Origin of the sequence: Acinetobacter sp. UBA991 (assembly GCF_002292065.1) — a bacterium.
Lineage (GTDB): Bacteria > Pseudomonadota > Gammaproteobacteria > Pseudomonadales > Moraxellaceae > Acinetobacter > Acinetobacter higginsii.
Map to the genome: position 1 here is coordinate 115,343 of NZ_DBBF01000027.1, position 115,343 is coordinate 230,685.

Consider the following 115,343-nt stretch of genomic DNA (forward strand, 5'->3'; position numbering starts at 1 on the left):
ATTTGGTGAATGCCTCGGGCGGAAGCAAGGGCATGATTATTATGGTCACAGATTATTCTGCGGGTAATGATGTGATTATTGCCAAGAATGGCATCAATAGCATTCAAGATTTAAAAGGCAAATCCATAGCTACAGAAAAGGGCTTGGTCGATCACCTATTATTATCGACCGCTTTAACGGATGCCAAGATTCCATTCTCAGATATTAAACTGGTCAATTCGGTAACCAATGAACTTCCTCAAGTGTTTGGCAGTCAGGATGTTGCTGCAATTGCAGTTTGGCAACCTGTTGCCAATCAAGCCCTAAAAGCGGTGGCGGGTTCCAAGATTATTTATAGTTCCAAAGATAAACCAGGCTTGATCTACGATACCTTGGCGGTAAATCCAAGTCATTTATCTGCGCATAAAGAGGATTGGAAAAAGCTGATTCAAGTGTGGGATAAAACGGTGAAATACATCCAAGACCCTGCCACCCATGCAGATGCGGTAAAAATCATGGCCAACCGTGTTGGTGTTGATCCTCAACAATATGAGCAGTTTATTAAGGGGACGCATTTACTGGATATTGCTGCGAATAAGAAAGTGTTCCAGAAGGGAACAGGCTTTGATTCGATTTATGGTTCGACCTATCACGTCAATCAATTCAATGTCAGTAATGGGATTTATAAAACTGAAGTGGATGTAGATGGCTTGATCTATCCAGCGTTGGTGGATGAGTTGAAATAGATATTTTCTAGTATAAAAAATCGTTCTCAATGAACGATTTTTTATACTCTCAGATTCTAAATTAACAGGACGATTGTAATAGAACCCTTTATCACAATCGTCCTTGTCTAGATCAATCACATAGAAATAGGATTAGTAAGTTCGCGTGGCATTTTTTAATAAATGCTTTTGCTCGTCAGCCAGCCATTGTTGTGTATCCGTGGTGGTTGCGGTTGTGGTATGAAATACAAAATCAGGTTGATAGATATCCAAGTGAAAATAAAGTCGATACAGCTCACCCTCAATCTGTTTCAGTTGGGTCAGGGTATTGGCATTTTCTATTTCAAAATCATCCAGTGAAATTGATTGCTGCAAACGACTGGTGATGGTACTAAAACCAATATGACAACCATTTAAAGTGACCGAGACTTCATAGCTTTCAATTGCTTTTAGATCATTATCAGGATGATCAATTAGACCATTCCTCAGTTGAATTTGTTGTTGAGGAAGGCGTGATTGTGCATAAGCCATGTGTTGATCGCAAATCATCAAGCCCCCATCCATAGGTACAATCTTTTGTGTTGCCACATGTTGCATTTGAAATAGACGTAAACCAAGCAATAAGCCATGCTGAGCCTGTTGTCGCCAATCTTCTACGTAGGCATGGGAAGGTGAGAACTCTAAAATGCTATTGCCGATCGGGTAAAGCTTGGCGGGTTCAGGCCATTGAATATGATTTTGATAGTTTTGATGAACCTGCCAAGAGAGTAATTCACGATCTGCATCCCATAAAGTATCGCCAATCCATCCTTGTCGTTCATATACTGGGGTTTGATTGGCATCGATCAGTCGAAGGTCAATGCTGAAAGATTTGGACTGAAACCAATACACAATGGTTTTTTCATCGGTCATGCCATTGAAGAAGCTGATACTTTTACGTCTAAAGCATCCCAGTAAATAGCGCGGTAAGGGGAAGTGAGTATCCATTGGGGTTGGCTGAAGTTGCACTAGTACGTCAAATAGGTTCATTCGCTTGCTCCTTGTTCATTTAAACCAAAGGAGTACAGCGGACGGGCATTTTCAAGTACCAGCTCACCCGACTGAATGCGTTGCTTGAGGTACATAAAAGTTTGAGCGGTTTGATTAAATAGATGCTCACCACCTTTCATTGGCGGATATAACGGCGCTTCATTAGGAATCAGTGGTTGAATCAGATAGTCATAATCACAGGAGAAGAACAGCGGAAATGAGTAACGCTCTTGCTGTACCCGTCTTACACGATGCTTGGTTGCCAGATAACGACCGTTGGATAAGATTTCCATCATATCACCAATATTCATCACCATAGTGTTTTCAATTAAGGGAATATCGATCCATTCGCCTTGTTTATTGAGTACTTGTAAACCTTCCGCCGTTGGAAATAAAAGGGTGAAACATTCATAGTCGGTATGTGCACCAATACCTGATTGATCTTGTGCTTCGGGATTGTAAGGGTAGTGAATCAACCTCAATTGGCTTGGCGCATGCTTTGAATGCGGTTCAAAAAAGTCCTCATTCAAATCAAGTGCCAAAGCAAAAGCTTTAAATAGTTGATTGCCGATGGCTTTGATATGTTGATAATAATTTAAGACCGTGTGTTTAAAGTGAGCATCTTCAGGCCATAGTGTTGGGCCGAGTAAAGGACGACGATGCCGTTCACCGAGATAGTCATAATTAATGTCATAAGATTCTTTTAGATCATAGACATTGGTTTTGAATTGTTCTTCGCCGATTGGCACATAACCACTATGATTTTCGGATAGACCAATATAATGTTGCATTTTAGTGGCTTGGTCTTGGCTAAAATAATGCTGCGCGGTTTGTTTTAACTGATCGAACAGTTCGGGTTGAAATTGCTCCCCCTGAATGTATAAGAAGCCAACGTCTTTACAGGCTTGATCAAGTTGCTTCACCACCTGTTTGCGATCTTCTAAACTCGTGCTGTTGAGGAGTGAAATATCAATTAAGGGCAACACATAATCATGGTTCATGAGATTCACCATTGGCTGGTCGTCCAGCAATAAATGAAGCGTATTGGGTCGTCCCAAACGCTATTTTATTTCTGTGTACTCATTTGGGTCATACGTGGAATTTTAGGTAAATCCTGCAACGCGGGATCTAGGGCTTCCTCTTGGTGATGTACCAACAGATCAACACGTTCCCGTAGTCGTTTAAATTCAGGCGACTGCATCAATTCCATGCTTCGTGGGCGTGGTAAATTGACCTCAATAATCTCTTTGACCTCACCCGGATTGGCTTTTAAAGCCACAATACGATCTGCCAGTAAAATGGCTTCATCCATGTCATGCGTGACAAATAAAATAGTAATATCAATGTTTTGCCATAAGTCCATGAGATGCTTTTGCATTTTTTGTCGGGTGTAGGGATCAAGTGCCCCAAAAGGCTCATCCATCAGTAAAATCTTGGGTTCATTGACCAAGGCCCGGGCAATCGCGACACGCTGTTTCATCCCACCAGAAAGTTCATGTGGAAACTGATTTTCATATTTTTCTAAGCCAATAATATTGATCCATTCACGCGCCATTTCTTCGGCACGGGTTTGACTGATGCCTTTCATCAAAGGCCCAAACATCACATTTTCTTTGACGGTTTTCCATGGAAATAAGGTATAGCCTTGAAACACCATGCCACGTTCTGAACTTGGGCCTTTAATTTTTTGTCCTTCAACCAGAACCTCACCACTGTGGTAGTCATCTAGACCTGCAACCACACGGCTTAAAGTTGATTTTCCGCAGCCCGAAGGACCAATCACACAGGCAAACTCACGCTTATGAATACGTAAATCAATCTGGTTCAGTACGGTTCGTTCTGAATCACCATGCTGAAAAATTTGTGTTAGTTGCTTAGTTTCCAACATTACGGGACGCGTATAAATATGCTCAAAATAGGCTTTGGCATCAAAATGATCTGTCATATTTATACTCCTTTTTTCCATTTAAACAGGGAGTTGCCGAGTTTCATTAAAATCAAATCACATAACAGTCCAATCACCCCGATAATCAGGATGGCGGCATAAACATTATCGAAATTTTGATAACGCGCTTGTTGCGTAATGAACCAGGTAATTCCTGAGGTCGCACCAATCAGTTCCGACACGATCAAATAGGTCCAAGCCCAACCCAATAGGACACGTTGATCACGATAAATATCAGGCAGTGCTGCAGGAATCACTACATGGAACAGGCTTTTAAGCTTATTGGTACCTAGGGTATAACCTGCTTCAACCAAGCCGCGATCAACCATTCGAGTGGTATTGGCAATGATCAGAATTTGCTGAAATAAGGTTCCAATTACGATAATGGCAATTTTCGGAGCATCATTAATGCCTAAAATCGCCACCGCCAATGCCCCGAAAGCGGGTGCGGGCAGGTAGCGAAAGAACTCGACAAAGGGTTCAGTTAGCTTGGAAATAGTATTGGAAAAGCCACAGAGGATACCAAGCGGCACACCGATCAATGAAGAGATAAAAAACGCCGTAAACACAATCTTGATACTGTGCCATAGGCTTTGATGTAACCAAGGGGCATCGGCCTGTTGCGGAGGCGTGGTAAACGAAGTGAAAAGTGCTTTCGCCACTTGATGTGGTGCAGGCAAATAAATTGGATTGACCAGAATACCTGTAGGCGGTGTTTTGCCTTGATTGACGGCATCTTGAGCCTCTGCATAGTAAGCCTGCTTATCTATTCGGGTGCCTGCCTGTAGATAAGTGGCTGAGCCTGCATTGGTAATTTGAACTTGTGGATGCCAGATAAATGGTAAGTAACTGACACAGCTCCAGATTAAGATGGGAATCAGAAAAGATCCCAAACTCAATAAAAGCTTTTTCCTTTTTGACAATACTGAATGATGCATAGGTGCACACCCGTAGTAATACTAATTGAATAAAACGTAATACTAATTAGCAATTTTGATGCCAGTGCAGATGCTGAATCGCAAAATAAGGGTGAAGTGCAGTCAATGAAAAGAGAGATAGGCACTTTGTAATGCTTTTAATGTGTTTGTACCTATCTGTAAGTGAGTCCTTAATGCTTGAATAGATTCAGGTTATTGAATTTTATCAGCAGTTGATCAGGAGATTCCAGCCACGCTGGGTCAGGCTGAATACAATCGATGGGACAGACAGCGAGGCAGGTGGGTGCTGTGTAGAAACCGACGCATTCGGTGCAACGTTCTGGGTCGATTTCATAGAGTTTTGCACCTTCATTAATCGCTTGATTGGGGCATTCAGGCAAGCACATATCACAATTGATACATGCATTGGTAATGATGAGTGCCATATCAATCTGCCGAATAGGCAAGTGCTGCAGATTGCAACTCGGTTGTGGCGTGGGGCAAATTACGAATCAATAGGGCATATTTAATATCGATCTCAGCGGAGAGTGGAATTTCTACGATATGACCTGAACCTTTGGCATTTTCAATGGCATTGCCCTTAAGATCACGCATCTGTTCTAATTTGAAGTTGATATTGCCTTTGGGTGTCATTAACTCAAGTGAATCACCAATCACAAAGCGGTTTTTAACCTCAATGCGAATATAGTCACCATGACGGCCAATCACTTCACCGCAAAATTGTTGATAGTCAAAATGTGATGAACCATCGGTATAATTTTGATAATCGCTATGCACATGGCGTCGCAAGAAGCCCTCGGTATAACCACGATTGGCCAATCCTTCCAGTTGTGTCATCAAGCTAGGATCAAATTCTTTACCCACTAGTGCATCATCAATGGCTTTGCGGTAAATCTGTGCAGTACGGGCACAATAAAAATAAGATTTGGTACGACCTTCAATCTTTAAAGAAGCGACACCCATTTGAGTTAGACGATCCACATGCTGTACTGCGCGTAGATCTTTGGAGTTCATGAAATAGGTGCCATGCTCATCTTCTTCAGCGGCAAACATATCTTCATCATTACGCTGCACCAAAACAGTTTGCGCCGTATTAGTGTTGTTTGATGTCTGTGAGCAACATTGCTGTTGGGTATCGACTTGCTGAACAGGAATGACATCACCATTGGCATCTTCTTGCGCTGAGTGGATTTTATAGTCCCAACGACAGGCATTGGTACAGGCGCCTTGATTGGCATCACGTTTATTCATATAGCCCGATAACAAGCAACGACCTGAATAGGCCATACACAGTGCACCATGTACGAACACTTCCAGTTCAATTTCAGGGACATGTTTCTGGATTTCTTCTATTTCTTCTAGCGAAAGTTCTCGTGACAAGATCACGCGACTTAGACCATAGTCTTTCCAGAATTTTACAGTAGCCCAATTGATCGCATTGGCTTGTACCGACAGATGAATCTGCATCTCAGGGAAATGTTCACGTACTAACATAATCAAACCAGGGTCTGACATAATCAGCGCATCGGGTTGCATGGCAATAATAGGTTCGATATCTCGGATAAAGTTTTTGAGCTTACTGTTATGCGGCTGGATATTGACCACCACATAAAATTTTTTGCCTAGGGTGTGGGCTTCATCAATCCCGATTTTTAAATTGTCATGATCAAATTCATTGTTGCGTACGCGTAAGCTATAACGTGGCTGGCCTGCATAGACCGCATCGGCACCATAAGCAAAAGCATAACGCATATTTTTAAGTGAACCAGCAGGAGAGAGTAATTCAGTATTCATGATGCGGAATAAAAGGCATATAAAAAATAAGGAATTATTTTAGAAAGTTCAGCATAAGGATTCAACCTAGCATTTTGCTCAGGATTTTATAGATGTTTAGGGGAAATCTAGGCCATAAAAAAGCACCCGAAGGTGCTTTTTAGAATTAGTGATGACGGTGCTTTCTTTTCTTCTTGTATTTTTTAGACTGGTAATTGTCATAGTCACGGTCTTGACCGACTTTACGGCCTAGAGCAGAACCACCTGCCGCACCAGCAGCAGCACCGATATAACCGCCAGTCGTACCACCGAGGTTTTTACCTACAGTATAACCACCCACGCCGCCTAAACCACCACCAATGGCAGCTTCAGTACGGGTACGTTTGCTACTTGCAGCCGCTGCACCACCAGCACCACCGAGTGCAGAGCCAATCATTGCGCCGCTGTTTCCACCCATTTCTTTACCAATTGCAGTACCTACAACACTACCAAGCGCAGAAGTTGCAGCAACACGGGTTGCATTATCAGCATGAGCAGCAGTAACCAATGATGAGCTCGCAAAAACAGCAGCACATAACCAAGCATTTAATTTCATTTTTGACTCCGTGTCCGAAACATGACGGACCTCTTTTTCATGGCTGCAAATGTAACAAAGTTTGAGTATGAAAGTGTGGAGAAGCTTTTCTGAATTATTACTCTTTGGTGTCTGGATTGTAGTGTTTTGTTGCTGAGAATAGTAAGGAATGAGGGTTAAGTTTGATTAAACAATAAGATAGTTAATCACTGCACAAAAAAATGAAACCTTATTTTAAGGTTCCATTCATTTTTGAATTAATCTAATGGAGCATCTTTGCTGCTTTGTTCTTCAATTTTGAGCTGGCGAGGATTCAGTTCAGTTTGCAAACGTAGATAGTTTAAGTCACGGATATTCTTTTGGGTTGCGACCACGCCAAACAGACTTAATAAGAAGGACATGATGTAAAAGCCTTTTTCACTCATGGTCAGATCCGCATTCCATAAGCTCACCAATAAAAGACCGATACAAAGTGCCATCGAAGCCCAGCATAGCCCATAGTAAATCGTCGTAACGGGAATTTCTTCGAGTTGGTCACGGACAGTTTTCTGTAATGATGCAGCAGAGAAAAGTCCATAAAGCAAGATCACTAGATAATAGCCTTTTTCATGCAAGGGCATATTGGCATTCCATAGACCAATCATAAAGCCAACGCCACCTGCGAGTAAGGCCACCCAACTCGCAGCGATAAAGGCTGAGGTGGGGCGGTTTATAAAATTATTCATAGATTATCCTGTTGTTTTATCTTTCTATTTGTCTTTCATTATTTATATATAAGCCTTGATCAGAGAACAAGCAATGAAAACTAAAACTGAACAATTTGTGATGAAATGGGTGAGGAATAGTAAGTTCCCCTGATTCTCTATGTCTTTTAAGCAGTAGAGTCTGTAAACTATGCGCAATTTTTTGATTTTGCTCGTGCTTCATTGGCACTGAGTCTTTAGATTTTGAGATATTCCGCCCATGAAAGCATCACTCCGTTTAAGACTCGATCAACTTTGTGATCGTCACGAAGAGCTGACTGCATTACTCGCTGATGTAGAAGTAATTTCGGACAATAAACGTTTTCGTAAACTGTCCCGTGAACACAATGATTTAACTGAAATCACCGAGGTTTGGAGCAAATATCGTCAAGCGGAAGAAGATATCGAAACGGCTGAAATGATGAAATCAGATCCTGATTTCAAAGACATGGCCGAGGAAGAAATCAAAGAAAATAAAGCACTTTTGGTTGCGCTTGAAGAGCAGTTAAACGTGTTGATGATTCCGAAAGATCCAAATGATGCCAACGCAGCCTATCTTGAGGTGCGTGCGGGTACAGGTGGTGATGAAGCGGCGATTTTTTCGGGTGATCTATTCCGTATGTATAGCAAATACGCTGAAACACAAGGCTGGCGTATTGAAGTGCTTTCTGAAAACGAAGGCGAGCATGGCGGTTATAAAGAGATCATTTGCCGTATCGATGGCGAAGGCGTGTATGGTCGTTTGAAATTTGAGAGTGGTGCACACCGTGTACAACGTGTCCCTGCGACTGAATCACAGGGTCGTGTACACACTTCGGCTTGTACCGTTGCGATTCTGCCAGAAGTCGATGTAGATACCACCGTTGAAATCAATCCTGCCGATTTGCGTATTGATACTTACCGTGCATCAGGTGCGGGTGGTCAGCACATTAACAAAACCGATTCAGCGGTACGTATTACTCATATCCCATCGGGTGTAGTGGTGGAATGTCAGGAAGAACGTTCACAACATAAGAACAAAGCCAAAGCGATGGCTTTGTTAGTCTCACGTTTAGAAAATGCGAAACGTGCAGCAGCGGATGCAGCCACCTCAGAAATGCGCCGTGACTTGGTCGGTTCAGGTGACCGTTCAGAACGTATTCGTACGTATAACTACCCGCAAGGTCGTATGACCGATCACCGTATTAACCTGACTTTATATAAGTTGGATGCGATTATGGAAGGTGATTTAACTGAATTACTGGATAGCTTACACCGTGAATATCAAGCGGATCAGTTGGCGATGCTTGCACAGGAAAATGGCGGCTAATGAATATTGCTCAAGCCTTAGAGATCAAAGGTGAAATTGATAGCTATGAACGTCAAGAGGCGGCGTGGCTACTCGAACATATTTTGGGGATCAATGCTTTAGAACTCAAATTAAGACTTGAGCAAGAACTGACTGAAATGCAGGAGCAAGCTTATTTAGATGGGCTGGCTCGTATCGAACAAGGTGAACCGTTGGCCTATGTCACAGGTTCACAACCGTTTTGGACGCTTGATTTAAAAGTTACCCATGACACTTTGGTGCCGCGTCCCGATACCGAAATCCTTGTGGAAACGGTATTAAAACTGCCATTAAGTTCACATGCCAATATTGTTGATCTAGGTACAGGCACGGGTGCAATTGCTTTGGCACTGGCGAGTGAGCGTCCACAATGGCAAGTGACTGCAACTGATATCTATGCACCGACTTTAGAAGTGGCACAGGACAATGCCGTTCGACATGGTCTCATGCAGGTGAAGTTTGCTTGTGGTGCTTGGTTTGAGGCTTTAGAACAGCAACAGTTTGATCTGATTGTATCGAATCCGCCATATATTGATCCTGATGATGTGCATATGCAAAAGCTCAAGTCTGAACCTGAGCGTGCATTGATTGCAGATAAGCAGGGTATGGCAGATATTGAGATTATCATCACCCAAGGTAAAGACTGGCTTAAACCGAATGGCTGGATTGTGCTTGAACATGGTTATGACCAAGGCCAAGCAGTACGTGATATTTTTGAGCAACACGGTTTTGAGCAAATTCAGACCATCAAGGATTATGGTGGCAATGACCGAGTGACCTTGGCTCGTTGGGTTTAAGCCTGTTTGTGAATGGTATCACGCCAACCTAATAATCTATTTTCCAGTAGTTTCATCAAACTATCAGATATTTTTCCAAGCAAAGCCAATAAAATAATCGCAATAATTACAATATCTGGGCGTGAAGTTTCTCGTCCATCACTGAGTAGATAACCAATTCCTTGAGTTGCAGCAATCAGTTCGGCTGCAATCATAAACATCCATGATAAGCTCAAGCTATTGCGTAAACCTGTCAGGATTCCAGAAGACGCGGCAGGCAACACAATTGAGATAACTCGTTGCAATGCATTGAGGCGATAGACTTTTCCAACCTCAATCAGTTTGCGATCTACATTATGGATGGCTGCGACCGTATTGGTATAGGTCGGAAAAAAAGCACCTATCGCAATCAGTGTGATTTTAGAAGATTCATCAATCCCTAACCAAAGTAATAATAATGGAATCCATGCCAGGCTTGGAATGGATTTGAGTGCGGAAAAAGAGGGTTCTAAATAGGCTTCTACTTCTTTGCTTAAGCCAACCCAAATCGCAAAAATTAAAGCTAAACCACTACCGATTGCAAAACCGATGAGTACTCGCCAAGTACTGATGTAAATGTGCTGGAGTAAATCAGTTTGAGCCAAATCCCAAAAAGATTGCCACAAGCTACTGGGCGCAGGAAGCAGATATGCTTCGATATCGCCATTTCTAACTAAGAATTCACAGAGTATTAACAGCAGAGTAGGAAGTAGCAATGCTTTTAGCCAACGAATGAGGTTTGGGCTAAAACGCTTTTTATTAGTTTGTGTGCTTTGCTGAGCGAGAAAATCGGTTAGCTCAGCCTTGTGACTTGAATTGCTCATGGATTATTTCACAACTTTTTGAGCAAAGCGTGGATCAAGTAGCTGATCAATCACTTGATTGACATCAGTTCCTTTTCTAACCAAGTCTTCTTCTGTCAAGATTTTTCCTGATCGTTTCAGTGCTTGAGCTTGGGTAACTGAAGGAATGTTTTGGTCAAAGTTGGTACGGCTCAATTGTAATTGTGCCACTGGTAACGGGAGCTTAGCTTCACGTGCCAATAATGCTGCAACTTTATCTGGATTGGCTTTGGCCCATTTTCGTGCTTGTTCGTAGGCTTTAATTACCGCCTCAATCGCTTCTGGGCTTTGTTTACTAAACTCTTCTTTGACGTTCAAGACGCTATAACTATTAAACGCAACATTACGATAAAGCAATTTAGCCCCAGATTGGATTTGTGCAGATGCCATTAAGGGATCAAGTCCCGCCCATGCATCTACTTGACCGCGTTCTAATGCAGTTTTGCCGTCTGGGTGTTGTAAATGAACCAATTGAACATCACGTTTATTCAATCCGACTGTATCCAATGCCTGGAGCGTAAACAGGAAAGGATCTGTGCCTTTGGTTGCAGCAATTTTTTTGCCTTTGAGATCTTTTAAGTTTTTGATCGGTGAGTTTGCAGGAACAACCAATGCTGTCCATTCAGGTTGGCTTTGAATATAGACCGTCTTGATTGGGCTGCCATTTGCACGACTAAGCACTGCAGCCAAACCCGCGGTTGAAGCGAAATCAATACTATTGCTATTTAAATATTCTAGAGAACGGTTACTACCTTGGCTAAATACCCATTTAATTTCGGTATTGGGAAGGGCCTTTTCTAACAGTTTTTGATCTTTTACCACTAAGCTGGTTGGCGCATAGTAGGCATAGTCAAGTTTAAGTGTGGTGGGAATGGCAGCAAAACTGGAGGATATAAATACCGTAGAGAAGCCTAAAGCGAATAAAGTCTGAGAGAGAGGTAATTTAGAAAAGAAAGACATGAGATAAATCAGCGCCGTATAATGAAATATCAGCGATCTTTACATGGATCACAGCGCATCCCAACTGAGTTATTTTGATTTAGAAATCATGATAATAGATAAAAATCAAATTGGTCTCAAAACACTGTTTTTATTCACGAACAATGTTGATTATTACGTTGGGCTGCTATTGAAAATATCGTGATATCCTCAGCTTAATCTTCGATATATTGCTGTACTGCATTGGCTAAACGACTTTCACCTTGTTGTTGTAGTCCATCCACCACGCCCAGAGCATCTGGCTTTTCCCGATTTTGGCTGAGTTTATACTTTCCCGTGATCTGTGAGATCGGAATTTCGATCCCGACAATGCCTTGCAGTTCTTGAGCAATATAGTCATCTGGTGCCTCCGACATTTTCCAAGGCGTTGCTTGTTTGGCTTCATGGGTACGTGTCAGTCTGGCCAAGATGCCGCGTAGTGCTTTTTCATCATGTAAGAAATTGATGCTTCCTTTGACATGAACCACTTGATAGTTCCAGGTGGGTACATGTCGATGGTGTTGTTGCTTGCTAGGATACCAATTCGGTGAGATATAACCGTGTTCACCCTGAAAAATAATTAAAACCGCTGCGCCATTTTCAATTTGAGTGTGTAGTGGATTATTCTTGGCTATATGCGCAATCAGTGTCGCTGTTTGGCTGTGCTCATCACGCAATAAATGAAAGGGTAAATGATTGGCTTCTAAGCCTTCAGCACTATGACTTATCAGTGTGGCAAAAGGGTAGTCCTGAATCAGTCGGTATAATCTTTCAAGATCTGTTTCTTCAAATATTTCAGGCAAATACATTGCTTATTCCTTCGATTATTCTAAATGGCCCAAACGTTTCTTTTTATTGGGTGAAGACTTTCTATAGCTGCCCGGACTGACTCCCGTCCATTTTTTAAAGGCACGATGGAACGCACTTGGGTCATGGAAATGCAAATCATCACTGATGTTCTGGATTGAATCATTGCTTTTACTGAGTCGTTCAATGGCAATATCACAGCGGATATCATTTTTAAGCTGTTGATAGCTGACACCTTCTTGCTTAAGGCGACGTTGAATAGTTGCGGTTGACATATTTAGTTGCTGTGCAATCTCTTTCAGTTCATCCCATTGCGATGGTGGCTGTAGCAGCAGTTGACGGCGGATTTGCAAGCTTAACGAGTTCTCATTTTTAAAGCGTACAATCAGGTTATAAGGTGTATGTTTGAGAAAATCCTTGAGTGCTTGTTTATCTTTTTTGATTTTATGCTTGAGATAATGCGCGTCAAACTCGATTTGATTTTGCTCGGCATTAAATTGAATGTTCTCGCAAAACCGTACCCGATAATCTTGTATTTCCACAGGTGGATGACATCTAAAACTCATTTTTTGGAAACCAATGCGCTGATCACTCAACCAGCACATCAAACTATGCACCAACATTAAATAGGTTGAATAGGTAAACATCCGTTTCGGATGCTCACGATCATGCAAGATCAGATAGGCTTTACTGCCTTTTTGAATCAGTTCACCCCGAATATCATCCAGCACCAAACTTAAAAATTTTAAAATTTCTTGGATGGCTTGCTCCAGCGTTTCGGCATTAAAAGCTAATTTTGCTAATAGGCTATAACTGCCTCGGCGCATGGGATGAGTATCCATACCAAGAAATTCATCATTCATACTTTCTGCAACTTCGACCCATAACTGCGCACATTGGGTCACAGGCACTCGCGCCTTGGAGGAAGTCAATAGTTCAGCTGAAATACCTGCGCGATTGGCGATATTGACAATATTCAACCCACGACTTGCAGCAACACTTAATGCTTCACGGATTAAAGCATTTGAAATGGTGTCCTTAGCCGAATTAAGATCGAGGTTGAGGTTTTTGTTCATATATCAATAAAATACAGGAGAAGAATGAAATCGAATGCTCAAAAGCCGCAGCAAATTTGCTACTTTTTGAAATTGTATCGGAAAAAACTTGCCTTTAGGCTTAGTTATAAAAATTTATATCTTTAATTTGATAGGAAACGTAAATGAAAATTCAGGGAAAACATTTTGTTATTACAGGTGGCGGTTCAGGCCTAGGCGCAGCAACAGCGGAATATCTAGTTGAAAAGGGGGCTTCCGTCACTTTGGTTGATATGAATATCGAAGCTGGGGAGCAACAAGCGCAGACTTTGGGTGCAGCAGCAGAATTTGTAAAACTGGATGTGACCGATGAAGCGGCAGCAGAACAGTTCTTTAAAGATGTATTGGCGAAACATGGCAGCGTTTATGGTTTGATCAACTGTGCCGGCATTGGTCCATCTGCAAAAGTCGTCGGTAAAGAAGGCGTACATGATTTGGCGATGTTCTCTAAAACCTTGCATATCAACGTGACAGGTACATTCAATATGTTGCGTTTCGCAGCGGAGGCCATGAGCAAAAATACTGTTGCTGAAGGCGATGAAGATCGAGGCGTGATTGTGAATACAGCGTCAGTGGCTGCCTTTGATGGTCAGATTGGACAAGCGGCTTATTCAGCATCAAAAGGTGCTGTGGTGGCGATGACTTTACCGATAGCACGAGAGTTAGCACGGCATGGTATTCGTGTCATGACCATTGCTCCAGGGATTATGGAAACGCCAATGTTGAAAGGCTTGCCTCAAAATGTACAAGACGCCTTAGGACAAATGGTGCCTTATCCATCACGTTTAGGTCGCCCAGAAGAGTTCGCGCGTTTAGTGGCGCATATTGCTGAAAACTCCTATTTGAATGGTGAAGTGATCCGTTTGGATGGAGCAATCCGTATGGCAGCCAAGTAAGTTTTACTTTAATTCGAAGATTATGCTCTGATTTTGTTTAAAACCGTTGTGGATCTCACAGCGGTTTTTACTTTGTTATTTGATATTGTGTCCGAATCGATTTCGTTTTAAGGTCGAATCAGAATATTGATTTGGATGATAATAACAACGATGAAAGCACTGATCTTTTTATCTGCAGCAATGACTGTGTCTTTAGCAGGTTGTGTGGGCAATATGAACCCGACGGGTGGCAACTCAAGACCGAATTATCCTTACTATGTGACACAGCAACCGATGCTGGTTAAAAAAATTCATGTTCCAGCAGGAACGACCTTGGTCTATAAGGAACAGTACTTCAAACAAGGCAAACAAGACCAGATGATGTCAGAAAATAAACTGACCGATATTCGATTGCCGATTGGTCAAAGCATTGATTGGGGTGGTGTGCCGGTCACCATGATTTCGCAGTTTTTTAATTCAGCTATGCGTGGTTATTCTGTCCATGCAAATTTTAAAAAACTAGATGCAGCTAAGCGAACCAGATTTTCTCAGTTATGGCAGAGTTGTGATGATGAGCTAGGCATCAGCATTAAGGACAGAAAGGATTGGTCATTTAATAAAGCCAATATTGCGGATGTTGAAAGCTGTAGTACCAACTATCAACGTTACTTTAAAAATGACCAAGAACAGCAGCAGTTCTTGGATCTTATGTATCGGGAATTGATGAAAATCAATGGTCAATAAAAGAGGCAAAGATTATTTGGCCTTAACTTCATCCCCAATCAGATAAAATGTACCGCCTGCAATGTAATGCAGGCTGCGCAACGCTTTACTGGCCTCTTGAAAGTGCCAATGTCCATCGCGGAATACCCGTGAATCAGCCCAAGCACCCACCACCGAGCCGATAAATAAATCATGCGCTTGTTGATTGTGTGGTTCTGGAATCACTTTACAGACCAGCCAAGCCAGACTACCTGCTACCAGTGGGACAGGAAAATCATCTTGGTAAAACAATTCAGTTTTGCATTCTTCTAACTTGCTTGGATGATCAAACTGGCTAATGCTTCCGAGTTGATGCACCATATCAATTTGCGCATAGCAGGGCACTTGTAAGGCAAAATAACCACTTTGCTCAACCAATTGGCGAGTCTTGGTACTTTTATCTAAGACCACTGTGACTTTGGCTGGAGTAAGTTCCAATGCACAAGCCCAAGCTGCGGCCATGACATTGCGTTCTTGCCCATACTGAGCAGAAACCAAAACTGTCGGGCCATGATTGAGCAGGCGATAGGCTTTAGAAAGTTCAACAGCGGTAATTTCTGACTGACTCATATAACATCCACAAGGTTGAGACATCGCTCCATTGTTACATAAACTTCAGCAAAACTTTATTCAATTTCCCAACGTTTATAGGCACGATTAAAACTTGAAAGAGAGGAATACCCCAGCTTTTTAGCCAGCTCATCTTTGGTTATAAACGGATTCAGCATCAGTTTCTTGGCTTTCTCCTTTCGGACTTCATCATACAAAGTTTGAAAGCTGATCATTTTTTCTTGCAACATCCGTTGTAGGGTTCTTTTGGTCAGGTTTAGCTTTTGAGCAACTTGATCAATACTTAGTAAGCCTTCTGTTTTATCATCAATTAGATATTTGACTCGTTGTAAAATATCTTGGGTTGTAAGTAGTTCATCCAATTCTTTTTGGCACAGTAATTTAAATTTTTCTGCGGTGAGCGGATCGGCCATACTGAGTGGCGCCTCTAGAAAAGCTGCGGCGGCAATTAAGCGGGTATAAGGCTGTTCATAACGTATTTCTGCGAAAGTTGATGTCAAAATGTCAGTAAAACGAGAAAAATAATCAGGATATTTACATTGTAGATCAACACTTGGTTTGAAATCTGGAATAAAGAAACGGACTAAATGCACAAAACCGGTCAGAAAGAAAATACAGCTAAATTCGTAGGCTTGTGTATCCGATTCATCATTAAAATTTAGTAAGGAACGATCATAGGCAATGTTGTAATAGGCGAGCTCATTTTCAACTTTAAAATTTAATTCGACAAATGAACATTGCAAGCTGACAAATTGATTAATGGTTTCAATCGCTTCTAAGGCATTTTTTGAAATGGCAACGGTGAAACCGAGTAAGCCATGCGAACTGATTTTTAATTGTGTACCTGCATAAAAACCGATGCCTTGTTCTTGTGTTAACTCAATGGTTCGGGCAATCACTTTTTTAAAAGCATTCAGACTGATCTTATCATTGAGATCAGATAGTTTTTCGATTTCAACACCAGTGCCCCAAAATAAGGTTTCAGCTGAAATATTCCATCGTGATACCACCTCACTCAGTAGGTGTGCATAAGAGCTGCTAATAAAATGCTGATTATGAAGACGGGGAATACTCATAGTGCGAAGTAAATTCCATTTTAAAGCTGATCCAATTCATTCTGAAATTAAAGCAGAGTGATGGATTTGAAAATGTACATTCATCGGAATTTTTTCAATCCAGCGTAATTTTGGCACGAATTGTTATGATTTTGGCACAGTTTGTTTTAGTCTAAAAATCACACAATATTTCGAAGGAGTATAATTTCTGCCAGTCGTTTGTATGCTCGGAATGATTCCAGATACGAAGAAAAAGACTAAATCGTTGTAATAAAAATGAAAAATGCTAGGAGCAAAACGTGAAGAAAAAATATTTAAATGTCATGACGCTAATGGCGGGCATATTGGTGAGTAGTGGATCTGTGGTACATGCAGGTTTGTTCGATTTTTTTGCACCAAAAGCATCATGGCAAAACTGTAATGTGAACTCTTGTTCAGTCGGCGGTAGCACCAGTGTTACATCAAGCTATGCAAAAACCAAGTATCCAATTCTACTTGCGCACGGGATGGCAGGCTTCTCTGCTGTTGGCCCTTTGCAATATTGGAATGGCATTACTGAGGACTTGGTGGGTAATGGTGCGAATGTCTTTGTTGCACAGCAAGCTTCTTTTAATTCATCGGAGGTACGCGGCGAGCAATTATTGCTACAGGCGAAACAAGTATTAGCGATTACAGGTGCGGAGAAAATTAACTTAATTGGCCATAGTCATGGCTCTCAATCGGTTCGTTATGTCGCAAGTTTGTTACCTAACAAAGTTGCTTCAGTCACAGCAGTGGGTGGTCCAACCAAAGGCTCAGATGTTGCAGATGTGGTTGACTCAGTGGTTAAATCACCTGTGGGCCCAGCACTTGCACCGATTATTGCGGCAGGGGTGAATGCCTTCTTCTCGTTGGTGGGGATTGGTTCAGGACATTATTATGATCAAGATGCACTGGCGGGCTTAAATTCATTAACCACTAGCGGTTCAGCAAACTTTAACCAACGTTTTCCAGCAGGTGTACCAACCACAGCTTGTGGTTCAGGAACAGAACTGGTCAATGGTGTACGTTATTATTCATGGAGTGGAACCAGTCCATTTACCAATGCTTTAGACCCGATGGATTATGCATTAACAGCAACTTCTTTACTGATTTCTGGTGAAAATGATGGTTTAGTGCCACGTTGTTCGAGTCATTTGGGCACCGTGATTCGTGACAATTATGCATTTAACCATTTGGATGAAGTGAATCAGATTCTCGGTTTAGTTGGATTCTTACAGAACCCAGTAACACCTTATCGTACTCAAGCAAATCGCTTAAAAAATCAAGGTTTATAATTCATTTACCAAAGGAGCAATCCGTTGCTCCTTTGGTTTTAACGGTTCAAACAAAGAAAGAATGATAAATAGAGCAAGGGATGATGAACGGTAAATTTTTGAATAATAAAACCATCAGTATAGTTTTAATCGTATGTTTATTGCTCTTGTTGGCTTTAATCTATTGGATATTTAAACCAGATCCTCAAAATACCCAGCAAGCACCAAATCAGCAGGCTCAATCACAGGTCTCCGAAAATGGCTTAGAGGTGAGTGCGCAAAATAATTTAAAAGGCAAAATGCCTGAATTGGCATCTTCATTGCGAGGCACCGAAATTGACTGTCCGATTCAGGTCGATGCCAATGGTAAATTGATTTTAACCGTTGGAATTCGCAGTTGTTTTGATTATTTCTTTTCCAGTTTAGGTGAAAAAACTGAAACGGAATTGATTGCCGATATTCGACAGTATCTCAGTGCGACTTTACCTGACACGGCTTCAAGTTATGCCAGTTATCTGCTAGATCAATATGTTGCTTATACTCACGCCTTGAAAAATATAAAACCGACGGGCAATTTTAAAACTGGTGATATTGATGGCTATCAAAAAGTAATTGAGCAGATGTACAAAGTACAACAGCAATTTTTTAATGCGGCTGAGATCAATGCTTTATTTGGCAATGAACGTAATTTGAACCAGTTCAATATTGATCAAATGCGTATTCATGCCAATAAAACCCTGACCGCTCAGCAAAAGGCGACTGAGTTGGCGAAATTGATTGATCAACTTCCAACAACTTTGGCTGATGGTGTTCGGGTTTCAATGCAATTTGCTGAATTGCAGCAACTGACTCAAGAGGTACGGGAAAAAGGTGGTTCCGCACAAGAGCTGCGCAATATGCGTGAAAGTCTATTAGGGCCTGAAGCGGCTGATCGTTTGGAAAAGGTTGATCAAGAAGAAGCTGGATGGCAAACGCAGGTGAATGGATATTTGGCAGCACGTGACCAAATTTTAAAAAGTGATGCGAGTGATGCCAGTAAACAACAGTCGATTAATCAGTTACGCAATCAATCATTTGGAACTAAAGAAGATCTATTGAGAGCGCAGTCATATGAAATGATGCATGATCGGAAGTAGAGTCAAAGTAATAGATGGAAATATAATCGGTAATCATTTTATTAGGCAAAGTTGAATATGTATGTGGCTGATTATATCGGTTTAGAATTAATCCAAGATATGACAGATAAGAGTTTGCCTCAGTCTGAAGTCATGGTTAGGGGAAAAAAGACAGGGGTTATGGTTGAGGGTAAAGTGTTAGAAGGTGTGGTCTGTGTATATTCGCACTGCTATCTTCTTTTCCTTAGCCATGATTGTATCTTTGAGGAAACTTTAACTTTGGCCTTAGTCGATCTGGATAAAAATATATTGTTGGAGTCATTATGGATAGGACTGGCTTATCAGACAGATATCTTTACTGGCCCGAGAATATGCAATGATAAAATCTTATTTGAATTTTTAGCCGAAAAAACATGGGTTCTTCAAGTATTACAAACAGCCAGACTTCGATTTCCTATTTCTTTAAATGCTGTGATACATCGTGGTTTTCAGTTTAAATCTTATTTCAAGTTAGAACATTAATTTATGTGACGTATGTCGTCATGAACAACCACTGCCAGAGCACGTTCTTCATTTCATGTTTCTAAATGACGTATGCCGTCATGAACAACCATTCAGGAAGATATGTTGAGTGGCCAAATTTCTAAATGACGTATGCCGTCATGAACGCCCTAATTGCGCTTTGAGCATCAAATCGATATTTCTAAATGACGTATGCCGTCATGAACTCAAAAGTGGGATTTTACAATGGTCTTGACTAATTTCTAAATGACGTATGCCGTCATGAACTATCAGCGCGGTTCGGTGATGCCGTCCCGTCTTTTCTAAATGACGTATGCCGTCATGAACTATAAAATAATGAAAATAATATAAGCTAAAACATCAGGTTATATCCAAAAAGGCAGAAATACCCAAAGTTTTTAACTGATATAGTAACTTATTGATTTTATTAAGCTGTTAAAGAGTAAGAAAAATATTGGGGTAAAAATAGCTTTTTGTCAAAAGAAAACCATGTTCGTTCCAATTTATTACTTTCCTCTAAGCATACATCGACTTAAAATCAGCATTACCTTTGATGATAAAGAAGCAAGTCACGTGTCAGACCATTTAGAAAACGAATTTGAGCTAAGCAATGAGGAAATGCATCTCTATAGTCGTCAGATTTTATTAGATGGTTGGGATATCGAAGCACAAGAAAAACTCAAACTCGCGAATGTGCTGATTATCGGAGCAGGTGGGATAGGTTGTACCAGTGCCGAGCTATTGGCACGCGCAGGTGTGGGCAAGATTACCATTGTCGATGCCGATACCATTGAAATAAGTAATCTACAAAGACAAATCGCATTTACAGCAAATGATTTAGGTCGGTACAAAGCCGAAATATTGGCTAAACATCTACAAGACATTAATCCGCATATACAGGTCAGCTATCAAAATATACGATTTGATGAAACGAATGCTGATGAACTCGTACAGCATCAAGATGTAGTCTTAGATGGTTGTGATAATTTTACAACCCGTTATCTGGTCAATGCGGTGTGTAAAAAACATCAAGTCCCACTGATCAGTGCGTCAGCCATTGGTTTTGAAGGGCAGATGTTTATGGTGGAATCGGATTCAGCCTGTTATGAATGTTTGTTTCCGAAAGAAGAGCATGCCAATGAAGGGCTACGCTGTGCAGAGTCAGGCGTATTGGCAACCACACCTGTAATGATAGCGTCATTACAAGCACATCACACTTTGCTGTTTTTAGGCTTGGGTTTGACCCCACTTAAGCAAAAATTGTTGCTTTGGAACGGCTTAAATCTATCGCAACGCATTCTTAAATTTGAAAAAGATGTAAATTGTCCAGTTTGTCAGGCAACTTGATCGGTAAATTGAGCAAAATTTGCTAAACTAATGCCATCTGTGAGGCAAGAAAGATTATGAAAAGAAATATTTTATTCGATGGATTACGATCTGTTGCACGTATTGGTGAAACAGTGGTGGTTGCAGCACAAGCAGGTGTGAAATATGCAACTGAAAAACCAAGTAACGCCAAACTTATGCGTGAGACCTTTGAATCGCTTGGTTCGACTTATATCAAACTGGGGCAATTTATTGCCAGTACGCCGTCTTTATTTCCCCGCGAATATGTTCAGGAATTCCAAGGCTGTTTAGATCAAACCCCGACTTTACCATTTAGCTATATTCAAAAAGTATTGGCCGAGGAATTTGAAGGCCGCAATCTCAATGAAATTTTCAGTTTTATTGATGAAAAACCTTTGGCTTCAGCCTCAATAGCACAAGTCCATGCCGCTCGACTAGTCACGGGTGAAGATGTGGTGTTAAAGGTTCAAAAACCTGGTGTCGAAACCATTTTATATACCGACTTAAATGTAGTGCATTGGGCGACAAAACTTTTAGAAAAAGCTGTACCAAAAATCAAGTTTGCATCGCTTTCTGAAATCGTAGATGAGATCAAAACACGTATGGTTCGTGAAGTCGATTTTATTGAAGAAGCTCAGAACCTAGATGACTTTATTCAGTACTTGAATGTGTCTGGTAATCAAGCGGCAACTGCGCCAAAAGTTTATCACCAGTTTTCGACTCGCCGTGTGCTCACTATGCAGCGTTTGTATGGTGTGTCATTGACTGACTTTGATGTGGTGAAACAATATGCCAAAGACCCAACACAGGTCTTGATTACTGCGATGAATACTTGGTTTGGCAGTTTAATGTTATGTAAGAGCTTCCATGCGGATTTACATGCAGGCAACCTGATGTTGCTTGAAGATGGCCGTATTGGTTTTATTGATTTCGGTATTGTTGGACAGCTAAATCCTGAAGTATGGACGGCATGTATGGCGTTTATGGATGCTTTACAGCATACCAATTACAACGCAATGGCTGAAAACATGCTGAAAATGGGCATGACTCATCAGAAAATTGATACCCAAGTCTTGGCTGATGATTTAGAGCGCTTATTTAGTGGTGTGTTATTGGCAGATCCGCAAGAAATTCTCAGTTCCAATCCTGCAGATTTGAATGACATCATGATGGATATGGTGGCTGTCGGTGAGCGTCACGGTATCAAATTCCCGCGTGACTTCGCCTTGTTATTTAAGCAAATGCTATATTTTGATCGTTTCATGCGTGTTCTCGCACCATATACCGATATTTATGCTGACCAACGTTTAAAAATGGTTCACAATATTGAACCTGCTTCGTTTTTAAAGCATTAATTTATTTATCGGTTCATTAGGTCATTATGGATGCCATTATAATTGAAGGGTTGAAGGTTGATACTGTGGTTGGCTGTTTCAATTGGGAACGCCAGATTATTCAACCTTTAATGCTAGATCTCACCATTCATAATGATCTATCACACGCTGCCCATTCGGATGAGCTAGAAGATACGCTCAACTATGCGCAGCTTTGTGAGCTTGCAGCCCAAGTTATACAAGAGGCGAAACCGAAACTGATTGAGCACGCTGCACAATTGGTACTTGAATGTCTATTTAGGACTTTCCCCTCGATCGAATCGATCAGTATCACCATTCGCAAACCCGCCATCATTGCACAAGCCAATGCAGTAGGAATTCGCCTTGAACGCAACAGAAACAATTTTTGCGCTCGCACTGGCGAGTAATGTCCAGCAGCAACAAAATTTCACTTTTGCCTATGAGCAGCTCGCAAGTTTGGGTACAGTGGAATTTTCTCCGATTTATGAAATTCCATGTCGAGACGGGATTGGGGCTGATTATTGGAATTCTGCCTGCCTATTAAATAGTCGCCTTTGTGTCGATGAAGTGACAGAAATCCTTAAACAATTAGAAATGCAGTCTGGTCGAGTTCGCCCGTCACATCACATCAGTTTGGATATTGATGTGATTGCGTGGGGTGAAACTTTAGATCATATGCAATTTAATCCCAAAAAGTTACCATTGGCTTTGGATGTAAAAATTCCTTTATATGATTTATGGCAGCATGCAGATTTAGCCTATCTTCAAAGCATACATTATCCTGTCATTACAATGTAATACTTTGATAAAGTAACACTATAATAATAGGAAGTTTTTTATGAAACTTATTTTAATTTTATCGACTTTAACGGTTTTACTTTCGGGTTGTGCGGCCATGAGTGTCGAGCAATGCAAAACAGCAAATTGGTTTAATGTGGGCGAAAGAGATGGCTCCGATGGGCATGAATCCCGTTTAGATAAATACTATTCTTCCTGTCAAAAAGCCAATATTGTGCCCAATCAAAAGCTATATGAACAAGGCTATCAAAAAGGTCTAGGCTATTATTGCCGACCCGAAATTATCTTTAGTGAAGCGCTCGAAGGTCGTGGCGATATTCGTGTTTGTCCAATCGAAAAACGTGAATCCTTGCGCAGTTACTACCAAGTTGCCAATGAATATTATCAAGCAGATTCAGAGTTTAATCGCTCCCAAAATGATATGAACCGTTATTTGAAAGAGCTAGAACGAAAAGATCTCTCAAGCAAAGTTCGGGATGATTATCAAAAACGTTTATATGATCTACGTATCAATAGTAGTTGGGTACAGTCACGTTATCATCAGGCTGTCAGAGATCTAGAACGCTTTAAGGCCGAACATGGTTTGTATTAAGCAGTGATGTTTGAGTGATGATTTAAAAATCCATGGCTAAGCCCATGGATTTTTGTTTGTGACGAAACACACTTGAGTTACATACGCATGTATACAGGGATGGTTAAATAGATAACAAGCGAATAATGAAGGAATTATTTATGCAAGCCAAGTTACTTATTGCTCTAGGGATTATCCTCTGTGGCAGCATGAACTCAGCCTATGCAATTGATGCCAAATATCGACAACAATTAGAACAATCGGGTTGTACCCAAGTCAGTGAAGCACAGGGTTGTGATATTAGCAAAAGCAAAGAAGAAAATAGCAAGGCGGGATTTGTCGAGCAGACGGTAGAGGTATCAAGCCCGAGTGCATCAGCAACAACGCAGCAACCACAGTGGATTGCTGAGAGATCGGATGGTTCAATATTGGCTCTGATTAAAATTGATCAACAGCAGCGGGTTTGGGTGAATGACACACGTGTTATTGCAGTAAAGAAGAATGATCAGCTAAGTTTTAGACAAGGTAAAATCGACTACACGATTTTTACAGATTTAGACAAGCAGTCGCAGAGCTTTTGGAATGACCGTTATTCAACTGATAAAGGTAAAATTGTATTTCGTTAATTTTGATCGTGTCAGTTAAAAGAAAAGGGAATTACCTCGTAATAATTCCCTTGGATAACTTAAAGATAATAACTGGTTTTAGTCATGAGTTTTGAAATGGCAGTCATGGTAATCCGTACAGGTGCTGGTAAGTCCACACCACCTGCTTCTAAGGCGGTATCGCGATGATGCAATTCATCTTCATTCATCTGGACTAAAATTTTACGTGAACGTTCATCATGTGCAGGAAGTTGTTGAATGTGTTCCTGTAAGTGTTGGCTAACTTGACGTTCAGTTTCTGCCACAAACCCCAAACTATATTTGTCGCCTGCAATTCCTGCAATTGCCCCCATACCATAAGACAGGCCATACCAAATTGGATTTAATACACTGGTGTGGCTATCTAATTCTTTTAAGCGATCTTCACACCAAGCCAAATGGTCTTGTTCTTCAATCGCGGCTTGCTGCATTTCTTCACGGACATGCGGTAGTTTTGCTGTTAATGCCTGACCGTGGTAAAGCGCTTGAGCACAGACTTCACCACTATGATTAACTCGCATCAAGCCTGCAACATGACGGGCATCACTGACACAAAGTTGTGATGGTTCATCACTGGCGGGATTCGTCCGTTGTGCACTGGTCGCGCCTGGTACCAAACTACGTAAGGCTTGATCAAAAGAATGAATTACTTTATCGAGACCTGTGTAATGACGCATAGATTAATCCTCTAAAGTATTGGGAGCATTTTCCAATAAAGGTTTTAGGCGTTTTAATAACCAAAATGAAAAAATTGCACTTAAAACAGCGGTAATGGTAAATAAGATTTTAATATCAATTTTTAAAATGCTTAAGATTAAAATTGAAAAAATTGCGGAAGAGACCATAAATACAGCATTTAAAATATTATTTGCTGCCACAACTCGTGCTCGATGTGAGCGTGGTGAATAGGCCTGCATCATGGCATAGAGTGGCACAATATAAAATCCACCACTAATGCCCAGTAAAGTCACTGCCAACATCACATGATAATAGACTGCACCGAGCGTAAACATATCTTTTAAGCTGAGTAAGTCACCCGTACGCTCAGGCACAAAGGCTAGACTTGCTGCCAGATATAGCGCGAAAACGGTTAAACCAATTGCGCCATAGGGCACCATCTTAATATTAATGTCTGACCCACCAATTTTTCGGCAAAGTAAAGAACCGACACCAATACCGACCGAGAAAAAGGTGAGTAATAGGCTCACCACATTTTCCGAAGCATGCAGGTTTTGTTGAGTTAGTTGCGGAATCTGGGTTAGGTAGGTTGCGCCATAGAACCAATACCAAGAGTTACCCAACAAAATTACAAATACGACAGGGATGCTTTTGGCATATTTAATGGTTTGAAAACTGGTACGAATAAAGTTCCAGTCAATTTTTAAATCAGGTGCGGCGACTTTCTGTGGGAGAATAAATCGACTGCATAAATAGCCTAAGCAAGCAATTGTAACGACGGTGAGACTAATCCAGAGTAAATTACCTTCAGACGTGGCAATCACGGCACCACCTAAAATCATCCCCAGTAAAATCGCAATCGATGTACCTGACTGAAACAAGGCATTGCCTGACATGAGTTCTTGTGGTTTTAGTATTTCAGGCAAAATCGCATATTTGATTGGGCCAAAACAGGTGGAATGAGTGCCCATTAAAAACAAGGCAAACAGCAGTAACCACAAGTTTCCAAGCAGGAAGCCAGCAGTACCAATTAACATGATCACGATTTCTAATATTTTAATGAAGCGAATTAGTTGCGAGCGTTCGTATTTATCTGCAATTTGACCAGCAGTCGCTGAAAAGAAAAAGTAGGGCAAAATAAATAATAAGGCAGCTAAATTATTGAGGGTACTGACAGGGGCACTTTGTTGTTGAATCCAGCCATAGGTAATAACTAACAGCAGCGCTTGCTTATAAACATTATCATTAAGTGCGCCAAAGAACTGAGTGAAAAACATCGGGGCGAACCGACGCGAAGTCATTAAGTGCTCGTCTTGTTTCATCGTGTGTTCACTTCATTGTGATTTATAAAAAAATGTGACGAACTGTAAAAATGTGATGAAATGCATGTATGATACCTATGTCTGATTGGATGAAAAATCAAAGATTTGAAGTTATTTCACCCATCAAAAACGATAAATTAAAAAACAAATTTAGAGTTTTACATGTCATCTAAAACGAAGTTTAAACAGTCGACACTGGTTCATTCTATGCATTTAATTTTTAAAATGCAGGGTTTTCCTAAACTTATTTGTAGTGGTTTCTTAATTAGTTCTTGTATATCAGTTGCTTATGCTCAAGAACAAAATTCAACTGTGCCTGAAAATCAGGCAGCTGAACAGACGGAACAACCGGTCGAATTAGCCGTTGCAGCGGCAGCGCCAACGGTTCCAGCAATCAATCTTGCTGATCAAGGGGTATTGCCTGGGCAAGACAGTTTGGCTGCATTAAAAGAACAAGAACAATCCACTAACCAAATTAACGAATTGAAACCGATTCAGTTGGATGACAATTTAGAAAATTTGCCTGTGATTCCAGTGGATCAAGGTATGGCAAATGAAATCTTCCGTGTTGCTGAAGATGCGAAAAATGAAGCACAAGCATATCGCGAAAATACGGCAAGAAATCCTGAACCTATCATTGCTGATGCATCACAGACGGAGCTGACTGAAATCAAGCAAGCGCCGCTGAATATTGACCAATTGATGGGTGAGATTCAAGCAGACAGTAAAATTGTGGTTGAGGCCAATGAAACAGGTAAAACATTAGCTGATTTGCAGCCTAAGTCTGATCAACCACAGGAAAAAGTTGGATTCTTTAAGCGAATTGTAAATCGCTTCCGACCAGAAAACTTATTAAATACCGATAAAATTCCACGTATTACAGCGGATGTGAGCGGTGCACCGCCTATTCTTGCCCTCAATATTAAGGCAAAGCTCTCAAGTTTTACTCAAGAATCATTTGAGGAATTTAATGTCGCTTTACCACAACTTCGTGCACTCACTAATCAGGCAGCACAGGCAGTCGGTTATTACAATGCAACTTATACTTTTGTAAAAGAGAGCGACAGCAAAGTTAAGGTGATTGTGGTTCCAAATGAACCCGTTAAAATTAAAGAACAAAATATTGAATTCACTGGTGCAGGCGCCAATACACCACAATTCCAAGTGATTCGCTTAATTCCAGAGCAAGATGTAGGCGATATTTTTAATCATGGTTCATATGAAGCAACCAAAACTAAAATCACCACGGTGGCTTCAGACAATGGTTATTTTGATGCATTTTGGCGATTGCATGATGTCAAAATTAGTCAGCCTGAAAAAACGGCCGAGATTAATTTAAATTATGAAACAGGTGAGCGTTATAAATTAAAGCAAGTTGAATATCGGATGAGTGATCCGAGCAAGCCTTTGCCACTCACTCAGAAGGTTTTAGATAGTTTGGCACCATGGAAAGAAGGTGATGATTATGCCTTCTGGCGTGTCAATGCATTGGCGAACAACTTAACCAACTCGCGTTATTTTAACTATACCTTGGTTGATACGATCAAGCCGGATGCCATTCAACCGCCTCTTGATTTACCACCTGACTTGCAAGCTTTGGTTGATCAGCAACGTGTGCAAGAATCACAATTGATGAGCAGTCAACAAAAAGCAGATATTGCGCGTGCAAAAATTACCTCTGCGCAAGAAGTGACGCAGGATGTCGTGGATGAATCGCAATTTTCAGGTGCTGAACCTGCACAACCTGCTTTGGCTCGTTCAATGCCAATGCCGCCTGTACATGATGATGACGATGAAGAACGTCAAAAACTCGAAGAGCAAGCACGGGTAGAACGCAAAATTCCTGTCGTGGTGACGCTGAATGCCGACCGTTTAAATAGTCTTGAAACAGGTATTGGTTATGGGACAGATACGGGTGCACGTATTCGTACTCAGTACCGCCGTGCCATCGTCAATAAATATGGGCATTCTTTCGATGCCAACGTTGAGGTTTCAGAAATCCGTCAATCGATTGATGGTCGTTATAGCATTCCTTATAAGCATCCATTAAATGACTACTTTAACCTTGTCGGCGGTTATGAACGTGAAACCCGTGACGATATTGGTCCAGATGTCAACTTATTGGTTGAATCAGCGGTACTGGGTGGTGAGCGTGTAATTAAGAATCCATTGGGTGATTGGCAACATACTTTTGGTTTACGTTATCGTTTAGACCGCCTCACCAAAAAAGGTGATGTCAATGTTGATGAATTACCTGATGCTTTTAAAGTTTCAGGAATTGATTCTGAGCAAGAATCTTTGCTATTGGGTTATGAAGCATCAAAAACCAATACCAATACCCGTTTAAATCCAACCCGTGGATTTAAACAGACTTATAAAGTCGAATTGGGGACTGAATCTTTACTCTCCGATGCCAATATGGCAATTGTAAGTGCAGGTTGGCGCTTCATCTATTCCTTGGGTGAAAATGACAATCATCAATTTGTCGGTCGTGGCGATGCAAGTTATATTTTCACCGATGACTTTAATAAAGTTCCTTATAACTTGCGCTTCTTTACTGGTGGTGATCAGTCTTTGCGTGGTTTCGACTATAAGAGCTTATCACCTGAAGAAAACGGCTATAAGATAGGTGGTCAAGCCTTAGGGGTTGGCTCTATAGAATATAATTATCAATTTAAAGATGGCTGGCGTGCTGCTGTGTTCTCGGACTTCGGTAACGCGTATGACAAACAATTTAGCAACCCAACAGAATATAGTGTGGGTGTAGGTATCCGCTGGAGATCACCAATTGGACCAATTCGATTAGATATCGCATCTGGTATTTCTAATGATAACAATCCAATTCGATTGCATTTCTTTATTGGTCCACAGCTTTAAAACTTTTTAGCCCTGTGTTTGATCAGGGCAAACAATCTCGGGTTGATTATGACGGAAGTAGAACAGCAACTTACCCCTCCAACAAAACCAAGACCACCGCGGCGCATTGCTCGAAATGTTGTGCTGATTGTGCTGATCATTCTTTTATTATTGGTCAGCTCTTTGGTTGTGATGATGTCAACGGATAAGGGGAGCCGTTTTCTATTAGACCGTGTACTTCAAAGCCAGAAAACCATTAAATACGAATATGAAAGCGGTAATCTGCTTTCAGGCATTATCTTAAAAAATGTGTTGGTACGACTGGAAGGAATTGACGTTTCTTTAGACCGTGCCGATGTGTCTTTAGGGTGGAGAGCAATTCTTAAGAAAGAAGTACACCTTAGCCATGCCGATGTTCGTAATCTAAAAATTCTTGATAAGAAACCACCATCAGGTAAACCTTTTGGATTTGATCCAATCAAACTTCCTTTTGTATTGCGTGTTGATGAAGCCAGCCTAGACCATTTGCAACTTCAAACCACAACATCTAAAGTCGATTTTAGCGATATCTATCTAAAAGATGCTTTATGGTCAGAAACAAAATTAAAGTTCAAAGACTCTCGCATGAAAATGGAGTATTTGGCCGTCCAAAATGCAACGGGAGAAATGGACTTTAGTGGAAAATATCCAATCAATGCCAAAGCAGATCTGATTATTCCATCACTCAAAAGCCTAGATATTGATGTCATTAAAGTTGCTGCTAGAGGTTCTTTAGATACCTTAAAAGTAGGAGTTGCAACACGTACCCCAGACCTGCTCACAGGTTGGGCAGTCGTCCATCCAGTTCGTGATCATGTACCGATGAATGGTGAGTTATTCTTTAAAAACTATCATTTGCCATTACTGAAAGATCAAAAGTTGTTTGTTAAGGATGGTATTGCGAAATTTAATGGGGATATCCAAAAACTGATTTTAACGTTGGATACAGACCTAAAAGGCGAGCAAGTGCCGGAGGGTCAATATACAGCACAGATGGATACTGATTTAACTCACCAATTGAATATCCGTGAGTTTAATGGCCAGTTGATGGGCGGTGTGGTCAGCTTACTGGGTTTTGTAAACTGGCATGATCATGTGTCTTGGGATGTTAAAGGTCGTTTAGAACGTTTGGATCCGAAAGACAAAACCGTACCGCAAATTGCACAAGATTTCTTGCCACCAAACTTGGATGCGAATTTAAGTTCTACAGGTTCAATGGAAAAAGGCTTGGTGCTGAACGCACAACTTGCATTTGATAAATTTGAAACTTGGGCGGTTAAGCTAGACCAAGCGGAAGAAAAAGATAATAAAGCACAACCAATGTTGCTGGATGTTTCATGGAAAGGGATTGATCGTGCTATGCCATATATTGGCTGGCTCAGTAGTGAAGAAGGTCATACTAACCTGACCTTAAATGAAGGTCGGCAAGACATCTATCTGACAACCACGATTCGTCCTCATGAACAAGCTTTGTTACCAACAGGAAAATATGATGCGCGTTTAGATGTAAAAGGCGATCTATTAGATGTGGAAAGCTTCCGCTATGAGGCGGAAAAAGGCAGCTTGTCGGGACAGGCTAAAGTTAAGTTGCCTAACGAAAAGCAACAGCTTTCATGGCAAGCTCAGCTTAAAGCTCAGGATTTTAATCCGCAAACAATTGCCGCTGCTGCACCGATTAACTTATTAAATGGTGAAATAAAAGCAACTGGTTTTGCCAAACCGAATCAACAAATTATTCAGCTTGAACAGATTGATTTAATAGGGCAATTACCACAAGACAATAAAACAGAAACGATTGCCCTCAAAGGGAAAAGTACGGCTGCCTTGATGTTTAATGACGAAAAAGCAGGTGGTGGATTTAAGAGTTTTGCAGTCAATTATGATGGCTCTTTAAATGCATTAAACCAAGGTAACGGCGTATTAAAGATTAAGGTTGCAGGTACGCCTGATTACATCAAGATCAATGAACTTAATCATGATGGTGTGGCAGGCAAAATCTATGCAACGGGTGCTGTTAATCTCAAAGATAAACTTGGCTGGGATATTGATGCCTCGCTGGTACGTTTTAAGCCGCAGTATTTTGTTTCTAGTGTCAAAGGTGAAGTCTCTGGACGAGTTAAAACACTTGGTGTTTGGTCCGATAAATTGAAACGTATTGATATCCGTCAGCTCAATGTTGCAGGTTTCCTGAATAACAAACCAATTCGTGGTCGCGGTAATCTGAGTTTATTGCTTGATTCGAACCAAGAAGGTTTCTTGCCACAACAATTCGAAGCCAACGACTTATTCTTTGCTTATGCACAGAACCAGTTGCAAGCCACAGGCAATGCGCAAAACTTACGTATTAAGTTGAATGCACCTGCCTTATATGAGCTTTACCCAGGCTTACGTGGTCGTGCATACGGTAGCTTAAATGTGCAGTCGCAGCCACGCCTAAAAGCAACTGCGAATATGATGGTTGATAATTTTGCCTTTAATGATTTGGTGACGATTCGTTCATTAAAAGTGCAAGGTGAATTACCGACTTCTGAAACCACTCCAACACAACTGACTGCAACTTTAGATCGTTTGCGTAATGGCAATCGTGAAATTGAACAAGCAACAGTAAACTTGGCAGGAACACGCAAGGCACATGTGTTGAAGGTGGAGAGCAAAAACCGTCAATCGAATTTCTATCTGCAACTTGCGGGTGGTTTTAATCCGAAGAACGACTGGTTAGGCCAATTGCAAAAAGGTAACTTTACTTCGCGTAATATCAGTTTGGTACAAAACCAAAGTGCGCCGATTATCTATACCACGGCGCAACAGGAATTGTATGTTGGTCAACATTGCTGGCAGAGTTCGAGCAGTCAGTTATGTCTGGATCAGCCTGCACGCCTTAGCAAAGCCAAAGGTAGCTTCTCCTTTATTACCAAAAATCTGGACTTAAAAGACTTTACCGCATTTATGCCTGAAGGTTTGGCGGTCACAGGTCAGCTTAATGGTTATGCCAAAGCATCTTGGGCTCAGGGTAGTCATCCGAAACTAGATGCTCGTTTAGTCACTCAGAAAGGTGAAATCGGATTGGCGGCGGATGATCCACAAGATCCTGCTACAACGGTCACTTATGATGAGTTGAGTCTGATTGCAAAAAGCATCAGTGAAGGTTTGTTGTTACGTGTTGATATGAAAACACCTGACATTGGTACCGGTTATGCCAATGTGATTGTCAACCCATATCAAGCCAATATGCCAATGCGCGGTGAAGTTGCATTTAATGATGTGCAGTTGAAAGTCTTTAAGCCGTTTATTAAAGACGTACGTTCAATGTCAGGGACTTTGGCTTTGGCTGGTAAAATGAATGGAACCTTGACTCAACCTGAGTTTGTCGGTGAGATGCGCTTGAAAAATGGCGCAATTTCGATGATCTCTCTGCCTGTGAATTTAAGCAATATCCAGCTTTATTCCTCAATACGTCAACAATCTGCCAGTATTGATGGTGCATTTAATAGTGGTCAGGGTGTTGGGCGTTTGAAGGGTAATTTTGATTGGAAGAATGACCCACATTTAAATCTGACCCTGAAAGGCGACAACCTATTGGTACGCCAAGCCCCGATGATCACGGCGATTGTAGAACCTGATTTAAGTTTGGATGTTTATCCTTTTGATCAGCGATTAAGCCTGAAAGGGAAAATTGATGTACCACGTGCACGTATTTCGATGCCAGAAAGTTCTGCAACGGTGGTGAACTTGTCACCTGATGTACGTGTGGTTCAACAAGGCCAAGACTTGCTGGCGACTTTAAAAGCGGCTAAACCGTGGGATATCCGTGCCGATATGACTGTGACTTTAGGCAACCAAGTTATTTTCCAAGGTTTTGAAAGTACCATTCCATTGGTCGGTCGTTTGCACTTATCGCAACGTGGTTTAGAAACTGCAATGCGTGCCAATGGTGCGATTGGTGTCAGTCAAAAAGTGAAGATTGAAGCCTATGGTCAAAGTCTTGATTTGAATCGAGCGATTGCACGTTTCAATGGACCATTGGCCAACCCGACGTTGGATATTGATGCCAATAAACCGGTTCAAGGTAGTATGGTCGGCGTACGTGTCACAGGTACAGCCACTGTGCCGAATATTCAGATTTATAACGATGCAGGTTTGTCTGAGCAAGAAGCCTTGAATGCCTTACTCACAGGTCGTATTAATGAAGGTAACAGTGGTTTAAGTAATACTGAAGGCTTTAAGTCTGACGTGAATAACACCATTGCTGCTGCGGGTATCAGTATGGGCTTAGGCGGTACGCGTGCCTTGACCAACCAGATTGGTCGAACCTTTGGTTTGAGTGGTTTGGCATTGGACGCACAGGGTACAGGTGATGATACGCAGGTGAGTCTGACAGGTTATATTACGCCTGATCTTTTTATTCGTTATGGTATTGGTGTATTTACCCCAGTGAATAAGTTGACCTTGCGTTATCAGATGAACCGTCGTTTATATCTGGAAGCAAGCCAGTCCTTAGAACGTGCAATTGACGTATTCTACAATTGGAGGTTCTAACTGTACGTTTAGTTTAGAATCAGAAAGAGGAATTATTTCGCTGAAATAGTTCCTCTTTTTTATGGTTGTAACACTACTTGAACCTCCCAAAAAAGCATCCACATAAAAATTAATGAGGACAGATGTGTTAATGGTCTGAGCGAATTTTTAAACAGATTTCATAGCGGATGGTTTTAGAAAACAAGAATTGTGATAGAATTAATATAAACTATTGAAAATAAACGATTTTATGACATTTTTTGGAGGAAATAAATGAAATCTGTCACTTTTGGTCAGCTTTGGGCAGTGCTTGGCTTAGTGCTCTTCAGTTCGACACTCCAAGTCAATGCCAAGGAATATTATAAGTGGGTCGATGCCAAAGGCGTCACCACTTATTCAGCAACGCCCCAACCTGTACAGAGACAAGAACCTCAGCTCGATCCAGTTAAAAAGAATAGCGCTACCACAGTACAACAGCCGACTGCTCAAACTGGAACGGCACCGAAAGAGCCAAAAATCACAACAGTGATTGCAACTACAGCAACAACACCAACCAAACCTGTAACGACGACCACAACAGCCACAAGTAATCTTACTGCGACAAGTGACGTGCTTATCGCCGTCAAAAACTGCAATGGGGTCAGATGTTGGGATATGAAAGGTAAGTCCTATAATCTCGTCGCAGGAACGACATATCTGTCTGCCAATGGAGGAAAGTGTCAAAAGTTAGGCAATAACATGCGCTGTAGCAAATGATTTGTATGTTTTTATTACGGAAAGCATGGTTTTAAAGGCTTCCTTTTGCAAAATAAACAAGTTTCAGTATGATGTGTGCATCAAATTAGCCGCAGTATGATGATGAAAAAAGTTTTGTTTATTGCAATAGGTTTAGTTTTGGCTGGTTGTGCTGAGAAAAAGCCGTTAACCCCTGAAGAACAATGGCATGGCTATTGTGTCAGTGTGGGTAACGCTGCACGTTCGATTACACTAGATCGTCAAAATGGAATTGAGCAAAAACAAGCAACGGAATATGCGGCAAAGATTGAAGATGAGACCACACGTAAGTTTATCTTTAAAATTTTGGACACAGTTTATGCACTTCCTGCCGATCAACTGAAAAAAGATCCAGAAGCATTACGTGAGAATTTAAAGAAACAGTTTATGGAAGAATGCTTGGTTACCCCACATGACAAGCTGCCTAACTATAAACTTTTTTAATGTGTATATAAAAAAGACAACACCGTTTGTCTTTTTTTATGGGTGTAATTTATTGTTTTATTAGACTTTAACCTAAGACCAAAGCGGTATTTCCAAGGGATGAACATTTCGCTATAAAATAATGGGCATCACGTAGAAATACGGTAGTTGCATTAACATTTAACGCGAAGTCTAGTAAAATTTTGCTGTCCACATTACTTGTAAAGCTTGTAGCAAGCTGGAACTTACAAGTAATTTTTTAAAAAAGAGGAATAACACTGTGCTAGAAGCTTACCGCCAACACGTTGAAGAACGTGCCGCACTCGGAGTCCCACCGAAGCCGCTTGATGATGCTCAAACTGCTGAACTCGTAGCCTTATTAAAAAATCCACCAGCAGGTGAAGAAGCTTATTTAGTAGATTTACTAGAAAATCGTGTTCCAGCAGGTGTTGACCAAGCTGCATATGTAAAAGCTGCTTTCTTAGCTGCTGTTGCAAAAGGCGAAGCAACCTCTCCACTCGTATCTAAAGAACGTGCAGTTTACTTACTAGGTACAATGCTTGGTGGTTATAACGTAGCACCACTTGTTGAACTTCTAGACAATGCTGAGCTTGCTGAATTAGCGGCTGAAGCGTTAAAGAAAACACTTCTTGTATTTGATGCATTCCATGATGTAGCTGACAAAGCAAAAGCAGGCAATGCTGCTGCTAAAGCAGTATTACAATCTTGGGCTGATGCAGAATGGTTCACAAGCCGTGCTGACGTTCCAGAAGAAATCAAAATCACTGTGTTCAAAGTAACAGGTGAGACCAATACGGATGACTTGTCTCCAGCTCAAGACGCTTGGAGCCGTCCAGACATCCCATTACATGCAAACGCAATGTTGAAAAACGAGCGTGACGGTATTAACCCTGAAAAACCAGGTGAAGTTGGTCCATTAAACCAAATCAAAGAATTGATCGCGAAAGGCAACCAAGTTGCTTACGTAGGTGACGTTGTTGGTACAGGTTCTTCTCGTAAATCCGCAACGAACTCTGTACTTTGGTTCTTCGGTGACGAACTTCCACACATTCCAAACAAAAAAGATGGTGGTGTGTGCTTAGGTTCTAAAATCGCGCCAATTTTCTTTAACACAATGGAAGATGCAGGTGCATTACCTGTAGAAATCGACGTTGCCAACATGAACATGGGTGACGAAGTTGTATTGAAAATTGATCACGCTGCTGCAAAAGTAACTGCATTTAAAGACGGTGCACAAATTGCAGAAGCTGAGCTTAAAACCCCTGTACTTTTAGACGAAGTACGTGCTGGTGGTCGTATTAACTTGATCATTGGTCGTGGTTTGACTGCGAAAGCGCGTGAAGAATTAGGTCTTGCACCTTCTACATTGTTCCGTACTCCAGTACAACCTGCTGACACTGGTAAAGGTTTCACCCAAGCACAGAAGATGGTTGGCCGTGCATGTGGTTTAGCAGAAGGTCAAGGTATCCGTCCGGGTACTTACTGTGAACCTAAAATGACGACTGTTGGTTCTCAAGATACAACAGGTCCGATGACGCGTGATGAGTTAAAAGACTTGGCATGCTTGGGCTTCTCAGCTGACTTAGTGATGCAGTCTTTCTGTCACACTGCTGCGTATCCAAAACCAGTTGACGTAACAACTCACCATACATTACCTGACTTCATCATGAACCGTGGTGGTGTATCTTTACGTCCAGGTGACGGTATTATCCACTCTTGGTTAAACCGTATGTTACTTCCAGATACTGTTGGTACTGGTGGTGACTCACACACACGTTTCCCAATTGGTATTTCATTCCCAGCGGGTTCTGGTCTTGTTGCGTTCGCAGCTGCAACTGGCGTTATGCCACTTGATATGCCTGAGTCTGTACTTGTTAAGTTCAAAGGTAAAATGCAGCCTGGTATCACTTTACGTGACCTTGTACATGCAATTCCTTACTACGCGATTCAAGCGGGTGACTTAACTGTAGAGAAGAAAGGTAAGAAAAACATCTTCTCGGGTCGTATCCTTGAGATTGACTTATCAGAAATGGAAAATGACTTGACTGTTGAGCAAGCATTCGAACTTTCTGATGCATCTGCTGAGCGTTCTGCTGCTGGCTGTTCAATCACACTTTCTGAAGAGAAAGTTGCTGAATACTTACGTTCTAACATCACCATGTTGAAGTGGATGATTGCTGAAGGTTATGGCGATGCGCGTACTATGGCGCGTCGTGCTGAAAACATGCAGAAGTGGTTAGATAACCCAAGCTTGTTAAAAGCTGATGCTGATGCAGAATACTTAAAAGTTTACGAAATCGATCTTGCTGACATCAAAGAACCAATTCTTTGCTGCCCGAACGATCCAGATGACGCAAAACTTCTTTCCGACGTTCAAGGCGACAAGATTGATGAAGTATTCATCGGTTCTTGTATGACTAACATCGGTCACTTCCGTGCAGCGGGTCAGCTACTTGACAAAGTACCTGGTGGTTCATTGTCTACTCGTTTATGGTTGGCTCCACCAACGCGTATGGACGAGCATCAATTGATGGAAGAAGGTTTGTATAACATCTATGGCCGTGCTGGTGCACGTACAGAGATGCCAGGCTGTTCATTGTGTATGGGTAACCAAGCACGTGTAGCACCGAACACAACATGTGTATCGACTTCTACACGTAACTTCCCGAACCGTTTAGGTCAAGGTGCGAACGTTTACTTGGCTTCTGCTGAGCTTGCATCTGTAGCTGCGGTTCTTGGTAAATTACCAAGCCCAGAAGAATATCAACAGTACGCTTCGCAAATCGACAGCGCTTCTGCTGACATCTACAAATACTTAAACTTCGACAAGATGAGCGAATATACAAAAGAAGCTGATCAAGTTGATACCAAGAAAATCCAAGCAGCTCAATTAACCTAATACCTTAGTGAGCTAAAAATAAGGGCTGAGTAATCAGCCCTTATTTTTTTATATAATTTTTAATTAATCTAAATTTGAAAACCAAGATATACATCAAAAAAATTGTAGTGATATCCTGTGATATAGGAATCCAGTAATTTAAATTGAGATGGTCTAGCAATTTTGTCTTTACAGTTCAAATAATCCATCGTTTAATCATCGAAAATGAATGATTTAAAAGTAGATTCAACTCAATGGCGAAACAATCCCGCTTCTTATGTATTGGTGGATTTCTTAATGGTTCAGCTGTGAAAGATCAAGGTGACAGTTTTATCTGTATTGAAAATGGCAAACAAGTAAGCTACCACAAAAAGGAAATTTTCCATCAAGACTCATGGCATCAAGATTACTACGTCTGCGAAACGACGACGGATCAACAAGCACGAAACTGGGTTTATGACATCAAGCCTAATTAATGAAGCTGCTATCATTTTATTCGGTGTCTGGGCTTATAATCCTAGTATTCTTTAAATACATACATAAAAAAGCCCCTTTGATAGGGGCTTTTTTTAAACTAAATCATCCTACCAATAACCCAGCATTTTCCACCAAAGTCCGCCAATCACCACAAAGATGATGATATTGACCACACTCATGACAAAGCCAGCTTTCCACCATTCACCCAGAGTGGTGTAACCCGAACCAAACACCACAGGCGATGTACCCGTTGCATAATGGGTTAAGGTCATCATGATACTCGAAGCTGCTGCCATCATTAAGGCAAATAACATCGGTGGTGCACCCAGCGCCAGTCCAGCCGTATAGAAGGCCGCAAACATGGCAGTGATATGGGCCGTGGTACTGGCAAACATATAGTGTGCATACAGATAAGCAAGCATCAATAATAAACAGGCAGGCATCCAACTAAGACCTAAATGACCAATCCCTGTTTCTAACACACCTGAGAACCATGTGATTAAACCGAGCTTATTTAAATAAGTCGCCATCATCACCAAGGCAGCAAACCAAGTGATGGTATCCCATGCGCTTTTTTGCGTCAGGATATCTTCCCAAGTCAATACGCCCGTAATCAGTAGCAAGCCCAAACCAATAAAGGCAGTCGTGGTGGGATCAACCGCCCAAGCTGAACCGAAGATCATGGCAGGGATACCTGCCCATAACAGCAGTAAAATCCCAAATACGCCAAGCATAATGATTTCATTTTTGCTGACAGGCCCCATTTCTTTTAACTTGGTTTTGGCAAACTGAGCCGCATTCGGAGTTTCTTTGACTTCAGGTGGATACATCCAGTACATAATCAACGGCATGACGATCAAGGCAATTAAACCTGGTAATAACATCGCCAGTGCCCAAGTACTCCAACTCAAGGAAATCTGACTGTTGGTTGCTTTCGCTACAAGATCAACCACCAAAGGGTTAGGAGCGGTTGCGGTAATAAACATGGCAGAAGTAATTGGGTTGGCTTGATAGTTGACCAAAGCTAAGAATTTCCCCATACGACCTTCGGTGCCTTTGGCAGGGTCAGAGTCATAACTGGTAGAAATTGCACGTACAATCGGGTGAATAATCCCACCACCACGTGCAGTATTACTTGGGGTAACTGGTGCAAGAATCAGTTCAGACAGTACCATGCTATAACCGATACCAATGGTTTTCTTGCCCCAAACTGCGATAAATAAATAGCCTAAGCGTGCACCCAATCCAGTTTTTTGCAAGCCTTTAGAAATCATGATTGAAATACCAATCAACCAGATCAGCGGGTTAGCAAAACTGCTGAGCGCATCTTGAATGGCACCACTTGGGCTATCGTTGGTAACACCTGTCACGGCGACCAATGTAATGGCAATAATCGCAATCGCACCAATCGGCATGGCTTTACCAATAATGGCGGCAATCACACCGACAAACATTGCGAGTAAATGCCATGCATCAGGATCAACACCTGTAGGCACAGGAATGACGAACCAGATAATTAATGCAATAAATAAAGAGATCAGCGTCGGGAGAGCTTTAAATCCCATGTAATTTCCCCTTGTTGTACGGGTTTAATAAAATTTATAGTTCTTTATGAATGAATCGTTAAAGAAAATAACCACTAAGCTTTTATTATCGTTGAAGCGAGCAATAAACTGCAAAGAAAGTTTTGTTGAAACAGCGTTATATAGCGCAATGAAGTGAAGAATGATTTTTTTTAAACGAGAAAATAAGGCTTAAGGTTAAAATCCCTTATTAAATATGAAAGCATCATGCTACATTTTCAGCTTACTTGATCAAACAATAAGTATGGTATGACTCAATTTTCATGGCAGCAATTAAGACGCTTTGTTTATGACAACTTGCACAATGATGACTATAAAAGTACGGTCAGCACCTGCGTAAACTATCTATTGATTGCCTTGATTATTGGCAACGTTGCTGCGGTTTTGTTGGAGTCCGTCAACGAATTTTATCAACTGTACAAGCCTTATTTCGATATCTTTGAAAATCTCTCGATCATGATTTTTAGTGGGGAATATCTGCTCAGGCTCTGGAGTATTGTTGAGGAAGAACCACAAGAGGATGCATGGAAACAGCGGATTCGCTGGATGAAAAGTGGTGGGGCAATTATCGACTTATTGGCGATTTTACCTGCTTATCTCAATTTCATTGTTCCGATCGATTTGCGTTTCTTACGGGTCTTACGCTTGGTTCGCTTACTAAAACTGACCCGATATTTTGTTTCCCTGCAAATTCTATTGCGCGTGATTCAACGCGAAAAAGGCTCATTCCAAGCGGTCATTTTTATCTTGGTGATTATGATCGTGATGACGGCATCAGCGATTTATGTGGTGGAAAATAAAGCCCAGCCTGAGGCGTTTAGTTCAATACCACAATCGATGTGGTGGGCAGTAGTTACCTTAACCACGGTTGGTTATGGCGATGTAACACCAGTAACTAACTTGGGTCGGATACTTGGTGCATTCATTACCATTCTTGGCGTCGGTATTGCCGCTTTACCTGCGGGTATTTTGGCTTCTGGCCTTGCCAATGAATTAAATATGCGTAATCAGCGATTGGAACAGGAGTTTAGGGAAGTATTACAGGCCAAAGGTTTGGATCTGTTGCATGATCAAGTGGAAATTGAACGGATTCGCAAAAAGGTCGGTTTACCCAAAGAGCAGACCCATGAAATTATTATGCAACTGGTCAGAGAAAAGTTGCTAGAAGATCAGGAGCAGGAAAAGAAACTGTGCCGTTACTGCCCACACTGTGGTGAAAAGCTTCCTGAATAATTTGAAATTTATTATAAAAATGTAGCCTAAGGCTTCAGTATAAGTTGGTAATGCTTAGCTATTTATTCGGATGAGGCGACACTCGATTTGGCTCTAAAGCTCGGTAATACTGAGACTTAGGGCTTTTTATTAAAAATTAAAAGTTCAGTTCATTAAGCGTTACTTCACGCAGATATCATTTCATTTAAAAAAGTTAACAATAATCTTTATCATTTGTGATAGTTTCTTGTTAAATGTTTTGTAATTTTTAAGCTTCTTTTAAGTTTAAGCATACTATGAAGTTCTCCCAACATGATTAAGCGGCGTTATCTAATTTTATTATTGCTTCCACTGGCATTGATTTCCCTATTTGTCGGTGTAGGCGAGATGAGTCTTGCTGGTTTGTGGGCAGGCAATCCACAGGATTGGCAATTGTTCTGGACCAGTCGTTTGCCGCGTCTTATGGCAATTGTTGTGGCTGGCGCGGGCCTGAGCGTCTGCGGTTTGATTATGCAATCACTCAGTCGCAACCGTTTCGTTTCTCCAACCACCGCAGGTTTATATGACTGTGCCCGTTTAGGTGTATTGGTTTCGATTATCTTGCTACCGAGTGCTTCAATTTTTGTAAAAACAGGTTTTGCCATAACTGTGACACTGATCGGGGCAATGGCCTTTATGAGCATTCTGGCAACCCTCAAGCATCGAGATACCGTCTTTGTTCCTCTGGTGGGGATGATTTTTGGCAGTATTATCTCAGCCTTTACCACCTTTATCGCCTTGCAAATGGATTTATTGCAGAACTTGGCGGGGTGGTTGCAAGGTGACTTTTCCACCATTTTAAATGGTCAATATGAGCTGATTTATCTTAGTATTCCTGTCTTGATTCTGATTTATATCTTTGCCAATCGTTTTGTCTTGGCAGGCTTGGGACAGGATTTTGCCACCAATCTTGGACTGAATTATAAACAGACCTTATTTCTGGGTTTGCTTCTGGTCTCGGTGATTACCGGTGTGGTGATTGTGACCGTGGGTGCGATTCCGTTTCTTGGGCTGATCGTACCGAATTTGGTCAGCTTATATCTAGGTGACAATATCCGCCGAACCTTATCACATACGGCGCTCCTGGGTGCTTTGCTAGTTCTGCTGTGTGATGTTTTTGGTAGGGTAGTGATCTATCCCTATGAGGTGTCGGTGAGCCTGATTATGGGCATCGTTGGTAGTGTGATTTTCCTGTGGTTATTGCTCAGGAGATACCGCTATGCCACATAAAACCAAGCTCATTGTTTTAGCCTTTTTAACTATCCTCAGCATTGCCTTGTATTTGGGTTGGGGCTTAGGTGTGACATGGCAATATGCACTCGGTCTGCGTTTAAAAACAGTTACCGCAATCATTGTCGCTGGCGTTGCTGTAGGGGTGTCGACTTTGGTATTTCATACCATTGTCAATAATCGGGTCGTGACACCGCAGGCATTAGGATTGGATAAATTATATGAACTATCCAAGACCAAGATTATTTATTTCTTTGGTGCCAGCACCTTGCTGTCATTTAACTTTGTCTTGGATTATTTGATCAGCTTGGTGTTAATGCTGAGCTTTGCCTTATTGTTGTATCGCTTTATTTTCAAGAAAGTTGCACAGCAAAATATTTACTTCCTGTTGTTGGTCGGGCTGATCTGTTCGACTTTATTCGACAACATGACCACTTTCTTTCAAGTCTTGCTCGATCCTGATGAATTTCAGATTGCAGCCTATGCCGGTTTTGCCAGTTTTAATGTGGTGAAAATGGAAACTGTTGGACTGTCTTTACTGACCATTGTGCCGATTCTATTTTACAGCTTAAAGCATTATCACAAGTTGGATGTGATGGCGTTGGGACGCGATCATGCTCTGAATTTGGGTCTGTATTATGACAAGACCAGCCGCTCGCTATTGATTCTGGTGGTATTGGCATTGGCTTCTGCGACAGCCTTGGCAGGCCCGATGATGTTCCTTGGTTTGCTGGTCCTCAACATTAGCCTTGAGCTGTTCAAGACCCATCAACATCACATCTTATTAGTCGGCATTATTTTGGTCAGCATCCTGTGTCTGATGATTGGGCAATTCATCGTATTACATCTATTGAATCTTAAAACCACGCTCAGTGTGATCATTAATTTTGTCGGTGGAATTTATTTCTTCTGGATATTACTGAAGGAAAATAAAAAATGGCAATAGAGCTAAAGAATTTAAGCAAAAGCTATCAGCAACAGCAGGTGGTACAAGAGCTTTCACTCAGTATTGCCAAAGGTCAGTTTACGGCTTTTATTGGCCCGAATGGCGCGGGAAAAAGTACCGTGCTTTCGATTATGAGCCGTCTAATCGAGGCTGATCAAGGACAAGTTTTGCTGGATGGACAGGATCTACGCCAAATGAAAAGTGCCGAGATTGCAAAAAAACTGGCCATCTTAAAACAGTCCAACCACACCGAGTTACGACTGAGTATTGAAGATTTGGTGTCATTTGGTCGTTTTCCCTATTCGCAAGGCCGCCTAACGCAGGAAGACCGTGAGGTGATTGATCGTTCCATTGCCTATATGGATTTAGAAGCATTACGCCATCGCCAATTGAGTGAGCTGTCAGGTGGTCAACGTCAGCGTGCTTATATCGCCATGATTCTGTCACAAGACACCGATTATATTTTGCTGGACGAACCTTTGAATAATCTGGATATGAAGCACTCTTCACAGATTATGAAGGTGTTAAAAGATCTGGCTGAAAATCATGGCAAATCCATCATTGTGGTAATTCATGACATCAATTTTGCCTCGGTCTATGCCGATCACATCATTGCCATGAAAGAAGGGCAACTGGTCTATCAAGGTCATCCACAGCAGATGATGGATGAACGCATTCTCAATGATATTTTTGATTTTCATATCCCGATTCAACAGGTTCAACAGCACAAATTAGGTTTGTATTTTATTAGTTAGGAGTTCGTTATGCTTTTCAAAAAAACATTGCCAGTCATGATGCTGAGTGTGGTCTTGGCTGCATGTGGTAATTCCGAAGCACCTTCGGCAAAACAGGACGTAAATGCTACTGCGACACAGGATAGTTTGAGCTTTAATAGTAAGGCTGGTCAGATCACGATTCCTGCAAACTTGTCTCGTATTGCGGTACTGGATACCAATGCCCTAAATACCATTCATGCCTTGGGTGCGAGTGATAAAGTGGTGGCCTTACCCAAAGGCACGCCCTTACCGAAAGTACTGCAAGATTTTAATGATGGGAAGTATCTGGATATTGGAACAGCCAAAGAACCGAATCTGGAAAAAATTGCAGCCAGTCAGCCTGAGCTGATTCTCATGAGTGGCCGTATGGAAAATCTGATGGGGCAGATTAAACAGATTGCGCCGACTTATTTTGTTGATGTGGATTACAACGATCAGTTTAATTCCTTTAAACAGCAAACCCTAAATATCGCTGAAATGGTGGGTAAAAAGCCAGAAGCAGAGCAACAGTTGCAAACTTTAGAAAAAGACATTAACGCATTAAAAGCCAAGACTAAGGGTAAAACAGCGTTAGTGATCTTGGTCAATAACAGCAAAATTGCAGCTTATGGGCCAGGCTCACGTTTCGGTAATATCCATGATCTATATGGTTTTACTCCTTCAGATCCTTCAATCAAAGTGGGCTTGCATGGTATGGCGGTGTCGCATGAATTTATCGCTCAGAAAAATCCAGATTATCTATTCGTGATTGACCGCGGTGCTGCAATTACTGAAAATCAGCAAGGTGCAAAACAGGTCTTGAATAATAAGATTATCAACCAAACTAAAGCCGCGCAAAATGGCAATATTGTTTATCTAGATTCAAGTAACTGGTATTTAATGAACAATGGTTTGGATGGCATGAAGGACATGTTGAAAGAAGTGGCAGATGCCGTAAAATAAAAATTCAATCTGCTGATTTTATAACAAAAACCCGAAGGACTTCCTTTGGGTTTTTTATATGATGGGATTTAATAAATCACTACTTTTATAACATCATGCGTATTTCTTTATTGTATTTGGGCACGGCGATTTTAGCCATTTTGCTGCTGATTTCTGGAATTCAGCCTTTTGATCGAACCACATGGTGGCTTGAAGTGATACCCGTATTGATTGTGGTCCCGTTATTATTTGCCACTTATAAAGCTTTTCCACTCACTCCTCTGTTATATGGACTGATTTTCTTGCATGCCATTGTGCTGATTGTGGGCGGGGCATATAGCTATGCGCGTGTGCCGTTGGGTTTTGAAATGGCACAATGGTTTGGTTTAGAACGTAATCCTTATGACAAAATTGGACATTTTATGCAGGGCTTTGTCCCAGCCATAGCTGCGCGTGAAATCCTAATTCGCAACCATATTTTAAGCAAAGGCAAAATGCTGAGCTTTATTGTGATCTGTATTGTATTGGCCATCAGTGCCAGTTATGAATTGATTGAATGGGCGGCTGCATTGTCTTTGGGACAAGGGGCAGAAGAGTTTTTGGGGACACAAGGGGATGAGTGGGATACACAGTCAGATATGTTTTTTGCCTTGATTGGGTCGATCACAGCCTTATTGTTATTCTCTCGATGGCATGATCGACAAATAGCAGAGTTAATCTAGTCACTGCCAATGCAATGAATCTACCGTTAAGACACGGCAGATTCATTTTTTTGTGAATATTTGGCGTACGCTAGCGCAATCAATAGAATCGCTAGACCACCTAAACTTAATACAAAACCGACCCAAATCGGTGCTAACCAGCCCATATTATGACTGAGGACCCAACCACCCAAGAAAGCACCGAGCGCATTGGCCAAGTTGAAAGCTGAATGATTCAGTGAGGCCGCCAAAGTTTGTGCATCACCCGCAATGTCCATCAAATGGGTTTGTAAAGCACCGCCTAGACCGATTACGGTAAAACCAATTAAGAATAGGGCCGCAATTGCTGTATAAAGATTGGACATCATAAAACTGGCGGCAACAAAGGCCAGTGCCGAACTGATCAAGATCCCAATAATAGTTTTAAACAGATTTTTATCTGCCAACCAGCCAGCAACTAGACCACCAATCACCATACCTACACCCCAAATTGCAAGGGCCACAGGCACCACACGAATATCGGCATGGGTATATTCGGTTAGAATCGGTGAAACATAACTATACACCGAGAACATGCCACCAAAGCCAATTGCACCAACGGCAAGAGTCAGCCACATATTGATATTTTTTAAACCCGCCAACTCTGCTTTGATACTGGCCGTTTTCTGCAATGGGATATTGGGAACAAATAGACTGACACCGATCAGGGTAATAAACGCGATCACCGCAGAAAACTCAAAACCTGATTTCCAGCCAAATTGTTGACCCAACCATGTGGCAATCGGCACGCCAATGACATTGGCAATGGTGAGTCCCATCATCACTTGTGCAATCGCGGTGGCACGGCGTTGTTTGCCTGCCAGTTCAGCCGCAACCAATGCGGCTACACCAAAATAAGCACCGTGTGGAAATCCTGCAATAAAGCGAGACAGTAACATGGCTTCAGGTGTAGTGGCAAAAGCGGTTGCTGCATTGGCCAAGCCATAAAAAAGCATCAAGCTAAGCAATAGTGTCTTACGGGGTACTTTTGCGCCTAAGATCGCAATAATCGGTGCACCCACCATGACACCGAGTGCATAAGCGCTGATGAAATAGCCTGCATGTGGCACACTAACGTTTAAATCGGTAGCGATTTCCTGAATCAATCCCATTGCCACAAATTCAGTAGTACCAATACAGAAACTACCCACTGCAAGGGAGAAAATAACCAGGAATAAGGAATAGTTGGGTGAGGGAGATGAGTGCAAGGGAGAGCTTGACGAGGACATAATATCTCGAGTCTAAAAGTACCGCCGTATTATATTCGACTCGCTTTGGGAAAGGTGAAATAGAACACAATTTTTATCTCAATTGGTTTGGGGGCGGTACTATATAAAAACACAATAATTGAATGATAATTATTTTCATTTATGTATAATGCAAAGCAGACATTTTTAGCTGAATTTTTATAAAGGGTGGGAAAAGAGTGAAAAAATTATTAATTAGTCCATTGTTGCTTGTTTCAGTTTATAGCTTTGCTCATGAGCCCTATGTTGCGCCGCTTGCATATACAACGGAACAAACCCAAGTCGCAATTATCTCGGGTTATGCAGAAGAAGCTTTACAAAGTGAATATGCATTAAAAAATGCGAAGTTTGAAATTACCGCACCGAATAATACGAAAACCACAATTGAGCCAGATTCTAAGCTCAGTTCGGCAACTGTATTTGACTTGAAACTGCCTGAAGCTGGGACTTATACGGTCAAAACCAGTGCCAGTTATCCTTTGAAATATGTGCAAGATCAAAAAGAATGGAAAATGTTCTTTGATATGCCAGCAGACAAAGCACCTGTCAGAACTGAGCGTGATTTTATCATTCCTTCAGATTTAAAAGCGAAAAAATTTACACCTGTTGAAATTACCCGTGAATGGACATTTTTGACTTATGTGTCTAAAGAGAAGAATACGCCAGTGCAAGCAAGCACAGCACCGATTCAAGTTGAATTTTTAACCCATCCAAGTGAGCTAAAGGCCAATCAAACAGTGAAAATTAAAGTATCAAAAACCAATCAAGCATTGGCCAATGCCAATGTGGTCATTCGTGCTAAAGGGGCAACCGATAAGCAAGGCATTAGCTTGAAGACAGCTGCAGATGGCAGTGCTGATTTAGTTTTTGCTAAAGCAGGCGAGTATTTGATTGAAGTCAGCGAAGCAGTCGATACGAAGCAAAAGCCAAGCAATCAGTTCTATAGCATTATCAGTGTTGCTGTAAACTGACCTTTTAATGGAGATTAATCTAGAGAAATTATGCTATTTCAGAGTCTTTAAATGAAAAGACTAGTATAAGGATTAACCTTCGGTTCGACCTACTTTTCTTTCGGGAAAAGTAGGCAAAACCATTGCCATTCGCAAAACTCGTTCGCTACCAACATTTAACACTTTGCATCGCAAAAACATTATCTGGCAAAAGTAATCCTGTCTCAAACAGTTGCGAATGACGTTGCCGCGTATCTAAATATATGAGCTGCCTTTTATATGGTATATAAATCATTTAGATGATCATACATTTATAATATTAGCATCGAAGAGCTAGTTTGATTGATTTGACTCGTCATCCATTGCATTACTATAAAATTTAACGCCCAATTTAATTCGATCTCGACCATTGCTCATACGCCAGCGATTACTATCTCTGAGCGAATAAACACAGCCACAGTATTCCTGTTGATAGAACTCTTCACGTTTGCTGATCTCCAACATACGGACTGCGCCGCCATGTTTACGCCAGTTATAATCCCAATATTGGATATCTGGATAATGCGCCGCTGCACGCAGACCACAGTCATTGATTTGCTGCATATTCTTCCAACGTGAAATGCCCAGTGAACTGCTGATCAGACTAAAGCCATGTTCATAGGCATATAGTGCGGTACGTTCAAAGCGCATATCAAAACACATGGTGCAGCGAATGCCTTTCTCAGGCTCATTTTCCATGCCTTTGGCACGGGCAAACCAGTTATCCGTGTCGTAGTCACAATCGATAAACTGAATATTATGCTTTTCGGCAAAGCGAATATTTTCCTCTTTACGGATTAGATATTCTTTCACAGGATGAATATTCGGATTATAGAAAAAGATTGAAAAGTCGATGCCAGACTCAATCAAGGTTTCCATCACTTCACCTGAACATGGTGCACAGCATGAATGCAGCAACAGTTTGTCATGTCCTTCAGGTAGGCTGAGTGTTTGGCGTTCAAGCGTCTTTTGACTTGGATGAGGCATCGTCGGCATAGTCTGCAAAAGTGAATTGTTTATTGTAAAAGCTTTAAACGTCTGTGGAGCTCTAATTCCATGAAATGTTCTCAGCTCAAGCTGAAAATTTTTAAATACCAAAAGCATTGGAGTATTAATCGAAATTGGTGTGCTGAGTTTTTAAACGCCCGTGAACAGGTAAGTAATGAAATAAAAGTCATGGTGAGACAAACTAATTAATATCATGCTAAGATGAATTAAATTCAATAATGGTAGTGGTCGTGTTAGAACTCCGTCATTTAAAAACGTTAATTGCTTTAAGAGAGCACGGTTCATTAGTATCTGCAGCAACAGATTTATGTCTTACGCCATCGGCAATCTCACATCAATTAAAAGAATTGGATCACTGGTATGGGGTAGAAGTGGTTAACCGTCGTAGCCGTCCTGTGAGTTTTTCCAATGTGGGTGAACGTTTACTGAAACTGGCAGATGATGTACTGCCACAGGTGCAAATTGCACAAACCGATATTACCCGTATTGTGCATGGGCAAACTGGACGAATTATTTTCTCATCCGAATGCCATAGCTGTTTTGATTGGCTCATGCCATTACTCAATCAATATCGCCTGCAATATCCTGATGTGGACCTAGACTTTGCAGCAGGTTTCGAATCGAATCCGCACGAGTTATTGCAAAATGCGGAATTTGATTTATTAATTACGGCTGATCCGATTGCATTAAAAGGAATTGAGTATTTCCCAATCTTTGAATACGAATCTCGTTTAGTGCTTTCCAACACCCATCCCTTGGTACGTGCAGAGCAGGTTTCAGTCGAAGATTTAGCAGAAGAAACCTTAATTACCTATCCCGTTGATAAGCATCGTCTTGATATCATGGCGCACTTGTTTATCCCTGCCAATATTCAACCCAAACATATTCGGACCACCGATTTGACCCAAATGTTGATTCAATTGGTTGCCAGTGGGCGTGGTATTGCAGCATTACCTGATTGGGTCGTGAATGAGTATGAGCAAAAAGGTTGGGTAGTAAGCCGTCGTTTAACCTGTGTTTCACCACAAGGATTGAGACGTACCTTATATGCTGGTTATCGAACAGAAGATAAGGAAAAAAACTATTTTGAGGGCTTTATTAAGCAACTTGAAAAGTTTTCTAAGATGCGAACGGTTTATTACGAGCAATAATTGAGTTTTGATTGCAATTTATAAAAGGTAGAGGGAAATAGCCTTCTACCTTTTAGCAATAAGATAATGCATGCAAGCATTCAATATTTAAGACTTGCCAATGAGAAGAGATAAGATTCCTGCGGCAATCAATGGACCTACAGGAACACCGCGTAAGAGCGCAACGCCTGCAACCGTTCCAATCAGAAGTCCTGCAACTACATCGGGTTGATTACTCATCAGTTTGACACCGCGTCCACCGAGCCACGCCACTAATAACCCAACTGCAATCGCAGCCAATGATTTAATACTGATAAATGATTTTAGAATGCTTTCACCGCTGATTTTGCCGCTTGCGATCGGTGCAAGGACACCAATGGTCAGGATAATAATGCCTATATTCAAACCATGATTTTGAATATAGGGGAAAAACTGATTTAGAGGAGTCAGTTTAACTAAGATCAGGCATGCTGCTGCGACTGTGACTGCCGTGTTTTGACTAAAGATACCGCAGCCCAATAAAACAAGCAGAACCAATAAGTTGACATCAAATTGTGAAAACATGCGCGAAACGTTTGCGGGAAAGAAAGTTGAATTATACCGTAAAATATAGGCTAACTTCGGTTAAATTCATTTTAATAGCTGAGGGGAAGGCTTTCACAATCAGGATTTTGTAGATTCTCCAAGACATTAAAAAAGCCATCTTTCAACTAAAAGTTGAAGATGGCTTCCTTGTGCGAAAGAGATTAAGCCAATTTTTTGAATGTTCCATAATAGGCAATTTGTTCATCCCAGAACTGTTCCCATAAATCGCAATATTCAAGGCAAATTTGGCGGATCGATGCATATTCAGATTCAACACAGGCTTGTGCCAATACGAACCATAAATCGTCTTCATGATCATCATCAGCCGCTTCAGCAGATGCATCATGTGAAACACCATGAACATAGTAATAACCGCTATTAACATCAAAGCCGATAGCGTTGGTTGCTTGACGCAATGCAGGGCTAAATAAAATGACTTCCTCTTCCGCGACTGCTAACAGGGCAGAAACGGCTTGATAGCTATGAAATGAGTTTTCCAGATAATTGCGAACACGTTGTGAAATAAGAGAAGGTTGATAGTCATTCCGTTCTGCTTGACTGAGTTCAAAGTCATTTAACACATCTTCAAACAGTGGGTAGTGGGCATACTCAGGATTGCCTGAATAGTAACCTTCTTCGTCTAAACCAGGACGGAAACCAAATTCATCCAGAATATTAAGATTAAGTAAAAAACGAGGGAACATTTTTGAACCAGAGAGTAAGCGCGGTTCTAACTGTTTGGTTTGAAATTGAGCCATTAATAAAGCATCAGTAAATACTTGTACGATGGCATGGCGATATTCTAAATGAATGTGTTTTAAGGTTTCTTTATCAATTACACCGTCATTTAAAAGTTGAATAGCTGGATGGCGTGAAACAGGGTGATTTGAAATTTCTGCACGTAGTTGTTTCAGAAAGTTCAGGTTCTTGTTCCATTGTTCTGCAGAAATACTATTCTTCATTCCTTCAATAGCTTTCTGTCTTGGGTCGTTAAAGTTTTCAAATTTTTTTGGCATAGTCTTGTACTCGATGAATTAATAATATTATTGCTTTTCCAATTATTTAGTTAGATTTTGTTTGGTTGCTTATGAATATAACTATTAGTTCAACCAAAGAACTTTTTATTGGATGATTTAAATATAAAATGAATTTTTTGTGAAATCAATTTATTAAGTCGGCTAAAAAATAGCAAGAAAGTTTATGAATTAACTTAACTGTAAGTAAACAGTGAAGTGTTTCACGGAAAAAACAAATATTTTAAAAATAGAAAGATTTTTTTACAAATGATCTTGTATGTAGACTGATTTTTACATACCCTATAAAAGGAACAATAAAGAAAATACGACTTTTCTATTAATGCTCTTAAAATAACATAAACATACATAGTGGCCAGAATTTTCCAGCATGTAAACTATGTCTAAATAATGCATTAAGTTTTTTGATAGAATTCTACAAGGATAATAAAATGTCAAAAAAAGAAGATATTATTGCAACGGCTCTAGACCTTTTTAACCGTCATAACTACAGTTCTGTGGGTGTGGATCGAATTATTAGTGAGTCGGGTGTTGCTAAGATGACGTTCTACAAATACTTTCCTTCCAAAGAGAACTTGATCGAAGAGTGCTTGTCTCGAAGGAATAAAAGTATTCAGGCGGCCATTGAACATGAAATTAGCTTAATCGAAGCAGATGATTATTTGGGGAAAATCAAGGCAGTCTATTTTTGGCATTTATCTTGGTTCAATTCCGATGATTTTCATGGTTGTATGTTTCAAAAAGCTTCTTTAGAAATTCTACAACAATATCCCTCTATTATTGGGCCAATTGTCGAATATCGAGAGTGGTTAATGGCTTTGGTTGAAGATTTATTTGAAAAGGCTAAAGTATTTCAACCTCATGTGCTCACAGCCATGTATATCAATATTTTAGACGGTATGACAGCTTATGCAAAAGTGAATAAGGATCATGCCCAAATCGAAGAGTGTTGGTATTATATTGAGCGTTTGATTCATTTAGAGGCGGCTTAATTAATTATTTTGTTTAGTTTTTTTTAATGACGGTTTTATGAAAATTAATATAAATAAAAAATTAAGCTTAATTTAACTCATGTTTAAAAAAGAAAAACCGAGGTTAATACCTCGGTTTTTCTAGATTATTGATTGAAATTTATTTTTCAACAAATGCACGTTCGATGACATAATCACCCATCACGCCCATGCGTGGTGATTCAACTAAACCATGTTCATCAAGCAGTGCTGCAACATCTTTAAGGAAGGCAGGGCTACCACACAACATGGCACGGTCAGTTTCACGGTTAAAACGTGGTAAACCTATTTTTTCAAATAGTTCGCCAGATTCAATTGCAGTCGTTACACGACCTTGAGTATGGAACGGTTCACGTGTCACCGTTGGGTAATATACCAATTTGTCTTTAATCCCTAATTCTTCAAAGAACTCGTGGTTTGGTAGTTCATTTAAGATTAGATCTTGGTAAGCAAGTTCTGATACATAACGTGTACCGTGGACCATAATTACTTTTTCGAACTTTTCGTAAGTTTCAGGATCACGAAGCAGTGAAAGGAATGGAGCAAGGCCAGTACCAGAAGATAAAAGGTATAAATTTTTACCTGGTAATAAATCGTCGTGTACTAAAGTGCCTGTAGGCTTTTTAGAAATCAGGATCTCGTCGCCCACTTGTACTTTTTGTAAGATAGAAGTTAATGGACCGTCTTGTACTTTAATAGAGAAGAATTCGAGTTCTTCTTCATAATTCGCACTCGCGATCGAATAAGCACGCATTAAAGGCTTACCATTCACTTCAAGGCCGATCATCACAAACTGACCATTTTTAAAACGTAAGCTGGTGTCGCGTGTAGTTTTAAAACTGAAAAGCGTGTCATTCCAGTGGTGAACATGAGTAATGCGTTCAACGTTAAAAGCAGCCATTAAAGGTCTCGATCACAGTTAAAAGAAACAGATGGCTATTCTAATCTAAAATCATTCTCGATAAACTGAATATATTTAATTGTGTTTATAAGAAAAAGTGATGAGCAACTCAGTAGTCATGCCGATCATTGGCCATATGCATTCGCCTTATCGTGAGAAGTTTGGTATTCCGCGACAGCCAAATCTCGTACAAGTCGAGTCCTATATAGAGATGGCGGAGCCTTATAACGATATTCTGGCTTTTGAAGGGATCGAAGATTTTAGTCATTTGTGGCTGTTATGGCAGTTCCATGAAAACAAAAATCAAGATAACTCTTTGAATCAAATGTCTAAATTTCGTCCACAAGTGCGGCCGCCACGACTCGGTGGTAATCAAAAAATAGGTGTTTTTGCAACCCGTAGTATGTATCGTCCATCCCCAATGGGCTTGTCTGTGGTACGTTTTTTACGTGTTGAAAAGCAGGCTAAGTCAGTTCGCCTGTATGTTATGGGCAGTGATTTACTGCATGGTACACCGATCTTAGACATCAAACCGTATATCCAATATTCGGATGCGATTGCAGATTCACAGAGTGGTTATGCGCAAGAAGAGCCAATCCGTAAAACAGTGCTTTGGACGGAAACTGCACAGTCACAACAGCAACAGTTATTAAAGCAGAGAATTTTGGATAAAAAGATATTCGATGAACTGGAACAAGTGTTATCTTTAGATCCAAGACCTGCGTATCAAGATGATGCTGAGCGGGTATATGGCATGTGTTTTTCAGAATTGAATATTCGTTTTACAGTGGATGATCGGAGTGTCACAGTTGTAGCTGTAGAGCAAAGCTAAAAAACTTTAAAAAAATAATTGAGTCATACATTTGGGGAACTGACGGTGATACAAGCGCAGGCAAAATTTGCAAACTTTTCGTTTACGATTGATGTAACGTGGTGCTTAGAGCAACTACTGAAAGATGGTCGTATTACTGAACGGGATAAGTTACTCATCCAAACCACACATCGTCAGAAGGATCAGTTGAAATGGCATCCTTTGCAGTGGATTGCCAATTTTAATTTAAAAGATCAACTCAATGTCGGTTCCACGCTAGCGATGAATCGCTTGTGTCAGTGGTTGGCTGAAAAAGCAGATATTCCTTTATTTGTGATTGACCCACTCAAAGCAGATGTAGCTGCTTTAACCAGTGTCATGTCACAAGAATTTGCGGCCAGAAACCATATTCTGGCGGTGGAAGTACACGCAGATCGGATTTTGATTGGAACCGATCAACCCTTTACCACTGAATGGCTCAATAATTTGGAACGAAGCTTAGCGCCAAAGAAAATTGAGAAAGTGCTGCTCAATCCCGAGCAACTGCAACGTTATCTGGTTGAATACTATCAAGTCAGCCGGGCGGTCAGTTCATCGCAGAATGCCAGTATTTATGATCGGGAAAATAAAGGTGTTGAGGCTTTATTGCAGTTAGGCGATACCCAAAACCCTGATGCCAATGATCAGCATATTGTAAAGTTGGTAGATTGGGTGCTGCAATTCGCCTTCGAGCAAGGCGCCAGTGATATTCATTTGGAGCCAAGGAAAGATAAAGGTAAGGTACGTTTCCGTATTGATGGTGTTTTACACACGATCTATAACATGCCTGCCAATACACTCACTGCAGTGATTTCGCGCATTAAAATCTTGGGTCGTATGAATGTGGCTGAGAAGCGAAAACCGCAAGATGGGCGCTTAAAAACGCGTACACCGAAAGGGCAAGAAACAGAATTGCGTCTTTCTACCTTACCGACCGCCTTTGGCGAAAAGTTGGTGATGCGTATCTTTGACCCAGAAGTGTTGGTCCGTAGTTTCCAGCAATTGGGTTTTGAAGGGCATTTATTGCAGAGCTGGCAGCAACTCACTCAGCACAGTCACGGCATTATCTTGGTGACAGGCCCAACAGGTTCAGGTAAAACCACTACGCTGTATTCATCGTTAAAGCAATTGGCAACCGAGCAGGTCAATGTCTGTACTATTGAAGACCCGATTGAAATGCTGGAGCCAAGCTTTAACCAAATGCAGGTCAATCCGAATATTGAATTAGGCTTTGCGGATGGTGTGCGTGCCTTAATGCGTCAAGACCCTGACATTATTATGGTCGGTGAGATTCGTGATCACGATACTGCAAATATGGCGATACAAGCGGCATTAACAGGGCATTTGGTGCTTTCTACTTTACATACCAACGATGCGCCGTCGAGTTTGACGCGTTTACATGATCTTGGAATCCAACCGTTCCTTACCGCAGCAACAATTTTAGGGGTATTAGCACAACGTTTGGTGCGTCGTCTTTGTCCGCATTGCAAACAGCAAACCGCCATCAATGAGCAAGAATGGGAACATCTCACTTTTGACTATATGATGGATATGCCGACTACAATGTATAAGGCTGTAGGATGCGAGGTGTGTCGTCAGACCGGTTATAAAGGCCGCGTTGGCATTTATGAATTCATGCCAGTGAGTTTGGAGTCAAAGTCGTTGATCAGTGCAAATTGCACACTCAATGATTTAAGAGCACAGGCCAAAAAAGAAGGGATTGAGCCCTTGCGTATTGCAGGGGCACGTAAAGTCCTTGAAGGGGTAACCACTTTGGAAGAAGTTTTACGCGTGGTGCCTCTGAGTTAAACAGAAAATTTGAATCTTCAGATTCACCTCATCTTCATTTGTTTTAATGCCTACATCGAAATGATGAACCACAATGAGGGTATCAAGATGAACGTTTTTTCTAAAGTTGCAGTGATTGCTGGTTTGGTTGGTGTGATAACTTTTGCAGTTGCAAATACAAATGCAGTAAATCAACAAGCACTGGCACCAACTCAAATCACTACCGTTAAACAAGCATTGACGATGAAAGATGATACGCCAGTGCAATTAAAGGGTTATGTGGTGAAAGCAACAGGTGATGAGAAATATCAGTTTAGCGATCAAACCGGTTCAATCACCGTCGATATTGATGATGACTTATGGCAAGGTAAAGCCGTATCGGCAAAAACGCCTGTGACATTGATTGGTGAAATTGATATTGATTACAAACCAGCCAAGCGTGTTGAGGTTGATGTAGACCAAGTTCAATTCTAAGTAAGCTGATCATCCCAAAAGACCACATGACAATCATGTGGTTTTTTGCTTATGCTTTATTCTCAGAAAAATGTTATAGATCAAGTGAGAGGATTATTTTATGCGAATTTTATTGGCTGAAGATGATGCCTCTCAGGCAGAGAGTATTAAAGACTGGTTAGAGATGGATGGTTATAGCGTTGATTGGGTTGAACGTGGTGATCATGCCATCTTGGCGGTCGAACAGCATCAATATGATTGCATCTTACTGGATCGGGGCTTACCACAGGCCACAGGGGATGACATTCTGAAAGCGATTCGCCGTCAGGACAGCAAAACTCCGGTTATTTTTATTACGGCCAAAGATCATATTCATGATCGGGTCGAAGGTTTAGACCTTGGTGCTAATGATTATTTGGTGAAGCCATTTAATTTAGAGGAATTATCGGCACGGGTCCGTTCACAATTACGCCAGCATCAAGCCCAAGCAGGGCTGTATCTAAATTTTTCCGATTTACAGCTAGACCCACAAGCCAAAACACTGAGCAAAGCAGGACAGGCCATTAATCTGACCGCAAAGGAATTTCAGATTTTGCATAAACTCATGCAAAAGCCCGATCATATTTTGACACGGGAACAATTGGAAGAATCCTTATATGCATGGGGGGATGAAATTGAAAGTAATGCCATTGAAGTGTTTATTTATCAGATTCGGAAGAAAATTGGCGGGCAATATATTAAAACCATTCGTGGTTTAGGCTATCGCATGCATCAGGAATAACAGCATGAAAGTGGTGTCTTTACAAAGCAAACTGGTTAAAACCTCTTTAATCAGCTCCGTCGTTGCAGGATGTGTGGCACTGCTTTTATTCGCGGTCATTTCTGCGTACCAAACCATGCAAGTACAAGACGAAATCATGGATGAGATTTCAGATATGTTGCTTATCGCGGATTTAACCAGCCCCTCTGGGCAGCAAATTGATGAGCTCAGTGATCAGTTTGATATTCAATATCGTTTGAGCAATCAGCAGCAGGTACTGACCCAGTCAGAAGGCTTTCATCTCGATCAACAGTATTACAGTTTGATTGAGGCCGCACATGGCGACTATGGTTTGATTTGGCAGAAAGGTCAACTCTGGCGAAGTTATGCGGGTGAAGATGAAAATTCGCATATGCAAGTGTTGATATTGCAACCTTTAGAGGAACGTTTCCAAGATTTACTGCATAACTTTGTGGGATATGCACTGGTCTTAATGTTGGTGTGGTTAATGCAGTGGATCATGCTGCATTTTCTGATCAAGCGCCAATTTAACGTAATTCATCAATTATCAAAGCAAATCTCGGCCAAGAATGCGGATGATCTTAGTCCTGTTCAAGCGGGTGAGGTGGAGTTAAAAGAACTACAACCGATGTTGGGTCAGCTTAATCGCTTATTACAGCGCTTAGACCACTCCCTACAGTCTGAACAACGTTTTACCGCGGATGCCTCGCATGAGTTACGTTCTCCTTTGTCTGCGATTCAGATGCGTTTGCAGTTATTGCAGCGTAAATATCCAGAACGCGCAGTTGACTTTAGCCAAATGCAGCAGGATGTGAGTCGAGGTATTCAAATTTTAGAGAATTTATTGTTATTGGCACGTTTAGACCCAGAGCACACGGATAATTTGCCCAAGACTTATCTTTCGATGCAGGAGAGTGTTGAAGAGGCAATACAGGCACTTCACTTATTTGCCAAGGAAAAGCATATTCAATTGCATTGGCAGGCTGCAGCAGATCTGCAGGGGCAGATTCTTGCCAATCCGCAGTTGATCTTTACCTGTGTTCGAAACCTTGTGGACAATGCCATTCGATACACGCCAGAATATGGACAAGTCTATATCTCTTTACAGCAACAGCAGCAATATTTGGCTTTGATTGTAGAAAATGAAGGCCAAGGGATGGATACAGAAAATTTAGCACGTTTGGGTGAACGTTTTTATCGGGCTTTGGGAAGCAAAACACAAGGCTCTGGTTTGGGTTTATCGATTTGCAGCAAAATTGTCGAGTTACATCAAGGTAAAATTCAGTTTGAACAGTCCCAATATGGTGGTCTGAAGGTCAGCATCCTGCTTAAACGTTAAGTTGGGTTGGGGTTGAGATCAAACGCATTAAAAAAGCAGTATGCGCTGACATACTGCTATTCCCACGTTTTTTGTTATTGTCCGATTATTATTATATTACTTCGTTAAAATCAGGCGATTATTACGGGTTAAACGTAAGCGATATTCCTCACCAGCATGCATGATGCGGATTTCGCGACCTAAGGCAAAAAGGTTGTTTGAATGCAACATTGGCAATGATTGAGCTGCATCGGTACTACGAGTAAATAGGCTGAATGGTGCGTTCATTTGTTATGCTCCGTGGTGTGTTTTTTAATGTTTTAAATGATAATCATTATCGAATAGACCTGTCAACGGAAATTTTAAGAATTTACAAAATCATCTATTAATTTTATTTTTTGACATGGGAATGCCGAGTTAAATTCCTTAGAATGGATCTGAAAAGCTGAGAGATTTTAAACGGTTATGACAAAAGCTACAGTTGATGTTGCGATCGCAATTTTATTACACAAAACTAAAGTTTTAGTGGGTTGGCGACAAGCAAACCAACATCAAGGCAACAAACATGAATTTCCTGGCGGAAAAGTTGAGCAGGGTGAAACACCTGAACAGGCTTGTCGTCGAGAAATTTATGAGGAAGTTGGCATTGGTTTAAAAGAGTGGCATGCTTTTGATCTGATCCAACATGAATATGAAGACATCATTGTCAATTTATACTTATTCCATGCTTATGTACCTGATGAGTTACTTAATCTTATTCATCAACCATGGGCTTGGTATAACCGTGATCAATTGATTGATCTCAATTTCCCGAAAGCAAATACCGTAATTCTGCAACGTTTAAGTTGGCCACATCTGATTAAAATTAGCGATCAGATCGATGCTTTGCCGCAACAAGAGGCGCTATTGTATTGGCGTACACAAACGGATGATATTGAGCAAATTGAGCAACAGCTTGATGCTTTAAAGGTTGATCAATTGAGAAAACTCATTGTTAATGTTGATCTGTGGCAAAAACTAAGTGTAAAACTGCAAAACAAGATACAGACCATTCATTTAAAGCAATCGCAGCTGATGAGTTTAAGCAAAGGTGGCTTGGTCGTGGGGAAACGCTTTATCGCTGCTTGTCACGATGCTGTGTCGTTACAACACGCTCAGCATATTGGCTGTGATGCTGTGTTTTTGAGTCCTATACATGCCACAGAGACGCATCCAGAAACGAAAGTATTGGGGTGGGATCGTTTTCAGGAATTGGCACAGAATAGTGATATTCCTGTATTTGCTTTAGGTGGGCTTGCACTGGCAGATTTAGAACAAGCCCAAAAACATCATGCTTATGGGCTTGCTGGAATTCGACAGTTTAGTTCAATTGATTAAGCTTAAAGTGTCTGAATGGTTCTACGTGCTTCTTGGGCCTTAATGGTATGACCGCGTGCTTCGCTCGCTTTCAGGATGATAAACCAAAGCTGTTTCTTCATAGCGTTGCTTTGCGCATAACTTAAGCCACGACGTGCCAATGCTTCGGCATTGGCATATTCTTTGCGCTGATCCGCGATCATTGCCAAATACAAATAAGTTTCTGTGGCTTGTGGCGCAATACGTTGTGCTTGTAAGGCATAACGCTCAGCTTCTGCGAGTTGCTGTTGCTTATAAGCCACTTGTGTTTTCTGCATTAAAGTCTTAAATGCAGGTAACTGGCTACCATCATTAAACTTCTGCTGAACCTTTTGTTGCGGAACAACAACGGGAACACTTTGACGTTTAATTTCTTTCTGTTCATAAGGTGTAATTTTTACACCAGAAGAAGGTTGGGTGACCTTCTTCTTTTGCGAGCTACTCGTTGGTGGCTGATTTGCAGGTTTGGTGGTTTTCTCTGGTGCAGTTGTACAACCTGCGAGTAGCAGCACACCAAGTAGAACCGTGGTTTTATTCATCATGTCCAATCATCCTTGTAAACTTAATTGTCACTGTTACCGTTATAGCTGCCGCTAGAAATAACGCGTGTTGGAGTGTGATTGGATAAATCTGTATCCATTTGAGTTTCACTTTCACGAATATAGTTGCTTATACCGTCATTATGATCATCTGTAGGTGTTGCATCGTTCGGAATATAAGTTGGTTCTACTTCGTAGTGAGATTGACCGCATAAGGTTGCACGACGTGGTACGGTCTGACGCAGTAATGGAATATACATCGCACCATCACAGCCTTGAGCAGATAAATCACCGCTGGCACTATCAATCCATTGCCATTGAACATTATCGGTTTGGCGCAGATTGACAGGTTCTTGACGGAGCTGTTTCATCACATTGATCCACACAGGCAATGCACCTGATGAACCAGTTAAGCCAGTGACTTTATTGTCATCCAGACCTAACCAGACAACTGCAACATGATTGCCAGAATAACCTGCGAACCATGAGTCTCTGGTGTCATTTGTAGTTCCAGATTTACCTGCTAAATTGAGTGATTCTGGTAGGCTGTTATATGCAGAACGACCCGTACCAGAACGCATCACTTGCTGTAGGCCATAGTTAAGAATGTAGGCAGCAGCAGGATCAATGGTTTGTTGTACATTTAAGCCATAACGTTCCAGTAAATGGCCTTTGGCATCGACTACGGTACGAATTGAACGTGGTGGGTATTTAAAGCCACCTGTCGCAAAATTACCGTAAATGCTCAATACTTCCATTGGTGACATATTTACAGCACCAAGGTAAATCGAAGGGTAGGCAGGGATATCAGAACTTACCCCGAACTGTTTGAGCTTATTGCTGAATGCAGATAAACCAAATTCATTGGCTAAGCGTACAGTAGAAAGGTTGTATGAATTTGCTAATGCTTGTTGCATTGGCACAACACCATGTTCACCACCACTATAGTTCTTCGGTGTCCAGCTCTTGTCACCATCAATCGGAATATTGACTGCACTGTCTTCAATTGGGCTTGCCCATGTATAACGCCCAGATTCGATTGCATTTAAATAAATAATTGGTTTGAGTAATGAACCCACTTGACGTTTAGCATCTAAGGCACGGTTAAAGCCTGTAAAGTCTTGAGTGGAACCCACAGCCGCAACCAGTTCACCATTTTCAGGATGAGCAACCAGAACCGCACCTTGCAAGTTTTTCAAACGGGCAGGGTTGGCTTTGGCTAAACGATCGACAGTGCTCTTAAATGCATTTTGGACTTGGGTCTGTGCAATTGGATCAAGTGTGGTAAAGATTCTTAAGCCTTGATTGGTAATATCACTTTCTTGGTATTCAGTACGAAGTTGACGACGCACAATATCCAAGAAATCTGGGAATTTTGCAGGGCCTAAGGTTGGCTTACTCACCACATTTAATGGACGAGCAATCTCATCTTGATATTCTGCTTCTGTTAAATAGCCCATCACTTTCATGTTGTTTAAAACAACATCACGGCGCTTTTTCGCAGATTCAGGATTACGCCAAGGGTTATATAAAGAAGGGCCTTGAACCAGACCAACCAAGTAGGCTTGCTGTGAAATATTCAGCTCACGTAGAGGTAAACCAAAATAAAACTGTGATGCTAGACCATAGCCATTAATCGAATAGCTGCCATTTTGGCCTAAATTCACTTCATTTAAATAGGCTTCAAGAATTTCATCTTTGCTGTAATGTAATTCAATCAATATAGCCATCAATGCTTCATTGACTTTACGTTTCAGCGTTTTCTCTGGTGATAGATAGAAATTCTTGACCAACTGCTGCGTTAAAGTTGAACCACCTTGACGGCGACCACCTGTGGCATTACTGACCAAGGCACGTGCTGTACCACGGATCGAAATACCATGATGATGATAGAAATTACGATCTTCTGTTGAAATTAGCGCTTCAATCAGGGTTTTTGGAACTTTATTTAGTTTGATTAGAACGCGGTCTTCATTGTGCTGTGGATAAATACCACCAATCAATAAAGGCTCTAAACGAGCGACACCTGTACTCGAAGGCTTGGTTGAACGGATTTCACTCACCTGACCATCAGCGAAAGCAAGTTCTAGCACTTGCTCAGGTTCATTACTATCGCCATAGTCAAAACCGCGGGTATGTACATACATCTGGTTGCCTTGTACTACATAGCTACCAGACTTGTCATAATTCGCTGTGTTTTTGTAACCCAGTAATTTTAACTCTTGGGTAAAATTCTCTTGAGTAATCGGTGCACTAGAATAGATTTCTAATGGGCGAGCAAACACCTTGGCAGGGATGTCCCAACGCTGACCTTCAAACTTGTCACGAATAATATTATCCAAGCGGATCAGATAGATACTAAAAGCAACAAAGACACCTATCACTAACATTGAGAAAATGAGTGCTAGAAAACCAATACCACGTTCAAACTTCATAGATTTGCGTTAAAACCAAAACAATGTCGGTAATGATGCGATAGCTTATTGTCATTTTGCAATCATAAAACTGTGAATAAATAGCAACATGCAATAAAAACTTTAAGAATGCGTTGACATTAAACGTATAAAAAAACAACGGATAGACATTTTTATACTTTTTAATCAATCATCAACGCAACATTGGTTGTTAATGATATGATAGTCAGTAATCGCGACGGAGCTGAATTATTCGTGCAAATTTCACATAAATCCTTTCGAAATATTGGTCTAATTGGACGACCAGACAAGTATTCTGTAGTAGAAACGTTATGTTTAATTCATGATCATTTGATCACTTTAGGTTTAAACCCCGTTTTTGATCAGGAAACAGCCAAACTGGTGCCTTATAGTTATGGGCAGACAGTGAGCCGAAATTTACTTGGGGAAGTGGTTGATTTAGTTGTAGTTGTAGGGGGGGATGGTTCACTTTTACATGCTGCACGTGCATTGGTTCGACATAATACGCCTGTAATTGGAATTAACCGCGGTCGACTGGGCTTTTTAACAGATATTAAGCCAGCAGAAGCGATATTTAAGCTTGATCAGGTGCTACAAGGTCAATTTCAGCTAGATCGCCGTTTCTTGTTGGAAATGGAAGTTCGTACCAATGGTGAAACGATTTATGATGCAATTGCATTGAATGATGTGGTTTTACACTCTGGGAAATCGGTTCATATGATCGATTTTGAACTGAATATTGATGGACAATATGTCTATCGTCAGCACAGTGATGGCTTGATTGTTTCAACGCCAACAGGTTCAACCGCATATTCACTGTCAGGTGGCGGGCCAATCTTACATCCGAGTATGGATGCGATCGCTTTAGTGCCGATGCATCCACATACGTTGTCGTCACGACCGATCGTGGTGGGTGGTCACAGTGAAGTTAAAATTACCATTCGTGAAAACCGTGTTTTGCCGATGGTCAGTGCCGATGGTCAACATAGTGTTGCATTAAATGTCGGTGACACGGTGCATATTCGCAAACATCCGTTTAAACTAAGCTTATTACATCCACCAGGTTATGATTTCTATATGGCATGTCGTACCAAATTGGGGTGGAATCAAGATTTTGAATCTTTTCAACAGGATGACTCATGAATATTGAACAAATGCTCGCTATTTTAAATCCTGAAATTGTTGAGCGCCTTCGTACTGCTGTTGAAATTGGCAAATGGCCAAATGGGATTGCATTAACCAAAGAACAGCGTGAAATCTGTATGCAAGCAGTGTATGCATGGGAAATGGAACATTTACCAAAAGAACAGCGTAGCGGTTATATCGATCGTGGTACTAAAGAAGACGGTGAGGAGTGTGATGATGACCACCATCACAACGAACCAGAATTCAAACCGATTCGTTTTGTTTAATTTAAGAAGCTCAGTGATTACTGGGCTTTTTTTATGTTTACAAAATATAATAAAGAATCTTATGAAACATTTAAAATCTGTTTATGCACTATTATCTCTTATATTTTTTAGTGATGCTGTATTGGCTAAACAACCCATTGAATGTTTACTCAAGGTGAAGGTCGTTGCCAACCAGAAATACACTTCTCCCCAAACCGAATATACAAGTATAAAGAACGATGGTTATCCCATGTTATTGATTGGGATTCAGGTGATGGAGTCGCAATCAATACGAAGCTCCCAAAAGGTCAAAGCGCATCATGCATATTGTAAGGCACTTATAGGTCAACAACGAGATGCTTATCTTTCGGGTCCTTACGATCCTAACAAGATTACAATCAAAATAGGTGATCACCTGAAGCTAAGAAATATTCATTCTTCAGGTCGGGAATATCCGTTTTGGCCAGATTTTTATTATATTGAAACTTAAAACCAAGGCTATCCGATATAACCTTGGTCATTCGTATAATCAGAAACGACTCTTCCACAATTCTTTCGCTTTTTCCATTGCATCATCATAGCTATTGACTACACCCATGGTATACAACGCGATTCCCATCGTTTCGACGATTGCCAATTCGCCATATTCATGCGTATGTTCGCCCAACCAAACCGCTTTAAACACAGCTAAATCAAGCTCTTCTTCAATCGGACTACGGTCAGGGGTTAACTTTGGTAGTTCGTGTTCGTACAATTCACCATTTTTAATGCCACAAATTAACGTTTTGGCATCAGGATTACGTTCAAACTCACCACCTTCACCTTTAATCACTGCACTGTTTTGATAACCCAAGCGGAACGCAGTCTGTTGATGTGAAGTACGATAAGCTGGATGGAAGATCGCTTGTAAGGTCGCTTTGGTATTAAATGGATTAATTAAGCGTGCCAAAGTATGGATTGGAGAGCGTAACCCCATCACATTTCTTAGCGAGATCAATTCACTTAGAATTGGTGAAATGGCTTCAAGTGGTAGATAAGCAAAATTGTGCTGTTCAAGTTGTTCACGGACATCCTGTTGATTTTGACAAATTGAAAAGCCTAAGTATTGTAAAACTTGTTCGGTATAGACACGGTTAATGGTGTGACCTGATGCACCATGCATCACAATCTTGTAACCATGATGTGCTAAAGTCAGTGCTGCCAATAAGAACCATGGATAGTGCTTACGCTTGCCTGCATAAGAAGACCAGTCAAGATCGACCTCAAGTGGCTGAAAGTTGAGTTGATCTCGCGTAGCTTGGACAAAACCTGCTAATTCATCGACAGATTCCTCTTTAACACGCAAGAGCATCAAGAATGCACCCAACTGCACATCCAAGACTTCATCTTTTAAAATCATGCTAAAGGCTTGATAGGCTTCTTCATAACTGAGCGAACGGGAACCAGTTTTGCCCTTACCTAAAATACGCACATATTGAGCAAAAGGATGTTCAGCGGTTTTATAGATATTACGTTTTGTGTTCATGGTCGTATTGAAGGTTGTCACAAAGAATAAAACGAATATGACATAAAACTGAGCTGTGTAGCATAAAAAAACCAACAAGCTGTTTAATCAATAAGCAACTGTTGTCTAAAGATAGACGATGCAAACAAAATTATTGACCGAATCAGTCTAGTGATTTGATGTAAACGGGACATGACAACCTATCTAAAAGTTATTAGCATGACTGCGAACGAATTTTTAAGAACAATGAAAGCGAAAGGAAATAATGATGTTAGCTTACGATTCAGATTTGGAACTCTTCCGCGATAACTTTAAACGCTTTATGAGCGAGCAGATTGCACCTCATTATGAGCAATGGGAACGTGAAGGCATCATGCCGCGTTCAGTATGGAACGCATTAGGCGAAAATGGATTCTTGTGTGTCGATGTCCCAGAAGAATACGGTGGTTATGGTGTGCCAACGCATTATTCATTGATGTTGGTTGAAGAGTCTGCACGTGCGGGCTACTGTGCATTATCAACCGCGATTTCATGTCACTCTGAAATTGCAGCACCCTATATCCAACACATTGCAACAGAAGAACAAAAACAGTATTGGTTACCAAAAATGGTATCGGGTGAAGTGGTCGGTGCCATTGGCATGACAGAACCAGGTGCTGGTTCAGATTTACAGGCGATGCGTACCAGTGCCATCCTGCAAGATGATCATTATCTGTTAAATGGTTCAAAAACCTTTATTTCAAATGGTCAGCATGCGGATCTTGTAGTTCTTGCAGTGAAGACGGATCCACAAGCACGTGCCAAAGGTGTGTCTTTGATGTTAGTGGATACACATTTAGAAGGCTTTAAAAAGGGCACCAACCTCGACAAAATTGGTTTGCATTCACAAGACACCTCAGAATTATTCTTTGATAATGTCAAAGTACCGAAAGATCAATTGTTGGGTCAAGCAGGGCAAGGTTTTGCTTACTTGATGCAAGAGCTTCCGCGTGAACGTACTGCGATTGCTGCGACTGCATTGGGTGCAATTCGTGGTGCGATTGATATTACCACGCAATATGTAAAAGAACGCCAAGCCTTTGGTCAGGCAATTTCACAATTCCAAAATACACGTTTTGTATTGGCACAAGCGAAGATTGATGAGTTGGCAACAGCCGCTTTCTATAATCAAAACGTGGCTTTATATAATGAAGGTAAACTGGATGTAGAAACGGCCGCAGCCTTGAAGAGCTTTAGTACTGATATGCAAATGAAAGTGGCTGACAACTTGCTGCAATTATTTGGTGGCTACGGCTATATGACTGAATATCCAATTTCACGCTTCTTTGTTGATGCGCGCATTCAGCGTATTTATGGCGGAACCAACGAGATTATGAAAGAAATCGTGGCGCGTGGCATTATCGGTAAAGCTTAATTGGCATTTATCTCGTCAAATAGCCTGCTTTTGAGCAGGCTGTTTTGTTTTAACTATTTGCTTGGTCTTTGGATCATGGGATAGTTCTGTTGTTTAGGTAATTGCTGTAAGGCTTGGTTGATCTTTCTAAGAAACTCATTGGCTTCATCTTGCCGAAAGGTATCTTCCGTATATTCACTGCGTTGTTGAAAGCGGCCACAGCCTCGTATTTGCATATTAGATGGATTAAATGACCAGTCATTGGTGTTTTTTAAGTTGATATCTAAGTCACTTTCACAACTTTTCCATAAATTTAAGAATGCATTGGATTGTTCTGATTTAAACCCTGTTGCAGGGTAAACCGTAAAGCCCTGCATTGCGGGATTGGCATATTGAATAAACCGCTCAACCGGCATACCGCCCCAAAGGATTGCAGTATTTTCAGGCAAGGCGATACCAGTTAAGTTCTGTTCTTTTAAAGCATGAGTTTGCTGAAATTCTTGTTTAAAGTGCTGTGATTGATAAGTCAATTTGGTTTGATGGGGGATGGGAATTCCTCGAGCTTGACTGCCCACAGGAGTGATAAAGTAAGGTGAGCGATCGGTGCCATTGCAACCTGCAATCATGGGGCAACCGCTACATGCGGTTAAACCGATACTAATTAGGCTCAGTAAAGCTAAGCTGAAAATCTTATTCATTGTATTTACTGTTGTTATGACATCTTCTTGCAGTATAACCAATCTATTCTATAGAAAAGTTCAAATTTAAGTGGAACAAATAGCCCGCTTAAATTTAGCTATGTTTATTCAGGACTTTATGGTGTTGGTTCATCAAATAGATTTGAACAACTTTGTGGCTGACAACCTGCCAACATAATCGCTTTCGGTAAGCTGGCATACATATTAGTCAAATGCTGTTCAGCAGGATGTCGATAATTCAAGAACAAGAAATGCTTTGAACGTTGCTGATTAAAGTTTTGATAGAAGTTATTCTGCTTCTGCAAGGATTCAGCGTCTGGTGTTGGACTTCGACCATGTTCATGTGTACCCACTGTGGTCATCAGCATGATATCTTGAGTTTTATTTTGATTCTTTAACCAATCTGCCTGCCGATTGAGCAACGCATAATTATCAAACCAGAGTGAAGGGCTGGCCGCAATATAACGTTGAAACATTTGCGGTTGGCTAAAGAAAGTGTGTAAAACAAATAGTCCACCAAAGGAATGTCCAAATAAACTCTGTTGCTGTGGATTAACTTTAATTTTGGTTTGAATCGCAGGCTTTAGTTCTTTCTCAAGAAATTGAATGAATTGGTCTGCGCCACCATAAGTGTACTTGGCTTGTTTTTGAAATTCAGCCGATGCTTTTGGGGTGTAGTCTAAAGCACGTTTTTCGACATCAAAACTGTTTTGCTGTGGGTAGCCGATTGCAACAATAGCGACTGGACTCAAGCCCAAACGATTGGCACCACCACCCACCGACTTAGCAATATTGGCAGCACTATCAAATGCGGCATTGCCATCCAATACATACAGCACAGGAAAACCTTCACTTGGGACTTCACCAGCAGGAACCGAGATCTGAATCAAATAATCATGTTTTGTATATTTGGATGCGATTACAAAGCTTTGTTGAATATTGGTTTGTGATTTAAGAGGCGCTTTATTTGAACTCGAGATCGTCGGTTGAGCAAAAGCCAATGGTGTTGCCATGAGCAGAGAAAAAGTCAAAATACCAAGTGGTTTAAACATAATTTATTCGCAAGCATTGAAATTTTGCTAGCAATATATAATGAAAATCATTATCAATAAAGTTCGGTAATAAAAAGAGTTAAAACTCAGCGTGTTTAATAGCTTAAAGTGTTGTTATACTAGCTCGGATAATCAATTCACAGATGAATTGTAATCCATTCTTATAGATGATTTTGCTGAGGCTGCATTCAATGGTAAACGATGGACAAAACACATCGAATTCACTTAATTTAGAACAAATTCGTAACGATATTGATAGTGTTGATCAACAAATCCAAGAGTTACTCAACCGCCGTGCGACGCTTGCAGAAGCTGTAGCCAAAGCGAAATTTGCATCCGAAGAGAATCCGCTGTTTTATCGACCTGAACGTGAAGCTCAAGTGCTGCGTAAAGTCATGGAGCGTAATCAGGGACCTTTGTCTGATGCGACCATGGCACGTTTGTTCCGTGAAATCATGTCAGCATGTTTGGCACTTGAAGCACCACAAAGCATCGCATTCCTCGGACCAGAAGGGACTTATACCCATTCTGCGGTATTAAAGCATTTTGGTAAAGATGCTGTTGTGCGTCCATTGCCAACCATTGATGAAGTATTCCGTGAAGTTGAAGCGGGTAGTGCACATTATGGTGTCGTTCCCGTGGAGAACTCATCAGAAGGTATCGTCAACCATACACTGGATTGCTTTAAATCATCGACAGTTAATGTAATTGGTGAAGTTGAACTTCGTATCCATCATCAGTTCCTTGTATCTGAAAATACTCGCAAAGATAGTATTAAGCAGATTTATGCGCATCAGCAAACTTTGGCACAATGCCGTAAGTGGTTAGATGCACATTATCCAGGTGTAGAGCGTGTCGCGCTAAACTCAAATGCGGAAGCGGCACGTCGTATTCGTAACGAGTGGCATTCAGCTGCGATTGCATCTGATATTGCGGCAAGTATGTACAACCTTGAGATTTTACATAGCAATATTGAAGATAATCCTGAAAATACCACACGTTTCCTTGTGATTGGGCGTGAGAAGATTCCTCAAAGCGGTAATGATAAAACCTCTTTATTGATCTCTGCGCATGATCGTGCGGGTGCTTTATTGGAAATTCTTGCGCCGTTTGCCAAGCATCAGATCAGCTTGACCAGTATTGAAACGCGTCCTGCATTGCCTGAGAAATGGGCTTATGTGTTCTTTATTGATTTAGAAGGACATATCGGTCAGGAAAATGTTGCGGCGGCATTGGAAGAAATCCGTCCAATGGTAAAAGAGTTACGCGTACTCGGTTCGTATCCAATCGCTGTTTTATAATCCCGTTTTATCGTATGGATAGATGACTTCGGTATCTATCCATATCAAAGTCGTCTCATTAGGCAAATATGTTTTATGTCTCAACCATTATTTAAGAAAGTTGCATTTATTGGGCTTGGACTGATTGGGTCGAGTCTTGCTCGTGTGATTGTGGCAGAACAACTTGCAGCTCAAATTGTGGCTTCAACACGCTCAAAAAAAACATTAGAAGATGCTAAGGCACTCGGTCTTATTCAACACGGTTATGCAACGCCAGAAGAAGCAGTTCAGGATGCAGATTTAATTGTTTTAGCATTACCTGTTCGTGCGACACAAAAAGTGTTGGAACAGATCAAGCCTTATCTTGCAGACAATGTCATCATTACCGATGTCGGTAGTACCAAAGGCAATGTGGTTGAAGCCGCAAAAGCCGTATTTGGTGAAAATCTACCTGTTGGTTTTGTACCAGGGCATCCGATTGCAGGTGCTGAGCATACTGGGGTACATGCAGGTAAAGTTGATTTATTCGTCAATCATAAAGTGATTTTGACACCACTTCCAACCAGTGCTGATTGGGCGGTTGAAAAACTGATTCAACTTTGGTCTGCTGCAAAAGCAGAAGTGATTTGTATGGATGTCACCAAACACGATGAAGTATTGGCACATACCAGCCATTTACCGCATTTGATGGCATTCAATCTGGTCGAGCAACTGGCAAATCGTGAAGATAATTTAGATATTTTCCGCTATGCAGCAGGAGGTTTTCGTGACTTCTCGCGTATTGCTGCCAGTGATCCACAGATGTGGCATGATATTTTCTTTGCCAATAAAACTGCAATTCTGAATGCTGTTGATGGCTTTGAACAGCAATTGTCCGTTTTAAAGAAATTGATTGAACAGGAAGATTCGCACGCGTTGATGGGACTGCTCGGGCATGCTCAAGCAGCACGTCAGCACTTTAACCATATGTTGGCCAAAAAACCTTTGATGGAGAAAAACAAGGTGACACAGCAATTTACCATTTTACCGGGAAAGAAAACATTTACAGGTAAATTCACCGTACCAGGTGACAAATCTGTGTCACATCGCTCAATCATGTTTGGGGCGATTGCAGAAGGCACAACACATGTAACAGGCTTCTTGGAAGGTGAAGATGCACTCGCAACTTTACAGGCTTTCCGTGATATGGGTGTGAGCATCGAAGGACCGAAGAATGGTGAAGTCACTATTCATGGCGTGGGCATGCAAGGTTTAAAAGCGCCAGTAAGTGCTTTGTATATGGGTAACTCTGGCACCAGTATGCGTTTGCTATCTGGCATGTTGTCTGCGCAGAAGTTCGATTCAGTGATGACCGGTGATGCGTCATTGTCTAAACGTCCAATGGAACGTATTGCAAAACCACTTCGTGAAATGGGTGCACTCATCCAAACCACCGGTGAGAAAGGCACACCTCCAGTCAGCATTACAGGTAGCCAAGCATTAAAAGGCATTCAATATGACTTACCAATGGCGTCTGCTCAGGTGAAATCAGGCATTTTATTGGCGGGTTTATGGGCTGCGGGTGAAACTTCAGTGACTGAGCCAGAACCAACCCGTGATCATACCGAGCGTATGTTACGTGCTTTTGGTTATGATGTGAAAACCGAAGGCAATAAAATCTCGCTTATCGGTGGTGGCAAATTAGTCGGTACCGATATTCAAGTACCTTCGGATATTTCCTCAGCGGCATTCTTTATGGTCGGTGCTGCAATTACCGAAGGTGCCGATGTGATCCTTGAAGCGGTTGGCATCAATCCAACGCGTACAGGTGTCATTGAAATTCTTAAGCAAATGGGTGCTGATCTAACTGTAGAAAATGAACGTATTGCAGGTGGTGAACCCATTGCAGATATTCATATCAAAGGTTCTAGAACGCTGAAAGGCATTCATATGCCAGAAGACCAAGTGCCATTAGCAATTGATGAATTCCCAGTATTATTTATTGCTGCTGCATGTGCCGAAGGTCAAACTGTTCTAACAGGAGCAGCTGAGCTGCGTGTTAAAGAATCTGATCGTATTCAAGTGATGGCAGATGGTTTGAAAACTATGGGCATTGACTGTACCCCAACCGACGATGGCATCATCATTGAAGGTAAAGGTAAATCAGGTGATTGGTCTGCTATTTTCGCTGGTGGTGAAATTGAGTCACACCATGACCACCGTATTGCTATGAGTTTTAGTATGGCTGGTTTGCGTACTTCAGGTAACATCACCATTCATGGTACAGAAACTGTGGCAACAAGTTTCCCAACCTTCACCGAGCTTGCAAATACTGCAGGTTTGGATTTGCAGGTTGTGAATCCATAAGCTGATCTGGAAAGGCAGTGTTTAGCTTGATTAATTAAGTTAAATGCTGCTTTTTTTATAAGCATATTCATAAAAACAATTGGCTAAACATAAGGCGAAAACGCTTAAATAAGAAAAATGCTGAGTTTGTAGATGTACATATCTAATCGGGTCTAAATTTATCAATTTAGCTATAGAACTAAGACAATCAGCTAATCTATTAAAGACAATTGTATATATAATAATTCTTACCGTTCGCGTCGGATTTACTCTGCGATCCAGAGTTAAAAACATAAAAATAGAGGGAATAGCATGAAAACGTTGCAATTTATAGCAGATTGCCCAAAACATGGGGTGGTTGATCATCCACCGAATGAATGCTATATCACGCAAGAGTACGTGGCTGCATTGCTATATAAACAATTAGAACAATATGGCTTTGATGCACAGCATATTCGTCATGAGCATGAAAAAATTGAAGTGCGTATCGACAATCACCAGTTACCACTTTCAATCTTATGCTCGCAGCAAGATACCGAAGGACATATTCTTTGTGAAATCTCAGCCAATCCACAGCAAGAACAAGCTTGGTTTGAGCGTATAGAAACACAAAGTATTATCCGCCAATTGGCTCAGGCTGTTGAAAACAGTTTAAAAGCAGAACATAGTTTTTCTCAGTTTGTGTGGAAAAGCTAAGTCAATTTTGCGCATAAAATCTTAATTGAAGTGATTTAAGCACCGCCATTTGAGTTGTATGGTGTATATTGATTTAAACGCTTTATTTGAGAGTATAGGTGCATGATACAGGTCGATTTTTCTAAATTATCACCCCAAGCAGTTTGGCAACATTTTGAGACCTTATGTACGATTCCTCGACCATCCAAGCATGAACAACAACTAAGACAACATTTAAAAGATTGGGCGGAACAGCGCAACCTAGAAACTTATGTCGATGACATTGGTAATTTAATTATTCGAAAAGCTGCTACAGCAGGTAAAGAGCACGTTGCAGGTGTGATTTTGCAAGGGCACTTAGATATGGTGACTCAGGCAAATCGTGGTACGCAACATGATTTCTTTAAAGATCCCATTCAACCTGTATTAAAAAACGGCTGGCTGATTGCTGAAAATACCACACTAGGTGCAGACAATGGCATTGGAGTTGCGCTGGCACTTGCTGTATTAGAATCTAGCGATATCGCCCACGGACCGATTGAAGTTCTGCTAACCATTGATGAAGAAGCAGGAATGAGTGGTGCTCGTTTACTTGAGTCAGGTGTTTTAACAGGACAGTGGCTTTTTAATATTGATACCGAAGAATGGGGCGAGTTGTATCTTGGCTGTGCTGGGAGTATTGACCTAGAAGCAGGGCAGCCAATTGAATATGAAAAAGCACATGCTAATTTAATTTATGTAGATGTGCTGGTGTCAGGTCTAAAAGGCGGCCATTCAGGGGTTGATATTCATTTAGGTCGTGGTAATGCCAATGTGATTTTAGCCAATTTCCTGAATGATTATTTGGCACCATCCAATGGTCGACTGGTTGAATTTGTCGGTGGATCGGCACGTAATGCCATCCCACGTGAAGCTGTGGCAACCATTGCAATTAAAATAGATCAATTGACTGGTCTAGAAAAAGCCGTCGCAGCAACACAGGTTGAATGGCAACAAAAGCTACAGGGCGTTGATGATCAGCTACAGATCAGCGTACAGCAAAATGTCAACCCGATAAATGAAGTTATGACATTGCAGCAGCAACAAGCTTGGTTGCAGGCATTGGCAACGTGTCCATACGGCATTGCACAGTGGAGCCGTGCTTTAGCTGATGTGGTTGAGACTTCGAATAATATTGGTGTGGTCAAACTGACGAAAGACGAAACCAAAACTTTGATTATGGTTCGTTCGATGGTCAACCAAGAAGCAGTGACATTTGCACATAACATTCAACAGCACTTTGCCAATTTCCAGATTCAATCTGAATTAACACCGTTGGTCTCAGGTTGGACACCAAATCCAGATTCAGCTGCATTGAAATGCTTACAACAAGCGTATCAATCTGCATTTGGAATTGAGCCGAACTTGAAAGTGATTCATGCTGGTTTAGAGTGCGGCATTATTGCAGAGCATTATCCTGATTTGCAGATGGTGTCATTTGGCCCTGATATTCAGGGCGCACATGCACCCGGTGAAAGAGTTAAAGTCGACACGGTAGAGAAATGCTGGAAGTTATTGGTGACAGCTTTGGAAAGTGTGCGTTAACTGAATCTTAGAATCAGATCAGACCAATGATCCTGTCTTGGTCTGATCAATCAACGATAAATATTGTGTTGGTACATGTATTGTTAGCCAAACACCATTTTCTGCTTGATAAAACTCAAAGCCATCTTTATACATTTGCGGTGTGTTAATTAAGAAGAGTACAGGCTTACCGTAGCGTTGGCCTACATTCAAGGCCGTTTCTTTATTTTCACTTAGATGTACATAATGGCGCTGTCCTGCGATTAGGCCTTGCGTCTGAATTGAATCTATAAATCGACTCGCTGTGCCATGAAATAAATATTGTGGTGGCTCAAGCGCAATCATTTGCCGTTGTACGGTATGTGTTGAGTGGCCTTGAACAGCTCTGATCATCAAATCATCGTCTGAGATTTGGAAGCGTTTTTTATCATTTTGTTCGACGATTATATGGAGTAATGCTTCATCTAGACGAGCGTCGTGTTGTTGCGCAGCTTCAATGAGCTCAGCAATTTTTGCCCAACCTTCTTGATCAAGCTGAAGTCCAATTTGTTCAGGCTTATGTCTTAATATCAGGCTTAAAAATTTGCTTATTTGAGTATGTTCTTTCATATTTAATATTCACTATTCTACGTTTACTTTGACCTGAAATAGCGTTTTATCCAACTCGATAAATTCAATTTTGCAATCAATAAATTTTTCAATCATCGTGGCCTGAGTACGGGTGTGTTCACTAATACATTGTGCGGTAAATTCGCCCCCTTGTCCCAATGCCAAAGGTAATAACAACTGATCCGCTAAATATTCATCGACTGCAGCATTAGATTCCAGATATTGCTTTACCTGTTCCGCCAAATGATTGGCAATTTGTTCTGCACTTTTACGCATTTCACCTAAAGCCGTGAATAGCTGAATGTGCTGCTGATGTTCAACTTTGACATACACCGTATTGCCCTGACTGATCCCACTTAAATGGAATTGCTGCTGTGTATCCAGTTTTAGTCTTTTATTTAAAGTTGCTAATTCGCGTTGTGCGATTTGTGCTTCTTCGGAAAGGTTGAGTACTGCCGCAAAAGCCTTTGTCGTTTGCAAAGCGCCACGATCTAATAAGCTTAGCTTATTTCGATGTTGCCACGGTTGAATCTTGATTTGAATTTCACCTGCACCAATCGGAAAGAAACCTGCTTTATTTAACTTAAACTCGACCTCTATTCCAAGTTTTTCTAATACTGGTAAAAAGCAATGCTCGATAAAATCTGCCGTTGGTGCAAGTGGATTATGAGTACCCCCAGAAATCGTGAGATCACTGGTTTCATTTTGCAATAACAAAGCAGGTAACAGGGTTTGCAAAACCAGAGTTGTGCTTCCTGCCGAACCAATCTGGAATTGGTATTTTCCACTTTGTACATGTTGCGGTGCAAAGTACAAACGCTGGCTATGGAGTTCATCACCTTCTACATACGCTTGGCTAATCTGTTGAGATGCCTGTACACAGACTAAATGCTGGCGCATTAAGCCAGGTTTTTTCCGCCCAGCACGAATGTTGATTAATTCAAATGCTTGACCTGTAATCATCGAAAGGGCAATGGCGGTTCTTAAAATTTGTCCACCCCCTTCACCTTGTGAACCATCAATCTGGATAGTTACTGGCATATTTGCCAAAGCTTTATTCACGTCTATTTTCCTTATTTTCTAATTTAATGAACATACTGTCAGTACATGGTAATGCGAAGTAACGCGTGACTTTGCTTTTGGCAAAGGTTTGCTAGGTACATGGTGCTGAGCCTAATCAGTGAAGATTGATGCACGGCTCACATGCTGCCATAGCCGCCTGAATTATTTTCAATCCCTCAGATCGGAGTAACGCAGGATCTTGTACTCGCCCAGTATGTCCAAACTGTGATTGTGAACTAAATTCACAAAATCTGTTGTCTATTCGACTAAATCAATCTGCCAATTGGCAGCCTGAATTTTGATATTTAAATCGCGAAGTTTCGCGCTGATATCATCGGCTTGTTTTTGCAAACTAGAAACAGGGATAACTTTTTGCCATTTAATCTCACGTGAGCTATATCGATCCGGTTCACGATGGGTATTGGCAATCGCATCAACCAGAATCTTATGCTGTTCAGCATAACTATCACGCAAGCTTAATAGGGACAGCAGAACTTTGCCATCCTCCAACTTGGCCTGTGCATTGGTCAAATGAATACGACAAATCAACTGATTACTTTCTTGGGTTAAAGCAAATACCTGTTTGATCAGTTCATTTGGATCTTCACTGGGTTCATCGCCATCTTGTACCAATACATTGGCGTTGATCCGTTGTTTTAATGAAGCGAGCTTTTTTTGTTGATCGCTTCGCAGTAAAAGTGCTTCTGCGAGTTTCATTTTATTTACCTTTATTTCCATTTCTCTTTAATAAAGATGATAAGAGGCGGAATTGATTGTTTCTATTTGCTGTGGAGTTAAACTATTCTGTTCAAGTGCATATAGAAATTGATCTAATATGATATTTTGATGCTCTGAATTTTTAATCCAAACATACATGATTTGTTTTAGCTTGTGATCCGCAAAACTATTGTTGTAGATACCTTTGTAGAACCAATAATTGAGCATATTTGCTAAATTGATTAATGCTGAATAGTGAGTTAATAAAAGAACCCACTCATCAAGTAATGGTTGAATATCTAAGCCGGCTAGATGAAACATAGTAATGTATTCATCTAAGCTATAATTTTCATCGAAATATATTGCTTTATATTGGAAGAAAGCCAAAGCAAATTTCTGCATAAATTGGATTTCTTTCGTTTTCCAAGCGTTCTCTAAATTAAAATAACATTTGTTTAAAATAATTTCTGTGCTATGACTAAGGTTTTCGCCTTGAATCAGTAATTCCAATATTTTAGGTAGCAAATGTTTAATTTGTTGTGCTAATGCAAATTTATCCATACTTTCAGCAGCATCAAGATATTCATAAATCAATCGGCAATTAAGCTGTGCCACTGGTAGACGTTTTAATAATTCACCATCAGCGGTTTGTAAGCAGCAAGTACCATGACAAACCTCGAATTGATCCCCCATTAAATATGAGGAAAATAGTTGATAAGCCTCTGTAATTAAATTTTTTAAATCAGTTAGAGTAGTCATTTTATTTTCCTCAACCTCATGGATCATATTTAACCCTTAACACAAACCACTTGTCTTAATGTATACACCACTTCAACCAAATCCTGTTGCGCTTTCATCACATCTTCAATCGGTTTATAGGCCGATGGAATTTCATCGATTACAGCAGCATCTTTACGGCATTCCACACCTTCAGTCTGCGCAATCTGATCTTCCAAGGTAAAACGTCGTTTTGCTTCAGCGCGGCTCATTACGCGTCCTGCGCCATGCGAACATGAACAGAACGATTCCTGATTTCCAAGCCCGCGAACAATAAAGGACTTGGCACCCATTGACCCTGGGATAATTCCATATTCCCCCAAACGTGCACGAACAGCACCTTTACGAGTCACCATCACTTCTTCGCCGTAATGTTCTTCCTTTTCCACATAATTATGGTGGCAATTCACGGCTTCTAATCGGGCTTGGAACGGTTTCGGAATAATCGTTGCTAAGGCTTTAATTGCAGACTGCATCATGATTTCACGGTTTTTCATGGCAAAGCGTTGTGCCCAACCTACAGCAAACCAGTAATCATCAAAATGTTCAGTTCCTTCGACTAAATAAGCCAAATCTTTATTGGGTAAATTAATAAAGTGCTTTTGCATATCTTTGCGCGCCAGTTCGATAAAATGATTACCGATGGCATTACCCACACCGCGAGAACCTGAGTGCAACATAATCCAAATATGGTCATGTTCATCTAAACAGATTTCTACAAAGTGATTTCCTGTTCCTAAAGTTCCCAAGTGCTTGCGGTTGTTGGTGTTTTTTAGGCGAGGGTGCTTCGCACAGATTAACTCAAAATCTGCAACTAAATCAGCCCAAGCTTGATCTACCATTTCAGGTGGTGTTTCCCAAGAACCTTTATCTCGTCCACGTTTGGTCATTCCGTGTGGAATCAAGCGCTCAAGCTCAGTACGTAAAGCATATAGGTTATCAGGTAAATCAGAAGCGGTTAAGCTGGTACGAGTCGCCATCATTCCACACCCAATATCGACACCGACCGCAGCAGGAATGATTGCACCTTTAGTTGGAATCACGCTTCCGATGGTTGCACCTAAGCCAAAGTGAACGTCTGGCATTACTGCCATCCATTTATAAATAAACGGCATTTGGGCAGTTTGCAGCAATTGTTGTTTTGAGTTGTCGTCAACAAGCACACCATTGGTCCACATTTTTACTGGCATACTCGTTTCATTTTTTAAAACTTGATAAGCACGTTGTTGCTGTTCTTGTTCAAATTGAGCTTGTTGGTTGATTTGTTCAACGACAGACATTTTAATTTTCCTTTCAAAGCCTGCCTGCCAAGCGTTTGCAGGCAGGTGATATTCACAAGATCCCAATGATATTGTGTGCTTATACTATTGCAGTGACTGTGCCAACTTTTTAAAAATCAACTATAAATTATTTTAAGGTATTGATAATTAATAAAAATATTATTTTAATTGTATTTAATTGAGATGTGTTGGTTTTCTTTCTGCTTGGAGTTTGTATTTAATTAGATATGGAAATATCTTAAAAGATATTTTTTGGTTGTCATATATTTGCTTTTCCAAGCAAATTTTAGCTCGCTTGCAATTTTAAATTATAAGGCATTGTTGAGTACAGGGTCGAAGAGAGAAATCCTGATTTCTATTTGATATCAAGCTTTGTCTTTTCTCATGGGTGTTTTATATCGCTGCTTTAGCAAATGGATGGGGAGCTGTTTGATATTTTTCAGATGAAAATCTGTTGTTTAATCTGGATGTAAGTATGTCTTTGTATAAAGACATGTTATAACCCTAGCAAAATAGAAATAAATTGCCAAGTCCTATGGACCTTTTTCGTTATCTACTCACGATTATTTTATTTGTTGCAGGGGTATTTTGTCTTGTGCAGTTCTTGTTGCAAGATTTTACTCTTATGCTTCTCGCACTAAGTTTAGTTTGTTTTTTATTTGCTTATTGGGTGAAACCGAAACGAGAGGGGTATCATCGTCGAAATGATGTTTGGGATTGGTTCGATTTGATTGATACTTCTATTGAAGTGGTGTATCGAATTATTACTTTACCATTTCGCCTATTACGAAGAATATTTGATTTCTTTTCGCCTGATATTCCATAAAGAGGGTGAATCTCAATCAACAAGGAGGATAAACACTTTTTCCTTAGCTGCCTTATCTATGAAAATAGATATACAACTACGCACGATTTTGCTATGTAGTGCTTATCGCATTTGATTGAGATTAAAGATGATCATCACAACAAAAATAATGAGACTTTCCTTAAAAAGGATTAGAGATTTGAACTCTATGCTTTCGCATTCATCATGTAGTCCCATTGGCATTTGTGATGAAGCGACATAAACAAAATTATCTAAGACTTAAATCATATGCCTTAATTTAGACGACTGCATACACTGTAGATGCAGGTGAGAGTGGTTACTCACATTTATGGGGTAGGATGTAGTCCTAAAAGCATTTTATGCCGTACCACAAAAAAATATGCAAACAATTAATCGCCAAGACAACTCTTCCACTGCGTTTCCCTTTCCGCCATTGATCGAGGTCGATCAAGATGGACTCGAACCATCAAGTTATTGCTAACGGTGAACCCCTTATTGTAGTCCTGACTGCATTTTGCATAGACCAGTAAACAAAAATGATAAGACCTTTTATACATGGCTCTATCCAATTGAGCTACAAACTAATTTTCATCAATTTGAAGGGACTTGAACCCTCAACAAATGTAGTCCTATTTGCATTTTACTGGTTGGCTGTAATAACAAGGTGTAATGAAACGTTTTATCTACAAGATGTAGTTCCATCGGCATTTATTACAACCATTCCTTGCACAACAATAATGATGAAACATCGAGCCAGCTTTCACTGAGCTATCTTGGAAGGATAGTGATGTAGTTCCATCTGCATTTGTGCAATTTTTATTATAGGGTAACAAATTGAATTTAGAAACAAAAGCATTGGAAAGATGTAGTTCCTAAAGCATTTACCCTATTTACAGACTTGACGAATCAAGTCGGTAATTTGCTTTGTTCAATTTCATTGATCCAGTGATCAGCGTGCATTTTACCCTGCGAAAATAAATCAATCAGCGTAAATACATGGTCACTAAAACCACCAATATTCATCACATCAGTACGTTCAGGTACTTGAGTGTGCGTATATGGCTGTAAATCTACACAGACCAATTTTGCTTCTGGACAGCGTTGTTTTAAAATATCCCATTCATACAACATGCCTGTTTTATGGCGTGTGCGTAACTGGTCAGCCCAAGACTCATTGTCTGAAAAATAAATCATCAAATCGACAGGTGTCTGATCTCGATTGAGTCGATTTAATGGAATGCTACAATCCGTTCCACCGCCACCAAGCGCAGCAAATTGTTTGGCGACTTCAAAAATTGAGCCTGTTTTACCACCTGTAAAAACCTGTTTTAATCGACCAAATAAGCTTGCTTGATCAGATTCATTTTCCGCAATATTCAATGAATGAAGTTGGGTATCAAACGGCATAATTTGAATGTCAGGATTTACTTGCTTTAACGCACAAGCAAATAACGATGCCACATCGACACAACGTAAAGTTGATGTTGCGCCTTTACGATAGCCTGTCACGGGGCTTGCCATTGAACCTGAGACATCAATCGCAACAACCACGCGACCAGTGAGGCGAGGCACATTTTGCAAAGCGGCTTGCATCACCTGTTCCAAAGATTGCCGTACAACTTGAGGGACCGCATCATCCAATGCCGACCAAGTTGTCATTAATTGATAGGGCAAAACTCGGCTTTTGCGAATCATATCCTGATCTTGTAATTTATTTGCAATGATTTCATCCATGCCTTCGATTTGAAATACACCATGACGAGCAAAAGTATTCAAGTTCATTCTTAACATCTGCCAACCTCCATTTTTAGCAATCTCAGCCCATTGCTGTGCTGAAAGTTGTAAATTGGTGAGAAGTTGCATTGGCAAGTCGGGAACATCATGGCTTAAACCTTGACGGAATTTTTCTAAGGCTTGAACTTTGGCAGGCAACTGCTCAAGCTCGTATTTTTTACCGAGCACATAAGCAAAGAACGCCTCCTGAGTTGCATCTTTAGGTTTTGGATGAGTCATTTTTAATACATCTGCTAAAGAAGGCTGATTGCCAATATTGGCTGCCAACAATTGATTTTCATTGGCATTGATCAACCATTGATTGATCATTTTCTTTGGCAAGCTGCCCAAAGATTTGCGTTGTATTACCCCTGAACGCATGATTTGTACAAAATTACGCAACTGTTTGCCATTATCAATCACCAATGGAAATACTGCTTTAAATAAGCTTTGATCGCGTTGTGATAAAATTGCCAATAGTAAAACTGGCATGTCTTTCATGTGGTTATTTTGGCGAGTGTAAACTGCCGTTTTAGCAATAAATTCTGCATCAATATCTTGTGTTAGTACCAATACTTGATCCAATTGCATTTGTGCGGTTTGATAAAAGGTATGATTCAACGTGCCTGTTGCAGCAAGCTGAGCTAAGGCTTGACGGTGATTTAATTGAAATGCACGACCGCCAGCTTCATTACTGATCAATTGTTTTTTAGTTGCCTGAGAGGCAAAAATTGTCTGGTTTACCATGACTCATCCTCTATAAAATTCAAGTTGTTGTCTCTTGGATGTGTTATTGCAGAGAGTGTGCCAACATTCTTGTTTTTATTTTAAGTTTTTATAAGGTATTGATAATTATTGAAAATAAAATAATTAATATTTTTTTATTGGAAAAAGTTAGTGGATTTTAATATGTAAAATATATCTAAATAGATATAAAAGTATTTAGAAAGATATTGAATCTATCCTGAGATTTTATTGATAGATCATATACCAGAGGATCTATTAAGATTTATCGATTTTTAAAAGCCGACCTGTCTCGTCTAAGCTAAATTGATCAAAATCATGAGCCAAGTAGAAGTTGCCTTTATAGAAATTTCTAACTTCTTCCGCAATCACTTGCTGTCCAGCACTGTCTTGATGGCGTGGGCTAAAGTGTGTCAGGATCAGATTGCTTAGACCTTGTTGTTGAGCAAATTCTGCAACCATCTTTGCCGAACTATGCATGGGGCCTGAACCCACTTTATCTAAAATGGCTTGGGTGTAGGTGCTTTCATGAATCAAGAGCTGGGCATCTTGGCAAGCTTGTGCCAATAATTCAGGACGATCATTATCTCCACCGACAATTGCATGTGCACGTTGCGTTTGGATTTGAATAAAATCAACCGCGTTTAAGGTTTGCTCATTAAATTGGACGTCTAAGCCTTGCTGTAAATCCCCCCAAACTTTGCCTTTTGCTACGCCGAGTTGAATTAAGGCGTGTGTATCTAATTTCTTTTGAGTGTATTGCGCAATAACACTAAATGCAAAACTGGGTACACGGTGACTCAGTGGATGAGCTTGAATCGAGAGTTCATCGGTTAACTGTAGTATCTGAGTTGCTTCATTCACATCGATAAAGTTGAGTGGATAGGGCAAATGTAAATCTGTTAATTGTGCTGTAACTTCAATCCATTGTTGAATTTCTTTGGGCGCGATAATGGTTAAGGCTGCAGTACGGGCATTCATACCTGCACTGGCCAATAAGCCGACCAATCCATAACAATGATCACCATGTACGTGGGTGATGCAGATGGCAACTAAGCTTTGTAATGAAAGTTTGGCCTGTTGAATGCGATGCTGTGTACCTTCACCTGCATCAACCAGTATCCAGTCTTTATTCTTGCTATTGCGGATTGCTAGAGCAGAAACGTTGCGTGTGGGCGTGGGTACACCAGAAGATGTGCCTAAAAAAGTAAAATGAAGCATATTGTTGGAATTTTTCATCGAATTGCGTATTGTATATAATAGACATATATAAAATATTATAGAAATTATGGCGAATGCAAAAAAAACTGTTGTAATTGGTTTTGTGGGTTCTACCTTGGATCAAGGAAAGCGTCCTGACCGTTGGCAACGCTGGCGTCCGACCTTGAGCCTTCTGATGCATGAAGATCTGATTGTAGATGAATTGGTGCTATTACATGATCGACAACATCATAATCTAGTCAAATTTATTGCTGAAGATGCTCAGGATGTGTCGCCATTGACCACAGTATCGGGGCAGCGAGTGAGTATCCGTGATCCTTGGGATTTTGCTGAGGTTTATGGTGCGCTATATGACTTTGTGAAAAGTTATCCCTTTGATACTGAAAAAAATAACTATCTTTTGCATATCACTACAGGTACACACGTTGCTCAAATCTGTTGGTATCTACTGGTCGATACCAATTATTTACCTGCCAAATTGATTCAAAGTGCGCCAAATCAACAGAAAACGCCAGAAGGTGAATATCGAATTATTGATCTGGATTTATCTCGCTATGATGTCCTCAAGCAGCGTTTTGAAGATGAGCAACAACAAAACTGGCAACAGTTAAAAGCCAATATTTCAACCTATAATGATGAATTTAATCAACTGATTACCGAGGTTGAGTTGGTGGCGACACGCTCTAGTGCGCCGATTTTGATTATGGGGGCGACAGGTGTAGGTAAATCGCATTTAGCCAAACAAATTTTTCAATTAAAGAAAGACAAGTTTCATCTAAGTGGGCGTTTTATTGATGTGAACTGTGCGACGCTTCGTGGTGATAGTGCCATGTCGAGTTTGTTTGGGCATATCAAAGGGGCTTTTACAGGGGCAGCGGCTTCAAGAGCAGGCTTATTAAAAAGTGCTGATCAGGGGATTCTGTTTTTGGATGAAATTGGCGAGCTTGGGTTAGATGAGCAAGCGATGTTGCTTAAGGCACTTGAAGATAAATCCTTTTTTCCAGTCGGAAGTGATAAAGAGGTTCAGGCCGATTTTCAATTGATCGCAGGGACAAATAAAGATTTAAGAACTGAAGTGCAAGCAGGGCGTTTCCGTGAGGACTTATGGGCACGATTGAATACATGGACTTTCTTTTTACCCAATCTTAAAGATCGAATCGAAGATATTGCCCCCAATATTGAGTTCGAGTTGCAACGTTTTGCGGCGAACCATCAACGACAATTACGTTTTCAACGTGATGCACTTGATGTGTATTTGAAATTTGCCAAGTCGAAGGAAGCATCATGGCAGGGAAATTTTCGTGATTTGACTGCTAGTGTGACACGGCTGGCGACATTATCCAGTGGTGAGTTGATCCGTTCAGAAACGGTGGAAAAAGAGATTCAGCGTTTAAAGCAACTGTGGTCGATTCAAACCACAGAAAACCAATCTAAAGATATCGATATTCTCCTCAAATATTTAGATCAAACCCAGTTGAGCGAGATCGATGAGTTTGATCAGATTCAACTGCGTGGCGTCCTGCAAGTCTGTGAAAATGCCAAATCGATGGCTGATGCTGGACGTCAGCTTTTTGCAGCTTCACGCCAGCAACGTAATACCACCAATGACAGCGACCGAGTCAAAAAGTATTTGGCTCGGTTTGGCTTGAGTTGGAGTGACTTTCAGTAATCATTCAGCTGGATGATCTCTCTTTATTTGGGATTGGCTGGGTAAAAACTCTAAGTTCCAGAGTTTTTCAGCATGTCGGCCAATCCACCAGAAAGATGCAGCCAGCAAGATAAAGAAAATAGCTTTGTGCATGCCATTCCAAAAGAACTCAAAATACTTGGTGTAGAGGTTAATAAATAAGAAGGTGATACCAAAACCTCGTGAGGTGGCATCATCATGTTTTAAACCATAGACAATTGCGATGATGGCAATAAACGCGAATAGTACGCCCCAATGTAATAGCTCATATTGCTTGACGCTATACCAACTCCCTAAGTCACCATAATTGCCAAAGATTGAGAGAATCCATAAGGCAATAAATAGATACAGCAGGCCCATGACATAAGTTGAATGCGCAAAGTCTTTAAAATGTGCATAACGTTTAAAGAGAAGACTCAATCCAATCAGTGCGCCACCAAAGAATACAAAGCGTAAAGGGAAGTTCATCCCTAGATAATAAGCACCCCAGCCCGACATATAGCCAGTTTCCGTCCCAAACCATGAACCGAGCGAAAGCAGTGAGAACACCCAAATCAGTTTAGAGGGGAACCAGAAGGCAAGTGCTGCATAAATAATGGTGGAGAGCAGGAATAATAAAGAGAAATGCCCACTGCCTGTATCAATCGCTTGGCCGAAATAGGCGACAGACGCTGCGGTAGACAGCACGCCTGCAAAAATAATGGCTTCATTGCTAAATTGATGTAAGGGTTTGGTCTTGCGTCGACGATAGGCAAAGCCATAAAAAGCTGCAGCAACCGCAGCAAAAATCAGACAAGGAATGATTTTGGAGTCAATAAAGAGTTTTTCAATCAGCTCCATCAAGAACTTGTCCGCAGTAATAGCGGCAATCGCGATCACAGCACAAATCATGGAAATCCAAAATGAATATTTTGCCAGTCGTTCCCAATCAAAAGGCCGAATCGAAAAGCTCTGCTCTAGCTCATTGGCTACATCAGGCGTAATCGTACCTTGCTGTTGCCATTGCTCAATGGTTTGCTTTAAAAAAAGTCCCTGTTTTTTATTTAATTTCATTATTAAAGAACCTGATGTCTGTACATCTATATTGATATAACAGACATTGGATTCAAAACACGTATATTTTTCTTAGTAATTTGTTGTTAAGTCTACAGTTTTAAAAAGCGAGCAATCACTTGACGTAATTGTTTTAGATAACCAGTAAAGAAATGATTGGCGCCTGGTAAAATCGTGATCGGATGTTTTTGTGGTTTTGCCCACGCGATCATATCTGAGAGCAGGGTAATATCATCCTGTTCACCATGTACAAATAGGATATCGCCGTCAATTGCAGGAGTTGTGTAGTGGCGTAAATCCACCACAGAACCTGTAGGTAAGCCACATAATACCAATTGCTTTGGACGTAACTCATTGCTAAGTTGCGCTTGGCATTTTGCGAGTACATGAGAGCCGAAACTGAAACCACCTGCATAGAAGGTTAAGCCTGCATGTTTTGCACGGGCATATTCAATCACGGCCATAATATCATCAGTTTCGCCATGCCCTTGGTCGTGAGTACCTTCACTGCCAGCTAAACCACGGAAGCTAGGACGGTACACTACACACCCCATTTCATTAAAAATCTGAGCCAGTAAAACAGGGACTTTATGATGCGGAGTACCACCTTGCAAAGGATGTGGGTGGCAGACGACAGCAAAACCTGTGATTTCACCTTGGGGTTGATCAACAAACATTTCGATTTGACCAACAGGACCTTGGATGAATAATTGCTCAGACATAAGATACGCAATGGATAATGGAAGAATCCACTATTTTACCGATAAAACTGAACGAGAACACGAATTGGCATTAAAAATTATCAACTGTTATAGTTTCACCAAGATAAATTTATTCTGATTGATTATGCTTGCTTTAATTTCTCCTGCTAAAACACTCGATTACACCACAGCACTTCCTACAGATACACATACTCAGCCACGTTTGTTGGCGCAATCACAACAATTGATTGATGTTTGTCGCAAGCTTTCTGCGACAGAAATTGCATCGTTGATGACCGTGAGTGAAAAAATTGCCAATTTAAATGTAGAGCGTTTCCGTGACTGGAATGCAGATTTTGATTTTTCCAATGCACGTCAAGCTTTGTTTGCATTTAAAGGTGATGTGTACACGGGTTTAGATGCTTATCACTTAAAAGACCAAGATATTGATTTTGCCCAACAGCATTTACGTATGCTGTCTGGTCTTTATGGTTTATTACGTCCATTGGATTTGATGATGCCGTACCGTTTGGAAATGGGCACTAAACTAAAAAATAGCCGCGGCCATAATCTATATGAATTCTGGGGCAGTATTATCACAGATCAAATTAACCAAGATTTAGCTGAAATTGATGCAAAAGTGTTGGTAAATTTGGCCTCTGACGAATATTATAAATCTGTGAATGAAAAGAAAATTCAGGCAGAAATTATCAAGCCTGTATTCTTGGATCAAAAGAACGGAAAATATAAAGTCATCAGTTTTTATGCGAAAAAAGCGCGTGGTCTGATGGCAAGATACTTGATTGAGAATAAATTAAGCCAAGTAGAACAATTAAAAGCATTTGATAGTGAAGGGTATTACTTTGATGCTGAAAGTTCATCGAATAAAGAATTGGTCTTTAAGCGAGATGAACAGCACGCAGCTTAGGTTTGCCTTGGGCAGGGTGGGATGTTAACCAAAGAACATTTATTAAAACACGCGATATCGTCTGATCAAGTCCAGATAAAAGGGCATTTGACAGAACCTCGTAGTTATGGGGTGTATGCATTGCCGCTTGATCGAGACGGTACTCGACGATTCCGATTTGGTAATCATCCTATGCGCCAACAGGAACTAAAACATGAGTTTGGTTCCTGTACCTTGTATCAGCTTTTTCTAGAGCGTAAAGATGCTGAATCATTGGCAAAGTGGCTGAATAAAGAAATCCAATGAGGATAAGCAATGCCGCAATATTTAACTTCATTAGAAAAATCATGGTTTGAGCTGCATCAGCATTATCATTTTTCTGAACCGCAGAAAGTTTTTAATAAGTTGATTGCTGCCTACAGTGAAAAGCAGCGGGCTTATCATACTCTGCAACATTTGTATGAATGTCTAGTTCTAGTTGATTCGATTCGAGCTGATTTAAATGATGCACATGCTGTTACATTGGCGCTCTGGTTTCATGATGCGATTTATGATCCCCAAGCAAAAGATAATGAGCTGAAAAGTGCTGAGCTATTCGAGCAATATTTAGCTCAAGATTTATCAATTGATATTGTTCAGAAGATAAAGCAGTGGATTATTGCCACGCAAAAGCACGAATCGACGAATGAGTTGGATTTGCAGTTTTTACTGGATATTGACTTAGCGATTCTAGCGGCTTCGCCAGAGCGTTTTGCGGAGTATGAGCAGCAGATTCAACAGGAATATGCTTGGGTAGATCCAGATGTTTATGCGATTAAGAGAAAAGAAGTTCTAGCGCATTTTTATCAGACAGAATCACTGTATCAAACCGAATATTTTCAACAGAATTTTGAGCAAAGGGCGAAGCAAAATTTAAATCGAATATTAAACATTTAGAATTGAGAGAATCATGGATCAGCTAATTCAAACATTGAAAGAGCTAGCGAAACAGCATCCGTTAGAAAAATATTTTATATGGGAGTTGCCAGAAAGTAATCCATTACCAATCCCTGTACATCTTGCCTCCGTATTTGAGCAAAATATTTATTTAAAACATAATTTCAATTCTTTATTGAATTCAGATGATTTAGCTGGTCGGTACTGGTTGATTCAAGAGTGGGGAGGTATACGTTCTTTTAAGCAAAATCCTAAAAATGACCTGTTATTGCTTAAATTTGAAAGTGAACTTACAAAAGGTGCTTTAACAAGAACTACTTTTTCAGTGATCTCTTCTTTATCAAAAGTCGCATCATTTATGGATCATCAGGCTTATGCAGTTTATGATTCCAGAGTCATTTATTCTTTAAACTGGTTGTTGTTTAAATATTCAACATTAAAGGAATTTTATCCTCAGCCGGTCGGAAGGAATGCTGATATAACTCAATATGAACTTAATACGATTTTTAATTTGTTTGATGGTCCTGTGAACTATAAAACTCATCGCATTGCTTATCATGATTATTGCCAATTAATGAAAAAATTATCGATGGAAGTGTATGCTAAGAGTGAGCCTTATTGGGCTGAAATGCTTTTGTTTATCCTTGCACCAAAATATATTGTGAATGATATAAAAAGCTCATTGCAGATAACATTAAAATGCTAGAAAGAAATGAGTGTTTTGGCGATTAAAAAAGGGAGCAAATAGCTCCCTTTGCTTTTTCTTTTCTTACTTAAAGAAATAACCTGTCTCAGGCGAGCTGGCATTGGCCATACGCTTACGCGGCATACGACCCGCTAAAAATGCTTCACGACCTGCTTCAACCGCTTTTTTCATGGCAGAAGCCATTAAAATTGGATTTTGTGCAGCAGCAATTGCTGTATTCATTAATACGCCGTCACAACCGAGTTCCATTGCAATGGCAGCGTCACTGGCGGTACCCACACCTGCATCCACCAACACAGGAACCTTAGCGTTCTCTTTGATGATTGAAATGGTGTGTGGATTCAAAATACCGAGACCAGAACCAATCAAACTGCCCAAAGGCATGATTGCGACACAACCCATACTTTCAAGTTCTTGGGCAACAATTGGGTCATCCGAGGTGTAGACCATGATTTCAAAACCATCATCAATCAGGGTCTGCGCTGCTTTCAGTGTTGCAGTGACATTTGGGTATAAAGTTTTTTCATCACCGAGCACTTCTAGCTTCACCAAATTGTGACCATCAAGCAGTTCACGTGCCAGCATACAGGTACGAATCGCGCTATCTGCATCAAAACAACCTGCTGTATTCGGCAGAATCGTGTATTTTTCTGGTGGAATCACTGAAAGCAAATTCGGCTGATCGGCATGCTGACCAATGTTTACACGACGAATTGCAACTGTGACAATTTCAGCGCCACTGGCTTGAATGGCTAAATCAGTTTCATTGAGATCTTTATACTTACCCGTTCCGACCAATAAACGAGATTGGAAAGTACGTGAACCAATAATTAAAGGGGAATCTTGCATGGGCTTACTCCATTTTTAGCCGATTAGCCGCCACCAACAGCTTGAATAATTTCTATACGATCTTCAGGAGCAATTAATGTTTGCTCAAGTCTACTTTTCGGAATAATCTGTTGGTTCTTCTCTACAGCAAAGCGTTTGCCTTCTAAGGCTAAATTTTGAATTAATTGCTGTAGGTTTTCACAAGACGTGTCTGTTGACTCGCCATTTAAATAGATGTGCATGATCAATCCTTATTTCGCATGCTTGATTGCTTGCCATGCGAGTAACAGCCAGCCCGCTATCATAAACGCACCGCCAATCGGTGTAATCGCACCTAAAATGCGAGGTAGGTCGAGCGCCATAATGTACAACGAACCGCAGAAAAAGATGATACCAATTTGGATCAAAATAAAAGGAATTTTTATTGGAAATGTTGCTGTAGTTTTATGCATGACGCCTAAGATAAGCAATCCAATCGCATGATAGAAAAAGTATTGAGTTGCTGTACCCCACCAAGTAAGTTGTTCTGGGGTTGCAAAAGATTTGAGTCCATGAGCACCAAAAGCACCCAACATAACTGCAAGCGCAAGGTTAAGCGCCGAGATAGCTATCCACATAATGATAATGGAACTGGAAATTTGATGAACAAAGTTAACATATTCGGGTGCTTAAACAAAGCCAGATAAAACAAAAGGGCATTAAAGCCCTTGTGTTTGATTCGATTTTAACTTGCAGACATGGCGGTTTTGATTTTTTCCATTGCATTCTTTTCAAGCTGGCGAATACGTTCTGCGGAAACATTATATTCTGCAGCCAGTTCATGCAAAGTTGATTTGTCATCATCTAACCAGCGACGTTGTAAAATATTCCGTGAACGATCATCTAGCTGATCCATTGCCTCATGTAAGGCAGTGGTGCTTTGTTCTTCGTAGTCTTCTTCTTCAACTAATCGAGCAGGATCGTAACGATTATCCTCGAGATACAGTGCAGGTGCTGTATGTGGTGTATCGTCATCATCATCGCCTTGTGCTTCAAAAGCAGCATCATAAGCGGTTAAGCGACCTTCCATTTCGAGCACTTGCTCTGGTGTGACATTCAAATCATTGGCAATTGATTTCGCTTCTTCCAAAGTGAGTCGTTTGCTTGATTTTTTAAGACTACGTAAGTTAAAGAATAATTTACGTTGTGCCTTTGTCGTTGCGATTTTGACAATACGCCAGTTACGAATCACATATTCATGGATTTCGGCTTTAATCCAGTGCACTGCAAAAGAAACTAAGCGAACCCCCATATTTGGATCGAAGCGTTTGACCGCTTTCATTAATCCAAGGTTACCTTCTTGAATGAGATCGCCTTGTGGCAATCCGTAACCTGCATAACTACGTGCAATATGGACAACAAAGCGTAGGTGTGACATTACCAATAGTTTGGCAGCATCAAGATCTTGGTCATAATAATAACGCTCAGCAAGTTCTTTTTCCTGCTCGGCCGTTAGAATTGGAATTTGATTGACAGTACTGATATATGCACCAAGGTTTACGCCTGGCGCAGACAATGACAGGGGCATCAATTGATTGCTGCTGTCAGTAGTCATGGAGTCTCCTTATAGGATGGTATTTAAGTCAACAATTTCATCTTAATGCGAATGTTCTTCATCACTAAGGAAATTTGAGTATAAAAATGTAAAGTTATCTAGTTTATCTTTAGCTAGAGTTTAGCAAAGAATCACGTAGATTCAATTAAATAGTGAAATTCACGATCTGAAATTTTCTGAGTTAAACATTGAAGTTGCTGAATTTGGCAATATCGTGTTACATCAATTTCACTATGTGGATCAGAAGATTTCAATAGATATTGTTGTATGCCGTTGGCTTTCTTTAAAGCACGCTTCAACATCAATAGTGGCATTGGGCAAGGTTGCCCTAAAGCATCAATAATGATGGGTGTGTTGGATGTGTTGGTCATATACGATTAAATCACTTCATTCAAAATTATCTTAACAAATTTTTGCGTAATTTTTGAGAGAAAAATTTCATTAAAAAAACAGCTAAATTATTGAAAAAAACAGATAGAAACATCGGAAATAACTAAAAATAATTCTATTAATTGTGATAAACCCATGATAAGCTCGATGCGTTTTAGAAAGTTGTTTAATGCAAATTAATTGTTTTAAACTCTATAACAAATGGATGTAACCGGAAATTGTTGATAGTTTTACAGAATGATTACAAGCTTTAAAATTATAAATATTTTAAAACCTTGTTGGCTCTGCTGTTTGCAACACCGGAAGGTCCTTATCTTTCAATATCTGAGGATTGACTTATGACAGCTCGTGAACAAGGCGTAGTAAAGTGGTTTAATGACACTAAAGGCTTTGGTTTTATTCAGCGTAATGGTGGTGATGACGTATTTGTTCATTTCCGCGCGATTATGGGTGATGGCCACCGTTCTTTACGTGACGGCCAACGCGTAGAATTCAGTGTTGTTCAAGGACAAAAAGGTTTCCAGGCTGAAAACGTTCAGCCTTTAGACTAATTTGTTGCCTTAACGCAATAAAAAACGCCCCAATCTTATTGGGGCGTTTTTATTTTTTATGGTTTATAATAATGACTTTCTTTTGGTCGTTGATGGTTCGAGAGCATATATGACATCTGGTTTTGAAACCTTAAATTTACATCCGCAGTTGAAGAAAGCGATTGATGCTTTGGGTTTTACACAAATGACCCCAATTCAGCAAAAGGTTTTAAAATATACATTAGCAGGGCATGATGCTATTGGTCGAGCACAAACAGGCACAGGAAAAACAGCTGCCTTTTTGGTTAGTGTGATCAATGATCTACTCAATAATCCAGTTCAAGAGCAACGATTCCGTGGTGAGCCACGTGCGTTAATTTTAGCGCCGACACGCGAGTTAGCATTACAGATTGAAAGTGATGCGCAAGCATTAACCAAGTTTTCAAACCTACATCTTGTAACCTTATTAGGCGGCGTAGATTTTGAAAAACAAAAGAAAATGTTGGATCGCAACTTTGTTGATATCATTGTTGCAACACCAGGCCGTTTGATCGATTTTGTGGAGCAAAAAGAAGTTTGGTTGGATAAAATTGAATTTCTGGTGATTGATGAAGCAGATCGTTTGTTGGATATGGGCTTTATTCCATCGGTTAAACGAATTGTTCGCTTTTCGCCATTTAAAGAACAACGTCAAACTTTGATGTTCTCTGCGACGTTTAGCTATGATGTTTTAAATCTTGCACGTCAATGGTTGTTCGAGCCTGTAACGGTAGAAATTGAACCTGAGCAAAAAACCAATAATGATGTTGAACAACGTGTTTATGTGGTTGCTAAACAAGATAAATACAAGTTATTGCAAGATATTTTGCGTGAAGAGCCAATTGATAAAGTCATGATCTTTGCAAATCGTCGAGATCAGGTACGCCGTTTGTATGACCATTTGAAACGTGATGGTTATAAAGTTGGTATGTTATCTGGTGAAATTGCACAAGATAAGCGTTTAAAAATGCTAGACCAATTCAAACAAGGTAAGAACAATATTATGATTGCAACTGATGTTGCTGGTCGTGGTATTCATGTGGATGGTGTTTCGCATGTGATTAACTTTACTTTGCCTGAACAGTCTGATGACTATGTACATCGTATTGGTCGTACAGGGCGTGCTGGCGCGCAGGGTGTGAGTATCAGTTTCCTTTCGGAAGATGATGCATTCTATTTGCCAGAAATTGAAAAAGCGATTGGTAAAAAATTACCATTAACGCGTTTAGAGGGTTATTGCTAAGTCTTGATCCATTTTATTGGATGTATTTAAGCGCAATATCTTTTAAGCAAAAGGCCAAATCATACTGTGATTTGGCCTTTTTGATTATTTAGTCAGAATAACAACTCAAATTACACAAAAGATTAAAGTTTTTTTTATAATTACTGTGATTATTTGCTGAATTGAAATAGATCAGCATGTAGAATATGGCGCATTACCTGGGAGGATATTATGGCTCTAATTTCAATGCGCCAGCTCTTGGATCACGCTGCAGAACATAACTACGGCGTACCAGCGTTTAACGTAAACAATTTAGAACAAATGCGCGCAATCATGCTCGCTGCAGATGCAACGAATTCACCTGTTATCGTGCAAGCTTCGGCTGGTGCGCGTAAATATGCGGGTGCACCATTCTTACGTCATCTTATTTTAGCTGCGATTGAAGAGTGGCCACATATTCCAGTGGTAATGCATCAAGATCATGGTACAAGTCCTGATATTTGTCAGCGTTCAATCCAGTTGGGCTTTAGCTCAGTAATGATGGATGGTTCATTGGGTGAAGATGGTAAAACACCAACATCATACGACTACAATGTTGATGTAACACGTCGAGTGGTGTCTATTGCACATGCATGTGGTGTTTCAGTTGAAGGTGAGATTGGTTGCTTAGGTAGCCTTGAAACTGGTATGGCGGGTGAAGAAGATGGTGTGGGCGCAGAAGGTGTACTTGACCACTCTCAGCTGTTAACTTCTGTTGAAGAAGCAACTCAGTTTGTTGCGGATACCAATGTTGATGCTTTGGCGATTGCTGTCGGTACTTCACATGGTGCGTACAAGTTTACACGTCCACCTACAGGCGATATCTTGGCTATTGACCGCATTAAAGAAATTCATGCTGCGTTACCAAATACGCATCTTGTAATGCATGGTTCAAGCTCTGTACCACAAGAGTGGTTAGCTGTGATTAACCAGTATGGTGGCGATATTAAAGAAACTTATGGTGTGCCTGTAGATCAGCTTGTAGAAGCGATTAAGCACGGTGTACGTAAGATTAATATTGATACCGATTTACGTTTGGCTTCTACTGGCGCAATGCGTCGTATGATGGCTGAAAAACCAAGTGAATTTGACCCGCGTAAATTCTTTGGTGAAACAGTTGAAGCAATGAAGCAAATCTGTGTGGATCGTTATAATTCATTTGGTACATCAGGTAATGCAGATAAAATTCGTCCAATTTCTTTAGAGAAAATGGTTGATCGTTACAAATAATCAATTTGTAATGTAAAAAAATAGCGGCGATTGCCGCTATTTTTTTAATTGATTAATTTTTTAAATAAAAAATGCCAGCGAATTGCTGGCATTTTTATTCTGCATATTTATTTTTGCTGTGCTTTTGAGTCTAAGCTTGCATCTTTGATTTCAACGTAGGCATTCGCACGAAGTTCACGCATCCAGCTATCAACTTCGGTATCGAACTGACGTTCACCTAAGATTTGACGTGCCATACGTTCTTGTACTTCTTTGGTCATGTCTTGTTCACGTGTATCTGTGACTTGCAAGATATGCCAACCGAACTGGCTTTGGAATGGTTTGCTGATTTGTCCAACAGGTGTTTCTTTCATCACCTTTTCAAATTCAGGTACCATTACGCCCGGACTTACCCAACCTAAGCTACCACCATCCCGCGCAGAGCCTGTGTCATTTGAATAGGTTGCAGCAAGTGTTGCAAAATCATCACCCGCTTTAGCACGGTTGTATAGGCTATCGATCATTTGCTTAGCGCGATCTATGCTTACAACTTCAGATGGTTGGATTAGGATATGGCGTGTCTGGTATTGAGAGACTAATGCTTTTTGTTCGTTTTGCTTACGTTCAAGTAGTTTTAAGACATGCACACCATCACGAACATTGATTAACTCGGTGGTTTGTCCAACTTGAAGTGGGGCAATACGTGCAGAGAGTTCCGTTGGGATTTCTGATAATGAGCGGAAACCCATGTCAGCACCATCGACTTTCACTGAAGCTGTTGATAGCTTAGAGCTAATCGATTTGGTGTCATCACTTGTTGTGAGGGATTGTTTTACCTGTTGAGCGACTTGCTGTACTTCATTGTTATTTTCACCCGAAATGCGCATGTGAATCACATGGACTTGAGTACCTAGCGCAGCTTGACCTTCTGGGGAGTTTAAAAAGTTTTCAACATCATGATCACTGATTTTAATACGTGACATCACTTGTTGCTGACGTAAACGACCAATGGCTAAGTCTTCTGCGACACGGTTGCGCAAGTTTTCATATGTACCTGGTGCAATTGCATCTAACTTTTGTTGAAATGCTTCAAGAGTATTTGCACCTGATTGATTTGCAACTTTTAGTACCGCAGCATTTAAGCTCTTTTCATCAGGCTTAATACCATAACGCTTTACTTGCTCTAATTGAGCTTGGCGAATGATGAGTTGATCAAGCACTTGCATTTGTAAATACTGTTGTGGAGGAACAGTTTTGTTTTGTGCTTTCATCTGGTGTTCTGTTTCAGCAATCCCTTGTTCTAAATCACTTTTTAGAATGACACTACTATCTACAATGGCAACAACCTCATCCGTTGGCTGTGCAAAGCTTTGCATTGATGAAGAAATTAGGGCAGCGAGAACAGTTGCTTTAAAGATATGTTGAAAAGGTTTTATCTTCATTAACGTTGTGTCCAAGATTGATTAATTTTGTTGAAACCTAAAACTCTGTTTTCTAGGAGAGAAGCAAGCTTATTGTTTAAAGCACCGAGACCTTTTAGGGTGAATTCAGCCATAACAGCATTCTTTTTACGAACGCCTGGGGTGTTTGGGTCATCCAGATCATTGTAGTAAGAACGACCATAAACTGAGACAGCCCAACAACATGACTCGTAATTTACACCAAGTAAATATTCACGCATCACATTATTGTCAATGTCGTATTGAGCATGACCCATAATACGCCAATTGTCTTTTACAGGTTGTATAAAGGATGCAACAACTTGGTCATAAGAATCTTGTCGATCTGGGATATCTTTACGGTAAAAATAGCCTAAGTTGTAAAGATTACCTTTGTCACCGGTATAGTAAGCTTGGAAATCGCGTTGTGCATTTTCGCCATTCGACATCCATGCAGAGTTAGATGTAATGGTGAAGTTCTGATTAAGCTGGCTTGATAAACTAACAATAGGGCCTGTACGTGTTTGGGTATCAAACTCATCGAGTTTTTCATTCAGACTGACACGGCGGTCACTAAAGTAATAACTTTGACCAATGCTTGCTTTAATGCGCTCTAGGCCTTCAGTATCTAACAAGCTATAAGTCACACCGAGCGACAAGAAATTATTGTCATCTAGACGGTCATGCCCATAGAAGCGATATGGGTTGAACAGTTGATCATAGTTGATCGACGCTGTAGTCGAATCAAAGTTTGGATGATCATCTTGGTTCTTATAAGGTGAGTAAGCATAAAAAGCACGAGGAGAAATACTCTGTAAGTATTTGCCTTCTTTCTCGAACGTTAAGCCTGTGGCAAGCGTGAATTGAGGAACAACAACTGATTTTTCTAAATCATCAGAAGCAGACAGTCCACGGCCTTCTTTTGAGTCTTGATCGTAGAAGGTGTTAATACTACGTACAGAGACTTCTGGAACGACATAGAACCAAGAAGGGGTTAAATAGTTGTAGCGAACTGCAAACTGGTTGTAGATACGCGTACCACTTGATTCTAGCGCAGAACCATCATCTACAGACTTTTTGAAATAAGCGGTATCGTTATTAAACTCGTATTGTAGACCTTGTGGATCACCAGTAACGTAGTTTAATAAGAATTGTGGAAGTCGAGCATAAGGTTTATCGACATCTTTAATGGTTTTATCTAGGGTTTGGAAATCTTCAACCTTCAACTGAGCTTTAAGGCCAGGAATCCCATTTTGGTAATTCAGTTCCCAAGCACGGCGCAAATTTAGATCGGTTCGTGTGTTCGGGTTGTTATTGAAGTCTGCGAAGTAATCTTTATCTGATGCGTAGTTATATTCTAAATTGGTCGACCATTGGTCGTCGATTTTCCAATTGTGAACAAAATGAAGGTCATCACGTGCTTCGCCGCCATATTGATCATCTTTGGCGATATAGCCTCCCCAAATACGACCAGAACCAAAGTTTTCAGTCATATAGCGGAAGTCAGCATCTAATTTCGGGCCACGTTTGCTCATGTAGCTCGGGGTGAGTGTGAGATCATAGTTTGGCGCAAGATTGAGATAAACAGGGGTGATTAACTGCGCACCACCATCATTGCTATAGCCAAAATTTGGACTCAATAAACCCGTAGTGCGTCGGTCATCAATCGGAAAGTTGAAATATGGGACTGCAAGTATAGGTACGTCTTTGACATAAAGCTTGGTGCCGCGGGTTACACCGCGACCTGTATCTTGGTTTAGCTCAATTTCTTTGGCCTGAATTTTCCATGCAGGTTTTTGCTCAGGAGGACAAGCGGTATAGCTCGCGTCCTTAAAAATGACTAAATTCTGATTTTCCCGTTTTATTTGACTGGCATGACCATGTGCATGCTGTTGTTCAGAGATATAGAAACTATTGTTTAAATCACCAGTCTGGGTTTTTAAATTATAGTTAATCGCATCACTTTGGGTGAGTAATCCTGATTGAGCAACCTGAACACGACCTTCGGCATTGGCAAATGTTTGTGTCGAATCGATTGTAACTTGATCAGCACGAATAGTTCGGCCTTCTTGATCGATGACAACATTGCCTTGTAAAACAGAATCACCTGTCGGGTTGTAATGCCCATAATCAGCGGTGAGCACAGAAGTGGTCGTATTTGCATTACCAGCCTTTGTTTCGGGGTTGATTGGAGTGACCCAAGTCCCTTGGCAAAATGAAGAGCTTAAATAACGATTGTCACGTAATTGCGCTTCTGGTGCAGATTTATCTACATAATATTGCTGGAAAAAACTTTCCCCAGGATAACTTTCTTGGTTTTGCTGTTCTTGATTCTGTCGAATGGCAGCTTTGAGCTGTTTATTGTCAAGCGTAGAGACAGCATCAGCTTGCGCCGCGAAACCTGATTGAATCGAGCCGCCGCACAAGAGTGTCAAAATAGCTGTTGCTAAAGGATTAAATTTAAACTGATGTTTCATTGTCTCATTAACCAATACGCTAATTCACAATTAATTATTGTCGCATCATAGAGAAAAAGTTGATAAGTGGCTACACTTAAGCTTTCAAAATCTCAGCTAGTTTTAGATTTTATTGCAAATGAATACACAACGTGAACAATTGATACAAACTTGGCTTCAAGCCACTCTCCAATCTGATCAATTTGAGATCAACTTTTTAGCAGGAGATGCAAGCTTTCGCCGCTATGCGCGAATTACGATACAAAACAAAACATATATGCTCATGGATGCGCCTCCTGAAAAAGAAGATTGTGCGCCATTTGTCAGCATTGATGAGTTTTTTGATGAAAATGGTGTGCGAGTTCCACATATCGTTGCGAAAGACTTAACCTTGGGTTTATTACTGCTTGAGGATTTTGGTGATGTTGTTTTATCAACATTACTCAATGATCAAACAGTTGATCATTACTATGCACAAAGTTTTAAGCAGTTGATTGAATTACAGCAGATCAATGGTCATGCGCAATTACCTGCGTATTCTTATGAAAAGTTAATGACGGAAATGCGTCTGTTGACAGAGTGGATGTTACCATCATTAAACATTCAGCCGACAGAGCAGCAGTTGGAAACGATTGAGCAGGCATTTGATTTCCTTGCGATCGAGGCGACTAATCAACCGCAAGTGATTGTACATCGTGACTTCCATAGTCGTAATTTGATGAAAATCGAAGATGAGCAAGAGCTTGGTGTAATTGACTTCCAAGATGCAGTGATCGGTGCTGATACCTACGATCTCATCTCGATTACGCGTGATGCTTATGTGCAGTGGAATGCTGAGCGTGTCTACGAATGGTTTGAAGTGTTCTATAACTTATTGCCAGCAGCAGCGAAAGAAAATCGTAGTTTTGAGCAGTTCAAACGAGATGCTGATCTGATGGCGATCCAACGTCATTTGAAAATCTTGGGTATCTTTGTGCGTCTATTTGAACGTGATGGCAAATCAGGTTATTTAAAAGATTTACCGCGCGTGATGTGGTATTTGCTTGAAGAAAGCCAAGGTTATGATGAACTGAATGACTTTATGCAGTTCATTCGTGACATCGTAATGCCGAAGTTTATCGAAAAATATGGTGATTACGAGGTTGCAGCATAATGAAAGCAATGATTCTTGCGGCTGGTCTTGGTAATCGTATGCGACCATTGACCTTGTATACGCCAAAACCTTTACTGGAAGTCGGTGGTAAGCCACTGATTGTTTGGCATATTGAGAAGTTGCAAAAAATCGGCGTCACCGAGATTGTCATTAATACGGCTTGGTTGGGTGAAAAACTTGCTGCTGCTTTAGGTGATGGCTCTCAATTTGGTGTAACTATTTTATGGTCACACGAAGGTGAAGGCTTGGAAACAGCAGGCGGCATTATTAATGCTTTGCCATTGTTGGGTGATGAACCTTTTATTTTGGTCAATGGTGATGTCTGGACCACAATGGATTTTTCTTCATTGTTGAATGTTCGGTTGGAAGATAAACAAGTACATTTAGTCTTGGTTGAAAATCCACCTCAGCACTTAAAAGGTGACTTTATTCTAGCGAATGATTTAGCTTACACTTTTGAGCAAGAGCAATTGGGTGAAGCCTTAACTTATAGTGGTGTTGCTGTTTTTGCACCACAGATGTTTGCAGGTTTGGAAAATGGCAAACGACCTTTAGCGCCATTATTGAAACAAGCCATGCAGCAGCAGCAAGTTTCGGCTGAAAAGTTGCAAGGAATTTGGGTGGATGTTGGTACACCTGAGCGTTTAGAGCAGCTTGATCAACAAATCAAGCAGGGCGCGTTTGCATAATAAAAAATGCTTTGTCTATCTGTGATTTGCATAAGAAAAGACAAAAACTTAAAGGATTGTGCAGTTTATCATGCTTGTAAATGATTAACTGCATAATCGTTCAACAAGTCCTGCTGTGCCTTGTATCAGAAATCGGTATACTGCACAGCAAGTTTATCGAGATGTCGCACTGTTATGCATCCTTTTTTTCAAGAATTAAAGCAAGGTAGCCAAGCTTTAGGTCTTAACCTAAGTGAAGAAGCCCTAACACTCTTATTGAAATATCAAGATGCGCTAGTGCTATGGAATAAGGCATACAATTTAACGGCAATTCGCGAGCCGAAAGAAATGCTGGTTAAACATTTATTAGATAGTTTAAGTATCTTAAATGATTTGCCCCAAGGCCGTTTGTTAGATGTGGGTACGGGCGGTGGTATGCCGGGCATGATCATTGCATTATGCCAACCAGAACGTTCTTGTGTACTATTAGATTCGAATGGGAAAAAGATTCGTTTCCTGAAGCAATTTATTGCAGACTTAAAACTGAAAAATGTAATTGCAGTCCAAACTCGTGTTGAAAATGAAGACAGCATTGGAGAACTTGGTCAGTTTGATGTCATTACAAGTCGAGCATTTGCTTCATTGACCGATTTTGTAGATGCAGCACAACCATATATGCATGAACAAAGTATCATTGCTGCAATGAAAGGCTTAATCCCAGAGGATGAAGTTGAGCAGATGAAAGATCAGTATTCATGTAAGATCATTGAACTGCGTGTGCCAAGATTGGATGAACAGCGTCATTTACTTTTACTTCAACGTATTCAATAAAAAATATTAAGGGTAGTCATGGCTCAAATTATTGCGATTGCAAACCAAAAAGGTGGTGTGGGAAAAACCACGACAGCAGTCAATCTTGCTGCCTCTTTGGCGATCTTGAAAAAACGTGTCTTGTTGGTCGATATGGACTCACAAGGGAATGCCACCATGGGGTCTGGTATTCAAAAGAATGATTTACTTTATTCAGTCACAGATGTGTTATTGGGTGAAGTGCCGATTGAAACGGCGATTCAAAAAGCTGAAGTGGGTTATAAGGTTTTAGGTGCAAACCGTGAACTTGCGGGTGTAGAACTTGCCATTGCAGAACAGGAAGGGCGAGAGTTCATTCTTAAAAATGCACTGCAAGAAGTTGATTCTGCATTTGATTATATTATTGTCGATTGTGCACCAAGCTTAAGCCTGATCACGGTGAATGCCTTGGCTGCCGTAAATGGTGTGATTATTCCAATGCAATGTGAATACTATGCTTTGGAAGGTTTGGCTGATCTTACACAGACCATTGATCGTATACAAAAAGCCCTTAATCCAAACTTGGAAATCGTTGGGGTATTACGTACCATGTATGATGCTCGTAATGCGTTGACCCGCGATGTGTCTGCTGAGTTAGAGCAATATTTTGGTAAAAAGTTATATGAAACGGTAATTCCTCGAAATATCCGTCTAGCAGAAGCGCCAGCCCATGGTTTACCTGTGATTTATTTCGAGAAAAGTTCCAAAGGTGCGATTGCATATTTGAACTTAGCCGCAGAAATGTTGAAGAAAAGTAAAGTGAAAAAAGGAAGTGCTGTATGAGCATCAAAAAACGCGGATTGGCTAAAGGTCGTGGTTTAGATGCGCTATTGGGTTCAATTCAAAAAGAGAAATTGCAACTTGAAGCACAAGCCTTGGATCATGGTCAACTCAAGCAAATTGATGTCAATTTATTGAAACGTGGTGAATACCAACCACGTAGTTTTATCCAAGAACAAGATTTACAAGAGCTTGCAGCATCAATTGAAAAACATGGTGTGATGCAACCGATTGTGATCCGTCCTGTGGATGATGAGCAACATCCTTACGAAATTATTGCGGGTGAACGTCGTTGGCGTGCTGCCCAATTAGCAGGTTTGACTGAAATTCCTGCGATTGTGCGTGACTTAAATGATCAAGTCGCAATTGCCTTGGCTCTAATTGAAAACATTCAACGTCAAGATTTAAACCCGATTGATCAAGCAGTCGCTTTACAGCGCTTTCATGATGAATTTGGTTTAAGTCATCAAGAAATTGCAGATACGGTGGGTAAGGCACGTACAACAGTGAGTAATCTGTTGCGCTTGTTGAGCTTAGCTGATCCGATTAAAGACCTAATACAACAAGGTCAGATTGATATGGGACATGCCCGTGCAATTCTGACTTTGAAGCCCAAAGATCAAATTGCAGTTGCGCAAATCGTGATTGAAAAAGGTTTGTCAGTACGTCAGACTGAACAGTTAGTTCGTGAGTGGAGTGAACCAAAGCCTGAAAAGGAAAAGGCCCAAATTTCTCCAGATATTGAACAATTGACTCAGAAACTTTCAGAGCGTTTCGGAGCAAATGTGAAAATTGACCATAACCAAAAAGGTAAAGGGAAAATGGTCATTCATTACCACTCATTGGATGAGTTGGATGGAATCCTCAATATTTGTTTACCTAACTAATATTAAGGGTGGGTTTGTTAGTCACTTTTGAGGTTGTTGAGTGATTAATGAATCCGAATCTATCCTTTTATAGTTTAAATATTATTGGGGAATAATATGTGGGAACTTGTGAAAGCGGGTGGTTGGTTAATGCTGCCTCTCATTCTCTCATCAATTTTTACGGTTGCGATTACACTTGAACGATATATTCGTTTAAAACGGTCACAAGTTTTGCCGCAGGCGTTGCTTGTTAATGGTTCGGATGTTGAATCGGTGATTGCTCGTTTACAACAAGATGATGCAGCAAAAAGCCCACTAGGTCGTATTTTAAAAGCGGGTTATGAACATCAAGATCAAGGCGAACAGTTTGCGCGTGCTCAGATGGAAGCAACGGCTTCACAAGAAATCAGTCATCTCGAAAAAAATATCAATTTCTTAGGCACTCTGAGTGCAATTGCACCTTTATTAGGCTTGCTTGGAACGGTCCTCGGGATTATTGAATCATTTTTGGTAATTGATGTTGGCTCTGCTGGTAATGCCAGTATGATGATGCCGGGTATTTCTAAAGCCTTGATTACAACCGCTGTCGGGATGTTGATTGCGATTCCTGCAATGATTGCTTATCGCTATTTCCAGCGAGTTGTGCATGAATATATTGCTGAATTAGAGCAACAATCGACTTTGTTTCATGCTGCGCTTTTTTATAAAAAAGCAGCACATGTCCAAGAACACCGTCGTGCAAGCTAAGCCGAGGTGCTCGTATGAAGTTTAAGCGCTCTCAAGTTGAAGATATTCATATCAATTTGACACCAATGATTGACTGTATGTTATTTATTTTGGTGTTTTTATTATTATCGACGACATTTAGTCAACAAAGTCGTATAAACCTGACATTGCCAGATGCGCAGGGTGTTCCACCTAAACAATTCGATCACAAAATTGAAATCATGGTAGACTCCACAGGGCACTATTCTGTGAATGGTCAAGCGTTATCAAGTAAAGATATTGCGGATTTAAGCACGGCAATTAAGCAGGTTGCACAAGATCGTCGTGATTTTATGTTTATTATTGCGGCTGATGCCAAAGCTGCGCATCAAGACGTAATTCGTGTGATGGATGTTGCAGGTCAACTCGGTTTTGTTAACGTCAATATCAGCACTAAAGTTCCAACGAGAGGTTTTACTGAGTGAATCAGGATTTTAAGGTATATGTCCGTTTAATATCGTATTTAAAATCTTATTGGGGCGTTGCCTTATTAGTCTTGCTTGGCTTTGGAATCAACGCTGCGACGGAGGTTTCTGTCGCAAAGTTGCTGAAATACATTATTGATGCCATCCAAGAAGGCAGTCGTACAAACTTAGATTGGTTTCCAGCGCTGATTGTTTTACTGATGTTTTTCCGTGGTGTTGGTCTATTCCTTGGTGGATATTTTTCTGCGGTTATTTCGCGTAGTTTGGTGTTTAGTATCCGTCAGGAAGTCTATGCAAAATTGTTAAGACTCCCAGCCCAATACTATCTTGATAACAGTGCGGGTCATATCAGTGCCAAGTTGATGTATAACGTAGAGCAGTTAACAGCTGCTTCTTCTGAATCTTTGCAGACCCTGATCAAAGATGGTTTGATTGTTATTGGTCTATTAAGCTATCTGCTTTATACCAACTGGCGTTTAACCCTTTGTATCGTGGTTTTCATGCCATTTATTGGGATATTGGTCAGAATCGCATCGAAGAAAATGCGGAAACTTTCGATCCAAGTCCAAAATACCATGGGTGATGTGAACCATGTGGTTCAAGAAACCATTACCGCTAACTCGGTTGTGAAGAGTTTTACGGGTGAGGCGTTTGAACAAAAACGTTTTTATAAGTCCTCAGAAGAAAACTTACGCCGTGGTTTGAAAATGGTGGTGGTACAAAATATTAACAGCCCAATTATTCAGCTGTTATTATCAATGGCGATGGCAATCATTCTTTGGCTGGCGTTGCGCCCACAAGTATTTGGAGATACCTCAGCGGGTGAGTTTATTTCATTCATTACCGCAGCGGGCTTGATTTCTAAGCCAGTGAAGAACCTGACTGATATCAATGAAAAACTACAACGTGGGTTGGCAGCAGCACATTCGGTCTTTGAATTATTGGATATGCCTGAAGAAGTCAATAATGGTCAACTTAAGCCTGCATTGAAAGGTAATATTCAATTTGATCATGCCAACCTGCGTTATGATGATGGCACCCATGCGATTAAAGACTTCTCTTTGGATATTAAGGCTGGTCAAACTGTTGCACTGGTTGGACGTTCGGGGGCTGGGAAAACCTCATTGGTCAACATGCTGCCACGCTTTCAAGAGTTAAGCGAAGGGCAAATCTATTTTGATGGTATTCCTGTTCAAGAGATTGAGTTAGCTTATCTGCGCTCACAAATTGCAACCGTGAATCAGCAAGTGGTGTTATTTAACCGTTCAGTACGCGATAACATTGCTTATGGTCAGTTACAAGACTCAAGTGATGAGCAAGTGATTGCCGCTGCTAAAGCTGCTTATGCACATGACTTTATTATGAACTTGCCACAAGGCTATGACACGATTCTAGGTGCCCAAGGCTTAAACCTATCAGGTGGCCAGCGTCAACGTATTGCCATTGCAAGAGCAATTTTAAAAGATTCTCCGATTTTAATTTTAGATGAAGCGACCAGTGCTTTGGATAACGAATCTGAATACTTCATCCAACAAGCATTTGATGAAGCTATGCAAGGTCGTACCACTATCGTGATTGCTCACCGCTTATCTACAGTTGAAAATGCAGATGTCATTGTGGTGATGGATAAAGGTCAGATTATTGAGCAAGGTACCCATGCTGAGCTATTAGCAAAACATGGCATGTATTATCAGCTACACCAACGCAATTTTGAGGAAAACTAAGTATGTCGATGGCGCAACGAATACAGGATGCTTGGAATGAACAAGCTTCGTGGTTGGTGGTGTTGCGCCCACTGTCTTGGTTATACCGATTTGGTTTTTGTGCCAATCAAGCCTTGTATAAACACGGAATTAAACCCGTTTATACAGCACCCGTACCTGTCATGGTGATTGGTAATATTACGGTTGGTGGGAGTGGTAAAACACCATTGTTGATTCAGCTGGTCAAATATTTACAGCAACAGCAGATTCGGGTGGGTGTGATTAGTCGAGGTTATGGCGGCGAAGGCCCATTTCCGCTTTTGGTGACTCAACAATCTGAGCCCGATGCTGCAGGTGACGAACCTTGCCTTATTGTCCAATCTACCCAAGTGCCAATGGCGGTTGGGCCGAATCGACAAGCTTCGATTGAGTTGTTACTCGAAAATGAACAACTGGATCTCATTATTAGTGATGATGGTTTGCAACATTGGGCTCTGGCACGTCAGCTTGAATGGATTGTACTCGATCAAAATCGAGGTTTAGGTAATGAAAAACTATTACCAGAAGGTTATCTACGTGAGCCTAAATCACGCTTAAATGGTAGTACTGTCATTGAGCATAGCAAAACCGCACAAGCACAAAGAAGTATGTATTTGGCGGTTGGCCAGCCATACCTTTTAAATACAAATGTTGAAGTGGATTGGTTTGATGCTACTCAATATTTTAATGCGGTTGTTGGTATTGGCTTTCCACAACGTTTTTATCACACCTTAAATACGATAGGCGTGCAGCAATATCAGGCGCATGAGTTCCCAGATCATCATGATTATGAAATTGATGATTTAAGCTTCGACAACCAAGAAGCTATTATCACCACTGAAAAAGATGCCGTAAAGTTTAAAACCTTATTAAAGCAACATCCTGAATTTAACACGCCGATTTGGGTGGTTCCTGTTGAGGCCGTTTTATCATCCGATTGTTATGACTTGCTGAAACAGCAGTTACAACACGTCGGTATTCAATTTTCTTAGAGAGCGACCATGAAACATATTGTCATTCCAGCTCGTTTTGCCAGTTCTCGTTTACCAGCAAAACCGTTATTACTCATTCATGGCCGTCCAATGATTTTGCGTGTGGTCGACCAAGCCAAAAAAGTTGCTGGTTTTGATGATCTGTGTGTGGCTACGGATGACGAGCGCATCGCAGAGGTATGTCGAGCGGAAGGAATTGATGTGGTGATGACCCGTGCAGAACATCCTTCAGGCACCGACCGTTTAAGCGAAGTTGCACGTCTGAAAGGATGGTCACAAGATGATATTATTGTCAACGTACAAGGCGATGAGCCATTGTTGCCTGCACAATTGGTTCAGCAGGTGAGTCAGCTTTTAGTTGAAAATCCGCAATGTTCAATGTCTACGCTGTGTGAACCAATCCATCAGTTAGAAGAGTTTCAGCGAGATAGTATAGTTAAAGTGGTGATGAGTAAGCGTAATGAGGCGCTGTATTTTAGCCGAGCAACCATTCCGTATGATCGTGATGCTGCGAAACAGGCTGAACCAACATTGCATGATCAAGCTTTTCGTCATTTAGGTCTATATGCCTATCGTGTGAAATTACTACAAGATTATGTCACTTGGGAACAAGGTCATCTCGAAAAGTTGGAAAGTTTAGAGCAACTCCGTGTGCTCGAAAACGGTCACCGTATTGCTATTGCTGTGGCAGAAGCCAACTTACCGCCAGGGGTTGATACTCAGGCAGATTTAGACCGTCTAAATACTTTGCCTTTGAGTGCATTTGAATAATTATGGTCGATACTCAAGCTACAGTGATTTATCCTTGGCATGCTCAGACATGGGAGCTATTAACAACTCGTTTCCCTGAACTTGGGCATGGTCTTTTATTTTACGGAAAGAAAGGTTGCGCCAAGAAAGAGTTTGCAGAGCGATTTGTGGCTTGGGTGCTGTGTTTAAATAAGCAAGCACAACGGGCATGTGGTGAGTGTACCAGTTGTCAATGGTTGAAGTCTGATACGCATCCAAACTATGTGCATATCACCACAGATGAAGACAATAAAAAGCAAAATGCAAAGATTAAAATTGAAAAAATTCGAGACCTACTTCCGTTTGTTCAGCAAACAGGAGAAGGTTGGCGGGTAGTGGTTATTGAGCCTGCCGAAGCACTGAATACCGCCTCAGCCAATGCACTGCTCAAGACCTTGGAAGAGCCTGGTGAGAAGGTTGTATTGATCTTGCTTGCAGATCATTACTTAAAACTTCCTGCAACCATTCGAAGTCGATTACAGCACTTCGCTTTAGATCGCTTGACGATTCAGGATGCACAAACATTTGTGCAGCAGCAAATTCCAGAAATATCGAATGAACAAATCTCATTATTGTTGAGTCTTGCTAATGATATGCCTTTGACTGCTATTGAGATTGAAAAGAGTGAGTGGTTACAGAAGCGTGCATTATTCTTGAGTGATTGGTTTAAATTGGTTGCTGAAAAAAATATGCCTTTAAACTATTCAAATAAGTGGTCTAAAGAATTAAATTTCTCTGAATTGATCACCATGTTTGAATATCTTTTAGGGGATCTGATTAGTTTAAAATTGAATCAATCATTAAAAAATAATGATTTGGACTTTAAATCACTAGCCGAATTCTATAGTTTAGAGGCACTTTTTACTATTTATTCTGACTTACAGCAAAAAAAGTTAATGATTGAACAAAATGTACAAACCCAATTGGTATTGGATGAGTTGTTTATTCAATTGATGAATGTTAATTAAGTAAATTTTAAAAATATTTTAATTAAATTTATAGACTTAACCCTCTGGAAAAATCAGGAGGGTGGGTTTTTATCATGTTTATGTAAAGTTTGTATATAAATTGTTCGAGGCTCTTCAAACCTTATTAAAAATATATAAAATGTGAGTTACTTCACAATAATATTAAAAAATAAGGAATATAGAGATGAAAATAACATTTATCGCGATTGCTTTATCATTTGCAATGATACCTAATATTGCAATGGCTGAACCGAAATTTGTATCCAATATTAATGGCTCCTCATTTGCGATTAATGCTTCAAATGCAGGTTCTCAAGCATATGAATGTGTCTATAGCTATTCTTTCAATCATGCCAAAGGTGTGGTAGCGAGTCAGTTCAGTGGTAAGTTTTATATTGAAGCTGGGGTGAGTAATATTTCCGTGATTTCAAGAAATACAGACCAAATGATTAGCACCTTGGATTTTGATTATAAATGTACTGAAAAATAGTCATGCATATATTGAATACTCAGTAAAAAAACCGCTTGGAAGAGCGGTTTTTTTTATGGGAAAAATTTCTATTACGCTGGATGTTAAAAATTCACATATACAAATAAATATGTTATTTTTTCACATGGCGTTTTGCTAGGTATGCTAGGGAATTTAGATATGCACATAAAAACACTTTTGGTCGCTTTAAGCTTTTTGTCATTGAGTGCTTGTCAGACATTGGATTCAGCAATGTCTGCAACGGATGGAATTTTAAATAAAACTGGAGATATCCTGAGTGGAGACTTTCGTGGTTTAGGCCCCGCAAAGAAAGCAACACTTTCTGAAATCTGGAGAGATTGGCAACAAAATGAAATTACTGCAAAGCGGAAATGGGATGCTCAACGTCTTGAAGTGCCGGGAATCATTACCCGCATTACTAAAACAGGTGAAGTGATTTCTCAAAACCAAATCGCAATTATTTTTAAAGATCCAAGTAATAGTAAGTGTAAAGGGCAAGGCTTGACTCGCGATGATTTAAAAGTAAATACAGACAAAATTAGCAATCTAAAAGTTGGCGATCGAATTATCGTGACGGGTGTGCTTGGTACCACAGAATCGAAATGGGCGACACAAGGTGAATGTTGGTTCTCATTTGATAAAGCCGAGATCGTAAAAGCCACAAAGTAATATTTTGATCGAGATAGTAAGCAAGTCTTACTATCTTTATCGATCTGACGTATTTATGGGTTTAACGTGTTGTTATCATCTTCACTTTTTGCAGAAATGGGCGTGTGATAAACCAGTTTTAATTGGTTGTTGTTGAGGAGGTAGAATTTTTTAGCATAGATATCTTTTCCATTCATTTGAACGGAACCATGTGTGACCAATAATAAGCTATTGGGTTGGATATCAATTAATTTTTCTCCAGTTTCACCACCGAATACTTCGAGAATTTTTCCTGTTCTCTTGCTGATTAAAGTGAGGCTGAAACACATAGCACCACAACCCCAACCAACCGCGACATATTCTCCAGCATAGTCAGGTTTTTGTTTCAGTCCTTCTGATCATCGTGTTCTAAACAAACGAGCATCAGCATCACTCATGTCTAATTTTGCAGTGGGTCCTGTATAGATTTGCACTGGATAGTCGGTGAATTTAGGTTGTTTGTTCAAAATCTTCGCATAGAGCACGGACGGACTTAATAGATAAGCACTACACAAGATGATTAGACTTATTCTTTTCATTCTAAATTCCTTTGGATCTGCCTTTTTATGTTTTAGTCGAGTAGGTTCAGTCTGTTTTGGTGAATTGTCATCTAGTTTTAAACAATCCTTTCTATAATGCATGGCTTGTTTAAATAAAGCGCAGATTGATTGCTTTGTTCGGGTTTTATTTAAACATTATTTGTTGTTTGTTCGATTGTTTTCTATAATCAAGTCATAAATCGAGTATAGATTTTTTATTAGACGGTCACCAATGAGAATTCTCTAAAATTATGTATGGTTAGTAATATTTTTAGATTTATCAATGGTATAAAATTATTAACGTTTTGATGAATTCGTTTTTGACAGGGGAATGTTATGCAACCACAAATGATGGGCGGAATTATACAGGTCAATATTCCAGATAAAACCACATTGCAATCCAGCTATATGCCTTTTGTTGTGGGTGGTGGTTTGTTCGTACCGACGAAACAAGCCGTTAAAATGGGACAAGAGGTGTTTGTATTGGCAACCTTGCCAGAGCAATCACAAAAGATTCCTTTGACTGGAAAAGTGATCTGGATTTCGCATAAACAGACGCATTTTAAACCACAAGGCTTTGCGATCCAACTTGTGGGGGAAAAAGGTGTGTATTATAAAAACGAAGCTGAAAAATTATTGGCGGGTATGAAAGGCTTGGATCGTCCAAGCTATACGATGTAGTTGTAAAGAGAATAGGAAGAACGAGTGTTTGTTGATACGCATTGCCATTTAACCATGTTAGATCTCAGTCCTTATCAAGGGGATTTGGATCAAGCACTTGAACAAGCACGACTTGCAGGTGTTTCCAAGTTCATGGGGATTTCAGTTGATCTTGATGATCATGTTAAATTGGCTGAAATTGCTGCTCGCCATCAGGATGTAGGCTATTCAGTGGGTGTGCACCCTTGTGAAGACGAGCATATTATGGCACGTGCAACAACGGATTATCTGGTGCAACTCGCTCAGTCAGACAAAGTCTGGGCCTTAGGAGAAACGGGTTTAGATTATTACCACAGTACTGATTTTGTTGCTGAGCAAAAACGTTGTTTTGCACGTCATATTGAAGCATCGAAAATTGTTAAAAAGCCTGTGGTGGTGCATACCCGAGCAGCGAAACACGATACGGTAGATATCATTCGGTCAGAACAATCTACACATGGCATCTTGCATTGTTTTACTGAAGACTGGGAAACCGCAAAGGCTGTATTAGATTGCGGCTATTATATTTCCTTTTCAGGTATTGTCTCTTTTAAAAATGCGCAAGACTTACGTGATGTTGCGAAGCAGGTACCACTTGATCGTTTGCTTATCGAAACAGATAGCCCTTATTTAGCGCCTGTGCCATATCGTGGTAAAACCAATGAACCGAAATACGTTCCTTTTGTAGCAAAAGCATTAAGTGATGTATATGATAAATCGGTTGAAGAGATTGGCATGATTACAACACAAAATTTTGAGAATCTCTTAAATTTGAAATAAACGGTTTTTGATGTACTAGGAAAGAGAGTTATTACGTGAAAATGGATCGTCAGGCTCAGTTTAGAGCACGAGAAGTATTAATTTTTCAAATCGCGGAGCAACTCCTATTAGAAAATGGCGAAGCTGGTATGACGCTGGATGCCTTGGCAGCTGAGCTGGATCTTGCCAAAGGTACGCTATATAAGCATTTTCAAAGTAAAGATGAATTGTATATGCTGCTCATTATCCGTAATGAGCGTATGTTATTGGAAATGATTCAGGATACGGAAAAGGCTTTCCCTGAACATTTAGCATTCTTTATGCTGCATCATTTACATCACCCAGAACGTACAGCATTATTTCACCAAATTGAAGAACGTCTTTCGACAACGGGCCAGGGCATTCAATTGCTTTTTAGTGAGTTGTATAAAGTACGCCGACAGCGCTTACGTATCATTATTCGTATGACTGAAAGTTATTTATTGGGTATCAATAGCACGATGACCACACGTGATTATCTCGCATCAATTTGGTCGTTAACATACGGTGCAGCGGTTATATTGAATTCGAGTTTCTATCAACGCTATTTAGGTTCTCGAGATACCTTACGCGTTGCCTATATTGAGCAGGCTTTAGCATTACCTAAGCTACTCGAACCTGTTCTCCCATAGTTGAAACAATAATGAGATCGCCACTGCATTCGCAAAAAGCCTTTACCCTGATTGAGATCATGGTGGTGATTGTCATTATGACAATCATGGCATCTCTGGTGGTATTAAATATTGGTGGGGTCGATCAACGCCGGGCCATGCAAGCCAGAGAAATGTTTATTCTTGATCTTAAAAAAATAAATAAAGAAGCAACAGATCAGGCCAAAGTTTTTGCTCTAAATACTCAGAATGCCACAGATGTTGCACCGTTTAGCTATAACTTGTTTGAATACCATGATCAAAGTCGTGAGCAGATTCAGCAGGCAGACCGTACTTGGCAACTGTATAAAGAATTTAAAACTCGCCAATTACCCGATCATGTGTCTTTCAGTATCCAAAGTTTGGACACAGCGACTTATAACAAAGCAAAAAATGAAGACTTGTTGGGGGGGAGAGCTCCTCAATTGATTTGGTTTGGGAATGGTGAAGTGAAACCAGTTCGAATTCAGTTCTACTATGAGCAAAAACCGATTGGCCATGAGTTGCAGTTAGATCACTTGGGTAAAATTGATGAAAGTTAGATATTGGGGAAATCGCGCTTCATCGTGTACTCGAAGCATAGCTTTCGGTCTTGCAGCAGGGAAACCTCATACCTCAAGTAAAGCTTCTCAGTCTTCTTGCGAAGTGACGCTTCTCAGGGAGAAACGTTGTTTCACTAACCCTGCAACTCGAAGCATAGCTTCTCGCCTTGCGACACGATCGAGCCTTGCTCGATTTAATCGTGTTCACGTCGAGCATAGCTCTCCGTCTTGCGCTCGGGTGAAACGTTGTTTCATTAACCCTCGCTCAGGATTTACCTTGCTCGAAGTGATGGTGGCCTTGGCAATCTTTGCTGTAGCTGCAATTGCCTTAACTAAAGTTGCCATGCAATACACTCAGTCGACATCGAATGCGATTTTGCGTACCAAAGCGCAATTTGTAGGGATGAATGAAGTTGCATCGATGGAAATCAATCAGGAATGGCTAGAGGGAACACAATCCAAGCAAGTGACTTCTCAAGGTGAAACCTGGCAAATTGATAAAAAGGCCCAGTCGACGATTAGTCCGAAAATCCAACGTATCGAGTTGCAAGTCAGCTTATTTAATAATGAACAAGGTAAGGTCGAGGCGGGTATTACCAATCTTGTGTTCTTTAACTATCCTGCAAAGGCGAGAACACAATGAAATATAATGCTGAGCATCGCTTTTCGCCTCACTCTGGCTTTACCTTGGTTGAGTTGTTGGTTGCAATTGCGATTTTTGCCGTGCTTTCGATGCTGGGGTGGAAGGTCTTTGATTATCTATTAAAAGTAAAAGATCGTAATGCTGAGCATGAAATGCACCTATTTGCCTTGCAAGATGCATATCAACAAGTATTAAGAGATAGCTTGCAGATTATTCCATTGACAGCAAATGATGGAAGGCAGTTGCAAGCAGCTATTGTATTGAATGATCAAAGTTTTTCATTTAGTAAGGCAGGTGTTTC

115 protein-coding genes, 1 pseudogene and 1 CRISPR repeat array (2 of these 117 running past the window's edge) are annotated in these 115,343 nt (G+C 40.6%); of the genes and pseudogenes, 71 read left to right on the top strand and 45 right to left on the bottom strand.

Annotated elements, in window-relative coordinates; genetic code table 11:
- Window positions 1-725 carry the 3' portion of an ABC transporter substrate-binding protein gene (locus tag B2727_RS11310; RefSeq protein ID WP_033132980.1) on the top strand. The gene continues 307 nt to the left of window position 1, outside the view, so 725 of the gene's 1,032 nt are visible here — the last part of the coding sequence; its start codon lies off the left edge, out of view; it ends in the stop codon at window positions 723-725.
- A 132-nt stretch (window positions 726-857) separates the two neighbouring features.
- Here the strand turns inward: B2727_RS11310 and B2727_RS11315 are convergent, their stop codons facing one another.
- From B2727_RS11315 to yiaA, 8 genes are all read right to left on the bottom strand, one after another.
- On the bottom strand, window positions 858-1,733 hold the full coding sequence (locus B2727_RS11315; RefSeq protein WP_033132979.1) for a hypothetical protein: 876 nt from the start codon (window positions 1,731-1,733) through the stop codon (window positions 858-860).
- Complete coding sequence (locus B2727_RS11320) at window positions 1,730-2,746, bottom strand: isopenicillin N synthase family dioxygenase (protein WP_033132978.1); 1,017 nt, start codon at window positions 2,744-2,746, stop codon at window positions 1,730-1,732. Before B2727_RS11320 ends, B2727_RS11315 begins: the two co-directional genes overlap by 4 nt.
- A gap of 53 nt (window positions 2,747-2,799) precedes the next feature.
- Window positions 2,800-3,678, bottom strand: coding sequence for an ABC transporter ATP-binding protein (locus B2727_RS11325; protein ID WP_033132977.1), 879 nt, complete (start codon window positions 3,676-3,678; stop codon window positions 2,800-2,802).
- 2 nt (window positions 3,679-3,680) lie between these two features.
- A complete protein-coding gene (locus B2727_RS11330) occupies window positions 3,681-4,616 on the bottom strand; it encodes an ABC transporter permease (RefSeq protein ID WP_033132976.1) in 936 nt (311 codons plus the stop codon).
- A 170-nt stretch (window positions 4,617-4,786) separates the two neighbouring features.
- Window positions 4,787-5,041 (bottom strand): YfhL family 4Fe-4S dicluster ferredoxin, encoded by a 255-nt coding sequence (locus B2727_RS11335; protein ID WP_033132975.1) that lies wholly within the window; start codon window positions 5,039-5,041, stop codon window positions 4,787-4,789.
- A 1-nt stretch (window position 5,042) separates the two neighbouring features.
- The gene (gene yegQ / locus B2727_RS11340) at window positions 5,043-6,410 is read right to left on the bottom strand and encodes a tRNA 5-hydroxyuridine modification protein YegQ (RefSeq protein WP_033132974.1); all 1,368 of its coding nucleotides are present in this window, start codon (window positions 6,408-6,410) and stop codon (window positions 5,043-5,045) included.
- A gap of 145 nt (window positions 6,411-6,555) precedes the next feature.
- Window positions 6,556-6,984 carry a hypothetical protein gene (locus B2727_RS11345; protein ID WP_004806422.1) on the bottom strand — a complete coding sequence of 143 codons (429 nt, stop codon included), beginning with the start codon at window positions 6,982-6,984 and terminating at the stop codon, window positions 6,556-6,558.
- Window positions 6,985-7,220: 236 nt separating this feature from the next.
- Window positions 7,221-7,688 (bottom strand): inner membrane protein YiaA, encoded by a 468-nt coding sequence (gene yiaA, locus B2727_RS11350; protein WP_033132973.1) that lies wholly within the window; start codon window positions 7,686-7,688, stop codon window positions 7,221-7,223.
- A gap of 238 nt (window positions 7,689-7,926) precedes the next feature.
- On the opposite strand from yiaA, the gene prfA reads away from it, so the two are divergent.
- Together prfA and prmC are read left to right on the top strand one after the other, a co-directional pair.
- Entirely contained in the window at window positions 7,927-9,015 is a 1,089-nt protein-coding gene (gene prfA / locus B2727_RS11355; protein ID WP_004653992.1) for a peptide chain release factor 1, read from the top strand.
- On the top strand, window positions 9,015-9,830 hold the full coding sequence (gene prmC / locus B2727_RS11360; protein WP_033132972.1) for a peptide chain release factor N(5)-glutamine methyltransferase: 816 nt from the start codon (window positions 9,015-9,017) through the stop codon (window positions 9,828-9,830). Before prfA ends, prmC begins: the two co-directional genes overlap by 1 nt.
- On the opposite strand, the gene B2727_RS11365 is transcribed toward prmC, so the two are convergent.
- From B2727_RS11365 to B2727_RS11380, 4 genes are all read right to left on the bottom strand, one after another.
- Entirely contained in the window at window positions 9,827-10,672 is an 846-nt protein-coding gene (locus tag B2727_RS11365) for an ABC transporter permease (protein ID WP_005313245.1), read from the bottom strand. The two genes, prmC and B2727_RS11365, sit on opposite strands and share 4 nt — an antisense overlap.
- 3 nt (window positions 10,673-10,675) lie before the next feature.
- On the bottom strand, window positions 10,676-11,650 hold the full coding sequence (locus B2727_RS11370; protein WP_004806432.1) for an aliphatic sulfonate ABC transporter substrate-binding protein: 975 nt from the start codon (window positions 11,648-11,650) through the stop codon (window positions 10,676-10,678).
- 194 nt (window positions 11,651-11,844) lie between these two features.
- Window positions 11,845-12,477 (bottom strand): FMN-binding negative transcriptional regulator, encoded by a 633-nt coding sequence (locus B2727_RS11375; RefSeq protein WP_033132971.1) that lies wholly within the window; start codon window positions 12,475-12,477, stop codon window positions 11,845-11,847.
- Window positions 12,478-12,492: 15 nt separating this feature from the next.
- Window positions 12,493-13,551: an AraC family transcriptional regulator gene (locus B2727_RS11380; RefSeq protein ID WP_033132970.1), complete on the bottom strand. Its 1,059-nt coding sequence runs from the start codon at window positions 13,549-13,551 to the stop codon at window positions 12,493-12,495.
- 143 nt (window positions 13,552-13,694) lie between these two features.
- Here B2727_RS11380 and B2727_RS11385 point away from each other — a divergent pair, with 143 nt between their 5' ends.
- Window positions 13,695-14,465, top strand: coding sequence for a 3-hydroxyacyl-CoA dehydrogenase (locus tag B2727_RS11385; RefSeq protein WP_033132969.1), 771 nt, complete (start codon window positions 13,695-13,697; stop codon window positions 14,463-14,465).
- A gap of 150 nt (window positions 14,466-14,615) precedes the next feature.
- Window positions 14,616-15,188 carry a hypothetical protein gene (locus B2727_RS11390; RefSeq protein ID WP_033132968.1) on the top strand — a complete coding sequence of 191 codons (573 nt, stop codon included), beginning with the start codon at window positions 14,616-14,618 and terminating at the stop codon, window positions 15,186-15,188.
- Between the two features lie 12 nt (window positions 15,189-15,200).
- Here B2727_RS11390 and B2727_RS11395 read toward each other — a convergent pair whose 3' ends face one another.
- Together B2727_RS11395 and B2727_RS11400 are read right to left on the bottom strand one after the other, a co-directional pair.
- Window positions 15,201-15,776, bottom strand: coding sequence for a flavin reductase family protein (locus tag B2727_RS11395; protein WP_004806443.1), 576 nt, complete (start codon window positions 15,774-15,776; stop codon window positions 15,201-15,203).
- A 56-nt stretch (window positions 15,777-15,832) separates the two neighbouring features.
- Window positions 15,833-16,852 carry a helix-turn-helix domain-containing protein gene (locus tag B2727_RS11400; RefSeq protein WP_033132967.1) on the bottom strand — a complete coding sequence of 340 codons (1,020 nt, stop codon included), beginning with the start codon at window positions 16,850-16,852 and terminating at the stop codon, window positions 15,833-15,835.
- A 278-nt stretch (window positions 16,853-17,130) separates the two neighbouring features.
- On the opposite strand from B2727_RS11400, the gene B2727_RS11405 reads away from it, so the two are divergent.
- The 9 genes from B2727_RS11405 to B2727_RS11440 all read left to right on the top strand — a co-directional run bounded on the left by B2727_RS11405 (window position 17,131) and on the right by B2727_RS11440 (window position 24,460).
- A complete protein-coding gene (locus B2727_RS11405) occupies window positions 17,131-18,147 on the top strand; it encodes a lipase family alpha/beta hydrolase (protein ID WP_033132966.1) in 1,017 nt (338 codons plus the stop codon).
- Window positions 18,148-18,230: 83 nt separating this feature from the next.
- Entirely contained in the window at window positions 18,231-19,262 is a 1,032-nt protein-coding gene (locus B2727_RS11410) for a lipase secretion chaperone (RefSeq protein WP_033133000.1), read from the top strand.
- A gap of 57 nt (window positions 19,263-19,319) precedes the next feature.
- Window positions 19,320-19,763: a hypothetical protein gene (locus B2727_RS20030; RefSeq protein WP_033132965.1), complete on the top strand. Its 444-nt coding sequence runs from the start codon at window positions 19,320-19,322 to the stop codon at window positions 19,761-19,763.
- Between the two features lie 58 nt (window positions 19,764-19,821).
- Window positions 19,822-20,090: direct repeats of the CRISPR family, unit length 28 nt; unit sequence TTTCTAAATGACGTATGCCGTCATGAAC.
- Window positions 20,091-20,381: 291 nt separating this feature from the next.
- Window positions 20,382-21,110 (top strand): HesA/MoeB/ThiF family protein, encoded by a 729-nt coding sequence (locus tag B2727_RS11415; RefSeq protein ID WP_171526002.1) that lies wholly within the window; start codon window positions 20,382-20,384, stop codon window positions 21,108-21,110.
- Window positions 21,111-21,166: 56 nt separating this feature from the next.
- A complete protein-coding gene (locus B2727_RS11420) occupies window positions 21,167-22,465 on the top strand; it encodes an ABC1 kinase family protein (protein ID WP_004806458.1) in 1,299 nt (432 codons plus the stop codon).
- A gap of 26 nt (window positions 22,466-22,491) precedes the next feature.
- On the top strand, window positions 22,492-22,872 hold the full coding sequence (gene folB, locus B2727_RS11425) for a dihydroneopterin aldolase (RefSeq protein ID WP_005313266.1): 381 nt from the start codon (window positions 22,492-22,494) through the stop codon (window positions 22,870-22,872).
- The gene (locus B2727_RS11430; RefSeq protein WP_033132964.1) at window positions 22,829-23,263 is read left to right on the top strand and encodes a 2-amino-4-hydroxy-6-hydroxymethyldihydropteridine diphosphokinase; all 435 of its coding nucleotides are present in this window, start codon (window positions 22,829-22,831) and stop codon (window positions 23,261-23,263) included. Before folB ends, B2727_RS11430 begins: the two co-directional genes overlap by 44 nt.
- A gap of 40 nt (window positions 23,264-23,303) precedes the next feature.
- Window positions 23,304-23,855, top strand: coding sequence for a DUF2799 domain-containing protein (locus tag B2727_RS11435; RefSeq protein WP_005313269.1), 552 nt, complete (start codon window positions 23,304-23,306; stop codon window positions 23,853-23,855).
- Window positions 23,856-23,995: 140 nt separating this feature from the next.
- Window positions 23,996-24,460 (top strand): hypothetical protein, encoded by a 465-nt coding sequence (locus B2727_RS11440; protein ID WP_033132963.1) that lies wholly within the window; start codon window positions 23,996-23,998, stop codon window positions 24,458-24,460.
- Window positions 24,461-24,519: 59 nt separating this feature from the next.
- Here the strand turns inward: B2727_RS11440 and coq7 are convergent, their stop codons facing one another.
- Window positions 24,520-25,155 carry a 2-polyprenyl-3-methyl-6-methoxy-1,4-benzoquinone monooxygenase gene (gene coq7, locus B2727_RS11445; RefSeq protein WP_005313273.1) on the bottom strand — a complete coding sequence of 212 codons (636 nt, stop codon included), beginning with the start codon at window positions 25,153-25,155 and terminating at the stop codon, window positions 24,520-24,522.
- A gap of 3 nt (window positions 25,156-25,158) precedes the next feature.
- The gene (locus B2727_RS11450; RefSeq protein WP_032858926.1) at window positions 25,159-26,478 is read right to left on the bottom strand and encodes an MFS transporter; all 1,320 of its coding nucleotides are present in this window, start codon (window positions 26,476-26,478) and stop codon (window positions 25,159-25,161) included.
- Window positions 26,479-26,640: 162 nt separating this feature from the next.
- Here B2727_RS11450 and B2727_RS11455 point away from each other — a divergent pair, with 162 nt between their 5' ends.
- The 6 genes from B2727_RS11455 to B2727_RS11480 all read left to right on the top strand — a co-directional run bounded on the left by B2727_RS11455 (window position 26,641) and on the right by B2727_RS11480 (window position 38,460).
- A complete protein-coding gene (locus tag B2727_RS11455) occupies window positions 26,641-29,355 on the top strand; it encodes an autotransporter assembly complex protein TamA (protein ID WP_033132962.1) in 2,715 nt (904 codons plus the stop codon).
- A gap of 48 nt (window positions 29,356-29,403) precedes the next feature.
- Entirely contained in the window at window positions 29,404-33,909 is a 4,506-nt protein-coding gene (locus tag B2727_RS11460) for a translocation/assembly module TamB domain-containing protein (protein WP_033132961.1), read from the top strand.
- Between the two features lie 252 nt (window positions 33,910-34,161).
- A complete protein-coding gene (locus tag B2727_RS11465) occupies window positions 34,162-34,644 on the top strand; it encodes a DUF4124 domain-containing protein (protein ID WP_033132960.1) in 483 nt (160 codons plus the stop codon).
- Between the two features lie 102 nt (window positions 34,645-34,746).
- Window positions 34,747-35,106: a hypothetical protein gene (locus tag B2727_RS11470; RefSeq protein WP_005204329.1), complete on the top strand. Its 360-nt coding sequence runs from the start codon at window positions 34,747-34,749 to the stop codon at window positions 35,104-35,106.
- A 259-nt stretch (window positions 35,107-35,365) separates the two neighbouring features.
- Complete coding sequence (locus B2727_RS11475) at window positions 35,366-38,005, top strand: bifunctional aconitate hydratase 2/2-methylisocitrate dehydratase (RefSeq protein ID WP_004653959.1); 2,640 nt, start codon at window positions 35,366-35,368, stop codon at window positions 38,003-38,005.
- Between the two features lie 233 nt (window positions 38,006-38,238).
- Window positions 38,239-38,460 (top strand): hypothetical protein, encoded by a 222-nt coding sequence (locus B2727_RS11480; RefSeq protein WP_033132959.1) that lies wholly within the window; start codon window positions 38,239-38,241, stop codon window positions 38,458-38,460.
- A 108-nt stretch (window positions 38,461-38,568) separates the two neighbouring features.
- On the opposite strand, the gene B2727_RS11485 is transcribed toward B2727_RS11480, so the two are convergent.
- Window positions 38,569-40,026 (bottom strand): DASS family sodium-coupled anion symporter, encoded by a 1,458-nt coding sequence (locus tag B2727_RS11485; protein ID WP_033132958.1) that lies wholly within the window; start codon window positions 40,024-40,026, stop codon window positions 38,569-38,571.
- A gap of 267 nt (window positions 40,027-40,293) precedes the next feature.
- On the opposite strand from B2727_RS11485, the gene B2727_RS11490 reads away from it, so the two are divergent.
- The 6 genes from B2727_RS11490 to B2727_RS11515 all read left to right on the top strand — a co-directional run bounded on the left by B2727_RS11490 (window position 40,294) and on the right by B2727_RS11515 (window position 45,890).
- Complete coding sequence (locus tag B2727_RS11490; protein WP_033132957.1) at window positions 40,294-41,277, top strand: ion transporter; 984 nt, start codon at window positions 40,294-40,296, stop codon at window positions 41,275-41,277.
- A gap of 291 nt (window positions 41,278-41,568) precedes the next feature.
- Window positions 41,569-42,525: an ABC transporter permease gene (locus B2727_RS11495; RefSeq protein WP_033132956.1), complete on the top strand. Its 957-nt coding sequence runs from the start codon at window positions 41,569-41,571 to the stop codon at window positions 42,523-42,525.
- Window positions 42,515-43,471 carry an iron chelate uptake ABC transporter family permease subunit gene (locus tag B2727_RS11500; RefSeq protein WP_033132955.1) on the top strand — a complete coding sequence of 319 codons (957 nt, stop codon included), beginning with the start codon at window positions 42,515-42,517 and terminating at the stop codon, window positions 43,469-43,471. Before B2727_RS11495 ends, B2727_RS11500 begins: the two co-directional genes overlap by 11 nt.
- Entirely contained in the window at window positions 43,462-44,226 is a 765-nt protein-coding gene (locus B2727_RS11505; RefSeq protein ID WP_033132954.1) for an ABC transporter ATP-binding protein, read from the top strand. Before B2727_RS11500 ends, B2727_RS11505 begins: the two co-directional genes overlap by 10 nt.
- 9 nt (window positions 44,227-44,235) lie before the next feature.
- The gene (locus B2727_RS11510; protein WP_033132953.1) at window positions 44,236-45,189 is read left to right on the top strand and encodes a siderophore ABC transporter substrate-binding protein; all 954 of its coding nucleotides are present in this window, start codon (window positions 44,236-44,238) and stop codon (window positions 45,187-45,189) included.
- A gap of 95 nt (window positions 45,190-45,284) precedes the next feature.
- Window positions 45,285-45,890, top strand: coding sequence for a DUF2238 domain-containing protein (locus B2727_RS11515; RefSeq protein ID WP_033132952.1), 606 nt, complete (start codon window positions 45,285-45,287; stop codon window positions 45,888-45,890).
- A 26-nt stretch (window positions 45,891-45,916) separates the two neighbouring features.
- Here the strand turns inward: B2727_RS11515 and B2727_RS11520 are convergent, their stop codons facing one another.
- Window positions 45,917-47,137 carry an MFS transporter gene (locus B2727_RS11520; RefSeq protein WP_005204315.1) on the bottom strand — a complete coding sequence of 407 codons (1,221 nt, stop codon included), beginning with the start codon at window positions 47,135-47,137 and terminating at the stop codon, window positions 45,917-45,919.
- A 197-nt stretch (window positions 47,138-47,334) separates the two neighbouring features.
- On the opposite strand from B2727_RS11520, the gene B2727_RS11525 reads away from it, so the two are divergent.
- A complete protein-coding gene (locus B2727_RS11525; RefSeq protein ID WP_033132951.1) occupies window positions 47,335-48,126 on the top strand; it encodes a DUF4198 domain-containing protein in 792 nt (263 codons plus the stop codon).
- A 312-nt stretch (window positions 48,127-48,438) separates the two neighbouring features.
- On the opposite strand, the gene B2727_RS11530 is transcribed toward B2727_RS11525, so the two are convergent.
- Window positions 48,439-49,140, bottom strand: coding sequence for an epoxyqueuosine reductase QueH (locus B2727_RS11530; protein WP_033132950.1), 702 nt, complete (start codon window positions 49,138-49,140; stop codon window positions 48,439-48,441).
- Window positions 49,141-49,382: 242 nt separating this feature from the next.
- On the opposite strand from B2727_RS11530, the gene B2727_RS11535 reads away from it, so the two are divergent.
- Window positions 49,383-50,303: a LysR family transcriptional regulator gene (locus B2727_RS11535; RefSeq protein ID WP_162180561.1), complete on the top strand. Its 921-nt coding sequence runs from the start codon at window positions 49,383-49,385 to the stop codon at window positions 50,301-50,303.
- An 87-nt stretch (window positions 50,304-50,390) separates the two neighbouring features.
- Here B2727_RS11535 and B2727_RS11540 read toward each other — a convergent pair whose 3' ends face one another.
- Window positions 50,391-50,846, bottom strand: coding sequence for a DUF441 domain-containing protein (locus B2727_RS11540; RefSeq protein ID WP_005204306.1), 456 nt, complete (start codon window positions 50,844-50,846; stop codon window positions 50,391-50,393).
- Between the two features lie 182 nt (window positions 50,847-51,028).
- Complete coding sequence (locus B2727_RS11545; RefSeq protein WP_005204303.1) at window positions 51,029-51,883, bottom strand: hypothetical protein; 855 nt, start codon at window positions 51,881-51,883, stop codon at window positions 51,029-51,031.
- 449 nt (window positions 51,884-52,332) lie between these two features.
- On the opposite strand from B2727_RS11545, the gene B2727_RS11550 reads away from it, so the two are divergent.
- Window positions 52,333-52,893, top strand: a complete 561-nt coding sequence (locus B2727_RS11550; protein ID WP_004806520.1) for a TetR/AcrR family transcriptional regulator — start codon at window positions 52,333-52,335, stop codon at window positions 52,891-52,893.
- A 139-nt stretch (window positions 52,894-53,032) separates the two neighbouring features.
- On the opposite strand, the gene B2727_RS11555 is transcribed toward B2727_RS11550, so the two are convergent.
- Window positions 53,033-53,812 carry a ferredoxin--NADP reductase gene (locus tag B2727_RS11555; RefSeq protein ID WP_004806522.1) on the bottom strand — a complete coding sequence of 260 codons (780 nt, stop codon included), beginning with the start codon at window positions 53,810-53,812 and terminating at the stop codon, window positions 53,033-53,035.
- A gap of 118 nt (window positions 53,813-53,930) precedes the next feature.
- On the opposite strand from B2727_RS11555, the gene tsaA reads away from it, so the two are divergent.
- The 5 genes from tsaA to B2727_RS11580 all read left to right on the top strand — a co-directional run bounded on the left by tsaA (window position 53,931) and on the right by B2727_RS11580 (window position 59,023).
- On the top strand, window positions 53,931-54,644 hold the full coding sequence (gene tsaA / locus B2727_RS11560; RefSeq protein WP_004806525.1) for a tRNA (N6-threonylcarbamoyladenosine(37)-N6)-methyltransferase TrmO: 714 nt from the start codon (window positions 53,931-53,933) through the stop codon (window positions 54,642-54,644).
- Between the two features lie 48 nt (window positions 54,645-54,692).
- Window positions 54,693-56,471, top strand: coding sequence for a GspE/PulE family protein (locus tag B2727_RS11565; RefSeq protein ID WP_032811639.1), 1,779 nt, complete (start codon window positions 54,693-54,695; stop codon window positions 56,469-56,471).
- An 87-nt stretch (window positions 56,472-56,558) separates the two neighbouring features.
- Window positions 56,559-56,924 (top strand): NirD/YgiW/YdeI family stress tolerance protein, encoded by a 366-nt coding sequence (locus tag B2727_RS11570; protein WP_033132949.1) that lies wholly within the window; start codon window positions 56,559-56,561, stop codon window positions 56,922-56,924.
- A gap of 100 nt (window positions 56,925-57,024) precedes the next feature.
- The gene (locus B2727_RS11575; RefSeq protein WP_033132948.1) at window positions 57,025-57,684 is read left to right on the top strand and encodes a response regulator transcription factor; all 660 of its coding nucleotides are present in this window, start codon (window positions 57,025-57,027) and stop codon (window positions 57,682-57,684) included.
- A gap of 4 nt (window positions 57,685-57,688) precedes the next feature.
- The gene (locus tag B2727_RS11580; RefSeq protein WP_033132947.1) at window positions 57,689-59,023 is read left to right on the top strand and encodes a sensor histidine kinase; all 1,335 of its coding nucleotides are present in this window, start codon (window positions 57,689-57,691) and stop codon (window positions 59,021-59,023) included.
- A 96-nt stretch (window positions 59,024-59,119) separates the two neighbouring features.
- Here B2727_RS11580 and hemP read toward each other — a convergent pair whose 3' ends face one another.
- The gene (gene hemP, locus B2727_RS11585) at window positions 59,120-59,290 is read right to left on the bottom strand and encodes a hemin uptake protein HemP (RefSeq protein WP_004653932.1); all 171 of its coding nucleotides are present in this window, start codon (window positions 59,288-59,290) and stop codon (window positions 59,120-59,122) included.
- Window positions 59,291-59,467: 177 nt separating this feature from the next.
- On the opposite strand from hemP, the gene B2727_RS11590 reads away from it, so the two are divergent.
- On the top strand, window positions 59,468-60,379 hold the full coding sequence (locus B2727_RS11590; RefSeq protein WP_033132946.1) for an NUDIX domain-containing protein: 912 nt from the start codon (window positions 59,468-59,470) through the stop codon (window positions 60,377-60,379).
- A 2-nt stretch (window positions 60,380-60,381) separates the two neighbouring features.
- Here B2727_RS11590 and B2727_RS11595 read toward each other — a convergent pair whose 3' ends face one another.
- Complete coding sequence (locus tag B2727_RS11595; protein WP_005204291.1) at window positions 60,382-60,939, bottom strand: tetratricopeptide repeat protein; 558 nt, start codon at window positions 60,937-60,939, stop codon at window positions 60,382-60,384.
- 20 nt (window positions 60,940-60,959) lie between these two features.
- Window positions 60,960-63,371: a penicillin-binding protein 1B gene (mrcB, locus tag B2727_RS11600; RefSeq protein ID WP_033132945.1), complete on the bottom strand. Its 2,412-nt coding sequence runs from the start codon at window positions 63,369-63,371 to the stop codon at window positions 60,960-60,962.
- Between the two features lie 234 nt (window positions 63,372-63,605).
- Here mrcB and B2727_RS11605 point away from each other — a divergent pair, with 234 nt between their 5' ends.
- The 3 genes from B2727_RS11605 (at window position 63,606) to B2727_RS11615 (ending at window position 65,252) form a co-directional block, all read left to right on the top strand.
- A complete protein-coding gene (locus tag B2727_RS11605; RefSeq protein ID WP_032858932.1) occupies window positions 63,606-64,514 on the top strand; it encodes an NAD(+) kinase in 909 nt (302 codons plus the stop codon).
- Window positions 64,511-64,783, top strand: coding sequence for a YeaC family protein (locus tag B2727_RS11610; protein ID WP_005313347.1), 273 nt, complete (start codon window positions 64,511-64,513; stop codon window positions 64,781-64,783). Before B2727_RS11605 ends, B2727_RS11610 begins: the two co-directional genes overlap by 4 nt.
- A 61-nt stretch (window positions 64,784-64,844) precedes the next feature.
- The gene (locus B2727_RS11615; RefSeq protein ID WP_032859000.1) at window positions 64,845-65,252 is read left to right on the top strand and encodes a hypothetical protein; all 408 of its coding nucleotides are present in this window, start codon (window positions 64,845-64,847) and stop codon (window positions 65,250-65,252) included.
- A 39-nt stretch (window positions 65,253-65,291) separates the two neighbouring features.
- Here B2727_RS11615 and B2727_RS11620 read toward each other — a convergent pair whose 3' ends face one another.
- Window positions 65,292-66,287: a glycosyl transferase family protein gene (locus tag B2727_RS11620; RefSeq protein WP_033132944.1), complete on the bottom strand. Its 996-nt coding sequence runs from the start codon at window positions 66,285-66,287 to the stop codon at window positions 65,292-65,294.
- A gap of 247 nt (window positions 66,288-66,534) precedes the next feature.
- Between B2727_RS11620 and B2727_RS11625 the strand changes: the two genes are divergently transcribed.
- The gene (locus tag B2727_RS11625; protein ID WP_033132943.1) at window positions 66,535-67,680 is read left to right on the top strand and encodes an acyl-CoA dehydrogenase family protein; all 1,146 of its coding nucleotides are present in this window, start codon (window positions 66,535-66,537) and stop codon (window positions 67,678-67,680) included.
- A 53-nt stretch (window positions 67,681-67,733) separates the two neighbouring features.
- On the opposite strand, the gene B2727_RS11630 is transcribed toward B2727_RS11625, so the two are convergent.
- Both B2727_RS11630 and B2727_RS11635 read right to left on the bottom strand, forming a co-directional pair.
- Window positions 67,734-68,357, bottom strand: coding sequence for a hypothetical protein (locus B2727_RS11630; protein WP_033132942.1), 624 nt, complete (start codon window positions 68,355-68,357; stop codon window positions 67,734-67,736).
- Window positions 68,358-68,473: 116 nt separating this feature from the next.
- Window positions 68,474-69,409 carry an alpha/beta hydrolase gene (locus B2727_RS11635; protein ID WP_033132941.1) on the bottom strand — a complete coding sequence of 312 codons (936 nt, stop codon included), beginning with the start codon at window positions 69,407-69,409 and terminating at the stop codon, window positions 68,474-68,476.
- Window positions 69,410-69,600: 191 nt separating this feature from the next.
- Between B2727_RS11635 and pheA the strand changes: the two genes are divergently transcribed.
- The 4 genes from pheA (at window position 69,601) to B2727_RS11655 (ending at window position 75,273) form a co-directional block, all read left to right on the top strand.
- On the top strand, window positions 69,601-70,710 hold the full coding sequence (gene pheA, locus B2727_RS11640) for a prephenate dehydratase (RefSeq protein WP_005204264.1): 1,110 nt from the start codon (window positions 69,601-69,603) through the stop codon (window positions 70,708-70,710).
- A gap of 75 nt (window positions 70,711-70,785) precedes the next feature.
- Window positions 70,786-73,035: a bifunctional prephenate dehydrogenase/3-phosphoshikimate 1-carboxyvinyltransferase gene (locus tag B2727_RS11645; protein ID WP_033132940.1), complete on the top strand. Its 2,250-nt coding sequence runs from the start codon at window positions 70,786-70,788 to the stop codon at window positions 73,033-73,035.
- A 291-nt stretch (window positions 73,036-73,326) separates the two neighbouring features.
- A complete protein-coding gene (locus B2727_RS11650) occupies window positions 73,327-73,710 on the top strand; it encodes a hypothetical protein (RefSeq protein WP_004653914.1) in 384 nt (127 codons plus the stop codon).
- Window positions 73,711-73,812: 102 nt separating this feature from the next.
- Window positions 73,813-75,273, top strand: coding sequence for an aminoacyl-histidine dipeptidase (locus B2727_RS11655; protein ID WP_033132939.1), 1,461 nt, complete (start codon window positions 73,813-73,815; stop codon window positions 75,271-75,273).
- Between the two features lie 18 nt (window positions 75,274-75,291).
- Here the strand turns inward: B2727_RS11655 and B2727_RS11660 are convergent, their stop codons facing one another.
- The 5 genes from B2727_RS11660 to B2727_RS11680 all read right to left on the bottom strand — a co-directional run bounded on the left by B2727_RS11660 (window position 75,292) and on the right by B2727_RS11680 (window position 79,697).
- Window positions 75,292-75,861 carry an RNA 2'-phosphotransferase gene (locus B2727_RS11660; protein ID WP_033132938.1) on the bottom strand — a complete coding sequence of 190 codons (570 nt, stop codon included), beginning with the start codon at window positions 75,859-75,861 and terminating at the stop codon, window positions 75,292-75,294.
- A gap of 12 nt (window positions 75,862-75,873) precedes the next feature.
- Window positions 75,874-76,923, bottom strand: coding sequence for an RNA 3'-terminal phosphate cyclase (gene rtcA / locus B2727_RS11665; protein WP_033132937.1), 1,050 nt, complete (start codon window positions 76,921-76,923; stop codon window positions 75,874-75,876).
- A 258-nt stretch (window positions 76,924-77,181) separates the two neighbouring features.
- Window positions 77,182-77,640, bottom strand: coding sequence for a DIP1984 family protein (locus tag B2727_RS11670; protein ID WP_033132936.1), 459 nt, complete (start codon window positions 77,638-77,640; stop codon window positions 77,182-77,184).
- Between the two features lie 27 nt (window positions 77,641-77,667).
- Window positions 77,668-78,399 carry a hypothetical protein gene (locus B2727_RS11675; RefSeq protein WP_225761706.1) on the bottom strand — a complete coding sequence of 244 codons (732 nt, stop codon included), beginning with the start codon at window positions 78,397-78,399 and terminating at the stop codon, window positions 77,668-77,670.
- A 29-nt stretch (window positions 78,400-78,428) separates the two neighbouring features.
- Entirely contained in the window at window positions 78,429-79,697 is a 1,269-nt protein-coding gene (locus tag B2727_RS11680; protein WP_033132935.1) for an RtcB family protein, read from the bottom strand.
- 535 nt (window positions 79,698-80,232) lie between these two features.
- On the opposite strand from B2727_RS11680, the gene B2727_RS11685 reads away from it, so the two are divergent.
- The gene (locus tag B2727_RS11685; RefSeq protein WP_005313381.1) at window positions 80,233-80,523 is read left to right on the top strand and encodes a hypothetical protein; all 291 of its coding nucleotides are present in this window, start codon (window positions 80,233-80,235) and stop codon (window positions 80,521-80,523) included.
- A 906-nt stretch (window positions 80,524-81,429) separates the two neighbouring features.
- Here B2727_RS11685 and B2727_RS11690 read toward each other — a convergent pair.
- Entirely contained in the window at window positions 81,430-83,043 is a 1,614-nt protein-coding gene (locus B2727_RS11690; RefSeq protein WP_033132934.1) for a TROVE domain-containing protein, read from the bottom strand.
- Between the two features lie 255 nt (window positions 83,044-83,298).
- Complete coding sequence (locus B2727_RS11695; RefSeq protein WP_033132933.1) at window positions 83,299-84,261, bottom strand: ribonuclease Z; 963 nt, start codon at window positions 84,259-84,261, stop codon at window positions 83,299-83,301.
- Between the two features lie 67 nt (window positions 84,262-84,328).
- Between B2727_RS11695 and rtcR the strand changes: the two genes are divergently transcribed.
- Complete coding sequence (gene rtcR, locus B2727_RS11700) at window positions 84,329-85,930, top strand: RNA repair transcriptional activator RtcR (RefSeq protein WP_033132932.1); 1,602 nt, start codon at window positions 84,329-84,331, stop codon at window positions 85,928-85,930.
- On the opposite strand, the gene B2727_RS11705 is transcribed toward rtcR, so the two are convergent.
- Both B2727_RS11705 and B2727_RS11710 read right to left on the bottom strand, forming a co-directional pair.
- Entirely contained in the window at window positions 85,931-87,001 is a 1,071-nt protein-coding gene (locus B2727_RS11705; protein ID WP_033132931.1) for a DUF2157 domain-containing protein, read from the bottom strand.
- Between the two features lie 92 nt (window positions 87,002-87,093).
- Window positions 87,094-87,723: an alpha/beta hydrolase gene (locus tag B2727_RS11710; RefSeq protein ID WP_033132930.1), complete on the bottom strand. Its 630-nt coding sequence runs from the start codon at window positions 87,721-87,723 to the stop codon at window positions 87,094-87,096.
- Window positions 87,724-87,847: 124 nt separating this feature from the next.
- On the opposite strand from B2727_RS11710, the gene yaaA reads away from it, so the two are divergent.
- The 4 genes from yaaA to B2727_RS11730 are packed head-to-tail and all read left to right on the top strand — an operon-like array spanning window position 87,848 to window position 90,251.
- Window positions 87,848-88,630, top strand: coding sequence for a peroxide stress protein YaaA (gene yaaA / locus B2727_RS11715; RefSeq protein WP_005204244.1), 783 nt, complete (start codon window positions 87,848-87,850; stop codon window positions 88,628-88,630).
- 21 nt (window positions 88,631-88,651) lie between these two features.
- A complete protein-coding gene (locus tag B2727_RS11720; RefSeq protein ID WP_004806584.1) occupies window positions 88,652-88,915 on the top strand; it encodes a hypothetical protein in 264 nt (87 codons plus the stop codon).
- Window positions 88,916-88,924: 9 nt separating this feature from the next.
- Window positions 88,925-89,545 carry a metal-dependent hydrolase gene (locus B2727_RS11725; protein WP_033132929.1) on the top strand — a complete coding sequence of 207 codons (621 nt, stop codon included), beginning with the start codon at window positions 88,925-88,927 and terminating at the stop codon, window positions 89,543-89,545.
- A gap of 13 nt (window positions 89,546-89,558) precedes the next feature.
- Window positions 89,559-90,251 carry a hypothetical protein gene (locus B2727_RS11730; RefSeq protein ID WP_004806588.1) on the top strand — a complete coding sequence of 231 codons (693 nt, stop codon included), beginning with the start codon at window positions 89,559-89,561 and terminating at the stop codon, window positions 90,249-90,251.
- Between the two features lie 63 nt (window positions 90,252-90,314).
- On the opposite strand, the gene B2727_RS11735 is transcribed toward B2727_RS11730, so the two are convergent.
- From B2727_RS11735 to B2727_RS11755, 5 genes are all read right to left on the bottom strand, one after another.
- Window positions 90,315-91,100 carry a thiazole synthase gene (locus tag B2727_RS11735; RefSeq protein WP_004639328.1) on the bottom strand — a complete coding sequence of 262 codons (786 nt, stop codon included), beginning with the start codon at window positions 91,098-91,100 and terminating at the stop codon, window positions 90,315-90,317.
- Window positions 91,101-91,123: 23 nt separating this feature from the next.
- On the bottom strand, window positions 91,124-91,321 hold the full coding sequence (gene thiS, locus B2727_RS11740; RefSeq protein ID WP_033132928.1) for a sulfur carrier protein ThiS: 198 nt from the start codon (window positions 91,319-91,321) through the stop codon (window positions 91,124-91,126).
- 9 nt (window positions 91,322-91,330) lie between these two features.
- Window positions 91,331-91,696 (bottom strand): DUF423 domain-containing protein, encoded by a 366-nt coding sequence (locus B2727_RS11745; RefSeq protein WP_033132927.1) that lies wholly within the window; start codon window positions 91,694-91,696, stop codon window positions 91,331-91,333.
- 107 nt (window positions 91,697-91,803) lie between these two features.
- Complete coding sequence (gene rpoH, locus B2727_RS11750) at window positions 91,804-92,673, bottom strand: RNA polymerase sigma factor RpoH (protein ID WP_004653896.1); 870 nt, start codon at window positions 92,671-92,673, stop codon at window positions 91,804-91,806.
- Window positions 92,674-92,804: 131 nt separating this feature from the next.
- Complete coding sequence (locus B2727_RS11755) at window positions 92,805-93,044, bottom strand: sulfurtransferase TusA family protein (RefSeq protein WP_004806594.1); 240 nt, start codon at window positions 93,042-93,044, stop codon at window positions 92,805-92,807.
- A gap of 357 nt (window positions 93,045-93,401) precedes the next feature.
- On the opposite strand from B2727_RS11755, the gene B2727_RS11760 reads away from it, so the two are divergent.
- The 3 genes from B2727_RS11760 to fba all read left to right on the top strand — a co-directional run bounded on the left by B2727_RS11760 (window position 93,402) and on the right by fba (window position 96,123).
- Window positions 93,402-93,614, top strand: a complete 213-nt coding sequence (locus B2727_RS11760; protein WP_004653893.1) for a cold-shock protein — start codon at window positions 93,402-93,404, stop codon at window positions 93,612-93,614.
- A gap of 109 nt (window positions 93,615-93,723) precedes the next feature.
- Complete coding sequence (gene rhlB, locus B2727_RS11765) at window positions 93,724-94,875, top strand: ATP-dependent RNA helicase RhlB (protein WP_004806597.1); 1,152 nt, start codon at window positions 93,724-93,726, stop codon at window positions 94,873-94,875.
- A 210-nt stretch (window positions 94,876-95,085) separates the two neighbouring features.
- Complete coding sequence (gene fba / locus B2727_RS11770) at window positions 95,086-96,123, top strand: class II fructose-bisphosphate aldolase (protein ID WP_004806599.1); 1,038 nt, start codon at window positions 95,086-95,088, stop codon at window positions 96,121-96,123.
- Window positions 96,124-96,230: 107 nt separating this feature from the next.
- On the opposite strand, the gene B2727_RS11775 is transcribed toward fba, so the two are convergent.
- A complete protein-coding gene (locus B2727_RS11775; RefSeq protein WP_033132926.1) occupies window positions 96,231-97,544 on the bottom strand; it encodes a peptidylprolyl isomerase in 1,314 nt (437 codons plus the stop codon).
- Window positions 97,544-100,018 carry an LPS-assembly protein LptD gene (locus B2727_RS11780; RefSeq protein ID WP_033132925.1) on the bottom strand — a complete coding sequence of 825 codons (2,475 nt, stop codon included), beginning with the start codon at window positions 100,016-100,018 and terminating at the stop codon, window positions 97,544-97,546. Before B2727_RS11780 ends, B2727_RS11775 begins: the two co-directional genes overlap by 1 nt.
- A 118-nt stretch (window positions 100,019-100,136) precedes the next feature.
- On the opposite strand from B2727_RS11780, the gene B2727_RS11785 reads away from it, so the two are divergent.
- The 13 genes from B2727_RS11785 to B2727_RS11845 all read left to right on the top strand — a co-directional run bounded on the left by B2727_RS11785 (window position 100,137) and on the right by B2727_RS11845 (window position 111,153).
- Window positions 100,137-101,150, top strand: a complete 1,014-nt coding sequence (locus B2727_RS11785; protein WP_033132924.1) for an aminoglycoside phosphotransferase family protein — start codon at window positions 100,137-100,139, stop codon at window positions 101,148-101,150.
- Window positions 101,150-101,839, top strand: a complete 690-nt coding sequence (gene murU / locus B2727_RS11790; RefSeq protein WP_033132923.1) for an N-acetylmuramate alpha-1-phosphate uridylyltransferase MurU — start codon at window positions 101,150-101,152, stop codon at window positions 101,837-101,839. Before B2727_RS11785 ends, murU begins: the two co-directional genes overlap by 1 nt.
- 174 nt (window positions 101,840-102,013) lie before the next feature.
- Window positions 102,014-102,649, top strand: a complete 636-nt coding sequence (rsmG, locus tag B2727_RS11795) for a 16S rRNA (guanine(527)-N(7))-methyltransferase RsmG (protein ID WP_004806608.1) — start codon at window positions 102,014-102,016, stop codon at window positions 102,647-102,649.
- 18 nt (window positions 102,650-102,667) lie between these two features.
- Window positions 102,668-103,450 (top strand): ParA family protein, encoded by a 783-nt coding sequence (locus B2727_RS11800; RefSeq protein ID WP_005204229.1) that lies wholly within the window; start codon window positions 102,668-102,670, stop codon window positions 103,448-103,450.
- On the top strand, window positions 103,447-104,334 hold the full coding sequence (locus B2727_RS11805; RefSeq protein ID WP_033132922.1) for a ParB/RepB/Spo0J family partition protein: 888 nt from the start codon (window positions 103,447-103,449) through the stop codon (window positions 104,332-104,334). The genes B2727_RS11800 and B2727_RS11805 overlap by 4 nt, the downstream gene beginning before the upstream one ends.
- 96 nt (window positions 104,335-104,430) lie before the next feature.
- Window positions 104,431-105,060, top strand: coding sequence for a MotA/TolQ/ExbB proton channel family protein (locus B2727_RS11810; RefSeq protein WP_004806614.1), 630 nt, complete (start codon window positions 104,431-104,433; stop codon window positions 105,058-105,060).
- Window positions 105,061-105,074: 14 nt separating this feature from the next.
- Window positions 105,075-105,503 carry an ExbD/TolR family protein gene (locus tag B2727_RS11815; RefSeq protein ID WP_004806616.1) on the top strand — a complete coding sequence of 143 codons (429 nt, stop codon included), beginning with the start codon at window positions 105,075-105,077 and terminating at the stop codon, window positions 105,501-105,503.
- A complete protein-coding gene (gene msbA, locus B2727_RS11820) occupies window positions 105,500-107,227 on the top strand; it encodes a lipid A export permease/ATP-binding protein MsbA (protein ID WP_004806618.1) in 1,728 nt (575 codons plus the stop codon). The genes B2727_RS11815 and msbA overlap by 4 nt, the downstream gene beginning before the upstream one ends.
- Window positions 107,228-107,229: 2 nt before the next feature.
- A complete protein-coding gene (gene lpxK, locus B2727_RS11825; RefSeq protein WP_033132921.1) occupies window positions 107,230-108,237 on the top strand; it encodes a tetraacyldisaccharide 4'-kinase in 1,008 nt (335 codons plus the stop codon).
- Between the two features lie 9 nt (window positions 108,238-108,246).
- Window positions 108,247-109,008, top strand: coding sequence for a 3-deoxy-manno-octulosonate cytidylyltransferase (gene kdsB, locus B2727_RS11830; protein ID WP_004806621.1), 762 nt, complete (start codon window positions 108,247-108,249; stop codon window positions 109,006-109,008).
- Between the two features lie 2 nt (window positions 109,009-109,010).
- Entirely contained in the window at window positions 109,011-109,994 is a 984-nt protein-coding gene (locus B2727_RS11835) for a DNA polymerase III subunit delta' (protein WP_033132920.1), read from the top strand.
- 184 nt (window positions 109,995-110,178) lie between these two features.
- Window positions 110,179-110,484, top strand: a complete 306-nt coding sequence (locus tag B2727_RS11840) for a hypothetical protein (protein ID WP_004806625.1) — start codon at window positions 110,179-110,181, stop codon at window positions 110,482-110,484.
- A gap of 159 nt (window positions 110,485-110,643) precedes the next feature.
- Window positions 110,644-111,153 (top strand): hypothetical protein, encoded by a 510-nt coding sequence (locus tag B2727_RS11845; RefSeq protein ID WP_033132998.1) that lies wholly within the window; start codon window positions 110,644-110,646, stop codon window positions 111,151-111,153.
- Between the two features lie 53 nt (window positions 111,154-111,206).
- Here the strand turns inward: B2727_RS11845 and B2727_RS20035 are convergent.
- Window positions 111,207-111,710 (bottom strand): annotated as a pseudogene (locus B2727_RS20035) (hypothetical protein).
- 336 nt (window positions 111,711-112,046) lie between these two features.
- On the opposite strand from B2727_RS20035, the gene B2727_RS11860 reads away from it, so the two are divergent.
- The 6 genes from B2727_RS11860 to gspJ form a co-directional block, all read left to right on the top strand.
- On the top strand, window positions 112,047-112,391 hold the full coding sequence (locus B2727_RS11860) for a PilZ domain-containing protein (protein ID WP_004806631.1): 345 nt from the start codon (window positions 112,047-112,049) through the stop codon (window positions 112,389-112,391).
- 24 nt (window positions 112,392-112,415) lie between these two features.
- Window positions 112,416-113,189 (top strand): TatD family hydrolase, encoded by a 774-nt coding sequence (locus tag B2727_RS11865; RefSeq protein ID WP_005204211.1) that lies wholly within the window; start codon window positions 112,416-112,418, stop codon window positions 113,187-113,189.
- 41 nt (window positions 113,190-113,230) lie between these two features.
- Window positions 113,231-113,839 (top strand): TetR/AcrR family transcriptional regulator, encoded by a 609-nt coding sequence (locus B2727_RS11870; RefSeq protein WP_017401929.1) that lies wholly within the window; start codon window positions 113,231-113,233, stop codon window positions 113,837-113,839.
- A gap of 11 nt (window positions 113,840-113,850) precedes the next feature.
- The gene (locus tag B2727_RS11875) at window positions 113,851-114,399 is read left to right on the top strand and encodes a pilus assembly FimT family protein (RefSeq protein WP_005204208.1); all 549 of its coding nucleotides are present in this window, start codon (window positions 113,851-113,853) and stop codon (window positions 114,397-114,399) included.
- Window positions 114,400-114,652: 253 nt separating this feature from the next.
- Window positions 114,653-115,042, top strand: a complete 390-nt coding sequence (gene gspI, locus B2727_RS11880; RefSeq protein WP_032811635.1) for a type II secretion system minor pseudopilin GspI — start codon at window positions 114,653-114,655, stop codon at window positions 115,040-115,042.
- A protein-coding gene (gene gspJ / locus B2727_RS11885; RefSeq protein ID WP_033132919.1) for a type II secretion system minor pseudopilin GspJ crosses the window boundary here: on the top strand, window positions 115,039-115,343 show its beginning. The gene runs 427 nt beyond the window's last position; only the first 305 of its 732 coding nucleotides appear in the window; it begins with the start codon at window positions 115,039-115,041; the stop codon falls past the right edge of the window. Before gspI ends, gspJ begins: the two co-directional genes overlap by 4 nt.

What these genes read in the sequence shown, in the direction of transcription:
- B2727_RS11510 (WP_033132953.1), top strand. Translation starts at nt 44,236, where the DNA reads ATGCTTTTCAAAAAAACATTGCCAGTCATGATGCTGAGTGTGGTCTTG.
- B2727_RS11710 (WP_033132930.1), bottom strand. Translation starts at nt 87,723, where the DNA reads ATGTCTGAGCAATTATTCATCCAAGGTCCTGTTGGTCAAATCGAAATG.
- B2727_RS11555 (WP_004806522.1), bottom strand. Translation starts at nt 53,812, where the DNA reads ATGGCTGCTTTTAACGTTGAACGCATTACTCATGTTCACCACTGGAAT.
- B2727_RS11595 (WP_005204291.1), bottom strand. Translation starts at nt 60,939, where the DNA reads ATGATGAATAAAACCACGGTTCTACTTGGTGTGCTGCTACTCGCAGGT.
- B2727_RS11470 (WP_005204329.1), top strand. Translation starts at nt 34,747, where the DNA reads ATGAAAAAAGTTTTGTTTATTGCAATAGGTTTAGTTTTGGCTGGTTGT.
- yiaA (WP_033132973.1), bottom strand. Translation starts at nt 7,688, where the DNA reads ATGAATAATTTTATAAACCGCCCCACCTCAGCCTTTATCGCTGCGAGT.
- B2727_RS11745 (WP_033132927.1), bottom strand. Translation starts at nt 91,696, where the DNA reads ATGTGGATAGCTATCTCGGCGCTTAACCTTGCGCTTGCAGTTATGTTG.
- hemP (WP_004653932.1), bottom strand. Translation starts at nt 59,290, where the DNA reads ATGAACGCACCATTCAGCCTATTTACTCGTAGTACCGATGCAGCTCAA.
- kdsB (WP_004806621.1), top strand. Translation starts at nt 108,247, where the DNA reads ATGAAACATATTGTCATTCCAGCTCGTTTTGCCAGTTCTCGTTTACCA.
- lpxK (WP_033132921.1), top strand. Translation starts at nt 107,230, where the DNA reads ATGTCGATGGCGCAACGAATACAGGATGCTTGGAATGAACAAGCTTCG.
- B2727_RS11570 (WP_033132949.1), top strand. Translation starts at nt 56,559, where the DNA reads ATGAACGTTTTTTCTAAAGTTGCAGTGATTGCTGGTTTGGTTGGTGTG.
- yaaA (WP_005204244.1), top strand. Translation starts at nt 87,848, where the DNA reads ATGCTTGCTTTAATTTCTCCTGCTAAAACACTCGATTACACCACAGCA.
- B2727_RS11390 (WP_033132968.1), top strand. Translation starts at nt 14,616, where the DNA reads ATGAAAGCACTGATCTTTTTATCTGCAGCAATGACTGTGTCTTTAGCA.
- B2727_RS11835 (WP_033132920.1), top strand. Translation starts at nt 109,011, where the DNA reads ATGGTCGATACTCAAGCTACAGTGATTTATCCTTGGCATGCTCAGACA.
- B2727_RS11800 (WP_005204229.1), top strand. Translation starts at nt 102,668, where the DNA reads ATGGCTCAAATTATTGCGATTGCAAACCAAAAAGGTGGTGTGGGAAAA.
- B2727_RS11695 (WP_033132933.1), bottom strand. Translation starts at nt 84,261, where the DNA reads ATGCTTCATTTTACTTTTTTAGGCACATCTTCTGGTGTACCCACGCCC.
- B2727_RS11520 (WP_005204315.1), bottom strand. Translation starts at nt 47,137, where the DNA reads ATGTCCTCGTCAAGCTCTCCCTTGCACTCATCTCCCTCACCCAACTAT.
- B2727_RS11530 (WP_033132950.1), bottom strand. Translation starts at nt 49,140, where the DNA reads ATGCCGACGATGCCTCATCCAAGTCAAAAGACGCTTGAACGCCAAACA.
- coq7 (WP_005313273.1), bottom strand. Translation starts at nt 25,155, where the DNA reads ATGCGTCATTACACAGGTCTCGATAAAGTAATTCATTCTTTTGATCAA.
- B2727_RS11435 (WP_005313269.1), top strand. Translation starts at nt 23,304, where the DNA reads ATGAAACTTATTTTAATTTTATCGACTTTAACGGTTTTACTTTCGGGT.
- rsmG (WP_004806608.1), top strand. Translation starts at nt 102,014, where the DNA reads ATGCATCCTTTTTTTCAAGAATTAAAGCAAGGTAGCCAAGCTTTAGGT.
- B2727_RS11650 (WP_004653914.1), top strand. Translation starts at nt 73,327, where the DNA reads ATGAAAACGTTGCAATTTATAGCAGATTGCCCAAAACATGGGGTGGTT.
- B2727_RS11810 (WP_004806614.1), top strand. Translation starts at nt 104,431, where the DNA reads ATGTGGGAACTTGTGAAAGCGGGTGGTTGGTTAATGCTGCCTCTCATT.
- B2727_RS11615 (WP_032859000.1), top strand. Translation starts at nt 64,845, where the DNA reads ATGAAACATTTAAAATCTGTTTATGCACTATTATCTCTTATATTTTTT.
- B2727_RS11630 (WP_033132942.1), bottom strand. Translation starts at nt 68,357, where the DNA reads ATGAATAAGATTTTCAGCTTAGCTTTACTGAGCCTAATTAGTATCGGT.
- murU (WP_033132923.1), top strand. Translation starts at nt 101,150, where the DNA reads ATGAAAGCAATGATTCTTGCGGCTGGTCTTGGTAATCGTATGCGACCA.
- B2727_RS11505 (WP_033132954.1), top strand. Translation starts at nt 43,462, where the DNA reads ATGGCAATAGAGCTAAAGAATTTAAGCAAAAGCTATCAGCAACAGCAG.
- rhlB (WP_004806597.1), top strand. Translation starts at nt 93,724, where the DNA reads ATGACATCTGGTTTTGAAACCTTAAATTTACATCCGCAGTTGAAGAAA.
- B2727_RS11395 (WP_004806443.1), bottom strand. Translation starts at nt 15,776, where the DNA reads ATGAGTCAGTCAGAAATTACCGCTGTTGAACTTTCTAAAGCCTATCGC.
- B2727_RS11660 (WP_033132938.1), bottom strand. Translation starts at nt 75,861, where the DNA reads ATGAAAGAACATACTCAAATAAGCAAATTTTTAAGCCTGATATTAAGA.
- B2727_RS11725 (WP_033132929.1), top strand. Translation starts at nt 88,925, where the DNA reads ATGCCGCAATATTTAACTTCATTAGAAAAATCATGGTTTGAGCTGCAT.
- B2727_RS11875 (WP_005204208.1), top strand. Translation starts at nt 113,851, where the DNA reads ATGAGATCGCCACTGCATTCGCAAAAAGCCTTTACCCTGATTGAGATC.
- B2727_RS11370 (WP_004806432.1), bottom strand. Translation starts at nt 11,650, where the DNA reads ATGTCTTTCTTTTCTAAATTACCTCTCTCTCAGACTTTATTCGCTTTA.
- B2727_RS11450 (WP_032858926.1), bottom strand. Translation starts at nt 26,478, where the DNA reads ATGAAACAAGACGAGCACTTAATGACTTCGCGTCGGTTCGCCCCGATG.
- fba (WP_004806599.1), top strand. Translation starts at nt 95,086, where the DNA reads ATGGCTCTAATTTCAATGCGCCAGCTCTTGGATCACGCTGCAGAACAT.
- mrcB (WP_033132945.1), bottom strand. Translation starts at nt 63,371, where the DNA reads ATGAAGTTTGAACGTGGTATTGGTTTTCTAGCACTCATTTTCTCAATG.
- B2727_RS11375 (WP_033132971.1), bottom strand. Translation starts at nt 12,477, where the DNA reads ATGTATTTGCCTGAAATATTTGAAGAAACAGATCTTGAAAGATTATAC.
- folB (WP_005313266.1), top strand. Translation starts at nt 22,492, where the DNA reads ATGGATGCCATTATAATTGAAGGGTTGAAGGTTGATACTGTGGTTGGC.
- B2727_RS11705 (WP_033132931.1), bottom strand. Translation starts at nt 87,001, where the DNA reads ATGAAATTAAATAAAAAACAGGGACTTTTTTTAAAGCAAACCATTGAG.
- B2727_RS11400 (WP_033132967.1), bottom strand. Translation starts at nt 16,852, where the DNA reads ATGAGTATTCCCCGTCTTCATAATCAGCATTTTATTAGCAGCTCTTAT.
- B2727_RS20030 (WP_033132965.1), top strand. Translation starts at nt 19,320, where the DNA reads ATGTATGTGGCTGATTATATCGGTTTAGAATTAATCCAAGATATGACA.
- B2727_RS11330 (WP_033132976.1), bottom strand. Translation starts at nt 4,616, where the DNA reads ATGCATCATTCAGTATTGTCAAAAAGGAAAAAGCTTTTATTGAGTTTG.
- B2727_RS11760 (WP_004653893.1), top strand. Translation starts at nt 93,402, where the DNA reads ATGACAGCTCGTGAACAAGGCGTAGTAAAGTGGTTTAATGACACTAAA.
- B2727_RS11690 (WP_033132934.1), bottom strand. Translation starts at nt 83,043, where the DNA reads ATGGTAAACCAGACAATTTTTGCCTCTCAGGCAACTAAAAAACAATTG.
- B2727_RS11480 (WP_033132959.1), top strand. Translation starts at nt 38,239, where the DNA reads ATGGCGAAACAATCCCGCTTCTTATGTATTGGTGGATTTCTTAATGGT.
- yegQ (WP_033132974.1), bottom strand. Translation starts at nt 6,410, where the DNA reads ATGAATACTGAATTACTCTCTCCTGCTGGTTCACTTAAAAATATGCGT.
- B2727_RS11645 (WP_033132940.1), top strand. Translation starts at nt 70,786, where the DNA reads ATGTCTCAACCATTATTTAAGAAAGTTGCATTTATTGGGCTTGGACTG.
- B2727_RS11860 (WP_004806631.1), top strand. Translation starts at nt 112,047, where the DNA reads ATGCAACCACAAATGATGGGCGGAATTATACAGGTCAATATTCCAGAT.
- B2727_RS11485 (WP_033132958.1), bottom strand. Translation starts at nt 40,026, where the DNA reads ATGGGATTTAAAGCTCTCCCGACGCTGATCTCTTTATTTATTGCATTA.
- B2727_RS11365 (WP_005313245.1), bottom strand. Translation starts at nt 10,672, where the DNA reads ATGAGCAATTCAAGTCACAAGGCTGAGCTAACCGATTTTCTCGCTCAG.
- B2727_RS11730 (WP_004806588.1), top strand. Translation starts at nt 89,559, where the DNA reads ATGGATCAGCTAATTCAAACATTGAAAGAGCTAGCGAAACAGCATCCG.
- pheA (WP_005204264.1), top strand. Translation starts at nt 69,601, where the DNA reads ATGGTAAACGATGGACAAAACACATCGAATTCACTTAATTTAGAACAA.
- B2727_RS11545 (WP_005204303.1), bottom strand. Translation starts at nt 51,883, where the DNA reads ATGCCAAAAAAATTTGAAAACTTTAACGACCCAAGACAGAAAGCTATT.
- B2727_RS11410 (WP_033133000.1), top strand. Translation starts at nt 18,231, where the DNA reads ATGAACGGTAAATTTTTGAATAATAAAACCATCAGTATAGTTTTAATC.
- B2727_RS11345 (WP_004806422.1), bottom strand. Translation starts at nt 6,984, where the DNA reads ATGAAATTAAATGCTTGGTTATGTGCTGCTGTTTTTGCGAGCTCATCA.
- B2727_RS11385 (WP_033132969.1), top strand. Translation starts at nt 13,695, where the DNA reads ATGAAAATTCAGGGAAAACATTTTGTTATTACAGGTGGCGGTTCAGGC.
- B2727_RS11785 (WP_033132924.1), top strand. Translation starts at nt 100,137, where the DNA reads ATGAATACACAACGTGAACAATTGATACAAACTTGGCTTCAAGCCACT.
- B2727_RS11735 (WP_004639328.1), bottom strand. Translation starts at nt 91,100, where the DNA reads ATGCAAGATTCCCCTTTAATTATTGGTTCACGTACTTTCCAATCTCGT.
- B2727_RS11495 (WP_033132956.1), top strand. Translation starts at nt 41,569, where the DNA reads ATGATTAAGCGGCGTTATCTAATTTTATTATTGCTTCCACTGGCATTG.
- B2727_RS11575 (WP_033132948.1), top strand. Translation starts at nt 57,025, where the DNA reads ATGCGAATTTTATTGGCTGAAGATGATGCCTCTCAGGCAGAGAGTATT.
- B2727_RS11625 (WP_033132943.1), top strand. Translation starts at nt 66,535, where the DNA reads ATGTTAGCTTACGATTCAGATTTGGAACTCTTCCGCGATAACTTTAAA.
- B2727_RS11590 (WP_033132946.1), top strand. Translation starts at nt 59,468, where the DNA reads ATGACAAAAGCTACAGTTGATGTTGCGATCGCAATTTTATTACACAAA.
- B2727_RS11540 (WP_005204306.1), bottom strand. Translation starts at nt 50,846, where the DNA reads ATGTTTTCACAATTTGATGTCAACTTATTGGTTCTGCTTGTTTTATTG.
- B2727_RS11490 (WP_033132957.1), top strand. Translation starts at nt 40,294, where the DNA reads ATGACTCAATTTTCATGGCAGCAATTAAGACGCTTTGTTTATGACAAC.
- B2727_RS11325 (WP_033132977.1), bottom strand. Translation starts at nt 3,678, where the DNA reads ATGACAGATCATTTTGATGCCAAAGCCTATTTTGAGCATATTTATACG.
- B2727_RS11815 (WP_004806616.1), top strand. Translation starts at nt 105,075, where the DNA reads ATGAAGTTTAAGCGCTCTCAAGTTGAAGATATTCATATCAATTTGACA.
- B2727_RS11840 (WP_004806625.1), top strand. Translation starts at nt 110,179, where the DNA reads ATGAAAATAACATTTATCGCGATTGCTTTATCATTTGCAATGATACCT.
- B2727_RS11685 (WP_005313381.1), top strand. Translation starts at nt 80,233, where the DNA reads ATGGACCTTTTTCGTTATCTACTCACGATTATTTTATTTGTTGCAGGG.
- B2727_RS11515 (WP_033132952.1), top strand. Translation starts at nt 45,285, where the DNA reads ATGCGTATTTCTTTATTGTATTTGGGCACGGCGATTTTAGCCATTTTG.
- B2727_RS11380 (WP_033132970.1), bottom strand. Translation starts at nt 13,551, where the DNA reads ATGAACAAAAACCTCAACCTCGATCTTAATTCGGCTAAGGACACCATT.
- B2727_RS11455 (WP_033132962.1), top strand. Translation starts at nt 26,641, where the DNA reads ATGTCATCTAAAACGAAGTTTAAACAGTCGACACTGGTTCATTCTATG.
- B2727_RS11500 (WP_033132955.1), top strand. Translation starts at nt 42,515, where the DNA reads ATGCCACATAAAACCAAGCTCATTGTTTTAGCCTTTTTAACTATCCTC.
- rtcR (WP_033132932.1), top strand. Translation starts at nt 84,329, where the DNA reads ATGGCGAATGCAAAAAAAACTGTTGTAATTGGTTTTGTGGGTTCTACC.
- B2727_RS11465 (WP_033132960.1), top strand. Translation starts at nt 34,162, where the DNA reads ATGAAATCTGTCACTTTTGGTCAGCTTTGGGCAGTGCTTGGCTTAGTG.
- B2727_RS11335 (WP_033132975.1), bottom strand. Translation starts at nt 5,041, where the DNA reads ATGGCACTCATCATTACCAATGCATGTATCAATTGTGATATGTGCTTG.
- thiS (WP_033132928.1), bottom strand. Translation starts at nt 91,321, where the DNA reads ATGCACATCTATTTAAATGGCGAGTCAACAGACACGTCTTGTGAAAAC.
- B2727_RS11315 (WP_033132979.1), bottom strand. Translation starts at nt 1,733, where the DNA reads ATGAACCTATTTGACGTACTAGTGCAACTTCAGCCAACCCCAATGGAT.
- B2727_RS11670 (WP_033132936.1), bottom strand. Translation starts at nt 77,640, where the DNA reads ATGAAACTCGCAGAAGCACTTTTACTGCGAAGCGATCAACAAAAAAAG.
- B2727_RS11720 (WP_004806584.1), top strand. Translation starts at nt 88,652, where the DNA reads ATGTTAACCAAAGAACATTTATTAAAACACGCGATATCGTCTGATCAA.
- tsaA (WP_004806525.1), top strand. Translation starts at nt 53,931, where the DNA reads ATGCCGATCATTGGCCATATGCATTCGCCTTATCGTGAGAAGTTTGGT.
- B2727_RS11655 (WP_033132939.1), top strand. Translation starts at nt 73,813, where the DNA reads ATGATACAGGTCGATTTTTCTAAATTATCACCCCAAGCAGTTTGGCAA.
- B2727_RS11580 (WP_033132947.1), top strand. Translation starts at nt 57,689, where the DNA reads ATGAAAGTGGTGTCTTTACAAAGCAAACTGGTTAAAACCTCTTTAATC.
- B2727_RS11415 (WP_171526002.1), top strand. Translation starts at nt 20,382, where the DNA reads ATGCATCTCTATAGTCGTCAGATTTTATTAGATGGTTGGGATATCGAA.
- B2727_RS11440 (WP_033132963.1), top strand. Translation starts at nt 23,996, where the DNA reads ATGCAAGCCAAGTTACTTATTGCTCTAGGGATTATCCTCTGTGGCAGC.
- B2727_RS11680 (WP_033132935.1), bottom strand. Translation starts at nt 79,697, where the DNA reads ATGTCTGTCGTTGAACAAATCAACCAACAAGCTCAATTTGAACAAGAA.
- B2727_RS11755 (WP_004806594.1), bottom strand. Translation starts at nt 93,044, where the DNA reads ATGACCAACACATCCAACACACCCATCATTATTGATGCTTTAGGGCAA.
- B2727_RS11845 (WP_033132998.1), top strand. Translation starts at nt 110,644, where the DNA reads ATGCACATAAAAACACTTTTGGTCGCTTTAAGCTTTTTGTCATTGAGT.
- B2727_RS11620 (WP_033132944.1), bottom strand. Translation starts at nt 66,287, where the DNA reads ATGAACACAAAACGTAATATCTATAAAACCGCTGAACATCCTTTTGCT.
- B2727_RS11550 (WP_004806520.1), top strand. Translation starts at nt 52,333, where the DNA reads ATGTCAAAAAAAGAAGATATTATTGCAACGGCTCTAGACCTTTTTAAC.
- B2727_RS11780 (WP_033132925.1), bottom strand. Translation starts at nt 100,018, where the DNA reads ATGAAACATCAGTTTAAATTTAATCCTTTAGCAACAGCTATTTTGACA.
- B2727_RS11805 (WP_033132922.1), top strand. Translation starts at nt 103,447, where the DNA reads ATGAGCATCAAAAAACGCGGATTGGCTAAAGGTCGTGGTTTAGATGCG.
- B2727_RS11420 (WP_004806458.1), top strand. Translation starts at nt 21,167, where the DNA reads ATGAAAAGAAATATTTTATTCGATGGATTACGATCTGTTGCACGTATT.
- B2727_RS11460 (WP_033132961.1), top strand. Translation starts at nt 29,404, where the DNA reads ATGACGGAAGTAGAACAGCAACTTACCCCTCCAACAAAACCAAGACCA.
- prmC (WP_033132972.1), top strand. Translation starts at nt 9,015, where the DNA reads ATGAATATTGCTCAAGCCTTAGAGATCAAAGGTGAAATTGATAGCTAT.
- prfA (WP_004653992.1), top strand. Translation starts at nt 7,927, where the DNA reads ATGAAAGCATCACTCCGTTTAAGACTCGATCAACTTTGTGATCGTCAC.
- rpoH (WP_004653896.1), bottom strand. Translation starts at nt 92,673, where the DNA reads ATGACTACTGACAGCAGCAATCAATTGATGCCCCTGTCATTGTCTGCG.
- B2727_RS11320 (WP_033132978.1), bottom strand. Translation starts at nt 2,746, where the DNA reads ATGGTGAATCTCATGAACCATGATTATGTGTTGCCCTTAATTGATATT.
- B2727_RS11610 (WP_005313347.1), top strand. Translation starts at nt 64,511, where the DNA reads ATGAATATTGAACAAATGCTCGCTATTTTAAATCCTGAAATTGTTGAG.
- B2727_RS11870 (WP_017401929.1), top strand. Translation starts at nt 113,231, where the DNA reads ATGGATCGTCAGGCTCAGTTTAGAGCACGAGAAGTATTAATTTTTCAA.
- B2727_RS11635 (WP_033132941.1), bottom strand. Translation starts at nt 69,409, where the DNA reads ATGTTTAAACCACTTGGTATTTTGACTTTTTCTCTGCTCATGGCAACA.
- B2727_RS11675 (WP_225761706.1), bottom strand. Translation starts at nt 78,399, where the DNA reads ATGACTACTCTAACTGATTTAAAAAATTTAATTACAGAGGCTTATCAA.
- B2727_RS11775 (WP_033132926.1), bottom strand. Translation starts at nt 97,544, where the DNA reads ATGAAGATAAAACCTTTTCAACATATCTTTAAAGCAACTGTTCTCGCT.